This is a genomic window from Tardiphaga sp. 813_E8_N1_3 (genome assembly GCF_051811025.1).
Lineage (GTDB): Bacteria > Pseudomonadota > Alphaproteobacteria > Rhizobiales > Xanthobacteraceae > Tardiphaga.
In genome coordinates, this window is record NZ_JBPWQE010000001.1 from 3,973,906 (window position 1) to 4,089,008 (window position 115,103).

A 115,103-nucleotide genomic window follows, 5' to 3' on the forward strand; every position below is an offset into this window, starting at 1 on the left:
AGAAGCTGCTGATGCCGTTTCTAGTCACGACATTGCTCTCGACAATCGCATTGGGTGCAGCGACCGGATTGGCGTTCTATCTCGTCTTGCCGTGCTTGAAGCAACCAGCCATCGGAAACTTCTTGTCGGCCTTCTGGCTTATCATGGCGGGAATGGCAGTGCGCAACGTGGCAGATTTTGGAGCTATGGCGTTGTTTACGGCTCGCCGAGATGGCGTTATGACGCTCACCAATCTCGCATCGGTTACTGGGCTGATTGTCGTCCAGTCACTCTGTCTTCCGCTCATAGGGCTTTATGGCGCGGGGACCGCTATGATCATCACGTTTGGGGCGATCACAATCTGGCGCGGCGCGTTGCTGTATGAACCCACGCCGGGCAAGTCGCCAGCGCTGGGATAGCTGCAGGTTACCCGGGATCAACGACAGCAACCTCTATGCCGGAAATCTCATACGTGATCGGCCGCCATTCATACCCATCCCTTCGATCATGAAACGAGTGCTGGAAGCGCGGCTAGTAGTACGTTCTTTCGGTCCAACAATCTTTGCGGCCATGAACGCCGCCTCGGTTCTATTGCGAGCGCCAAGCGCCCGAAGAAGTGCAGCTGTATGAATTTTGCTCGTGCCCTCGGCGATGCTCAGCTCACGTGCAATCTCTTTGTTCGACATTCCCTGCGCCAGCAACGGCAGCACGTCGTGCTGGCGACGCGTCAAACGAAGTTTGTCAACATCGACCGTCATCGTACGCTGACTGCCAACGCTGCCATGATCGCCATCTGCGAGCCATCGTGGAACATAGATGCGTCCAGTGAGCAGGTCGCTGATAGCCGTCAGCAACTCTTCGTCGGATTGTAGCTTGTAAACAAATCCGTGAAACCCAGCCGAGAGGCAACCAAATACGTCAGCGCGGGTATTTGACGTCGACATGATTGCAACGCGCGTTGCTGGTCTTCGCTCGTAAACCTGCGCGAGCACCTCAAGCGAAAGGTCGTTGAGGCTTGCTCGGTCCATCAGGATCAAGTCGAAACAATCATCCGCTTCGAAAACCTCGAGGCGAGACACCTCGATTACTCTGGAGTGTGGCAGTCTTGCCTCAACAACGTCCTTGAGGCCGGCTCGATAGACGCTGTGCTGGTCGACCACTAAGATTACTGACACGACACCAACCCCTGGTATGCGTAATCCAATGTGTTTATGCGGTGATAATTCTGCTTCGGGCGCCCTCTACCGCCGCTCAATTTAATATTCCGCAATGCAACAAGAATACCTACGAACGCCCCCTTGTCAACTCATTGAATCAAATGGAACTTTTCGACGACCCGTATGAATCTAGGTACGCACGCGTAAATTATGCACTCGCGATATCGACAATCGCGCACTCGGCTGGATTGTAGTACCTTTATTCTACTCGGCACGAGGGTGCACACATGCAGACTGCGCGGAAACGTCGCGGTTAGTTGGCAGTCATTCCGCCGCGACTGCAGGGAACATGTCCTTCATTGGCGTCCAACGAAGCCGCGGATCCAATTGTTCTGTATCCCGCAGATGCCGGAGTTCAGCCAATCGCGTAAAGGGCGCCGCATTGAAAACTTTCTCGTCAAGCTGAATGCGCTCAAAGACGCTTTTTAGCTGCAGTGCTCCCAATCGCGCATCCCATTTGCAGCAAAAGCTTGGCAGATGCTGTTTTATCTTTGCGAACGAAACGCGGTAACTACGATCGTCTGCGCCAGCAGGCCCAAAGGTCAATATGGAGCCGGCGAATATCTCGTTGACGATATTCGCAATATCGCGGACCGCATAGTTCTGCGTTTCGTCGCCGACATTGAAGGCCTCGCCCCACACCGCTTCGCGGGGTGCTTCCAATGCGCATACAATCGCTTGGCAAATATCATCGATATGCACCAACGGTCGTAAAGGCGACCCATCACTCATGACACGCACTGTTCCAGAGGTGTATGCGAAGCCGGACAAGTTGTTCAAGACCAGATCAAAACGTTGCCGTGGCGAAGCGCCGAATGCCGTGGCGTTGCGAAGAAACACTGGCGTGAAGCGCGAATCGGCCATTGCCCTTACGTCGCGCTCAACTAGAACTTTGCATTTGGCATAAGCAGTGCGCGGATCGACCGATGACGTCTCGGTCTTCATCTCATCGCCGGACGCGCCATAGATGCTACATGATGACGCGTAGACAAATCGTTGAACGCCGGCATCCTTACATTTCCTTGCGAAGGCGACCGAGCCTTCGTGATTGATCTCCATGGTCATGCCAGGGTCATTCTCGCCGAGAGGATCGTTCGAAAGCTCGGCAAGATGCACAACTGCGTCAATTCCAGTAAGATCAGTCGTCGTTAGTTGACGAGTGTCCTTCGAAATGACCATTGGCCGTGTGCAACCATCATCAAACAACCAGCCCCGGCGATAAAGGCCTGTGTCGATGCCAACTGCATCATGACCGCTGCTGAGAATCTTTGGCCCAAGTACCGCGCCAATATAGCCATCAGCTCCTGTATATAACACACGCATAATTTCGCCCTCACTTAACAGTCTGACCGGAAAATGCCGGATCAGACATACGCGAAATATTGGACCTCGGACCCGTGGATATCTGATCCCAGACACACCACGGAGGGTTTCCTGTATCCCACAACTCCTGCAGAACGGCCTTGTCGCGCAGAGTGTCCATATTTTGCCAGTAGCCGTGATGTCGATAGACCGCGAGCTGATCTCGATCGATGAGCTGAGCCAACGGTTCGTTCTCCCAGCTCGTGCTGTCACCATCAATCACGTCAAGCGCCTCGGGCTCGACGACAAAAAAGCCTCCATTGATCACCTGTCCGTCTCGCGCATCTTTTTCGCGGAAGTGGGCCGCGCGTGGACGCTCCGACGACAAATTAATCGCACCGAAGCGGCCGGGCTGCTGAACGGCTGTTACCGTCGCGAGCGCTCCTTGCTCGTGGTGGAACTTGACGAGCTCCTGCACATTCACGTCGCTCACGCCATCGCCGTAGGTGAGACAGAACGTCGAGTTTCCGATATAGTCCTTCACGCGCTTCAATCGCCCGCCTGTCATGGTCTTCTCGCCGGTATCGACGAGCGTGACCTTCCACGGCTCGCTTGTGTTGCGATGAATTTCGATATCATTGCGTTGCAGGTCGACGGTGAGATCACCCTGGTGCGGCAGATAGTTCAGAAAGTAATCCTTGATCACCGAGCCCTTGTAGCCGCAGCAGATCACAAATTCGTTCAGACCATGATGCGAGTAGAGCTTCATGATGTGCCAGAGTATTGGACGTCCGCCGATTTCGACCAAAGGCTTGGGAACGACCGACGTATGCTCGCTGAGGCGCGTGCCATAGCCGCCTGCAAGGATCACCACCTTCATTATTCTCTCCTGTCCTTTGGTCGCCATCGTCTGATTTCACACACCGGATACCGTCCGGCGTGCAGATGACCTTATTGGCAGGATAGGCAGCATCACCCGGTGCGAGTTGACAGCCGTCAAATCTGAGTTTTCATTGAGCAATGACTTTTGCGCCAACGTTCTACTTATAAAGTACCTGCGCGATTTTGATTGAGGGCCACCGATATGGTCGCCCATGCGCGACCATTGCGATTACGTTGAGATCTCTGCGAGAGTCGATTGGCCAACTACGCGCTGATGAGTCAGAAACGAGATGAATCCGGAGCTTCTGCTTCTTCTCATGGCTTTTACCGCACTGTGTCTGACGTTGCTGACTGCCTATTCCAGTCGCGAAGACGTATTATCTGGCCGCTTCACTTCACCTCCACCCGAGGGCGAGCTCAACCGTCGAGACGATTCATCGCTCACTTGATGTGACACCAGACCCACCAGATTGCCTCGGTCGCGCGGCCTTGAACCTAGCGTCAGGATTGGAACGTTGAGAAGCTCCCACAGAGCTGTTTAAAGATATTAGTCCTTCGAACATCTACTCTAGATTAGGCACATCCTCGTCTGCCACAACTAGCCCTAGAGCGCGCGGATTGTCGATCAACTCCATTGCCGCCGACGTAGCGACGTAATTGCCCCATCAGATCCAGCATCTCCTTGTCGACCGCGCTTGGCTGCGTCGCCTGCTCAGCTTTACGACGGCGCCGTTGCTCCATGGACCACTTCGATATCATGAGGCCCCTATCGTTCTGCCGAGCGCCACAAATGCGTGTGCACCCACCTACCCTTGAATGCATTACGCAGCGCTTCTGCATCTCGATGATGGGTGAAGCAGAAAACAGCCCATCTCCTACGTTCATGCATCACGCTGACGCCAAGCATACGCAGCGACAATTTCTCCCGTGAACAGAAACTTGTCGCGCCGATGCAAGTCTCGTCATCGTCAGGAATAGCGATTTGAAACGGCCAATTGCCGTAGGTCTCGGCCATGGCGCGCAAGACAAGGCCGCGATCGAGGACCGCCGCCGGCTCTAAAAGCTAGGGTTTTAACCGATGCCGCTTGACGGAAAGCTTTTCTAATCTGACGTTATAGCCGATGGCCTACACTCAGGAGGTATGGATGACTGAAATCCCTCACCGCCGGTCATTCCTTCGTTTAGCGGGCAACGTGATAGCGCTCGCCGCGGTCGGTGCCGCAAGCGTTCGCTTCGTTGATACTACAGAGGCGATGCCTGTCGCACCCGTCATGGGAGCCACTGAAAAACGGGCTGGTCTCATCACGCCGGTGCAATGGGGACCGCCGCACGGACCCGGCTGGCGAAGACGTTCCCGGCGCGGGCGCCGCTGGGTGTGTTGGTGGCACCGCGGGCGTCGTCGTTGCGGATGGCGATGGTAGCTTTCATTCGCCCGTATTTTCGATTGGGCTCCAAGAAAACATGAGAGGTTTAGAATGAACAGATTAGCTGCATTCGCTCTCTGCGGCTCGGTGCTGATGGGCACCTTCACCATGGCGCGAGCTGACCAGCCTAGGCCAGACTGGATGCCAATGGAGCAAGTGATCGCAAAGGTCCTGCAGTCTGGCTACTCGTTGGTTTCCAAGCTCGAGGCCGACGATGGCCGATGGGAGGGTGAAGGCATCAAGAACGGTAAAAAAATGGACTTTCACGCCGATCCCAAGACTGGCGTGATCATCTTTGAGAAACTTGATGACTAGCTTGTGCGGCCGGGGTTAAGGCGAAGCTACTTCTTCGCTTTCGCCTTCTTCCTTGCAGCTTTCAGCGCACTGCTTTGCGCGCGGAATGCTTCAGCCAAATTGTGCATCTGCTCAGCATGCTCGGTGTCTTCCGAGCGGTGCGCTACAGCCTCGGCTTTCTCAGCTTGCTTCTTCAACGACTTCGTGGGCTTCATGCCGATTTTATACCGCATGGCGCGAGATTGTTCTACTCCGCCGAGGTGAGGCCCTCCCCATAGGCTGAGATGATCACGACCTTCAGGGCGGCGTGCAGTTGCTTCGAGGCATTCCGGCACCCATTGCGTATTACCGGCTCTGTGGCACGATGAAACAAATTTCCGCAGTCGGTTTGTGTGCAAATGATCTTTGAACCAATTCGATTGATGCCTGAGGCGCCCGGGCAAACCCCGGCGAAGAACCGCACGATCTTTTCTCTCCTGGCGGCGATCAGATGGGTCCAGCGTTACGTAGACAGCGAAGCCAAGACAACGCCGCGGTGGGCGAAGCTGATCGCCGTTCTGAATGACGCGACTGTCGGGAAAATTGAACCGCCCGAAGTTCGAAACGCGCTTCACTTCGCTTTGATGGCTGAGGGGTGGGCGATGCCAGACGAGCTTGAGGAACCAGATATATTCACATCTGGCCGAGCAGATACCCCGTAGCACGAGCCGGATCGCAGATCGACCAGTGGCGGTGCCACCTTCAAGTGGACGCCTACATCTGTCATAGTGCAGGCTTCACTGCTCGGAGAACGCTCATGTTGTTCCCTGTAGGTAGTCGACGGCTCGCAGCAATTCTCACGCTGACATTTTGCACCGGCGCGAGCGCCGGCGATGTGCTCTTCGAAAATGTTCGAATCTTCGACGGAAAGAACGCCACTCTCTCCGCTCCGTCACATGTGCTCGTCAAGGGCAACGTCATCGAGCGTATTTCTACAGCACCGATAGCAGCCGCAGACGCTCAGCGTGTTGCAGGAAACGGGCTTACGCTGATGCCCGGCCTGATCGACAATCATTGGCACGCGATGTTGATACGGGTGACGCCGGCACAGGCTTTCGGTGACGTCGGCTACAACAATCTGCTGGCCGGCAACGAAGCGACTGACACTCTGATGCGCGGCTTCACCACGGTTCGCGATGTTGGCGGGCCGGTGTTCGGCCTCAAGCGTGCCATCGACGAGGGCATCGTCAAGGGCCCGCGCATCTATCCGTCCGGCGCCATGATCACTGTCACGAGCGGGCATGGGGATTTCCGTCAGCTAACCGATCTACCACGCACAATTGGCGGCATGCTCACCCGCATGGAGCAGGTCGGTGGTGCCATCGTCGCGGATAGCCCTGACGAGGTGCGTGTGCGCTCGCGCGAACAGCTGATGCAGGGCGCCTCCCAGATCAAGTTGACGGCAGGCGGCGGCGTGTCGTCACCCTTCAGTCCGGTCGACGTAACCACTTTCACCGAGCCCGAGCTACGCGCTGCCGTTGAAGCGGCCGAGAATTGGGGCACATATGTCGCCGCGCACGCCTTTACTCCGGCGGCGATCCAGAGAGCCGTTGCCGCTGGCGTGAAGTGCATCGAACACGGCATGCTGATGGATGAGGCGACCGCCAGGCTGCTTGCCGAGAAGGACATCTGGTTGAGCTTGCAGCCCCTCCCCGAGGACCTAAGGCTTGGCTTTCCGGTGGGTTCAGTCCAGAGAGCCAAGGCGGATGAGGTCTGGCCCGGCATAGCCAGGTCCTACGAGTTTGCCAGGAAGTACAAGATCAAGACGGCGTGGGGCACCGACGTACTGTTCTCTCGCGCGCTGGCGCAGCAACAGGGCGCAATTCTGGCCTCTCTCACGCGGTGGTACACCCCCGCCGAAGCCCTGGTCATGGCGACATCGACAAACGCCGAACTGCTGGCACTGTCCGGCAAGCGCAATCCCTATCCCGGCAAGCTCGGCGTCGTGGAACAGGGCGCGCTCGCGGATTTACTGCTGGTCGACGGCAATCCGCTGGACAACATCAACCTGATTGCCGATCCCGCGAGCAATTTCAAAATCATCATGAAGGACGGCGTCATCTACAAGAACACTTTGAGCAAGTGAGCCTATGCGCAGCCTCCTCTTTTTGATCGCTACAATGATCGGCCTCGCGTCGCCTGTCCGTGCTACGGACGATGTCGCGGCGGCACAGAAGATCATCAGCTCCCAAGCCGATGCGCTGGCGCGCGACGACGCTGTGACTGCCTATGGGTTCGCGGCCCCCGGCATCCAGAGCATTTTCACCGATCCCGACAGCTTCATGGACATGGTGCGCAACGCCTATGCGCCCATCTATCGTCATCGTAGCTTCGAATTCACCGAGAGTAATACGTCCGATGGCACCATCGAGCAGAAAGTCCATATCGTCGATACCGATGGCGTGCCATGGGATGCGCTCTATACGCTGGAACCGCAACCAGACGGCAGCCTGAAGATCAGCGGCTGCATGCTGCTGAAAGTCGGCGAGGCTGTGTGACACTTCACAGCGGCATTCACATTCGCACCGCTCGTCATCTATAGTATGTCCTGCACTTCTCTCGTCCTGCGGTTACTTCCCGGGTGAATTTGTTGCGATACCTGTCCCTCAGAACACTGCCTGCTGTTGTCCTGAGCAGCCTGCTGGCATACGGGGTGTCGACAGTCGCGATGGCCGACGCACGTCGTCTGTCCCTGATGCCCGATCCGCGCGGCGAGTTCATTCGGCTCTGCGCGCCCTTCATGGTATCGCGCTATGCGCATCCCGAAGCGATCTGCGACTGCGTCCGCACCGCGCTGATCAGCGAGATCGGCGATCGCGATATTCTCGACGCCATTCTGTACGGGGTCACTGAGCGTGGCGTGCCGATGCTGAACCAGAACTGGCTGCCGCCGGAAAAACGTCCCCTGATCGGACACACCATGACGGCGATTGCCGAGCCAACGCTGGATTGCATGTTCGGCAACGGCCCGGCGAAGCGTTCGCTGGAAGCCGTGCCGATCGATGGACTTCCGGCGATGCCGCCAGTGCAGGATCTGACGCCTTAAGCGACCGATGCGCCCGGCGCGAAAGCCGTGCGGCGCCGCGCGCGCAACATCAGCGCGGTGATGATGGTGACGTTGAGCGCATTCCAGGCGAGGCCATTCATGAACGCTGCCGCGTAGGAGCCCGTGGCATCGAAGATGACGCCGGACATCCAGCCGCCAAGTGACATGCCACCCACCGTGCCCAGGATAACGATACCGACACGCGTCGCGGCCTGCGAGGCCGGCATCACCTCGCGGATGATAATGGCATAGGCCGGCACCAGACCGCCCTGGAACAGGCCGAACATCGCCGAGATGATGTAGAGCGAGGCCAGGCTGTCGAAGAACAGATAGAACAGCAGCGCAAACCCCTGCAGCAACGAGCCAATCAACAGTGTGCGAATGCCGCCGATACGATCGGCCAGAAAACCTGAGCCGACACGGCTGACAATGCCGCATGCCAGCATCAGCGACAGCATCTCGGCACCGCGCGTCACGCCGTAGCCGAGATCCCCGCAATAGGCGACGATGTGGACCTGCGGCATCGCCATGGCGACACAGCAGCCAATGCCGGCCACGAAGAGAAGCGTCGTCAGCGTGTTGTTGCTGAGATGGAGATCGACCTTGGGCGGCGGCGCATTGACGTGACTACGTCGTGTGACCGTGCCCATCTGCGCACGCAGAACCGCGAGCATCAGCAGCATCAGGACGGTTGTAACGACCCCGACACTGATATGCGTCGACCGCCAGCCAAAAGTCAGAATGCCCCAGCTGACAATCGGCGGCCAGAGCGTGCCGCCGATATAGCTGCCGGTGGCGGCGACGGTCACAGCGATACCACGCCGGCGCTCGAACCAGTGCGACGCCTCCGCCATCAGCGGCCCGAAGGTCGCCGACGAGCCTGCCCCGATCACCACATGCAGAAGATTGAATTGCCAGAGCGCCGTAGACTGCGACGCAATGAGATAGCCGATGCCCATCAGAACGGCGGCAAGCGCAATCGTGGCCACGATGCCAAACCGGTCCGTGAGCTTGCCGGCGACCACGCCGCCGACACCGAAGCCGACCATGGTCAGGGTAAAGGCCAGCGACGCCGCGCCGCGGCTGGCCGCGAAATCAGCCTGCACGGCCGGGAGCGCCACCACCACCGACCACATACCGACTGACCCGAGCGAGCCGATGATCAAGGCAAGCGACAGCCTGATCCAGGCCTGACGGGAGTCAGGCAGGAACGGCATCGAATCTGAAGTGGGGGCCGCGATGGTCACGGCGGCAACATCCTCGGCGTGTGCCCACGGGTCAAGCGATATGCCGAAGGATTAGGCATGCAGAAACAGGGCAACAGACCGTTTTGGCCAAAACTGGCTCCGGGCTTGTGGCAAAGCCGCGCAGTAACGGCTCGTTAACCCTTTGCTAACCATACACACGGCAAAAATTGCCGAGTGGAGTCGCGTCTCGTCAGCTGACCGGGGGAATGCCCGTGGATGCCAGTGCGGTGCCTCACTTGCGGATCGGCGGCCCTTCGGCCGCTGCGCAGACGTTCGGCAGTCGCGAGCGACATTCGCGCGGGGAAGCGGCATCGATGACGGATTTGATCGCGGGTCAGGGTCTGGGCGCACCCAAGAGCGGCGGTTTCGACTTCGCCAGCATCAAGACGAACGTCTTGCGCGGCGATATTGGCCTGGCATTTGGCGTTCTGATCATCCTTGTCGTCCTGATCATGCCGCTGCCAGCGATCGTGATGGATCTGTTCCTCGCGATCTCGATCACCATGTCGGTGCTGATCCTGATGACGGCACTGTTCACCCAGACGCCGCTGGAATTCTCGTCGTTCCCGACCGTGCTGCTGATCTCGACCATGTTGCGGCTGTCGCTGAACCTCGCATCGACCCGCCTGATCCTGTCGCATGGTCACGAAGGCACCGCCGCCGCCGGCCACGTCATTGAGGCGTTCGGCAACTTCGTGATGGGTGGCAACTTCGTCATCGGCATCGTCGTGTTCGCGATCCTGGTGATCGTGAACTTCATCGTCATCACCAAGGGTTCGGGCCGTATCGCCGAAGTCGCAGCGCGCTTCCAGCTGGACTCGATGCCCGGCAAGCAGATGGCGATCGACGCCGATCTCTCCGCCGGCCTGATCGACGAGGCCACCGCCAAGGCGCGCCGCAAGGACCTTGAAGACGAAAGTGGCTTCTTCGGCGCCATGGACGGTGCTTCCAAGTTCGTCCGCGGCGATGCCATTGCCGGTTTGCTCATCACTGCCATCAACGTCATCGGCGGGATCATCATCGGCGTCGCGCAGCAGGGCCTGTCGTTCTCGGAAGCCGGCCGCACCTATACGCTGCTGACCGTCGGCGACGGCCTGGTCACCCAGGTTCCGGCGCTGATCGTCTCGACCGCCGCGGGCCTGCTCGTTTCGAAGGCGGGCATCACCGGCGCCGCCGACAAGACGCTGATCAAGCAATTCTCCGGCTATCCGCAGGCGCTGGGCATGTCGGCCGGCGTCATGCTGACGCTGGCACTGCTGCCGGGCATTCCGATGCTGCCGTTCCTCGCACTCGGCGGCGGCGCAGCCTACCTCGCGGTCACCGCCAACAAGCGCAACAAGGTCGCCCGCGCCGAAGTCGCGCATCAGGCTGCAGCGCCAGCTGCCGCCGCAGCAGCACAAGCCGCCGCCGCGGACGAGCCGATCTCCGCGTCGCTGAAGATCGACGATCTCAAGATCGAACTCGGCTACGCGCTGCTGCCGCTGGTCAATGGACCGGACGGCACCGATCGCCTCACCGAGCAGATCAAGGCACTGCGCAAGTCGCTTGCCGTCGAGATGGGTTTCGTGATGCCGTCGGTCCGAATTCTGGACAACGTGCAGCTCGAGGCCAACACCTACATCATCAAGATCAAGGAAGTGGATGCCGGTACCGGCCGCATCTGGCCAAACCAGTTCATGGTCATGGATCCCGGTGGCAATCAGGTCAACGTCCCGGGCATTCACACCACCGAGCCGACCTTCGGCCTGCCCGCGACCTGGGTCGATGCCGGCCTGAAGGAAGAAGCCTCGCTGAAGGGCTACACCGTGGTCGATGCCGCCACGGTCTTGTCGACGCATCTGACAGAGCTGCTGAAGGGCAATATGTCGGATCTCCTGTCCTATGGCGAAGTGCAGAAGCTGCTAAAGGACCTGCCAAAGGAACAGGGCGAACTGGTCAAGGATATCGTCCCGTCGCTCATCACCGTATCGGGCATCCAGCGCGTGCTGCAATTGCTGCTCACCGAACGTATTTCGGTGCGCGATCTCTCGACCATCCTCGAAGGCATTGCCGACGCCCTCGCCTTCTCGCGCAACCCGTCGACCATCGTCGAGCATGTACGTGCGCGCCTCGCGCGACAGATCTGCGCGCAGAACACTTCCTACAACGGCTACCTGCCGTTGATCGCACTGTCGGCGCAGTGGGAGCAGGCCTTCGCGGAATCGATCATCGGCACCGGCGAAGAACGGAGTCTCGCGATGCAGCCGTCGAAGCTGTCGGAGTTCATGACCACTGTGCGCGATCGTTTCGAACAGGCCGCGCGTGAAGGCGAAGCGCCGGTGCTGGTCACCTCGGCCTCGATCCGGCCGTTCGTGCGCTCGCTGGTGGAACGGTTCCGCTCGCAAACAACGGTGCTGTCCCAGGCGGAAATCCACCCCCGCGCCCGCCTAAAGACCGTCGGAAGCGTCTGATTCGGCGGCAAGAGGCTAGCAACCCTGCCCGAAACCGATGTAAATTCGTCACAGACAAGAGATTTGCCAGAATGTCGCATCCCAGAGCCATTTCGGAGCGACGACGCGAATCACACATAACACTCTGATAATAAATAATAACTCGTGAATTTCAGGGCCAAGCCGGGTGCTTCAATCGCGCCGGATCACGTCTTATCACTGCCTTGTGATCGACTATTTGGAACGGAACGGCCCGACACCACGTTTCCTATGCGTGATCAGTTGAACCTGCCGACGCGGACACGACACAAACGGTCGTAGGCAGAGTAAGACGGCAGGGAGCGTTTCCAATGAACCACTCGATTTACAGCGCGGATCGCATGACCCACCTCAAGGTGGTGATCGTTGCACTGGTCGCCGGTATCTTCGTGGCAGGCTTCGGAATCTCGGCCCGCATGAATGCTGACGAAGGCTACAGCCAGACCGCCAGCGCTCGTGTGATCAAAGCAGGCCAGCCGGTTGCTGTAACCACTTCGAATGCCAGCATGGTCCGCTAAGGAATTCAAGAATTCGCGTGGCGATGTCCCCCAAGGTCGTCAGGTGAATACATAGAAGCTCCACTTCCCCCCGAGTGGACTTCTGAATGGAAAACGCCCGCTCCCCACGGGCGTTTTTCTTTTGTGGGGTAGCTAGGCGCCGGTGCTCGAAAGTAGCCCGAAGCTCGTTTGGCGCAGTCGCACGTGATGCGGGCCGACACAGGGCGCACGATCAACCTTTCTGTTTCGGAATTTCAAACAGCCACGCTCTCGCAGTCTCGCGGCGCTTGCGCGTCCGAGGTGTGAGCAGTCCCCCTCGAAACATGAGGGGTGGCAACGCGCCGTGAGGCGCAAAGGGTGGTTTCTGTCGCGATCCGCTCCACCGGAACGCCGGCAAGCTGCAACCGCGCAACGCCTCACGGCGCGCCACCGCGGCGATTTCTGTCCCTGGGGCCGTGCTTCCTGGGACGTGGCCTCTGCAGGTTTCCCCGCTTTGGCCTGTCCCAGTCCAGCCGTTTCCGGCAGAGCCCCGTAATGGGCCCGGACGGCTACCCAGGGCCTCCCGAGTGCGCGAGGGAACGTCTCCCTCATGCCCGCAGGCGCCGCAATCCCAACTCCACCTCGAGACGCCTCTAGAAGCGCCCCTCGCGAACCGGATGAGGGGAGGATAATCCTTATAGGTATCTTGTCAAGAAAAGATAGGAAAAAATGTTTGAGCTCTACCCTCTCAATTGTCATTCCGGGGCGCGCTCTTGCGCGAACCCGGAATCCATAACCACGATCGCGCGTATGGATTCCGGGCCTGCCCCAGCCGGCTACGCCGGCCGGGCGCGTCCCGGAATGACAATTGAGAGGTTCGCATTACAGCGATTGCGCCGCTTTCATGCGCCCTCAGGCAAACCAATTGGTTTGCCGGGGAATGACCAACATTGGGACCAATGCCGGATGACGGAGAGCTAAACAATCATCGCGCCGGTGGCACCGTCTCGATCAGCTTGCCGGTGAAGACGATCGGGCCCGTGGCGAGCCCGGTCGGCGAACCGCCTTCCGGCTCGACGGTCACAGCATAGGTGGCCTGATTGACGACGTCGGGATCATAGGCAGCGAGTGCAGCACGCGATGTGAATTCGTTGCTGCCGATCACGCCGAGCGAACGCGGGCGCTGCAGCTTGTCGGACACAATCCAGAGCTCGTAGCTTTTGCCGGCCTGCGGTTCGGCGCCAACCTTGCGCACTGTAAAGTTTTTGGTCGCCGCATCGACAGTGAGGATGAATGCGGGTGACGCAGCGTCGGTCTGCAGCAAGGCGACGTATTGCGACTGAGCTACAGCGGGCGGCGCGACCGGCGCTGGCGCCTGCACCACCTGCTGCGCTGCCTTCGGGCGTAAACCTGCCGGCAGCAATTCGGGGCGATAGGCCTGCACTGCAATCAGCGCAACAAGCATGGCGGCAATCGCGGTCATGCCGGTGGCAACACCGCGCCAGCGTTTTGCCTGGACCGAGAAATCAATCACGTTCGAACGATCGGGCGTCGAAGGATCGATCGCAGGCTGCTCCGCAACGGCCGCCGCTGCAGCGACAGGCTGCGGCGCTTCCGGATGCACGATCGCTTCTTGCGTACCGACCAGACCGATCGCAACGCGGATTTTCTCCCAGACTTCAGGACGCGGCTCGACAAGGCCGACCATCTGATTCAAAACGCCGAGCTTGCGCTCCCACGCCTCGACCACAGCGGCAAAATCCTTGTCGACGGACATCATGGTCTCGACCTGCACGCGCTCTTCGGCACTGAGCGTGCCAAGCGCATATTCCGCGGCAAGCGCGATATGGTCTTCGCTATAGGCCATCATGTCAGTCCCAGACACTCCCGGATGTCCATCATACTGCGGCGCAGCCACGTCTTCACTGTATTGACCGGCGCTTCGAACTTCGTCGCGAGTTGTTCGCGGCTCCAACCATTGTAGTAAGCAAGCAGCACCAGTTTCTGGCGGTCCGGCTCAAGCCGGCCCACGCACTCCAACAAGCGCTTCAATTCTTCGGTCATTTCCTGACGCGCGAGCGGGTCAGGTGTATCGGCTGCCACTTCCATTGCAGCCGGCTCTTCCTCGATAGACGTTTCGCTTCTCTTGCGAACTACATCGATGGCCCGATTACGAGCGATCGACGCCATCCACGTGATCGGCGAGGCAACACCGGGATTGAATTGCCCGGCGCTGTTCCAGATCTTGACATAGGTCTCCTGGATGACTTCCTCGGCGAGATCCTGTCTGCGCAAGATACGGAGCACGACACCAAAGAGTTTCGCGCGCGTTGCTGCATAGAGTCGCTCGAAGGCGACTTCATCCCCTTTGGCAACTGCGGCAAGAAGCCAGACCAGTTCAGCCGGCGTCAGCATTACGTCTCCCCAACCTCAATATACCTTTCGCCTTACGGAGGTGCCGCCCGGCGGTATTCCCTGTCGTAACATAGATTATAGCAAGCGGGCCATGTCGCTGTTTATGCTGTGGATAGACTACAAACAGCAAACCCGGACCTCGCGGCCCGGGCTTGATGACTTCAATCTTGGAGGCTCGTTGGCTCGCCGCTTCTGCGGATCAGGCCACTGCGCCGATGCGGGCACGCATCAGGCCAATGCTGTCGAGGTCGGCCTGTTCGCGTGCGTTCTCTTCGTCGCGTGCACGGGCCTGGTCGCGCTCGTCGAGCAGTTCGACCTTCTTGAGTTCTTCGAAAGCTTCACTCAGCAATGCCTTCGCGTCCTCGAGCTGCACGCGCAGCTCATCGGCTGAGCGCGTCAGATTCTCGCGACGCTGGATCGCGGCCTTGGCGTAGGTCGGATAGGCAAAGTGAGTAGGATCTTGAATACCGGCGCGATCCTGCTCGGTCTGGATCTCGCGCTCGAGATCGACCGACATGCGCTGGAAATCCGCGATCATGCCTTCGATCTGATTGACCCGTCGGCGCTTCTCATCGACCTGGAACTTTTTCAGGCGGATCAGGGTGTCACGTGACTTCATCGACTCATACTCCCCAGAAGTCCCAGTCTCAACGCGGGACACAACCGGCCGACCGCAAGGGGCAGGCCGGCCGAAACTCGTCTCTGAGGGTCATGATGGCCTGACAAAGTTAGCGTTCCGTTTCCAAACTACCAACGATCTGTTGCAGTTGCTGATAACCCTGAGCCAGCCCGCAGACTTCGTCCTTCCGTTGCCGCAAGAATGCCTCAAGCGGCTCATGCAGCCGGATCGCCTCGTCCACTTCCGGGCTGGAACCGGCGCGATAGGCACCGAGCCGGATCAGCTCTTCCATATCCGAATAGGTGGCCATGATCTGCCGAGCCCGCGTGATCGTCGGCAAATAGGCTGGATCGCAGGACCGCGGCATGGTTCGCGACACCGACTTCAGGATATTGATAGCAGGATAGCGGCCGCGCTCGGCGATACCGCGTTGCATCACGATATGGCCATCGAGAATGCCGCGCACCGCGTCAGCAACGGGTTCGTTGTGATCGTCGCCGTCTACCAGCACCGTGAAGATACCGGTGATCGAGCCTTCGTCCGTGCCCGGCCCTGCCCGCTCCAGCAGCTTCGGCAGTTCGGTGAACACCGTCGGCGTATAGCCTTTAGCGGTCGGCGGCTCACCGACGGACAGACCGATCTCGCGCTGCGCCATGGCGAAACGCGTGACCGAGTCCATCATGCACATGACGTCCTTGCCCTCGTCGCGGAAAAACTCCGAGATCGACAGCGTCAGATAGGCCGCCTGCCGCCGCATCAGCGCCGGCTCGTCCGAGGTCGCCACGACTACGACGGCGCGTGCGAGACCTTCTTCGCCCAAGTCCTCCTGCAAGAACTCCTGCACTTCACGACCACGTTCGCCGATCAGACCGATGACCGAGACGTCGGCATCGACATTGCGCGCCAGCATGGACAGCAGCACCGACTTGCCGACGCCGGAGCCCGCAAAGATGCCCATGCGCTGGCCGCGGCAGCAGGTAAGGAAAGTGTTAAGCGAGCGCACGCCTAGATCGAGCGGCGCGCCGACGCGGTTGCGGGAATGGGCGGGCGGCGGGGACGCGCGATACGGCATCGGTGCCGGGCCCTGTTGCAACGGACCCTTGCCGTCGATCGGCTCACCCATGGCATTCACGACGCGGCCGAGCCAGGCGATCGAGGGCCGCACCTGGCTGGCAGCATTGGCGATCACCGCGCGGCAGCCGCGACGTACGCCTTCCAGTCCGGCGAAGGGCATCACCACGGCGTTGTCGCCACTGAAACCGATCACCTCGGCGGGGATGGAACGGCTTGTGCCGGTCTCGATGGTAATCCGGGCACCGACCGACATCGCGTGGATCGGCCCGGCCACCTCAACCATTAACCCGCGAACACCGACCACCCGGCCGTAAATATTGACGCCATCGAGGTCAGTAATCTGTTCCGCAAGGGCTTTCATTGCAAAACCCTTAAGTTTCGCTTCATTGCCGGCTCGGCCTTAACCCCGTGTTTACCCGCATCGTTAATCATTACGTCACTGTCTTGGATGACTGAGAGCATTCGCGCCATCAGAATGAAGGGGCGAGTCGATGGAGTCGATTAAGTCCGGCTCTTAATGTGGAGCTTGAACGGGTACGGGTACAAAAAGAGTCTTTGCTGCAATATCTTATGGCGATTCGACAAAAATTGCACGATTAGAGCTTGCGCTGAAGAATCAGGTTTTGTTAACCATATCCAGTCAGGATCCGAATCAGTTGTTCGTAGGCGTTTTTTGGTGCCGCAAGTATGGCGGCCGACCTGACGCCCGGAGCGGCGACTAAAGGGGACTGGCATGCGCGTTTTGCTAATTGAAGATGATAGCGCCGTTGCGCAGTCGATTGAGCTGATGCTCAAATCCGAGAGCTTCAACGTCTATACGACGGACCTCGGAGAAGAGGGCGTCGATCTCGGCAAGCTCTACGACTACGATATTATCCTGCTCGATCTCAATCTGCCGGACATGTCCGGTTACGATGTGCTCAAGCAGCTGCGGGTGTCCAAGATCAAGACCCCGATCCTCATTCTCTCGGGCCTCGCCGGCATCGAAGACAAGGTCAAGGGTCTCGGCGTCGGTGCCGACGACTACATGACCAAGCCGTTCCACAAGGACGAGCTGGTTGCCCGCATTCATGCGATCGTGCGCCGCTCCAAGGGCCATGCCCAGTCGGTCATCCAGACCGGCGACCTGGTGGTCAATCTCGATACCAAGACGGTGGAAGTCGGCGGTCAGCGCGTCCATCTGACGGGCAAGGAATACCAGATGCTGGAGCTGCTTTCGCTCCGCAAGGGTACGACCCTCACCAAGGAAATGTTCCTCAACCACCTCTATGGTGGCATGGACGAGCCCGAACTGAAGATCATCGACGTCTTCATCTGCAAGCTGCGCAAGAAGCTGGCGAATGCTTCCGAAGGCCGCAACTTCATCGAAACCGTCTGGGGCCGTGGCTATGTGCTCCGCGAGCCGCACGAAGAAGAGATCCGCATCCCGGCTTGAGTTTCAAGCCGGCTTAAGCGTCACTCCCCGAAAGTTCTCACGAAACCCCGCCCTCACCGGCGGGGTTTTTGTTTGCGTGGATGAACTCTCCCATTGCTCGCCGAGACGAATACAATGAGCGGTATCGAGCGATGTCGCTTGAAGCGCATTCGGGGGCGGAATGGTTCTGCAATCTCTGGTCGGGCTGCCGGCCTTCCTGGTCTATTTCTGCACCGGCATCGTCGCCGTGATGCTGTATCTCTTCGTCTATCTGCGCGTCACCGCACATGACGAGTTCGCGCTGATCCGCAAGGACTGCGCGCCGGCCTCGATCGCGCTCGGGCTGAGCCTGCTCGGCTTTGTGTTGCCGGTGGCCAGCGCCATCGTCCACTCCGCCAATGTGATCGATTGTCTGATCTGGGCGATCATCGCGCTGATCGTGCAGATCGCCGTCTATTTCATTCTCCGCATTCCGGTGCCGCAATTGTCAGATCGCATAGCCAATAGCGAGATGGCGCCAGCCCTCTGGCTCGGCCTCGCCTCCCTTGCCGCCGGCGTGCTCAACGCTGCCTCCATGGTGTATTCGCCATGACAAGCGAGCCCGCGAACAACTTCGGCAAGCGCCAATCCGTGCAGCCGATGCATGAGGAAGCCCCATCGCGCAAACGCTCCAACCACGTGGCGCTCTTGCTCATGGGGACAATGGCCCTGGGCGGCGGCGCCTATGCGCTGATGCCAAGCGAACATTGCGACCCAAACCGCGCTGCCATCGCGGGGCAACAGCAAGAGTGTCAGCAGCGCAGTTCGTCGTCATCCTCAGGCGGCCATGGCTATTCAGGGGGCAGCAACAGTTCCTCTGGACGCAGCAACTTCGCCAGCACTGGATCGTCCTCCAGCAGCGGATATGACAGCTCGTCATCCAGCAGCAGCCACGTAACGCACGGTGGCTTCGGCTCGTTCGCCTCGCATTTCTCCGGCGGCGGCTAGTTTCCCATGCAACGCATCGCATGTTCCGAGCGTGACGATTGGCGGGCCACCGCAGCCGCGACGGGCTTCGTGTTTCATACCGAGGCCGGCGACCGCTATTGGGACGAACGCGCCTACTACGCTTTCACGCTGGATGAGATCGAACGTCAGATCGAAGCCCCGACCGCCGAACTCAACGCGATGTGCCGCGAGCTGGTGAGCCGCGCGGTCAAGGATGAGCGCTATCTGCGGCTGCTGAAGATTCCGCAGGCCTACTGGACCTTCATCGCCGCAAGCTGGCAACGGAGCGATCCCAGTCTCTACGGCCGTTTCGATTTCCAGTTCGACGGCAAAGGCCCGGCAAAGCTGCTCGAATACAATGCGGACACGCCAACCTCACTGTTCGAGGCCGCGGTGTTTCAGTGGACCTGGCTCGAACAGGCGGTCGAGCGCCAGATTATTCCGAAGCGCGCCGATCAATACAACTCGCTGCATGAGCGGCTCATCGAGGCCTGGCGCAAGATCGGTGCCGACAAAGCAATTCATCTCGCAGCCGCCATGGACAATGCCGAGGACCGCGGCACCGTGCAGTATCTCGCCGATGTCGCGCAGCAAGGCGGGCTCACACCGGCGCTGATCGACATCAAGGACATCGGTTATGCCGACAGCGGGCACTTCGTCGATCTCGAGGACCAGCCGATCGACCTGATGTTCAAGCTTTATCCGTGGGAGTGGATGTTCCGCGAGGCATTCGGCGGCCGTCTAAAAGGTGCATCGACGCGCTGGATCGAGCCACCGTGGAAAGCCATTCTGTCCAACAAGGGCATCCTGCCGCTGCTATGGGCGATGTTTCCGAACCACCCGAACCTGCTGCCGGCGTATTTCGACGATGATGCGGCAGCCGCTGAGCTCGGCACATCCTATGTGCGCAAGCCGCTCTATTCGCGCGAAGGCGCCAATGTCACGCTGGTGAGCGGCGGCAGCGCCATCGATGCGCAGCCCGGTCCCTATGGCGAAGAAGGTTTCATCCGGCAGACGCTAATGCCGCTGCCGAACTTTGCGGATCAGTATCCGGTGCTGGGCAGCTGGCTGGTCGAAGACGTGCCATGCGGGCTCTCGATCCGCGAGGATGAGAATCCGATCACCGGCAACATGTCACGCTTCATTCCGCACGCGATCCTGTGACGGAGCTCAGCGCGCCGGCGCAGCAGCAGCCTTCAGACCCACAGGCGTCATGCTCGGCACGATCGACGGTGCGGCACGGACGACGTTCGGACGGTACAGGCCACGCTTGTCGGCATGCGGCTTGAACGCGTCGGTCAGACCGACAACGGTCTCTGCGGCGCCCAGCGCCAGGAAGCCATCGGGCTCCGTGCACTTGGCCAGACGACCAAAGATCTGCGTCTTCATCTCCTGATCGAAATAGATCAGCACGTTGCGGCAGAAGATGATGTCGAACTTGCCCATGCTGGAGAAGTCCTGCAGCAGATTGAGCGGCTTGTACTGGATCATCGACCGGATCTCCGGATTGATCTGCCACATTTCGCCGGTCTGCTTGAAGTATTTCACCAGCAGCTGGATCGGCAATCCGCGCTGGACTTCGAACTGGGTGTAGATGCCCGACTTCGACTTCTCGAGCACCTGCTGCGAGATGTCGGTACCGATAATCTCGATCCGCCATCCGGCGAGCTGGGCGCTCATTTCCTTGATGGTCATCGCAATCGAATACGGCTCCTGACCGGTCGACGCCGCCGCACACCAGATCCGCAGGCTCTTGCGGGCCGCGCGGGCCTGGATCATCTCCGGCAGCACGACATCGCGCAGATGGTCGAACGGGACCTTATCGCGGAAGAAGAAGGTTTCGTTGGTGGTCATCGCTTCGACCACGTCGGACGCGAGCGTGGCTGCGCCGTTCTTGATCTTCTGCACCAGCTCTTCAAGACCCGACAGGTTGGCCTTGCGTGCGAGCGGCATCAACCGGCTTTCGACCAGATACTGCTTGTCAGCAGACAGATCGAGACCCGAACGCTCCTTCAGAAACTTGCGCAGGAAATCATAGTCTGCCGGTGTCATGACCGATCTCCCGAGAAAAGACGAACCACTTTCGAACCGATCTGATTGAGCGGCAGGATAGCCGAGCAGATGCCCGCATTGGCGGCAGCGCCGGGCATACCCCACACCACGCTCGATGCTTCGTCCTGCGCGATGACGTTGCCGCCGGCCGCAACGATATCCTTGCCGCCGCGCATGCCGTCCGAACCCATGCCTGTCAACACAACGGCGAGAATGGCGCCGTGCCAGACGTCGATGGCAGACGTGAACAGCGGATCGACAGCAGGCTTGCAGAAGTTCACCGGCGGACCGTCATCGAGCGCGATGGCGATGTTGGCGCCCTGCTTGACGGCGCGCATATGCTTGCCGCCCGGCGCGAGATAGATCTGACCGGCCTTGACGAGTTCACCATCGACACCTTCGCGAGCCGGACGCTTGCTGGCCCGGGCGAGATGTTCGGCGAGAATGGTCGTGAAGGTCGGCGGCATGTGCTGCGTGATCAGAACAGGCACCTTGTCGATCACGGCGCCGATTTCGGCAACCAGCGTCATCAGGGCCTGCGGACCACCCGTGGACGAACCGATCAGCAGCGCGCGTGGCATCGTGGCGCTGAAGGGACGCTTCACGAGCTGCGCCTGCGCGGCGACGGATGACACGGACTTGAAAGACGGCGCAGCGTCGCGCGCCGCGGGAGCCGGCACGATCGACGGCGTCGTCGCCGACTTCAGGCGGCGGACCTTCGCGCCAAGATGACGGATCTTCTGCAGCAGGTCATGCTTGAAGACGTCGGCAGCGGAAATCTCCCGGGTGCTCTCCGGTTTCGGAATGTAATCGGCGGCGCCGAGCGACATCGCCTTGAAGCTGATCTCCGCGTTGCGGCGGGTCAGCGTCGACGCCATGATGATGATGAGGTTGCGCTTTTTCGCCAGCAGCTGCGGCAACGCCGAAATGCCATCGAGCTCCGGCATTTCGATATCGAGAATGGCAACGTCGGGATTGATGCGTTCGATCTGGTTGACAGCATCGAGACCGGTGCGAAGTGAGGCCGCGACCGACATATCCGGCTCGGCTTCGATCCAGCGCGAAATCAGGCCGCGAATGACGACAGAGTCGTCCACCACCATGACTCGCAGTGGTTCATACCGCGAATCGACGACAGGAGGACTTATCACATCAACACTCATGAACTCACCGGACGCAACACAACGCGACAAATGCACTGACAAAACAAATGCACAAACAAAAAGGCAGGCGCCGGAAGTGGAATACGCAATTCCGGCGTGAAAGTTAGATCAGGCCGACTTCCTGAAACTTCGCCGACACGATTTCCTTGTCGAACGGTTTCATGATGTATTCGTTCGCGCCGGCATGCAGAGCGCGCGCGATATGGGCCACGTCGTTCTCGGTCGTGCAGAACACGACCTTCGGAACGTCGCCGCCAGGCATGCGGCGCAGGTTACGCAGGAATTCGTAACCATCCATCACCGGCATGTTCCAATCAAGCAGAACAGCGTCCGGCAAGTTCTGCTTGCAGATTTCGAGCGCTTTCTCGCCGTCTTCAGCTTCGGTGATCTCGAAATCGAGACCTTCGAGAATCCGACGGGCGACCTTACGGATGACACTGGAGTCATCGACAACCAGACATGTCTTCATGTGAGCCTCATTTCCACCGCGGACAAAATTGTCCAAGTGCTGGTCTTAGGCGGCCAGCTTGTCGGGCGAGATTTCAAGAATACGATCGACATCGAGCACAACCATCAACTGGCCATCGAGACGATGGACACCATCGGCCATCTTGGCCATCCGGGGATCCAGATTGACCGGATTTACTTCACGGCTCTCATCGGCGAGCTTCAGGACTTCGCCGATCGAGTCGATCAGCAAGCCGTAAGATTCACCGCGGAGATCAACGCCCACCGCCATCGGCGGCTTGCCGTCTTCGTTCTTCGGCAGGCCGAGACGCGAGCGCATGTCGATCGCGGTCACAATTCGACCGCGCAGATTGAGCACACCGGCGACATCGCTGGAGGACAGCGGCACGCGGGTCAGGCGCTCCGGCATGAACACGTCCTGGACGCGCGAGATCGGCATGCCGAACAGCTGTCCACCGATCATGGTGGTCACGTATTCGGTGATTGCACCGTCGGCGATCGGAGCCTTGGTCGTCGTGGTGGCAGTAGTGGTGGTGGTCATTGCGATTTCCCTCACGCAGCCTGACGAACTTCAGTGGTCTGTTCTTTGAGCGCCGCGATCAGGCCGGGGCGATCGAACTTGGCGACGTAGTCATGGAAGCCTGCGAGGCGACCGCGCTCGATGGCAGCCGGAGAGATCATCGCCGAGAGAGCGATGATCGGTGTGTGGCTGAGTTTCTGATCGGCACGGATGGTCTCGGCGAATTCGAAGCCGTTCATGTCCGGCATTTCGATGTCGGTAAGGATCACGTCGACCTCCTGCCCCGAGCGCAGGAATGACAAGCCTTCCTGGGCGTTGGTGGCGACGCGTACCTTGTAGCCGGCAGCCTTGAGCACGGGCGAAAGCATGTTGCGGAAGAACGCGGAGTCGTCGACCAGCAGCACCGATTGGGCGGTTGCCGAGACGCGCATTTCCTTGCGGCTGAACCAATCGGCGAAAGCCATCGGCAGGAAGTGACCGACGTCGATCACTTCGGTCGCGAGACCCTTGATGACAGCGGAGCCGAGGATACCTTCGCGACCGCTGGCCACTTCGATATGCAGGCGCTCTTCGACGATATCGACGATTTCGTCGACGACGAGACCCATCGAGCGACCGTCGTCCGCGAAAACGAGGATCGGCTGGGTGCCCGACGTACGGACGGTCACGCCTTCCATCTGCACCAGCGGCATCAGCTGATCGCGGTACTGGACCATGTAGCGGCCGTTCGACAATTCGACCTTGTCGACGCCGACTTCTTCAAGACGCGTGACGAGACCGAGCGGCACCGCCTTGGGCTGTGCGGAGCCGGCGCGGAACACCAGCAGCGACGTCAGCTGTTCGGCATTCATCGCGCGCATTGCGGCGTTCTCGTCGGCGATCTCGTGAGCGTTGGATGCCAGAGCACCAAGCTCCTGCGCGATGCCGTTCGGATCGACGATCATGATCACCGCACCATCGCCCAGGATGGTGTTGCCGGAGAACATCCCGATGTGACGGAGCTTGGTGGACATCGGCTTGACGACGATTTCTTCGGTGTGGAAGACGCCATCGACGACGATGCCGAAGGTCTGGTTGCCCACCTGGGTCACGACGATGAAGCCATTCTCCGGATCGGCCGACGAGCCATCATCGATCTGCAGCAGTTTCTTCAGATGCATCAGCGGCAGCAGCTTGTTACGCAGGCGGAGCACCGGGGTGTCCTTGATGCGCTCGATGCGATGTTCGGAGTTGGCGCGCGCACGCACCAGTTCGACGACCGCGAGCTGCGGGATCGCGAAGCGATCACCACCGGCTTCGACAATCAGCGCCGACACGATGGCCAGCGTGAGCGGGATCTTGATGGTGACACTGGAGCCCTCACCGGCCACCGACTTGATGTCGATGGTGCCGCCGATCTGATCGATGTTGGTGCGCACCACGTCCATGCCGACGCCGCGGCCGGAGACGCTGGTAACGGCGGCCGCAGTCGAGAAGCCCGGTGCGAAGATGAACTTGTGGATCTGCGCTTCCGACATCTTCTCGATATCGGCTTCGGTGGCGAGACCGTTCGAGATCGCCTTGGCCTTGATGCGCTCGGTGTTGAGACCGCGGCCGTTGTCGGCGATACAGATCAGAATGTGGCCGCCTTCGTGATAGGCGGACAGACGGATGGTGCCCTGCTCCGGCTTGCCTTCCTGAGCGCGCTCAGCCGGCGTTTCAAGGCCGTGATCCGCCGAGTTGCGCACCATGTGGGTGAGCGGATCCTTGATGAGGTCCAGCACCTGGCGGTCGAGTTCGGTATCGGCGCCGTGCATCTCGAGTTCGATCTGCTTGCCGAGTTCGCCGGCCAGATCGCGCACGATACGCGGCAGCTTCTGCCAGGCATTGCCGATCGGCTGCATGCGGGTCTTCATGACGCCGTCCTGCAGTTCGGCCGTCACCGTGGACAGGCGCTGCAGCGGCACCTTGAATTCGGTGTCTTCATGACGACGGCTGATTTCCAGCAGCTGGTTGCGGGTCAGCACCAGCTCGGAGACCATGGTCATCAGATGTTCGAGCGTGTCGACGTTCACTCGGATCGACTGGTTAGCGACCTTGTCGGCTTCCGGCTGGTCGACTTCGACAGCGGTCTTTTTGGCAGCGGGCTTCGGCGCCGCGGCCTTGGGAGCAGCAGGCTTCTCGGCAACCGGAGCCGGCGGGGCAACGGGCGCTGCTGGCGCAGGCGCGGCAACCGCGGGCGGCGCAACTTCGATGGCGGTTTCCTGGAAGGCGCGCTCTAGCTCTTCGAGCGAGACTTCGCCGGGACGCAATTCGCGCTCGAGGGTCGGAACGACCAGCGGGGCCGGCTCCGCAGCGACAGGCGCTTCCGGCGCGATCGGGGGAGCAGATTCCGTCATCGATTCCATGCCTTTTTCGACCATGTGGTGCAATTCACCGATCAGATCTTCGTCGACGCCTTCCGGCTCCACTTCCGTGGCTTCGAGCTGACTGAGAATTTCCTTGATGCGATCGATCGTGGTCAGGATCAGCGTAACCGCTTCCCCGGTGACCGGCATTCCGTCGCGGAATTTGCCCATGAGTGTCTCGGCGGCGTGGGCCAGGGCTTCGAGACGGGGCAGTCCGAGAAATCCGCACGTGCCCTTGATGGTGTGAACCAGGCGAAAAATATTATCGAGAATTTTCGCGTTATTCGGATCCTGCTCGAAGCGGACCAGCTGATTGTCAACCGTATCCAGGCTCTCGTTGGTTTCCGTCAAAAACTCGCGGAGAAGATCATCCATGAAAATAGGCCTTCACACTCCAGGCTCGCGACTTTCGCTACGCCTTTCGAAGTCTGGCTACTTTCCCCGCAAAGCGTTTAATATTAGTTGAGCATTCCCAAAAACAATGAATGCGACATTTAGCTATATGCTCGCACGCGTACGAGCCCGCCAAACGGCGGACTCGTAAAGAGTTCATTAAGAGTTGAATGAGTTTGCGATCAGATCGCGGTGACGACGATGGCGTCGCCTTCGGGCACCAAGGTCACCTTGAGGCCGCAAGCCTGCGCCAGGAGCCGCGTGTAGTAAGGCTGCACGGCATGGGCATCGATGCTGCCAACTTGTTCCGAGGCCAGCATATCGACGATGGCCTGCGGCAGGCGCGCGTTGAGGCCTGCAGCGGTGATCTTGAAACCCTGCGGCTCACCTTCGCCGATGCCATCGATCTTGAGCACGCCGCCGCGCGGAATCGTCTGCTGTGCGATTACCAGCATGTTGAGCAACAGCTTGACCTTGTTCTTCGGCAGGAGAAGCCGCGGCAGATTCCATTCGATCTTGGTCTTGGCGTCTTCCAGATGACCGCGCGACATGGTCTGCGCATCGCCGAGATCGATCTGCGCGCCAGCGGAACCGGCGGCGCCGAAGGCGAGCCGGCAGAACTGCAGGCGGGCCGATGCGGTCTTGGCGCTCTTCCGGATCAGATCGAGCGCGAATTCCCTGTCGTCCGGCTTGGGATTGTCGTCGAGCACTTCGAGCCCGTTGACGATGGCGCCCACGGGGCTGATCAGGTCGTGGCAGACCCGCGAACAGAGCAATGCTGCGAGTTCGAGGGCATCGGGAGCTGGACCGGGAGTGGGAGTGTCAGACATGAAATGCGCTCCTGGGGCCACACAGAATGAACGGCGAATCAAGCATTTGCTTTACGGTTAGATACACCGCAGATGGTGGCGCGACCACAACAAGGCTGGCACAGTCCACCGGTGCAACGCCTTGCTGCTGAACTGGCGTAGAAATGAACGGGGATGACATGCAGAGGATGAAGGCCCGTCGATGACCAATGATTCGCGACCAGTCATGGACGTTGCGCGCGCCGCCACCTTGATGGAGCCGCTGACCGAACTGGCTGCCCAGGCTGGCGCTGCCATCCTCAAGGTGAACCGCAACGTCATGGCGGTCGACGGCAAGGCCGACGGTTCGCCCGTGACCGAAGCTGATCTTGCGGCCGACCATGTGATCGGCGAAGGACTGGCGCGGCTGTTTCCGGGCATCCCTTCGCTGTCCGAAGAGCGCCTCCATCTCGCCACGCCCCCCTATGCCGGCACCCTGTTCCTGATCGACCCGCTCGACGGCACCAAGGAATTCGTCGCCGGCCGTCAGGAATTCACCGTCAATATCGCCCTGATCGTCGATGGCGCACCATTGCTCGGCATCGTCGGCGCCCCCGCCCTCGGGCTGATCTGGCGCGGGCTGGTCGGCCGCGGCGCCGAACGTGTCGAACTCGCGACAGACCTGTCCATCCGCAAGGTGACACCGATCCGGACCCGCGCTGCGCCTGCTCCGGGCGCGGTATGGACCGCTGCAGTCAGCCGTTCCCATGGCGACCAGCGAACCGAGGCTTTCATCGCCAGCCGCCCCGGGGCTGTCAGACAGGAGTTCGGCTCGGCGCTGAAATTCTGCCGCGTGGCGGAGGGCCAGGCCGACATCTATCCACGGCTGGCGCCGACCTGTGAGTGGGATGTGGCCGCTGGCCATGCCGTGGTAGTCGCTGCAGGCGGCAAGGTGACGGACACCTTTGGCAAGGCGGTTCGCTTCGGCGGCGACCGGGAAGACTTCATCGTGCCGGAATTCATCGCCTGGGGTGACCCCACCGCGAGCACGCGCGGCTGAACCCGCATTATTTCGCCAGGATATCCTGCACGCCCGGCCAGCGCTTGCGCGCGCCGGGCAGATATTTGGCTGGTGCCGCACCAAAGGCGTCGCGGGTTTCCTCCCGGCCAAACAGATAGAGGCGTTCGCCCGTAATGAGCCACAAACGCGGATTGCCGGCGAAGGCGACCCCGCGGGCGACATCGACAGGATCATAGCCACCGAATTGCGGACCGTAGATGTCCGGATGCGCGGCGAAAGAGGCGCGGTTGCCCTCATTGCGGAAGCGCCAGACGGTCCCCTCTTCCGACATTTCGAAGTCCGGCTGGCCCAGCGTCGGGCGCCCTTCGGTGAAATAGGCCACCGGATCGAAACCGCTGATTGCGAGGCCCGTATATCGGTCAGTGACCACGCGTTCACTGGTCGCAGCCTGCGCGCCCGCCGGGACCAGAGCGGCCGCCAGCAGCAGAATCAAGGCAATTCCACGGCTCCAGCCTGACAATTCCCGCCGTTGTGCCGTCATAGTTGATACCGATAGTATAGGGAGTCGGGGACAATGACTGCAGAGTTAAACCGTGCTTCTCAGCATCCGGTTAAAGCCGCGGTCGCAAATTTGAAATACCAGGGGTTCTTTTCATGACCTTCGCATCACGCCTGGCAGCGGTCGCGCTAGCCACGTTCACGCTCGCCTTCTCGCCGGCCTCTGCGCAGCAACCATCGCGCGGCCAGGCCGCACCGGACACCTACCGGTCCGAAGAACTCATGACCGCCGGCCATCGCTTCTTCGGCAATGTCTCGCGCGGCCTCGCCTCGGTGATCGAGAAGGCCGTCAGCCAGTGGGGCCTGCCGAACGGCTATATTCTGGGCGAAGAAGGCAGCGGCGCAATCGTGGCAGGCCTGCGTTACGGCGAAGGCACGCTCTATACGAAGAATGCCGGCGATCTGCGCGTCTACTGGCAGGGCCCTTCGGTCGGCTTCGACTGGGGCGGCGACGGCGCCCGCACCATGACGCTGGTCTATAACCTGCCCGCCACCCAGGCGATCTATCAGCGCTTCGCCGGTATCGACGGCTCCGCCTACATCATCGGCGGCTTCGGCATGACGGCACTGACTGCCAACAACGTCGTGCTGGTGCCGATCCGTTCGGGTCTCGGCCTGCGGCTCGGCGCCAATATCGGCTATCTCAAATATACCCCCAGCGCGACCTGGAACCCATTCTAAGCCCTCGATCGCGCAGTCCTGCGATCAAGCGCTTCTGAACGGCTGAATAAAGGTTAACGAGGCGTTACGCTGTCTTTGCCGGCGGTGCCATGGCATGGTAACCGCTGCATTTTGAGAGCGTGGGAGCATTCGTCATGGTTGAACCGATCATGTATCTGGCGATCGGTTTTCTGATCTCGATGCTCTGCGGCCTGATGATCATGCCGCTGGTGCATAACCGCGCCGTCCGCCTCACCACCCGCCGGCTCGAAGCCGCGACACCGCTGTCGATGGCGGAAATCCAGGCCGACAAGGACCAGCTGCGCGCGGAATTCGCGATGGCGGCACGCCGGCTGGAAATGAGCGTCGACCAGCTCAAGAACAAGACCACCAGCCAGCTCGCCGAACTCGGCAAGAAGTCCGACGCCATCAACCGCATGAAGCTTGAGCTCGGCGAGAAGAACGCCACGATCTTCGCGCTGGAAGCCCGTGAAGCCGCCGTGAAGGAAAAACTCGGCCTCACCGAGGCCGACTTCACCAGCAAGACGGAAGCGTTGCGCGCCGCCGAAAAGGCCCTGAGCGACAAGCAGAGCGAACTCGCCAAGCTGAACCACGACCTCTCGGATCGCTCCATGGTGGCCGACACCCGCCAGGTCGAGCTCATCGCCGTGCGCGCGCAGGTCGAGGAATTGAAGGGCCGCGTCGGCGATGCTGAAAAGGAATTCGCCAATACGCAGCACCGGCTGGAACTACAGCGCGGCGAGTCCGACACCGCAACGCGCGAACTGACCGAGGCGCGCGCCCGCGTCGAGAATCTCAGCCAGCGCGTGACGGATCTCGATCAGCAACTGACCATCCAGGTCCGCGAAGCCGAACAGCTCGGCGCCCGCGTCACCGGCCTCGAGAGCCAGCTCTCGACCCAGAGCAAGATCCTGGCCGAGCGTGATTTCGAGAACAGCCAGTTGCGCCAGGCCAATGAAGCCGCCGAACAAATCGCGCGCGACCTGCGCGTCGAACTCGCCGCCATGAACGGTGCCAAGGGATCGCCCGTCATCGAGAAGCTGCGTGCCGAGAAAGCCGCGGTGGAAGCCGAACTCACCGCCTCCCGCGAGGAGCGCGCCAAGCTGCAGCGCGACCTCAATGGCGTCCATCAGCAGGCCGAGAGCGCATGGGCCACTGAGCGCATGGAAAACGCCCTGCTGCGCGAGCGCATCAACGACATCGCCGCCGAAGTGGCCAAGATGGCCATGACGCTGGAAGGGCCGAATTCGCCCATCGAGGCAATTTTGGCCGCCGAACCGACGCCTTCCGCCCAGCCACGCGCGGCCAATGACGCCGGTTTCGCGCCCAACAGCACGCTCGCCGACCGGATTCGGGCGCTGCAGTCCCATGCCTCCCGCGCCCCGCACCCGGGCTAAATCGCGGGCCAGGAACCCGGATCGGCCGCCCGGCCGGATGCGGAGACTTATTGTGACGACTTGCGGCAGGGTTCGCTTGACACCCCCGCCCCCTATTCCCTAAATCGCGCCACTGACGTCAGTCTCCGCCGGGCCATTACCGCCCGGCCTTTTGGTCTGTACGGCATCCCGGGCGCATAGCTCAGCGGGAGAGCGTTCCCTTCACACGGGAGAGGTCCAAGGTTCGATCCCTTGTGCGCCCACCATTTTACAAGGCTTTCGAGCCTTTTTCCCACACAAGCGCCTCACACAGCGGGCGCCTCCCGATCAGCCCTGCCAGCCTTCACTTTCTTACGAGAATCCCCTGCGAATGTGCGTAGCGACCGCAAGTAGCGCAGTGCCAGAGGTGCATGGCCGCCATTGCCGTGCGCGTCGCGTTGCAGCTTCATGCTAAAAATATCGCCGTGGATTCGCGATGCAGCCTTTCACCCTGCCCCCTATGACCGCTTAAGCAGACCAGCTCATGGACCCGCTCGACAGCCCCAATTCCAAGTCAGCGCGTCTGGCAGCGCAGTCATCACCGCAAGGAATTGCGGCTGATCTTGTTGCAGTGCTGGTAGCCGTGACCTCGGGTGAGCCTCGTGTTCTAACGATCCAGGATCAGCGCGCCCTGCCCTCCGGGCCTTTCGAACTCGCCCATCGTTCGCTGCAATCGGGGCTACGTGCCTGGGTCGAACGACAGACACGGTTGCCGCTCGGTTATGTCGAACAGCTCTACACCTTTGCCGATCGCGATCGCGCTGGCACCACTGCGCAGCATGTCATCTCGATCAGCTATCTCGGCCTGACACGAGAACAACCGGCATTCGGCGAACACGAGGCCAGATGGCGCGGCTGGTATGATTATTTCCCCTGGGAGGATCATCGTGACGGCCCACCGCCGCTGATGGAGAAAGCTCTGCAGCCAGGGCTCAAGGCCTGGGCTTCGGCAGCATCCGACCGGGCGGCGCAGCGCGCTCGTCGGCAGCGCGCCGCAATGCTCTTCGGTTTCGAGGAGCATAGCTGGAATGAAGAGCTGGTTCTGCAGCGGTACGAACTATTATATGAGGCGAGATTGATCCCCGAGGCGACACGCGGAAATTCCTCAGCATCCACGTCTACCGATGCGGCTTTATCGAACACGCCGGGTCACCCCATGATCCTGGATCATCGCCGGATTCTGGCCACCGGAATTGCAAGACTCAGGGCCAAGATCAAATACCATCCTGTCGTATTTGAATTGATGCCGGACACATTCACGTTGCTGCAATTGCAACGCTGTGTTGAGGCGCTGGCCGGACGGCAAGTGCACAAGCCGAATTTCCGCCGCCTGATCGAACAGCAGGAACTCGTTGAGGAAACTGGCGAAACGAGCCAGGACACCGGCGGACGTCCTGCAAAGCTCTTCCGCTTTCGGCGTGCCGTCCTTGCGGAACGGGCCATCGCCGGAACCAAACTTCCCGTCTCAGGGGCTTGACAATACTTATACTCGATTACAGTATAATATATGCTCAACGAGAGTATATATCATGCTGTCGATACCCGAACTGCGTCCTTCGGAACATCTCTATGCGAAAGTGCGCCACGCAATCCCCGCGATCGAATGGTCGATGCTGTCAGAAGATATCGACGCGATCATCGCGTTGAAGAAAAGCCGCAACGCGGTCATCCTTGCTCACAATTATCAGACACCGGACATCTTCCACTGCGTTGCTGACATTGTCGGCGACAGTCTCGCACTGGCTCGTGAAGCAATGCACGTGGAAGCAGACGTCATCGTTCTCGCCGGCGTTCACTTCATGGCCGAGACGGCCAAATTACTCAATCCGTCGAAGACCGTGCTGATTCCCGATCGCGGCGCCGGCTGCTCGCTCGCCGACTCCATCACGCCCGAGGACGTGAGGCTGCTGCGGCAAACTTATCCCGGCGTCCCGATCGTGACTTATGTGAACACCTCGGCAGCGGTGAAGGCAGAGTCGGACATCTGCTGCACCTCGGGCAATGCCAAGGCGGTGATCGAGTCGCTTGGCGTTGAACGCGTGATCATGCTGCCGGACGAATATCTGGCCAGGAACATCGCTGTCGAGACCAAGGTTAAGGTGATTACCTGGACCGGTCATTGCGAGGTGCACGAGCGCTTCAGCGCCGAAGAGGTGCGGCAATTGCGCGAGAACCACCCTGGTGTCGTCGTACTGGCGCACCCGGAATGCCCGCCGGACGTCCTGGCGGAGGCTGATTTCGCCGGCTCGACAGCCGCCATGTCGTCCTACGTCGCAAGCAAACGACCACCGCGCGTCGTGCTTCTGACCGAATGCTCGATGAGCGACAATGTCGCCATCCAGTACCCGGACCTCGAATTCATTCGTCCGTGCAATCTTTGTCCACACATGAAGACGATCACGCTCGGCAACATCCGTCACGCGTTGGAGACGATGCAGCACAAGGTCACGATCGACGACGGTGTCGCAGCGCGCGCACGCCTCGCGGTCGAACGAATGCTGGCCGTCACATGACAGCATTACACGATACGGACGGCGCTCCCGTCATCATCGGCGGCGGCATCGCCGGCCTCATGATAGCCTTGGCGCTCGCGCCGCGACCAGTATTGCTCCTGACCGGCGCGCCGCTCGGCTCGGAATCGTCGAGCGCACTCGCGCAAGGCGGTATCGCTGCCAGTATCGGGGCGGATGATAGTGCTTCGCTGCATCTGGCAGACACACTCGCCGCCGGTGACGGCTTGTGCGATGAAACCATCGCGGCCTCAATCCTCGCCGCAGCGCCCGCCGCAATCGAACAGTTGGCGCGGCTCGGCGTCATTTTCGATCGGGATGCCAGCGGCAAGATCGTCCTCGGCCTCGAGGCCGCGCATTCGAGCCGCCGGATCATCCATGCCGGGGGTGATGCAACAGGCCGGGACGTCATTCGAGCCCTGGTCCGCAAGGTCCGCGAGACGCCTTCGATCACGGTGATCGAGGGAGCCACGGCACAGCGCCTGGTCGTCGAAGACAATGCAGTGGTGGGTCTTCTTGGCCACACCGGTCGAGGACCCGTGCTCTTTGCCACCGATCGTGTCGTCATCGCGACCGGCGGCATCGGAGGTCTGTTTCTGCATGGGACCAATCCGGCGGGATCCTTTGGCCGGGGCCTCGCGCTCGCAGCACGCGCCGGCGCCGTCATGGCCGATCTCGAATTCATCCAATTCCACCCGACCGCGCTCGACAGCAAGTCCTCTCCACTGAAGCTCATCAGTGAGGCCGTACGCGGAGAAGGCGCGATCCTGGTCGATGGGAATGGCGATCGCTTCATGGCCGGTGCCCCCGGCGCCGAGCTGGCGTCCCGCGATATCGTTGCACGTGCCGTCTGGCGGCACATCGCGGCGGGGCATCGGGTTTTTCTCGACGCAAGGGGCGTGAACGGACTCGACTTTGCGCGGCGTTTCCCGGCCATCACGGCACTCTGTCGCGACGTAGGAATCGATCCGGTTACGCAGCCGATCCCCGTCCGTCCCGCTGCGCACTACCACATGGGCGGCATACTGGTTGACCGGACCGGGCGGAGCTCCGTCGACGGTCTGTGGGCCTGCGGCGAAGCTGCCTGCACTGGCCTGCATGGCGCAAACCGGCTCGCCAGTAATTCACTCCTCGAGGCGGCCGTGTGTGGCGGCTGGGTTGCCCAGAATATTGCCGCAACGACCTCCACCCGGCGGCGTCAGCCACTGTTGCCCGGTGGAGTAACAGACAGCGACCCAAGTTTGGTGCGCCCTATTCTGTCGCATGCCGCAGGCGTGTTGCGCGATGGCGAAGGCCTGCGTGCCGCCGCTCGCGCGCTCTATCCGCTCGCGATCTCGCAGCAACCTGCAAGCGACCCCGCAATTGTCGGCCTGATGATCGTGATCGCTGCCTTACGCTGCCAGGAAAGCCGTGGCGCGCATGCACGCACGGACTTCCCGAAGCACACGAGTCTGGCACAGCGTTCGACGCTGCGCCTTGATGAGGCGCTTCAAACCGCGCGAGACGACATCACGGAACTCGTCGCCTAACCCAAAGGATCGCCATGACGCCCTCGCCGCTCCCCCATGTCATGATCGAGCCATTGGTTCGCATGGCGTTGCTTGAAGATCTCGGACGAGCCGGCGATCTCACGACCGATGCGATCGTGCCAGCCGGCCGACGCGCCACGACACTTCTTGTTGCGCGCCAGCCCGGCGTGGTGGCCGGGCTCGACCTCGCTCGACTCGCCTTTCAACTGATCGATCCGGCGATCGAGATGCATATCGCGCGCAACGACGGCGCAGTCCTGACGCCCGGCGACGTGATCGCCACGATCACCGGCCCCGCGCGAGGTATTTTGACCGCTGAACGGGTTGCTTTGAATTTCCTGTGTCGCCTGAGCGGAATTGCGACGGCAACGGCGTCAGTGGTTGCAGCGGTCCGAGACTACCAGACGAAAATTGTCTGCACGCGCAAGACAACGCCAGGGCTGCGCGCCATCGAAAAATATGCGATCCGCGTTGGCGGTGGCAGCAATCACCGGTTCGGCCTCGACGATGCCGTGCTCATCAAGGACAATCACGTCGCCATCGCCGGCAGCGTAACCGAGGCGTTGAAGCGGGCGAAAACCGGTGTCGGCCACCTGGTCAAGATCGAACTCGAAGTCGATACGCTCAATCAGCTGCGCGAGGCGCTCGATCACGGTGTAGACGCCGTGCTTCTCGACAATATGAATCCAGCGACGCTCACGGAAGCAGTCGCGATGGTCGCAGGTCGGGCGGTAACCGAAGCCTCCGGCCGCATCACACCCGCTACAGCGCCACACATCGCTGCGACCGGCGTAGATCTGATCTCAATCGGATGGCTCACCCATAGCGTCAGCGTTCTCGACATCGGGCTCGATTTCAAACGGGACGATTTGAAGATGTGAGTCAGGTTATTGATGTTGTTGCGGTCGAACTCAATATCAACAAAAAGCCTCAGCAACTATCCCGATTGCAACTTCGTACCAGTAGCTTCGTCGATCCCGCGCCGCGCGGCCTTCGTCCTCTAGCCCGCTTCTCTCGGGAGACCAAAAGCATCATATCTTTTCACTGCTCCGCGACAAAATGCACGTCCGATCGGTAAAGGCATCGTCACTGTTTAACTTCGCGTGGCGATGCTTCTCAGCGCCTGAGCATTGAGAAGGACAAGTGTACGATTCTTGACCAGAACCCAGCCGCGCTCGGCCCAAGCGGATATGATTTTATTTGCGCGCTCCCGCGAAATGCCCACCATCTCGCTGACGCTCTGTTGCGTCATATTCACCACAAGAGATCCATCCATTTGCACGTTCGGCTCCGCAAATTTTATGACGATATGGGCTAGGCGAGCCTCGAGACCGTGAAGGATTACCTCTTCCAGATGCTCGCTCGTCCATCTCAGGCGGGCGCATAACAAATCAATGAACTTGGCAGCCAAAGCCGGCTCGGTTCTAACCAGGGGGATCAGATCGCGCCGCGCAATTCCCCAGATTTCACAATCGCTGTTTGCGATTGCATCGGTTGTTCGGTCGAGGCCATCCAAAACAGCAATCTCGCCAAATGTCTGACCGGCACCGATCAGATTTAACACCGCGCTCTTTCCGTCAGGTGAGGATGCACACATCCGCACCGAGCCCACCACAACTCCGAACAGGTATGTACCGGGGTCTCCGCGTCGAAAAATGTAATCTCCCCGCTCGAAGGTCTGAAAAGACACGCGATGAGACAGCTGGGCAACCGTCTCTGGCGCGAGGTCGCTGAAGATCGCATTCATGCGCATTACTGCCTGACGGCTCGCTGAGCTCGCTGCCTTCGCTTTCGACACCGCGATGTTCCCTGTGCTCCGCACCGGTCCAAAATCAAGGTCTGTTGGGACGTCCGCACCGATCCAACCGGCCAGCCCCGATCCGCACAGCCAATGGTGAGCCGGGACCTGGCGCCTTTGTGTCTCCTGTTTTCGCGATGCGCTGTACGTCCAGACGATCGCAAGCAAGCTGCGAGATCATCAATTCCGAGATCAATCGTGTCACCTGCGGAGCCGCGACACTTGTCCCATTCATCGTTACAACGGACCCGCTGCGCGTACCCGCAGCAAGCAAATTCCTGTGTACTGGCGACTCGTCTCCAACTGCTGACACATCGGGGCTTCGAACGGGGGATGTGCCATCTGCTGTTTCACGCCCCCCCGCCCCCGAATACTCACTGACAGCCTTGTCGCTGCGAAGATAAGCACCCACGACGATTGCGTGCGTCCCTGTTGCCAATGCGTTGATCGTACTTTCCCTCCGGACCGGGCTGGAGCCCCTGTCATCTTGCTCCGGTCGCCCGGCAAGATCGAAGCGCACGTAATTCTCGTCTTCAAGCCGAGATTGCCGCCCTGACAACGGATAGCCAAATGGCGTGTCACCGCGCTGAACCCAGACATCGACTGTCGTGGCTGCCCCTTTGTTTTTGAGTTCGATCAGCCACGTCCCGGACGGCGCAGTCAACGAGGGCATTCCGAGATCAGCCGTGGGTGCCATGGCAAGGAATATCTGCGATCGCTCCCCGACTGCAGTATAGTACTTCGCGAAAAACCGGAGCTGGCCTGATATGCGCCACTGCCAGTTCTGGTTAGCCCCAATCCAAGGACTGCGCTGGTTCGTCGGAGTGGTAATCCTTATGGCGATTTCGGGCTGGGACTTCTCTGTTGTCTGTTTGGGCAGCCACAGCTCCATAAAGCTGTTGGCCTTATTGTCGGGCTGCACGCGCCACCGCAAGCGTTTGGGCGACTGGCCAGGGACTGATGCCTGAGGCAGCTCGACCAAGGCATGACATCGCGCCAGATAGTGATTTCCGGCTGGCAGAACGACCCTGAGCGGTGCAGTGCGTGACGCTATCAACTGATCGATCGCAGCTTCCAGCTGTGACGTGCCATCGTGCGGGCCGGCAATGGTCCCATAACTCAAATTGATGACCACAGGGATCGGTCCCGTTCCTTCGGCGGCCGAAATCTGATCCGCACGACCGAGTACATAGGAGATGGCGGCGTAGACATTCGGAGTCAGGAATGCGCCTGACGTCTCCTCTGTCACCCACTTCGGCAATTGAACGCCGATGATATAGGGAAGGTTGGTATCTGCGGGAACCGCATGTTTCGGGTCGAGCCCGCAAGCGATATCCATGACGTGCGTACCGTGCTTGGCGCGGCGAGCAGCCAGATTCTGGCCGGCCAACCGATAGAACTCATCCTCATCCAGCAATCCAGTATGCGTGCAGGACGCCAGAAGCTGATTGATCTCGTTCTCCTGCAACTCGCGCCCCCAGCCGAATCCGGCCGGCCGGCCTGTATTTGTGTGATCGTCCTGGTTCCAGAAATACTTCACCCGCGATCGGCCATCCTGAAAGCGGAATCTCTCATGGGCGAACGCCAATCCGTCATCGATGATCGCGACAATTGCCCGCCGCGACGGACTCGTGGCAAGCAACGGCGGCTCGATCGGTTCAGTCTTCTCGAACAGATTCGTCGTCGGCGTTCCAAGCTCGATTCGATTGATCGAGGACAGCAGGGGCGCAAACTGTTTGGCGTCACCGCGCGATGCCTTGCCGGAAACAAATGCGGAAAGAGCCTCACGTCTCGCAATCGCCATACAGCATGTTAGATCGGCACCTCTCAGCGAGGGTGGCGCCTCCTGATAGACCGCGGGAATTCGAATGAACTGATCTAGCCCCGAGCCCACGACGGAACGGGCAAGGGCTTCTGCTGGTCCATCAAGCTCCAGCAAGACCCAGAACCACTCACCCGGGAGATAAGCGAACTCGGTCAGCACTGCCCATTCGAGATAAGGTGAAACCCGCTTCCGTCCTTCTGCCATAACGCACACCTCGCGAATGCGATTTTTCTACCGTCATGCCTCAGCGGCTAGCTCACCTCTGCAAACGCTGCGTCCCACAGCCACTTTAAAATCGGTGATACAGCCGGTGGCGTTGAGGGGAGCAGATCGACATAGGGTGGATCGATCAAGGGACTTAGCCTTTCCTGCCCGGTTGCAGGATCGTAGAAATCATGAAAATCGAAGTCCTGAGTAGTACCGTATCGCTCGCCGTCGAAACGCCATGCGTCGAAGCTCGGCCCGCCTGTCGTCGCCCGCAGAATGAAATAGCGGGCTAATGACAGTCCGAGCACCTGCCCGGCCGCAGTATCGACCGGGAAATGGACACCTGCCACCGTGCGGTTCACCGCGATCCGCGCCGCCTGCCGCATCAACTGCTCACCAAGTTTAGGCTCGCGCCCGTACAGCTCCCACAGGATGCGCGCAATCATGTGATTTTCGGTGGAATGACCGCTCGGAAATGTCCCGTGGCCCGGGGTCAGAATGATCGGTTGAACCTGAGACGACAGTTCATATGGTCGCCAGCACGCCAGAGCATGCTTGATGCGCATTTCCACCGCGGTTGCAAATCGAAGAGCAGCATCGAGCAGCTCGATCGTCTTCTTGGTACGATCCGGATGCAGGTTCACGACCGAACTCCAGAACGCATATTGAGGGCCGAGCTGGGTCACGATTTCCGAAACACGATCCTCGCGAAGATCGGAGTATTGATCCAGAAAATCCAGCTGGCCTTTGAAAGTCTCGACCGGCGGCCGGATCAAGGTCGCAATCCGGCTCGACTTCGCTTTGGGAGAGGGATCGGCCGCCGTGGTTTGAACGTGGAATTGCCAGACCGTGACCGAGTTTTCGCTCGGTGTCCGGGAGACGTTCTTGCCCTGATCCTTGTAGCTGAATGTCTCTGAGTGACTTGTAAAATGGAGGTGCGACAGCAGTTCGAAGTCTATGACCGCTGCCCGCACCCATGGCTCCCAAAGCGCGAGGTTCTTCTTGTCGTCCAGCGCACGTGGCGACCGGTTGACGGTCTGACCGAGCCAGCTTCCGACGATACCGTCGCGGTGCTTGACGAGTGCATCGGCAACCAGCGGCGACCCATAACTGCCGTAGGGGCCAGCTCCAGCACCGCCCGCGCCGCCTGCGCCTCCGGCACCGCCCGCTCCCCCGGCACCACCGGCGCCGCCTGCGCCCCCCGCACCTCCTGCGCCGCCTTCAGGACCCATCGTGCACATGTTTTTGCTCCCGTTCTGCTAATTCGGTACACCAGCTCCCTGCAATGCGCTCGACCAGATTCGGCCGGTTTCATATCCCCCACTGGGGTGGCGCTCGCGATATTTCGCGACCGTCAAGCCCGGCTCGAGTTTCATCAGTTCGGTCACCGTCTTGCGCGCCTCTTGATGAAGGCCGAGCTGCCATTGCGCGATCGCAAGCGCGCGAAACGTGGATGTATGCGTGCGATTTGCGCGCAACGAACGGTTGGCAAGATCGATGGCGCGCTTGTATTGCCCGGCAGAGAGAGCAGCCGTTGCGGCCAGGGAATCGTAGAAGTATCTGTGGGGGTCCAGCGGCGACAGTTTCAGCGCGTGCTCGGTGTGTTCGACTGCCGACTTTCCTGCGTCCTTGAAGGCGAGAAGCGTTCCCTTTAGCAGCCACGCCATCGCATCATTGGGATTGACGCGCAGCGCGAGGTCATACTGCTCCTGAGCGACGTCAAATTGTTTCAGTAGATTGGTATGAGCAAAGCCCATAACCACCAGCGCGAGGGAACAGCGCGGATCGGCACTCAGCGCTCGTCGCCCGCAATCGAGCGCCAGTTGCGTATCCGCACTCCAGTCATCGGTCCATCCCTGCTGGACCCGCAATATGTGCCACTTGGCCATCCATGCCCACGGTACGGCCTGCCGAGGCATACGCTCGGTCAAGACCTGGAGCATCTGGCGTGATCTGTCAAAATCTTGCACCGAAAGGCGATGCATGAGCGCGATCGCGCCCATCAACAACGTGTAGCTCTCGACGGTCGGGAGTGATTGCGACTGCGCGCGTTCAAGCTCGCGCGCCATGATCGCCAGGCTGACTGCCGTCACAATACCCGCGACGACCCCATCCCTTCCGCTGATCAAGGCTGTCGCACTACAAACGAACGAGTCAGACCAAACAATCGTCAGATTCGACGACGATGCCAGTTCGAGGTTCATCCGCAGCTTGCTTCCGGCCTTGCGGTAAGAACCCGACAAAACGTAGTTCGCCATCAAGTAGCTGCTGATCTCCTCGACCGAACTATCCCGCCCGCGAAAGACAGACGTCGACAGGCGCGAGATGACGTTCAGCTCCGATGAGCGCGAAAGCGCGGATATGACTTCGTCGGCGAGCACTTCGCCAATGACCCGATGTTCCGAACTATCATCGAGCCCGGTAAAAGGCACGACCGCGACGGTGGGGCGCAACTGCGGCATGGATACAGCACCTGGCTCGATCACGGGTCGCGGCCCCGGTGGGCCGACACGATAGGCTCGAACGGGTTCATGCACATGTTTAAGGTAACAAGCTCCCAAATCCTCGACGTCGGCGTCCAATACAGGCACGAGTTGGTCGCGAACATCGGCCGATACAACAATTTCTCCCGGCCCCGCTAGACTTGTGAGTCGGGCTGCAAGGTTAACGTCAGCCCCGTAAACATCGTGCTCGTCAGCAAGAAGATGACCGACGTGAGCTCCTTCACGGACGAGGATATACTGATCTTGCGGAACGCCTTTATTAATAACTGCACACGCATTCTGGACTGCAAAGGCAGCTTTCACCGCGAGGGGAGATTGAGGGAATTCGATCAGGAGCCCGTCCCCAAGGCTCTTTACCAGCCGCCCCTCGAACCGCGGCAGGATATCTTCATCTACCGTTTTAACGAGTTGACGCCATCGCTGTACGGTGCCGGCCTCGTTCTCTTCCATCAATCGCACGGACTCGACCACGTCCACGAAGAGCAGTGTGCGCACCACCCATTCCGGATTCTCGAACGCGAGTGAAGCGCTTGATCTAGCCATCAGCCACGCTGGTCAATGTTCTGATCCGCACTCTTGTGCACTAATGCGCACAAAATCAGTATCACGGGCGGATCGCACTCAATTTTGATCGCCAAGAACTTGTTAGCTAGACTTGAACAACGGCGATTTCAGGACGTCGCTCCTGACGACTAGATTGCAACCAGGTCGCCACGTGACTCGACTTTGATACGCCAGCCGTTGTCTTCAATACCTGCCGCTTGACCGAATGGTGCTATCCCGATCATAGACCAGGAGTTCTTCAGCCGGCAACTGCGACCTGCGCGTAGCGATGGCGCCTCCGCCCCGGGCGACGGATGCATATCGTTAAAGCCTGAAACGATTTGCTTCACGATGGCAGGGACGGCGGCGGTCTTCCCAACCACGATCGCACACATGAGGACGGCGCAAATCACTCCGGCCCCGATCATCAAGCGATGGTATAATCGACGATAGGATTGCTCCAGTTTATCTCCCGATGCACTCATGATTACCTCCAGATAAGGCACATAGCCTTACTGCGTCCCGCTGGAGGTGGATGTGACGAGCGTCACATCCCGGGATTATTTTGTCTAATTGCCGATGCTCTTTGTCCCGGCCTCGCCGCCCCTTGAACCAAAAGATGGCGTATCAGGCTACGCGTGGCTTCGAGGAAGCGCAGCGTACTCCTGATCGTAGCTGGCGTAGGATTCCTTGAGCGTCGCCAGATTGAGCAGCATCGTCGCGGCCAGCGCGTTCGAGCTGTCGAAGACTTCGGTGCGCACCCACAGGCTCTCGGTTCGCTTGCTGCCGGACATCGCGACGACCTCGCGGTCTAAGCGGTAATCTTCTCCAACGAACAGCGGCCCTCGCAGCAACCGGATTTCCTGATCGGCGAACAGGCCGACTGCCGGCCCCTTGACCGGCAGACGATCCTTCTTGCTGCCGTGCTGAAACAACACGCTGAGCATTTCCACCGGAATGATCGCGCGTCCCCATGGCGAGTTGCCTGCGCTCTCGGGCGAGTAATATGGCGACGGCTCGGTGATGACCTTGAGCTTTTGTTCAAGCGAGAATGGATAGAGCTCGCCCATGTTCTGATCGAAATCCATCCGAACCGTCTGCGATGCGGTGGTCATGCCGAGCTTGATGTCGCGCAGGATTACGGCATCACTCAGCGGCTTCAGCTCAGTGAGTCGGATATCCAGGGCGGAGGCCGGCGCGTCACTGCCGATCGATGCACTACCGCGCAACACTTCGGTGCCATCACGCTTCACCATCCTGATCGTGCAATAATGCCCGCCATCGATCGGCTTTTCGACAATGGCCTGTACCTCCTCGCCCTCAAAGGCGGCAGCACGGTAATGCGCCGAGATACAGCCCGCCTCGAACCAGTCCTTGCCCCACAGTCGTTCGCAGAGCGGTGCAAACTGGCTGAAATGGGTCGGCCCCTCGATGGTCCCGCCCTTGAAGCCGAGCTTCTGCGCGGTGGCATCGTCATGGATGGATGCGTGAGAGTCGTAAGTCTGCGCATGGAGCATCTGTCGAGGCTGTCGCCACGGCCCGACCAGTGCATTTCCGGTGTCCTCAATCACGGTATCGAATGCCTTTGATATCATTGGAAAGCCCTCCGGGAATGTGAGCCGTCGGCCGTTGTAACTACCATGTGTCAACACAGGGACGCTTGCGACCCTCGCGTTGCGGCGGCTTCGGCACCGAACGCAGACCGGCCATCACCCAGCGCCGCGTCTCGGCGGGGTCGATGACATTGTCGATCTCGAACACCGAGGCGATCGAGGTCGCCTTGCCGTTGGCATAGAGCTCGGCGACCTTGTTCTTGTAATAGGTCTCGCGCTCGACGGGATCGGCGATCGCCTCCATTTCCTTGCGGAAGCCGAGCCGGACGTAGCCTTCCAGCCCCATGCCGCCAAATTCGCCGGTCGGCCAAGCCGCGGTAAAGAACGAGGCGTGAAAGCCGCCACCGATCATCGACTGCGCACCGAGACCATAGCCCTTGCGCAGCACGATGCCGAACAACGGCACCGTGATGCTCGCGCCGGTGACAAACATACGCGCGACATGGCGCACGATCGCAGTCTTCTCCGCTTCCGGCCCGACCATGAAGCCCGGCGTATCGCAGAGCGACACGATCGGAATGTCGAAGGCATCGCAGAGCTGCAAGAAGCGCGCGGCCTTGTCGCCGGCTGCAGCATCGATGGCGCCGCCGAGATGTTTGGGATTGTTGGCGATCAGGCCGAATGGCTTGCCCTCGATGCGAATGAACGCCGTGATCATGCCGACACCGAAATCGCGCCGGATTTCGAGCACGGAATCTTCATCAGCGATCAGATCGATTACCACGCGGATGTCATAGACCCGCAACCGGTTCTCCGGAATCGCACGGCGGAGTAGCCGCTGATCGGGCGCACGCCATTCCGTCACAGCGCCCTGGAAGTAAGACAGATATTTCTGCGCGGCCCGTGTCGCTTCCTCCTCGTCCTCGACGAGAATATCGACGACGCCGTTCGGCGACTGGAACGACACCGGCCCGACTTCGGCGGGATGATAAACGCCAAGGCCCCCGCCTTCGATCATCGCAGGACCGCCCATGCCGATCGAGGCGTTCTTCGTGGCGATGATAACATGACAACAACCGAGCATCGCGGCATTGCCCGCAAAGCAATAGCCAGACACCACGCCTATCACCGGGACGAGACCCGACAGCTTGGCAAACTGCACGAAGGACGGGCCATCGAGGCCGGTGAGACCGAGCCGATCGGTATCGCCGGGACGACCGCCGCCGCCTTCGGCGTAGAACACCAGCGGCATCCGCCATTGCTCGACCAACGACAGCATGCGGTCGATCTTCTTGTGGTTCATATGGCCCTGGGTGCCCGCCAGCACGGTGTAATCATAGGAAATCACCATGCAGCGCGCTTCGTGCTCGCCGAATTTGGCGGCATTGACCGTGGCCGTACCGGCGACCAGACCATCGGCCGGCGTGTTCTTGATGAGATCGTCCAGCGCGCGACGGCGACGCTGGCCGGCAATGGCGAGGCTGCCATATTCCATAAACGAGCCGTCATCGACCAGTTGCGCGATGTTCTCACGCGCGGTGCGCTGATTGGTCTTGCGGCGCCGGTCCACCGATGATGGCCGGTTTTCGTCCAGGGTGTTGCCCTGGCGAGCGATCAGTTCAGCGAGGTCAGGCCGGATGTGGTCGAGATCGATATCCGCTTCTTCGGTGGCGAGGTCGCCGGCCACATCCTGAGGTTCGATGTAAAGTATGGGCTCGCCCTGCATCAGCGTGACACCATCGGATGCCGCGATCCGGGTGACGCGACCGCCCTGCTCCGCAGTCACCAGATGCTCCATCTTCATGGATTCGATGATGGCGAGTTGCTGGCCGGGCCTGACAACATCGCCTTCGGCTACCGGAATGGACACGACCGTTCCCTGCAGCGGCGCCGCGACCGGGACCGATCCTTCCGGCGCGGGCTGCACGACGCCGGTGGACGTCCGCGCATCAGCGGTTGATCCGCTGACGACGAATAGCGGCTTGCTCGCTGTCAGTGTGGCAGCGACCAGATCGGCGACGTTGCGATCGATAAAGCTGGTGCTGATCCGATTGGCCTGGAAGTCGGTATTAGCCAGGATCGCCTGCATCAGCGGAATATTGGTGGCAACGCCCTCGATGCGAAATTCGCGCAGTGCGCGCGTGCCCTTGGTGACCACATCCATCCACTTCAACGGCGAATGGACGATCACCTTGGCAAGCAGCGAGTCGAATGCCGCACTGGTCTTGTAACCGGCATAACCGAACGTATCGACACGCACGCCCGGGCCTGACGGCGGCTCGAAAATCGCGAGCGTACCGCCGGTCGGCTTGGTGGCGCCGGTGGCATCCATGGTCTCCATATTGATGCGGAGCTGCATGGCAAAACCGCGCGGGCTCGGCACCGACGCCTGATCGAGGCCGAGCGACGCCAGCGTGGCGCCACCGGCAACGGCGAGCTGCGACCGCACCAGATCGACCGACAGCACTTCCTCGGTCACGGTATGCTCGACCTGCAGCCGCGGATTGGCCTCGATGAAGGCGAAGGCGCCGTCGCCCTCGCCGGCTTCGCCATCGACCAGAAATTCGAAGGTGCCGAGGCTGTCATATTTGGCTTCGGCGGCAAGCTGTTTGGCTGCCTCGACGATCCGGCTGCGCAGCTTGTCGGACAGCGACGGGCTCGGCGCGACCTCCACCAGCTTCTGATTGCGGCGCTGGATCGTGCATTCACGCTCCCAGAGCTGGCTGATATCGCCATGGCGGTCGCCGATGATCTGCACTTCGATATGACGGGCATCGCGGATCAGGCGCTCGACATAAACGCCATCGCTGCCAAATGCCGCCTTGGCTTCAGACTGACAGCGCGCATAGGCGTCGTCGAGATCTGCGGCGCGTTCGACCACGCGCATGCCGCGCCCGCCGCCGCCGGCCATCGCCTTGATCATCACGGCGGCATTGCTGCCGAGCGACGCGAAGAACGCCTTGACCTCGTCGAGCGTCGACGGGCCTCTGGTGCCCGCGATGATCGGCACACCACAGCGCTTGGCGAGTTGCTTGGCTGCGACCTTGTCGCCGAACAGCTGCAATGCCGCGGGGGACGGGCCGACAAAGGTAATGCCCTCTTCGGCGCAGCGGCGGGCCAGATCGGCGTTCTCGCTGAGAAAACCGTAGCCTGGGTGCAGCGCATCACAGCCGGTGGCTTTCGCGGCACCAATCACGCCTTCGATGTCGAGATAAGCACGGGCGCCGCGGCCGGGGATTTCCCGGGACTCATCGGCGATCCGCACATGCAGCGACAGCGCGTCATCGGCTGAATACATGGCAACGGTAGCAAGGCCGGCGTCCGCCGCGGCACGCGCGATGCGAATGGCGATCTCGCCGCGATTGGCAATCAGCAACTTGCGAAAGGGCATCAAAACTCTCCGTGAACAACAGGCTCGATCCGGGGCGGCATCATCCACACCCGAGGTCATGTAACGTTTGGATTACTGCGGCGCGTTGGCGTCGAGTTCCTGCTTCTTCACCTTGCCGGTGGCGGTCATCGGCAGCGCGTCGATGATGCGAATCTCAGGCACCTTGTAGACGGCCATCCGTTCGGCACACCACGCCTGCAGTTCCGCTGGCGTGACGGTGCCCTTCTCTTCCGGCTTGAGCTGGATGAAGGCGACCGGCACTTGCCCCTTGCTAGCATCTTCGCGACCGACCACGCCCGATCCGAGAACCTTCGGATGCTGACCGAGCAGTGCCTCGATCTCCGGCGGAAACACGCTCATGCCCTTGACCTTCAGCATCTCTTTGCGACGACCGAGGAAATGCAGGAAGCCGTCGATATCGATGGTGCCGATATCACCCGTCCGCAGCCAGCCATCGATCAACGACTCCGCTGTTGCTTCCGGCTTATTCCAGTAACTCTTCAGCAGCGATGGTGTCCGCACGCGGATCTCGCCCTCGCCGCCGAGCGGGACGAGTTCACCTGTCTCGAAATCGGTGATCTTGAACTCGGCGCCGGGCACCGGGAGCCCAACGAAAATCGGCTGCGACAGAAGATCGAAATCATCATCCTGGAAACCAGCTGTGAGGGTGTTGGATGTATGCGTCTCCGTCATCCCCCACGAAGCCTCCGTAAGGATCGTTCCAGTGAGATCCTTCCAGCGTTTGCGATAGGTTGGATTGAGCTTCTTCACGAACGAGACGACACGCACCTGATTAAGCGACGACAGGTCGAATTCCCCAAAGCGCGGATGATCCATCAGCTCGACGGCGCCATCGACCGGCATCGCAGTGACATTGACCTTGTAGCGATCGATTGCCGACAGCGCCCCGATCGCGTCCCAGCGGGCCAGCAGGACAAGCGTTGCGCCCGTAAACATCGGGAAGATCAGGCCGAAATTCTCACCGGCAATCCAGAACTCAGGGAAAAACGACAGGAAGACACTGTCCTCGTTGGCGACCACCGAGATGCCATGATTGGCCGCCGCCGTGTAGACCATATCGCGCTGGGTGTGCACGCACCCCTTCGGCATGCCGGTGGTGCCACCGGTGTAATTCAGCGCGGCGATATCATCGAGCCCGGCCGGCGGCAGCGGCTTTAGCGCGGGCAGCGCAGCCAGCGCCGGCAACAGATCGGTCGCACCGGAGATGGCAATGCGCGGCGCATTGATCGAGTCTGGAACGGGAATGGTCGGCTTGGCCGGGATGACATCGGCGAAACTGGTGACGATCACCTCACGCAGTTTGCTCTCACCGCGCACCTGATCAACCACCGGCACCAGCTGATCCAGCGCCACGATGACTTCGGCATCGGTGTCGTTGAGCTCATAGGAAAGTTCGAATGCGCGCGACAACGGGCTCACCGGCACATGAATGGCGCCGAGCTTGAGAATGCCAAAGAACACGATATGGAATTGTGGGCAGTTCGGCAGGAACACCGCGACCCGGTCACCCTTGCGGACCCCCTTCTCCATCAGCAATGCGGCAAAGCGATCGCTCTGCGTGTCGAGTTCGGCATAGGTGGTAACGTGGCCGTAGAAGATCACTGCCGGGTGTTCGGGCTGGCGCTTCGCCCAGGCGCGTAAATATTCGGTCAGCGCGATTTCGCCATGCGGATATTGCGGCTTGTTGGGCGTGCCCTTGGGCCAGGCCTTGGCCCACAGCTCGTGCAGCTTGGCGAGATACTCTGCTTCGGATCCAGTTTCCCTGGCGCTTGGGGTCATCACCGTCTTCCTTGTTTTTGATCTTGTGTCAGTTGCGTTTCATTGTCGGATCGAGCGCGACGCGCAGCGATTCACCCAGTGTGTTGAAGGCCAGTGCGGTGAACAGGATCGCCAGGCCGGGCGGATACATCTGCTCCGGGGCGATCTCCATGTTCTGATAAGCGCGCGCCAGCATCCCGCCCCAACTCGGATCCGGCGGCTGAATGCCAAGACCGAGAAAGCTGAGACTGGCTTCAGCAAGCAATGCCGCTGCGAGCAGCAGCGTAACCTGAACGATCACGGGCTGGATGGCATTCGGCAGCACGTGGCGCCACAGGATGCGCGGCGTTGATCCGCCGAAGCAACGTGCGGCATCGACATAAAGCTCATTGCGCACCACCAACGTGCGCGCCCGGACCAGTCGCGCCAGTTGCGGCGAAAACACGATGCCAACCGAGATCATGCCGTTCGTGAGGCCGATGCCGAGCGCTCCTGTCACGGCGATTGCCAGCACGATTGCCGGAAACGACAGGAAGCTGTCGATGACACGGCTGATCACCGTGTCGACCCATCCACCGAGATAGCCAGCGATAATGCCGACCGGCACGCCGATCAGAACGGCGATCGTAACCGCAAGGAAACTCGCATAGAGCGACGCCATACCTCCATAGATCAGGCGGCTGAGCGTATCGCGCCCGAGATCGTCGGCGCCGAGCCAGTGTTGAGTCGACACGGTCGCCAGTGCCGCGTCGAGATCCTGTGCGGCCGGCGCGTATGGCGAGATCCACGGGCCGAGGACCGAGATCATGAATAGCGCGACGAGGAAAGTCAGGCTGAAAGCACCGCGTAGATCGCTGACGAACCAGCGTACAAACCCCGAGAGACGTGCCGGCCGACGCTCGGGCGCCATCACAGCATCCGTCATGACGAAATCCTCGGATCGAGGACACTGTAGAGAATGTCCGTGAGCAGATTGAGCGTGACGACGATCAGCACCATGGTGAACACCACGCCCTGCACCACCGGGAAATCGCGGTTCATCGCGCCGTTGACGATCAATCCGCCCATCCCGGGAATCGCGAACACCGCCTCGACCACGACAGTCGCCGCGAGCAGGCGGTTCGCGAGCAGGCTAACGACAGTAAGCAGGTTGACGCTGACATTCTTCAAGCCGTGACGCCACAGGATCGACGATGGCGGCAAACCCTTGGCGTGCAGCGTGCGAACCTGTTGCGACGACAGTATCTCGACGAGTGACGACCGCAGTTGCCGCGCCACCTCGGCAATGCCACCGGACGCAAGCGCCACCGCCGGCAAGATGGCGTGACTGAACGACGCCCACGGATCTTTCATGAGCGATACTGCACCCGTGGCCGGCAGCCAATTGAGCTGCAGCGAGAAGAACGCCACCAGCAGCATGCCGAGCCAAAAATTCGGCACGGCGACACCGAGCGAGGCGATCGCCATGACGAAGCCGTCGATCCACGAGCCCGGCTTGGTCGCCGCGGCAATGCCGAGGGGAATGCCGACCAGCATCGCCGTGAACAGCGCGAGCGCAACGATCAGCAGCGTATGTGGCAAGCAGCGCTGGATCGAGGTCAGCACCGCTTCGTTGGAGATCAGCGAGCTGGAGAGATCGCCATGCGCCGCCTTCCAGAGCCATGAGCCATATTGCAGCAGGAACGGCTGGTTCAGGCCATAGAGCTCGCGGATTTCGTCGATCCGCTGCTCCGACGCATTGTCGCCAGCAAGCGTCACCGCAACATCGCCCGGCACCAGCTTGAGCAGGCCGAACACGATGAAGGTCGACAGCACGACCACCGGGATCGACTGCAGCAGCCGACGACCGATGATGCGGAGACGCGAGGAATTCAACATGCACCATTCCAACCGGAGTAAGGGCGCCGCGACGGTCGCGGCGCCGATGGCCAAGCCGCGACGTCAGCCGAGCGAGATGTTTTCGAATTTCGGCTTGCCGAGCAGATTGGGCTTGAAGCCCTTCACCTTGGCGGACAGCGCATCGAGTTCGAACTGGAATGCGAGCGGGGCGGACAATGCGTTCTCCACCGTGAACTTCTGGATCTTCGCGAACACTTCGGCGCGCTTGGCGAGATCCTCGCTGACACGGCTTTCTTGGATCAGCTTGGACAGTTCAGGGTCGGCAGCGCGCCCGGCATTGTAATAGGCGCCTTTGTCGAAGCCGAGCGCATAGGTCATGCTCGGATCGGGGCGACCGGTCCAGGCCGATACCAGGAGATCGAACTTCTTTTCCGTAGCGAAGAACTGCGCGCTGATTTCTGCGATGGTGCCGCGGGTGAATTTAAGACGGATCCCAGCCTTTCCGAGCTGATCCTGGATCACCTCGCCGCGCCGCACGGAATCCTGATCCGTATAGCCGCCGATGGTCAGTTCGAGGCCATCTTTGTAACCGGCTTCGGCGAGCAACTGCTTCGCCTTCTCCGTGTTGTACGGATACAGGCCGGCGACGTCCTTGTTGAACGCCCAGTGCGAACTCGGCAACGTCATGCGTGCCGCCTCGCCCAGACCGTTCAGCGCCGCCTTGACGAAGGCATCGCGGTCGAGCGCAAAATTGATCGCCTGACGAACCTTGAGATTGTCCAGCGGTGAACGCGCATAGTTCAGATAGAGCTGAATGCAATACAGCGTCGGTGAACTCACCGTCTCCAGATTCTTGGCACGCTCGATCACCGGCTTCAGGCGCGCCGGGAGCTGGAATGCCATGTCGTTCTGGCCGGCGACAACCGAACGCAAGGCTGTGGCGTTTTCCGGAATGATGTTGAACTCAATGCCGTCGAGATAAGGCCGGCCCTGGCGCCAGTACTGATCATGGCGCGTGACAACGATGATCTCGTTGTCGTTCCAGCGCACGAATTTCCACGGACCCGCGCCGACCGGCTTCCGGTCGGTTTCGTTGCCAAGCGCCTTGATATTGGTCGGCGACACCATCATGCCGGCCCGATCCGACAGGATGGCTGGCAGCGCCGTATCCGGGTTCTTCAGTTTCAGCGTGACCTGCAGCGGGCCGGTGACCTCGACCGCGTCTACGCTGGAGAGATCGGGCTTGATGTTGGAGCGCTGGTCGGAGCGGTTGCGTTCGAGATTGAATTTCACGGCTTCCGCATCCATTGCCGTACCGTCGTGGAATTTGATGCCGGTGGTGATGTCGAGCACCATGGTCTTCGGATCGGGGAACGACCACTTCGCCATGCCGGGCTTCGGCTTCAGCGTCTCGTAGTCCCACTCCACCAGCGTGTCATACATGGTCCACAGAATGCTGTGATCCGAGCCGGCGCCACCTGTGGCGGGATCCAGCGACGACGGATTGGCCGGTGCAGCGACTTTCAGCACGCCACCTTTCTTGGCCTCCTGCGCCCAGGCTGGCAGGCCAAGCGCGCCAGTGGCCGCGGCGCCCCCCATCAGCGCGAGAATGTCACGACGGCGCAGCGTCCGCTTGCCCAGATCGATGGTGGTCATTCGAAAATCCTCCCGGTGATTATGATGCGCGTTGCGCTTTTTGATTGTCGGCTGGTGGTCCGTCGGCGGTGGCGAAATGACAGGCGACCCGATGGCCTGGCTTGACGTCGCGCCAGGCCGGGACTTCTTTCGCGCAACGCGGTTGCACCGACGGGCAGCGCGTGCGGAAGCGGCAACCCGACGGCGGCGCCACGGGGCTCGGAATTTCGCCTTCGAGAATGATGCGGCGATCGACGCGCAGATGGGACGGCAAGGGGACGGGCTCAGCCGAGAGCAGTGCTCGCGTATAAGGATGCAGCGGATGTTCGACGACGTCCTCGGCCGGGCCGAGCTCCATCAACTTGCCGAGATAGGTAACGGCAATGCGATCCGAAATATGCGAGACCACCGAGATATCGTGGGTGATGAACACATAGGTCAGGCCGAATTCGCGCTGCAGGTCGGCAAACAGGTTGAGCACGTCGCCGCGAATGGAGACGTCGAGCGCTGCGACCACTTCGTCACAGACGATGACCTTCGGTCGCAGCGTCAGCACGCGCGCGATGTTGACGCGCTGTTTCTGGCCCCCGGACAGCTGGTGCGGATAACGATCGGCCGCCTCGGCTGCGAGGCCGACACGCTCCAGTACCTCGATGCCGCGGTGGCGGCGCGAGGCGTGATCGCCCTCACCCATGATTTCCAGCGGCTCGACCACGCTATCGATGATGGTCATGCGCGGGTTCAGCGCGGCATTCGGATCCTGGAAGATGATCTGGTAATCGCGGCGATGCTTGCGAAACGCGCTTGTTCCGAGGGCAGCCGGATCGGTCCCATCATGCAGGATCTGGCCATGACTCGGCGGCAGCAGCGACACCAGCGCACGGCCAAGCGTGGTCTTGCCCGAGCCAGACTCTCCGATGATGCCGAAGGTCTCGCCAGCGCGGACCTCGAAATCCATGCCGTCGATCGCCTTGACGGTGTCGCGGCCATCGCGGGTCGGAAACAGGATCCGTAAGTCACGCACCGCGAGAATGCCGCTGTCCCGATTGTGGTTCCGCATACCTGACATCAATTCACCGCCCCCGGCAGCACGAGTTCGGGAGCACGCCAGCAGCGCGCGGCACGGCCATTCCCGATCTCGACCATCGGCTGGTTCTGTGCGCAGCCCGCAACGGCGTGGCTGCAGCGCGCGCGGAAGCGGCAGCCAGCGGGCATCGCGCTCGGCGATGGAACACGGCCGGGGATCGAGGCCAACACGCCGCGGCGCTTGCTCAGGCCAGGCAGCGAGCGCAGCAGTCCTGACGTATAGGGATGACGCGGCCGCGTCAGCACGTCGTCCACCGGCGCGTCCTCGACGACCTCGCCCGCATACATGGTGATCATGCGGGTGCAGGTTTCGGCGACGACGCCAAGATCATGGGTAATGAAGATCAATGCCGTGCCGGTACGCTCGCTCAACGAACGCAAGAGATCGGTGATCTGCGCCTGCACGGTCACATCGAGCGCCGTGGTGGGCTCGTCGGCCACAAGCAGCTTCGGCTTGCAGATCAATGCCATCGCGATCATCACGCGCTGACGCATGCCGCCCGAGAGTTGATGCGGATATTCGTCGCAGCGCCGCTCCGGCGCGGGAATGCCGACTTCACGCAGCGCCACAATCGCTCGTTCGCGCCCCTCCGCGCGACTGACTGGAAAATGGACGCGATAGGCTTCGCTGATCTGGTCGCCGACCGTAAAGACAGGATCGAGCGCGCTCATAGGCTCCTGGAAAATCATCGCGATCTCACGACCGCGCACGGCGCGCATGCGTCGCGGCGACAGCGTGGCCAGGTTGGTTCCGTTGAACAGGATATCGCCCTGGATTCGCGCCGATTGCGGCGAAAGCAGCCGCAACAATGAGAGCCCCGTGACCGTCTTGCCGCAGCCGCTTTCACCGACCAGACCGACGCGCTCGCCCGGCGCGATGGTGAAGTTCACATTGCGGGTGATCGGCAGAGCGCCTTTCGCAGTCACGAAAGACAGCGATAGATCGCGTACTTCCAGCAGCGGCTGCGGCGAAACGCCCGCGTCGGGCACTCCGGCAACGCGTGCTGCCGTAGGAGCGGAGATGTCGATCGCGCCTGTCATCGCGCTTCGCCAGCCGGAGCACGACCCATGACGCCGCGCGTCATCCACTGCTGCAGGGTTTGCCGGTGCCGCGCTTGCACATACGGATGAAAGCCGCAGACGCGTGTCTGTTGGGGTGTTGTCAGTCGGACATGCGCCGACGCGAACAGAGCCGCCATGTTCACCTCCCTTGCCATCCCTGTTCTGCAGATCCTGCACCGGGACGTTCCATCGCGATCCGGCTTGAGCCGGTATGTATTGAAGCGACAGTAACCCAATGAAGGGGCATCGACTGTCAATTGTCAACAATTGACTTCTACGGTAGACAGGACCGTATGACGCGGCAAGCGCGCATCGACAGGAGGCGGCCATGGCAGCGACACTTCGCAGGCCATTCAATGATAACCAGCACGACGTCGAACGGAGATTTGCGCCGCGCACGATCCCCGACCAGGTTGCGGAGGAACTCGGTGCCGAGATCGTCTCCGGTCGCCGCAAAGCGGGCGAGCGCCTTGTCGAACTCGACCTGGCGCGCGATTTCGGCGTCAGCCGTGGCCCAATCCGTGAAGCGATCCGCATTCTCGAGCGCCGGCGCCTGGTCGACATCTTTCCGCGGCGCGGCGCCTATATCAGGCCGCTGTCACTCAAATCGGTGGCTGACCTGTTTAATGTCCGCACCGCACTGTCGATGCTGGCAGTGCGCACCATGGCGACCACGCCGGTCGAAAGCTTCATCGACACATTGGCGCGCCGCTGCGACGAGTTGAGAGTCGCAGTCGAGATCGATGATCCAATGGCTTTCGCACACACCACGACGCGCGCGGTAAAGACCATTGCGCGCGGCTCGGGCAACGAACTGCTCGTCGAACTGCTCACCGACCTTGCCAATCAAACCGTATGGGAAACCATATGGAAGACGCCGCTGGACTATCAGACCCGCGACATCCGCCGACTCAGCGCCGACCTGATGGCGTCGACATTGAAGGCGATCCGGCAGCGCAAGCCGAATGCCGCTGTCACACATCTCGGTCAGCTTCTGGAAAGTGATCGCGACCGCGCCTTGTCCACCCTATCGCGCATTCGCGGAGAGACATTCGACCTGAGTGCGCTAACACATAGCGATGGGCACGATATTATGCCGGCGGACATTGCGCCCGCTCCGCGCGGGTGAAATTCGAAGGGACGGCGGGCTCAGACGGTAGCGACTCGCAGTTCATCAAGCCAAAAAGGTAAGACGCACACAGAGCGTGTCGCACCAGCCTCAACTCGATAGAGATGTACGGGGATTGAGATGGCGCAAAAGGCTGGCCTTTTCAGATATACACTCGCGGAAAATTTTGTCCGTCGGCTTCAACAGGAGCCCGGCATGGAGACTGTTTCCGAGATTAGTATTTCCGCAGAAGCATCGAAGAGCTGGTGAATGGTTGGCGGGCTGGCTCTCGTTTTCATCGTCGCGATCACATTCCTTCTCATTCGCTGCCACGCTCGCTTTGGCGAGAAACTTGCTCAGTGGTGAGCAATGTCATCCCTCCGCATTGATGCCCCCATCAATCCGCGCAAGGTTTTCGTGACTGTTCATTACCCATAACGCGGCACCCTTCTCTCAGCATCAACCTGAGCGAATCGGCGGCGACATCATGGACCGGCATGAAGGACGCGAGCTGTTGCTCGCAGATACGATAGCATTCCTGCAGCAGGCGATCGGAGAAGGACTGGTGCTCGCCGTCAAGCTGAAGGCGCCGGTTTCGCTGGAGATCGTCGCCGCGGCCAGGTATTTGCGGGGATATCACGAGGGACCGAGGCCGAAGCAGATCGAAGAGCTGCGCAAGGAGCTCCGTACTGTCGTCGAGGTGTTCGGCAAGATGCAGTCCGCCCTACGTCGCAGGCAACTGAGTGACGATCAGATTGCTACCGACTGCACAACTGGCAACGACCAGCCGACAATGATGAAGGCCGCCTGACGGCCCAATTCGCTGCTCTTGCTGGTCCGCTGAACCCGAACCGCGCTATCTGCGACTAATCGGCATGCCATATGCCCTGACACGCGCCTGGACGAGATTGATGGACTGGATCGAGAATGCCGTCCATTTCGTGGACTGGCTGACAGACGACCCATCCCCGACCAACAAGTTTCTGGACGAGCCTGGTATCAACGCACGGCCCGGGGCCGACAAACGCCCGCCTCACTAACGCCGACGTCGTGCGGGCTTCAGTTGGCCGAGACCGATCGTCGGCCACGAGGGCCGCGCCAGCTCGCAGGCGCATAGGGAAGCGCCGTGTATGACGATGAGCGCCTCACCGCTGCGGCGCTACGCGACACGCGGTTCTTCGGCGCAAACATCCATCCGATCAGGCCAAGCGTCGTTTTGCACGTCGCCGCGGGCGTCGACGCTGCCATCGATGTCGCCTTCAGTCCAAATTGTCTGGGCATTCAAACCTCCATCCCGGGATTCCGATTACGCCAAAAGGGCGTCCCGAATCCCAGCCGAGTTTGAATTTATACACGGCGAATCTTGTGGCGCACTTGCGCTGCATCAAGTCACCAATCAGTGCAGAACAGCGTGCACCATCTGCTCATCAAACGGCCGCGCGGCCATCTGCGCACGCAGCTCGGCCAGTTCGGTCTCGAGTTGCTGATTGACGAGAATGAGTGCCGCCACGGTACCGCGTGTGTCACCGTGACAGGCGGCGATGAGATCGTCGACTTCCGCGTCTAGCTTGGTCATTGAAAAAATCTCCTGCCACGCTTTCGGTTGCCTTCAATAATCGGCTAAGCGTTGCATCAATATTAAACGATACCGGAGTCCTCGGCGTCATCGCCACCGTGCATGAATACCGGTTAAGGGCGCCTTTCCGGGCTCAAAGAATCCACAGGCGACTTTCTGCGATCGGTTTCAGCGATCCGCTTCAATCACCGCGCTGCAACCGCGCGTTGATCGCAAAATCACCTGTTTCTGATTAGTCATAGTCCGTCAAAGCGGCTACCGCCGTCAGGCCGATCACGATGCAAATTCAAGGACATGCCAATGATGAACGATGGTCGCCCATTCGGGCTTTATATCGATGGCCGGTTTCAACCAGCCTCGACCGGCCGCACCATCAGGATCGAGAACCCGAAGGACCGCAGCCATCTGGCGGATGTCGCCGAAGGTGACGAGAAGGATGTCGATCTGGCCATCGACGCCGCCGAACACGCTGGCAAGCGCTGGGCGGCGACACCGGGCGCGGTGCGCGGCGACATCATGCATCGGGCCGGCGAATTGCTGGCCAAGAAACTCCCCGAACTGGTGACCATCGAGATCGATCAGATCGGCCGCGCCCGCCGCGAGATGAGCGCGCAACTTGGCCGGCTGCCGGAATGGTTTCGCTATTTCGGCGCGCTGGCGCGCACCCATGAGGACACCGTCCCGCCCTTCGGCGGCAACTTCCTGAACTATACCCGCCGTGTCCCGCTGGGCGTCGTCGGCCATGTGACGCCATGGAATCATCCGCTCCTGATCCTCACCAAGAAGATCGCGCCGTCGATGGCAGCCGGCAATACGATGGTGGTGAAGCCGAGCGAACTGGCACCGATCACGCCTCTGCTGCTGGGCGACATCTTCAAGGAAGCCGGCGTGCCCGACGGCGTCTATAATGTCGTGCCCGGCTATGGCGCCACCGCCGGCAAGGCGCTGACCACCAGCAAACGCATCAAGAAGATCGACCTCACGGGCGGCACCGAGACCGGCAAGATGGTGGCATCGCTGGCCGGCGCCAACCTCACCAAGGTGGCGGCCGAGCTCGGCGGCAAAGCCGCGGTCATCCTGTTCGACGATACGCCCATCGAGCGCGGCGTCGCGGCTGCCCTGTTCGCGTCCTTCATCGCAACCGGTCAGACCTGCGTGCAGGGTGCTCGGCTACTGGTGCAACGCTCCGTGCATGACGCCGTCGTCGCCGAACTGGTGAAGCGCACCAATGCGATCCGGATCGGCGATCCGCAAGACATGGCGACGCAGATGGGCCCCCTCGTCTCGGCCAAACAGCGCGAACTCACCGAGCGCTACGTCAAAATCGGTCTGGAAGAAGGCGCGACGCTTGCCGCCGGTGGCAAGCGCCCGGATGGCAAGCTGTTCGAGAACGGCTACTATCACCAGCCGACCATTTTCACGAATGTGACCAGCAATATGCGGATCGCACAGGAAGAGATCTTCGGGCCGGTGGTCGTCGTGATCCCGTTCGACACCGAAGAGGAAGCGATCGCGCTGTCCAACGGCACCGAATTCGGTTTGGCCACCTCGATCTGGACCCGCGACGTCACCCGCGCCCACCGTGTGGCGCATCAGCTCGAAAGCGGCATCGTCTGGATCAACGACCACCACCGCATCGATCCCTGCTCGCCATGGGGCGGCTTCAAGATGAGCGGCATCGGCCGCGAGAACGGCATCGTCGCCTATGAGGAATACACCCAGATACAGAACGTGATCGTCAATCTGTCGGATGATCCGTTCGACTGGTATGCCGATGACGGTCAGGAGAAGCGGTATAGCTGACGCAGCCGGCACGAAGCGGCTGACCTTCTTTTGAGTTCAAGCACCCGGCAGTGAGCTCCCTCTCCCCGGCGGTGAGGGATGCCACACTCCAGCAGAGTGCCCCCTCACCCGGCGCTACGCGCCGACCTCTCCCCGGTGGGGAGAGGTGACCGAGCACGTCATTGGCTTCCGCTTTTTTATCAACGCCTAACCAAATCCCGCCACCGCATGCGGCACATACGGCGCTTCAAGGGCAGAAATCTCCTCACTCGTCAGCTTCAACGACAGCGCCGCCACCGCATCGGTCAGATGCGCCGGCTTCGACGCGCCGATGATCGGCGACGTGATCCCCTTCTTCTGCAACAGCCAGGCCATCGCGACCTGCGCCTGCGGTACTCCGCGCGCCTTGGCGACCGCGGCCACCTGCTCGACGATCTTGCGATCGGAAGCCTCGGACTGCACATAGAGCGTCTTGCCGAATTCATCACTCTGCTGGCGCTCGCTCACCTCATCCCACGCGCGCGTCAGGCGTCCGCGCGCCAGCGGGCTCCACGGCATCACGGCGATCTTCTGATCGGCGCAGAGCGGCAGCATCTCGCGCTCTTCCTCGCGGTTCAGCAGATTGACGTGGTTCTGCATGCTGACGAACTCGGTCCAGCCGTTTAGGCGCGACGTATAGAGCGCCTTGGAGAATTGCCACGCATACATGCTGGACGCACCGATATAGCGGACCTTGCCGGCTTTCACGACGTCGTGCAGCGCCTCCAACGTCTCCTCGATGGGCGTGTTCTTGTCGAGGCGATGGATCTGGTAGAGATCAATATAATCGGTGCCGAGCCGGCGCAGGCTATGATCGATCTCGGTCATGATCGCCTTGCGCGACAGGCCCATGCCATTCGGCCCCGGCCGCATGCGATTGAACACTTTGGTCGCCAGCACCACGTCATCGCGTCGTGTGAAATCCTTCAGCGCGCGGCCGACGATTTCCTCCGACGTGCCATCCGAATAGACATTCGCCGTGTCGAAAAAATTGATGCCGAGCTCGATGGCCTGCTTGATCAGCGGCCGGCTCTTTTCCTCGTCGAGCGTCCAGGCATGCGCGCCGCGATCGGAGATGCCATAGGTCATGCACCCCAGACACAGACGCGAGACATCCAGGCCGGTGTTTCCAAATTTGACATAGTCCACGGCGTTTCTCCCTTGTGGTTCTATTTTCTTTTCACGAAGTCTGCGAAGGCATCGGCGTAATCGGATGCCAGCGCGACAATGCCGGACGGTTCTCGACCACATCGCCGATTGCCCACAACATGCGGCGCTCGTCCAGCGCGCACGGTACGTCGTTGTCCGGGCAGAGGATGTAGAAGTCGCCGGCGTCGAGCCGTTGCATCATGAAGTCCACGGTCTGTTCGGCTGTCCACGCTGCATCCGGCTTCTCGCTACGACCGCCAGCCGCGAGCGGCGTGAAGACAAAGCCGGGGATCAGCAGATGCGCGGAGACCTGACATCCCTCGGTGTTGCGCAGCTCGTGCGCCAGCGCTTCGGTATAGGCCTTTACACCCGCCTTGGAGACATTGTAGGCGGGATTGCCGGGCGGCGTTGTGATGCCCTGCTTCGAGCCGGTGTTGATGATCAGGCCCAGCCGCTTGCGCGCGATCATACCCGCTCCAAAGGCCTGGCAGCCATTGACGATGCCCCACAGATTGACGCCGATAAGCCGCTCCCAATTGTCGCGCGGGCCGAGCGCCGAGGTCGGCACCTGGATGCCGGCATTGTTCATCAACACGTCGCAGCCACCAAAGCGGGCCTGCACATCTACGGCAAGCCGGGTCATCGCGCTGATGTCGCTGACATCGGCGGCGGCCGTCATCACATTGTCGCCCCTACCTTTCGCAGCACCAGCGATCTGGGCGGCAGCCTTGGCGAGACGATCCTCGCCGAGATCGACGATACAGATGCGCATGCCCAGCCGCGCGTAACTCATCGCCGCGGCGAGACCAATGCCCGAGGCGCCTCCCGTGATGACGGCAACAGAACCGGCGGACAGAGCGGCGTGGGACATGGTGCACTCCAGCAATTCGGAATTTTAGAAGGCGTCCAACGGATCGGACATGATCCGGACAAATGAACATGGCGCTCTCAATATCACGCACGACACTAATCCGCATTCACGACACCGCGAACAAATTCACGATCATGAATTGGTCGCGAAGATCACCCATGCAGAAGGCCGCGGGTTCCCTGCCTTTACCCGCTTCGTGAAAACGATATATTTCGCGCGCTACAACGACACTTCAATCAAACGTCCGGGAGGATCACAATGGGCTTGATGCAGCCAATCTCCGCCACCGCGCACCCCTACGCGAACGGCTCCTACAAGCAGATGCTGATCGACGGAAAATGGGTCGATGCGAAGTCGGGCAAGAAGTTCGAGACGCATAACCCCGCTACCGGTGAGCTGCTGGCCACCGTTGCCGAAGGCGACGCCGGGGATATCGATCTCGCCGTTGCTGCTGCGCGCCGCGCCTTCGAAGGCCCGTGGAGCAAGGCCAAACCCTATGAGCGTCAGGCGCTGCTGCTGAAATTCGCCGATCTCGTCGAGAAGCATTTCGATGAACTCGCTTTGCTCGATACGCTCGATATGGGCGCGCCTGTGATGCGCACCTTCGCGGGCAAACAGCGCATCCTCGGCATGCTGCGCTTCTATGCCGGCCAGGCCACACTGATCTATGGCGAGACCATCGAGAACTCACTGCCCGGCGAGATCTTCTCCTATACGCTGAAGGAGCCGGTCGGCGTCGTCGGCGCGATCATTCCGTGGAACTCGCCGCTGTCAGCCAGCGTGTGGAAGATTGGCCCTGCGATCGCCACCGGCTGCACCATCGTGCTGAAGCCGGCGGAAGAAGCGCCGCTGACCTCGCTGCGTCTTGGTGAACTTGCACTGGAGGCCGGCTTCCCCGCTGGCGTCATCAATGTGGTGCCCGGCTATGGTGAAACCGCCGGCGCAGCCCTCGCCTCACATCAGGATGTCAACAAGGTCGCCTTTACCGGCTCGCACTTCACCGGCCAGTCAATCATCCGCGCCTCGGCGGGTAATCTCAAGCGCGTCTCGCTGGAGCTCGGCGGCAAGTCGCCGAACATCGTGTTCGCCGATGCCGATCTTGATGCGGCCGTGCCGGGTGCTGCGATGGCGGTGTTCGCGAATTCCGGCCAGATCTGCAGCGCAGGCACCCGTCTGTTCGTCGAAAAGAAGATCTATGACGAATTCGTCGGCAAGGTCGCCGAATTCGCCAAGAAGCTGAAGGTCGGCAACGGCGTCGATCCGAGCATCCAGCTCGGACCGCTGGTCTCCAAGGAACAGCTCGACCGCGTCACCGGCTATCTGACGACCGGTGCCGGCGAAGGCGCCAAGGCACTGTCGGGTGGCGGCCGCTTGACCGACGGCGACCTCGCCAAGGGTTTCTTCGTGCAGCCCACCGTGTTCGCCAACGTCCAGGACAACATGAAGATCGCGCAGGAAGAGATCTTCGGACCGGTCATCTCTGCAATCTCGTTCACCGACATGGACGAATTGGTGCAGCGTGCCAACAATACGACCTTCGGTCTCGGCAGCGGCGTCTGGACCAAGGATGTCAGCAAGGCGCATCGCCTCGCCAAGTCCCTGCAGGCCGGCTCTGTCTGGATCAATTGCTATCAGGCGATGGACCCCGCCGTTCCGTTCGGCGGTTACAAGATGAGTGGCTATGGCCGCGAGTCCGGCGTCCACCACATCGACGAATATCTCAACATCAAGGCAGTCTGGATCAATACATGATCCTTGGGATCAACACCTGATCCACGCGACCTGAAACACGAAAGGCGCGAGGCAATCAGCCCCGCGCCTTTTTATTTGGTCCGATCAGTCGAGCCGCTCAGGCCAGCTCGGCTGCTGCCCTCTGCATGTTCACCGACATATCGGCGGTCACCGTGCTCTGCTCTTCGACCGCTGCTGCGGTCGAGTTGACGAACTCGTTCACCTCTTCGATGGCGCTCTTGATCGCACCAAGCGCGCTGACCACGTCGCCGCTGACGCCGTTGAGTCCATCGATCTCGGAAGTGATCTTGTCGGTCGCCTGCTTCGCCTGATTGGCAAGGTTTTTCACTTCCGATGCCACGACAGCAAAGCCGCGGCCGGCTTCGCCGGCGCGGGCGGATTCGATTGTCGCGTTGAGCGCGAGCAGATTGATCTGGCTGGTGATGTTACCGATCAGCTCAACAATACCACCCATGGCCTGCGCGGCGTCATTCAGCCGCTGCGCCTGCGCATCAGCCGCCTGAACGCGTTCGGCAGCACCGGTCGCCGTCAGGCGTGACTTGACCATGGTCTCCGAAATCTCCCGGATCGACGCGCTCATCTCCTCGCTGCCCGAGGCTACGGAATCGATAAGCGCACGGGCTCGCGCCGCCTTCATGCGACCCATCGCGAGCGCCGTGGTATCGGTCGCATATTTCACCACCTTGAACGGCTTGCCGTTGAGATCGAGAATCGGATTGTACGAGGCCTGAATCCAGATCTCGCGACCGCCCTTGCCGATCCGCCTGTATTCGGCAGCCTGATACTGGCCCTGGTTAAGCTTCGCCCAGAAGTCCGCATAGGCGGCACTGCTTCGCTCCGCAGGGTCAACGAACATGCTGTGATGCCGACCCGCGATCTCATTCAGCGCATAGCCAACGGCATCGAGGAAATTCTGATTGGCCTTGACGATGGTGCCGTCCATGCGGAATTCGATCACCGCCTGCGACTTTTCGATCGCCTCGATTTGCCCGTCGCTATCAGAGGACTTCAATTTCTGCTTGGTGACGTCGGTCGCGAATTTTACGATCTTGAAAGGCTTGCCGCGTTCATCGAGGATCGGGTTGTAAGTAGCCAGGATCCAGACCTCCTTGCCCCCCTTCCCGATACGCTTATAAGCCGCCGCCTGATAGTCACCGCGATTGAGGCTGTCCCAGAACGCGCGGTAGGCGGCCCCGTCACGCTCGGCGGCCTCGACGAACATGCTGTGATGCTTGCCCTGAATTTCGGGAAGCGCGTAGCCGACCACACTGAGAAAATTGTCGTTCGCCGTGATAATCGTGCCGTCCATGTTGAACTCGATCACCGCCTGCGCGCGATCGATCGCAGCGATCTTGCCATCCGCCTCCATACTGCGGATTTTCTCGGCGGTAATGTCGGTTGCAAACTTGATGACGCCGGTGGGTTTACCGCTTTTATCCAGCACCGGATTGTAGGACGCCTGGATCCAGATCTCCCTGCCGCCTTTGCCGATACGTCGATACTGAGCCGCCTGAAATTCACCTTTGCCGAGCCTCGCCCAGAATTCGCGGTAGGCGGCACTGTCACGCACCGCGGGTTCCACGAACATGCTGTGATGCTTGCCACAAATTTCGCCGAGCGAGTAATCCAGCGTGGTCAGAAAGTTCTCGTTGGCCGTAACGATCGTGCCATCGAGCTTGAATTCGATTACCGCCTGCGAGCGGCTGATGGCATCAGCCTGCGCCTGGGCAGATTGATGTGACTTACGTTCAAGGAAATGAAGCAATATGGCCCCCCGGCCCGTGGTCAACCAATGCGTCGCCGCGAAACCCGCCGCGACGCAACCGTTGGTATATTGCTACGTCACCGTTACCAATTGGTGAGCCGGTATGCTTTCGTTTCTGATCGGTCCATCCATTTTGCTGATGTACCCTTAGGCCACCGTCGACGATCCATACTGATCCCGCAGCTTGCGCTTGAAGATCTTGCCGGTCGATTCACGCGGCAGCGCATCATGGAAGTGGATTTCCTTTGGCACTTTGAAGTTGGCGAGCTTCTGCTTAAGCCAGGCTTGGATCTCTGGCACCGCGAGCGTCACGCCGCTTTCGAGTTCCACGCAGCCAACCAGCCGCTCGCCGAACTCGTCGTCGGGCACGCCGAACACCGCGCAATCACGCACGCCGTCCATACCGATTAGCGCATTCTCGATCTCGGCAGGATAAATATTCACACCGCCAGAGATGACCATGTCGCGTTTGCGATCGCACATGAAGAGATAGCCATCCTCGTCAAGATAGCCGACGTCGCCCACGCTAATCAGGCCCTCACGACCGGCTTCCGCCCGTGCGTCGGGGCGGCCCTGATAGTTGAAATCCGGTACCGAGGTCTGCCGCATGAAGATTTCACCGGGCACATTGACCGGACATTCCTTGCCATCGGCGTCGAAGATCTTGACCACACCGCCCTCGATGGTGCGGCCGACCGTGCCCGGCTTCCTCAGAGCTTCCTCCGACGAATGCCAGATCGGCACGCCGGTCTCGGTGGAACCGAGATATTCGTTGATGACCGGTCCCCACCACTTGATCATCGCCTGCTTCACATGGATCGGGCATGGTGCCGCGCCATGGATGATGAAACGCAACGATGACAGATCGTAGCGCGACTTCACTTCGTCCGGCAGCCGCAGCAGCCGCACGAACATGGTCGGCACCATATGCATGTTGGTGATGCGGTGTTTCTCGGTCAGTTGCAGCAGATCTTCGGGATCGAAGCGCGGTTCGAGAACGATCGTGCTGCCATGGCGGAATGCCATCAGCCCGTAGGAACTCGGCGCCGAGTGATACATTGGCCCGTTCATCAGGATGATCTGATTCTCGTTCGGCTTCAGTCCATAGGCGATGCCGCCGACGCGCTCGGATGCCGCGGCCTGTTCGGGCGTCATCGGCGCGCGCGTGACGCCCTTCGGACGACCGGTCGTGCCCGACGTATAGAACATGGTCAGCGCGCGCTTCGGCACATTGTCCATCGGCGCGTATTGGTCGCGCCACGCATCGAAGTCGGTATGACCGGCGGGCACCTGCGTGGCGGCTTCGCTAACGTCATAAGCCGTTGCGATTTCCGGCGGTGTGCGGACGACCAGAATCGGCAATCCCTTCGGCAGGCTTTCCGCGATCTGCGGCAGCAGGTCAGCGTGGCAGACCAGCAGCTTCGCGCCGCTGTCAGCAAGAATATAGCTGACCTCCTCACCTTTGAGGTGCCAGTTGATCGGCACCACGCGCGCCCCCAACGCACCCGCGCCGAACGCCGTTTCGAACAGGGCGAAATCATTACGGAGCATCATGCCGACGGGTGCATCGGGCCCTGCCCCGAGGCTCTTGAAGCCGGTCGCCACCTTGGCGATGCGCTCCATGATGTCCGGATAGCTGATCGCACGATCACCGCTGATAATCATAGTCCGCCCTTGCTCTGTTCTTGAATCGATCGAAGCCGTTGCCGGCCTCGATCTCTTTTCTGTCGATGTGATGGCACAAGCGCTCACTGGTCGTCGAGCAATTCGCCAAAGCCTTCCCAGTTCTTGCCGTTAAAACGGCGCAGCCGCAGCTGCTGGAACGAGAGATAATCGTCCTTGCTGGTACTCACCGTGACACCCGACAGCAGCAACGGCAGTTTGACGTTCTTCATCGACGTTGCCTGACGCAGAATATTCTCCCGGCTGACATCGTCGCCGCACGCCTTGAGGATATGCGTGATGAGATGAGCATTCACGAACCCCGTCGCATAGTTGGTGTTGCGCGGATCAGCCGACGGCAGGCTCTCCTTCATGAAGGCAAAATAGGCTTTCACGTCCTCGTCGTTCGCCCATTGCTCGTCATTGATGTCCTTCTGATAGCTCGACGTGATCAGGCCGGTGGCATTGTCGAGGCCGGCAGGCTCCAGAAACGTGACCGACGAGGCCGAGGTCGGGACAAACATCAGGTCCGGCTTCCAGCCGATTTCGGCAACGCCCTTGATCATTTGCGACGAGAACTTGCCGACCACCGCACCAAACAGGACATTCGCGCCTGACGACTTGAGCGCTGCGAGCTGTGACGAGATCGTCGGAGCGCTGGTCTCATAGGTCGCCTCGGACACGATCATCTTCGCTGCCTTGTCGCCCAGGGCGCGCTTGAAGCCGGCCACATAGTCTTTTCCGAGATCGTCGTTCTGCGCCAGGATGGCGATCTTCGCATCCGGCTTGGTCTTCAAAACATGCTTGGCATAGACGACGCCTTCCGATTCATAGGCAGCCATTCCCGGCATGGTCCACGGAAACGCCTTCGGGTCGGCCCATTTGGTCGCGCCTGACAGCACGAACAGTTGCGGGATCTTCTTGCTGTTCAGATAGCGATGCACCGCATTGTTGGTCGCGGTGCCGAGTGTCCCGAACATCATCAGGACCTCGTCCTGCTCGACCAGCTTGCGGGTCTGCTCCACGGTCTTCGGCGGCGAATAGGCGTCATCGAGGCTGATGAACTTGATCTTGCGCCCGTTGATGCCCCCGTCGGCGTTGAGTTTGGCGAAATAGGCCTCCTGCGCACGGCCGATCACGCCGAAGCCCGAGAGCGGACCGCTATAGGGAAGCGTCTGCCCGATTTTTATTTCTTCCTTGGTGTTGGCCATCGCCTGCGTCGTTGCATGCACGCTTATCGCAAGGGCCAAAAGCCCAAACGTCCTCAGCATCGCTGATGCCATGATTGTCCACTCCCCGTTTTGTTTTTATCGGGCCGCGCTTATGCGCGTGCCCGTCTCGCAAAGTCCGAGGTCGCCTCTGCGTATTCGCGCTTGAGACGATCGACGAGTTCAGCGACCGGCGGCGCATCGACGATTTGTCCGATGCCCTGGCCGCAACCCCAGATGTCCTTCCAGGCCTTGACCTTCATGTTACCGCCGGAACCGAAGTTCATCTTGGTCTTGTCAGCCACCGGGAGATTGTCGGGATCGAGGCCGGCGGCTGCGATGGACGGGCCGAGATAGTTGCCGTGAATGCCGGTGAACAGGTTGGTGTAGACTGTGTCATGCGCGGCGAATTCGGTCAGCGCCTTCTTGTAGGCCGGGTCGGCATTGGCTTCTTCGGTCGCAATGAAGCGCGTGCCCATATAGGCGAGGTCCGCGCCGAGCGCGATCGCCGACGCAATCCCGTAACCGTCTGAGATCGCACCGGATACCAGCACAGTCCCCTTGAACCACTGCTTCACCTCACGTACTAGGGCGAAGGGTGACAACGTACCGGCATGACCACCGGCACCGGCGCAGACCAGGATCAGTCCATCAACGCCCTGCTCGGCCGCCTTGCGCGCGTGCTTGACGTTGATAACGTCATGAAACACGACGCCGCCATAGGAATGCGCGGCCTCGACGATTTCCGACGGCGGGCGCAATGACGTGATGATGATCGGAACCTTGTGCTTCACACAGGTTTCCATGTCCTTCATCAACCGGTCGTTGGACGCGTGGCAGATCTGGTTCACCGCATAGGGCGCGACCTTCTTGCCGGGATTCTTCGCCTTGTAATCCGCGAGCTCGTCCTCGATGCGCGTCAGCCATTGATCGAGCACTTCCACCGGCCGCGCATTCAGCGCTGGGAACGAACCGACGATACCGGCCTTGCATTGCGCAATGACGAGTTCAGGACCGGAGACGATGAACAGCGGGGAACCGAGCACAGGCAGCTCGAGGGTGCCGTCGAGAGCTTTGGGGAGCGACATAAGCGTTTCCTTATATTTTTGTAATCGAACTATAGGGGTTGACCACCCGCGCGTGTTGTTCGAATTTGAACAATAAGCCTTCCGGATTTGATCACATGGACTGGGATCTCTGTCGCACCTTCAATGCCGTGGTCGATGCCGGAAGCTATCTCGGCGCGTCCAGGCAATTGCGCACCAGCCACCCGACCGTCAGCCGTGAGGTCGCGGCGCTGGAGAAGCAACTTGGCACCAAGCTGTTCGTGCGCTCCGACGAAGGGCTGGTGTTAACTGCCCGCGGGCGGCGGTTTCACGAGAACACCAGGGCAATGGCCGAGGCCGCGCTGAAGGCGGAAGCCGTGGCCGGCGCGTCTGGCCAGAGCGCAAGGGGCGTGGTCAAAGTATCTATCGGGCCGACGCTGGCGAATTTCTGGCTGATGCCGCATATCGGCGCCTTCATCCGCGAGCACCCTCACGTCGAGATTCAGCTGGTGACGCACCCGTTCCCGGTCAGCGTGCGTAAGCGGGAAGCCGATATCGTGCTGCGCCTCTATCAGACTGGCGAAGAAAATCTCACCGGACGGAAAATCGCCAAGCTCGGCGTCGGCTTCTATGCCTCACGCGACTATGCGGCGCGATGCCCGCTGCCGGAGCAACGTGGTGCATGGAGAGATCACACGGTGATCGGCTTTGCCGACAAGTCGTCGAATTCCGAACTCGGGCGCTGGAGCGATCACGTCACCAAGGATGCGACTGTCGCCATCCGCTGCTCGTCGCAGGCCGACATGCTGGCAGCCGTAAGTGCCGGCATCGGCATCTGCGTGCTGTCTTGCATCGTCGGCGACGCGCATCCGGATCTGGTGCGCGTGGCGCCGCAGAAACTTACCAGCCTGTCGGACATCTGGCTGCTGGCGCATCCCGACCTCACCGATCAGCCGTCCGTGCGCGCGGTGCTGGAATTCATCACCGCCTGCGCGCGTGACGACCGCGCCCTACTACGCGGCCGTTGATGCACTGCACTTGCCCGGCCCTTCGCCTGCAGGCAATACGTATCGACAATCTCGCTCACGGTGACGATCCCGCCATGGCGGATGATGGAGCCGAAGGCGGCCATCGCCGAAAATTCTCCAGCGAGTGACATCCGCCGGAAGATGCGACAAGCTCCGGCTGCGGCAAATTGTTGCGTGTGCCGGAATGCCACTCAAGTGTGCGCTGCGCGCCTGCAAAACGTGCTTGGGACATGAGACGCGATGGTCCAAAGAGGGGCAAAGGACCGCCCCGCGGTTCATAGGCTGATCGATGAAGATTCTCGTTTTTGGCGGCACCGGCTTTGTCGGATTGAATATCGCGGAAGCCCTTTTGAAGCGCGGCCATGTGGTGACCCTGTTCGACCGTTCGGGCCTGCCACCAGCGGCGCAGCCTGCCTTCGCTGACTATGGCGACAGGCTTTCGGTGATCGTCGGCGATGTGCTTGACCGAACACTGATCGACAGCGTCATCGCAACCGGCTTCGATGCGATTGTTCTCGGCGCTGCGATCACCGCGGGTACGGAGCGCGATGCCGCCGATCCCGAAAGCATCCTGCAGGTCAATCTGATGGCGCAGACGCCGATCCTGATCACCGCGCGCCGCCATGGCGTCAAGCGCGTGATCAATCTGTCGTCCGCTGGAGCATACGGCACCTCCGCGTTCAAATATCCTGTTCTTGACGAGGAACTGCCCTGCGATCCCGTCTCGCTCTACGCCATCACCAAATTCGCATCCGAGAAGGTCGCGGCCCGCCTCGCCGCGCTCTGGCAAACCGATTTCATCAGCGTGCGGCTCAGCGCCGTGTTCGGACCCTGGGAGCGCGCAACGGGCGTGCGCGATACGCTCAGCCCGCTAATGCAGATTTTCACAGCGCAGGCGAAGCAGAGCGCCGCCATTCTGGTCCGTTCCGGCGTGCGGGACTGGATCTATGCGCCCGATGTCGCCGATGCCATGACGTTGCTGATCGAGGCACCGAAAACGCAGCATCGCCTCTACAACATCTCAAGCAGCACGCCGTGGTCAGCGCTGGAATGGGGCCAACAATTGGCGGAGTCCAATCCGGGCTTTGTTTGCCGCCTGGCGAGCACCGGCGAAACTCCAACCATCGATCTGCACAGCGACAGCGACAGGGCACCACTATCGGTCGTGCGATTGGAGCAGGAGTTCGGATGGCGCGCCAAATTCGGCTGCGCCGACTCAGCCGCGGATCTGATCGACTGGTCTGCACGGCATAGCGAAGGACGATGAGATGAGACTTCAGGGACGTACCGCAATCATCACCGGCGGAGGCTCCGGCATCGGCCAAGCCAGCGCTATGCTGTTTGCGCAAGAAGGCGCGTTTGTCGAACTGGTTGATCGCGACGAGGCGGCATTGAAAGAAACACTGGCGATGCTGCCTAGTGCAAACGAGGCGTCGATGCATCTCGGCGATGTCGGCGACGGCGATTTTGCGCAGACAGTCACCAGCGAGATCATTGCGCGGCGCGGTCAGCTCGACGTGTTGATGACCTCAGCCGGCTTTTCCTGCGGCGGCACCGTGGTGACCACAGCGCCAGAAGATTGGGACGCCGTGTTTCGCACCAATGTCGGCGGCACCTGGCTGTGGGCGCGTGCGGCTGTCCCGCAAATGCAGAAGCAAGGCAAGGGCTCGATCATCACGCTGGCTTCGCAGCTTGCGATCGCCGGCGGCAAGGGCAACAGCGCCTATATCGCTGCCAAGGGCGCAATCATCAGCCTGACACGCACGATGGCCGTGGATTTCGCCACCGACGGCATTCGCGTCAACGCGATCGCGCCGGGCGCCATCGACACGCCCCTGCTGCGCCGCAGCTTCGCGCGCCATGCAGACCCCGAACCCGTACGTGAAGCCTCGCGCAACCGTCACGCCATGAAGCGTTTCGGTCTGGCCGAGGAAGTCGCGCAGACCGCACTGCATCTGGCGAGCGATGCATCCTCCTTCACGACCGGCACCGTCTTGCCGGTCGACGGCGGGTGGCTCGCCGCATGAATGACGCGCTCAAGGCGCTGGAAGCGCAGGTCCGCGACGATCTCCACAAGATCGCCCATCCGAATATGCCGTGGCTCACGCCGAAATCCGCGCCTGATGGCACCCCCGCGCTGGACGTCCTCATCGTCGGCGCTGGTCAGGGCGGCGTCACGGCGGCCTTCGGCCTGTTGCGGTCTCAGGTCACCAACATACTCGTTGTCGACAAAAGCGCCGAAGGCCGCGAAGGCCCCTGGCTCACCTACGCCCGCATGCCGACGCTACGCAGCCCGAAGCATTTCACCGGGCCTGATCTGGATATTCCGTCCCTCACCTATCAGTCATGGCATGAAGCCATGTTCGGCAAGGAGCACTGGCAGGCGCTCGATCGCATCCCGCGTGGACACTGGGCGGACTATCTGCTGTGGTTCAGGCGCACCACCAGCGTGCCTGTGCGCAATGGCTGCGAAGTCCTGGATATCGCGCCGGCTGCCAACGGATTGCTTGCAGCCACCGTGCAGAGCGCCAGCGGTATTGAAGTCATTCACGCGCGCAAGATCGTTCTGGCCACTGGCCAGGAAGGCATGGGCGACTGGATGATTCCGGAGCAGCTCCAGCACCTGCCACCGTCACTCTGCGTCAACGCATCCGCGGATATCGATTTCGAAGCCCTGCGCGGCAAGACCGTCGCCGTGATCGGCGCCGGTGCATCCGCCTTCGACAATGCGGCGACCGCGCTCGAAGCCGGCGCTGAGGTGCACCTGTTGTGCCGCCGCGCGGAAATCCAGATCGTGCAGCCCTACCACTGGCTAACCTTCCGCGGCCTGCTGCGTCACTTCAGCGAACTCGACGATGCCTGGCGCTGGCGCTTCATGCACCGGCTCATGGATTTGCGCGAAGGCTTCCCGCAGCCGACCTGGGATCGCTGCGCGCGGCATGCCGGCTTCCATCTCCACGAAAACGCGCCCGTTCAGTTAGCACAAAAAATGGGCAACCAAGTTACGTTGCAGACACCACAGGGCACCTTCACGGCGGACTTTGTGATCTGCGGCACCGGAATCGACTTGGATTTTGCGAGTCGTCGCGAGCTACAGAGCTGCGCCAGCAATATCGCGATCTGGTCTGATCGCTACCAGCCACCGGATACCGAACTCAGCCCACGCCTCGGCTGCTTCCCCTACCTTGGCGATGATTACGCACTGATGGAACGCGTTCCCAACACCACGCCGTGGGTCACCGACATCCACCTTTTCGCAATTGCGTCCACCATGAGCTTCGGCCCGTCGGGGTCATCGATCAATGCGATGACAACTGCGATTCCGAAACTGGTGCATGGTCTGACGCGCGGCTTGTTCCGCGCGGATATCGAGCGATACTGGACCGCGTTCGAGGCCTACGACGTTCCACAAGTCACTATCACGCGGCAGCCGGAAGCTGCGCCGAAAAGCTAACGAACCAAACCATCCCGAGCGGGAAAACTCCTCCTGCCCGGCACCTATCGACCGTCGTTTGGCGCGTTCCTTGCTTCAATGGACGGGTCGCTCGACAGGTCAGGCACTGACGAGTCCGTTCAGAGTTTCCGTCGAATTCAGAGGATAGGGTTTATGGGACTGATCTATTCCAAGCAGATGCTCGGCGCCGCCGCAGCGCTGGCATTTTTCACCGCTGCCGTTCCTGCCATGGCGCAAACGCGCGCAGAGACGCTGCGCTATGTGACCGGCGCGGCTGTCAACACGCTCGATCCCAACATTCCCGGCTCGACCCGCGAGGCCTTTGCCGTCAGCCTCTCGACCTATGACCGCCTCGTCTCGTTCGGCCGCAAGCAGCTGAATGGCAAATGGGTGTTCGATCTCGACACCATTCGCGGCGAACTCGCGGAGTCCTACACGGTCAGCCCGGATGGCCTGAAGATCACCTTCAAGCTGCGCAGCGATGCGAAATTCCAGGACGGCTCGCCGGTGACTGCCGAGGATGTAAAGTGGTCGCTCGATCGTGCCGTCACCGCCAAGATCCTTGGCAAGGCGCAGCTGCTGACCGGTTCGCTCACCGATGCCAGCCAGTTCAAGGTAATCGATGCTTCGACCTTCGAAGTGACGCTGCCGCAGCCGGACAAACTGGCGCTGCCGAACCTTGCCACGGTCTATCCGATCATCATCAATTCGAAACTCGCCAAGGCCCACGCCACCGAGGAAGATCCGTGGGCGCAGGCCTGGCTCAAGGAAAACACCGCCGGATCGGGCGCCTATATCGTCGAGACCTTCAAACCCGGCGAGCAGGTCATCCTCAAGCGCAACGACGCCTGGAATCGTGCCGCCGGCGACAAGCAGGCCTTTTTCAAGCGCCTGATCATCCAGTCGGTGCCGGAGCCGGCAACGCGCGCCAACCTGGTCGAGAAGGGCGATGCCGACATCGTCATCGACCTGCAGGCCAGCGACGCACAGGCGCTTGAGGCCAAGGGCAAGCTGCAGGTGATTTCGACGCCGCAGTATAACGCCATCACCTTCATCTCGATGAACAACCAGATGGCTCCCTTCGACAAGCCGGACGTGCGTCGCGCCGTGGCCTATGCGCTACCTTATGACGACATGTTCAAGGCGGCACTCTTCAGCCGCGGTGATTTGCTGGCCGGCGCGACCTGGGCCGATGGCAAGCCACCGAGCGGTGCATTTCCGATCAAGCAGCCGATCAAACTCGACCTCGAAAAGGCCAAGGCCTATCTGAAGGCCGCAGGCTACCCGGACGGTTTCTCGACCACGTTCAGCTTCAATGTGGGTCAGTCCGCCACGGCCGAACCAATGGCTGCGCTGCTGAAGGAATCGCTCGCCAAAATCGGCATCAAGGTGGATATCCAGAAATTGCCAGATGCCCAGATGTCGACGCAGATCACCGAGAAGAAGCTGCCCTTCTTCACCGAAGGCATCGTCGCCTGGCTGCCGTCGACCGACTACTTCTACCGCAACTTCTACACCGGCAATCAGCGCTGGAACTACAGCTCTATCGACAATGCCGAGCTGACCGCAGTCGCGCAGAAGGCCCGTTTCGAGGCTGACAAGGCCAAGTACGAAGCCGACGGCAAGGTGCTGAACGCGATGAACTTCGACCTGATGCCGCAGATTCCGCTGTGGCAGCCGAGCCAGGATGCGGTGATGGCATCGAACCTGACGGGCTACACCTATCAGTTCCATCGCCAGGTCGATTACCGCGACCTCAGCCGGAAGTGATTGTCCGAGCACCAAGCGAGCAAATCCCGGAGCGCCATTCTGCGGCGCTTCGGATCTACGCAGCTTGCGAACTTAGCCGTAGCGAGCTGCCCATGACTACGAGTAACCGATCATGACGACTCTGGGCGCAACGGCCATCCGTGCAGCGCGACGCTTCGCATCCTCTTTGCCTGCGTTGTTTGGTGTGCTGATCTTCACCTTCCTGCTGATGCGCGTCTTGCCGGGCGATCCCGCCGTGTTCTTCGCCTCCGGGCCCAATTCAGGCAAGGAAGAGATCGAGACCATCCGCAAACAGATGGGTCTCGACAAGCCCGTGCCACAGCAACTGTTCCTGTATCTCTACGACGTCGGCCGCGGCAATCTTGGCCGTTCGCTGATGACGGGCCAGAACGTCACCAAGGACTTGCGTGAGCGCCTGCCCGCCTCCCTCGAACTGACTTTCTCGGCACTTCTGATCGCACTTGTTCTCGCAATCCCGCTGGGTGTCCTTGCGGCGCTGAAACCAGGATCGCTGATCGATCACAGCGTACGATTGTTCTGCGCGCTCGGGGTCTGTGTCCCAACTTTCGTCTCAGGGCTGCTGCTGATCTATATCTTCTACTATCTGTTCGGCGTGTCGCCCGATCCGACCGGGCGTGTCGATATCTTCACCACGCTGCCGCCATCGCGCACGGGCTTCCTTCTGATCGACTTTGCGCTCGCCGGCGACTTCGATGGCTGGTGGGCCGCATTCAAGCAATTGATCCTGCCGGCCTGCACCATGGCGCTGTTCGTGATCGCGCCGTTGGCGCGAATCACCCGCGCTTCGATGCTGGCGTCACTCGGCAGCGACTTCGTCCGCACCGCCCGTTCCGTCGGCCTGTCATGGTGGAGCATCATTGTCACCTATGCGCTGCGCAACGCCATCCTGCCCGTCATTACGATTGCCGGCATCGTGTTCTCGACCATGCTCGGCGCCAATGTGCTGGTCGAGAAGGTATTCTCCTGGCCCGGCGTCGCCTCCTACGCGCTCGACGCGCTGCTGTCGTCGGACTATGCCCCGGTACAAGGCTTCGTCCTGCTGATGGCTTCGGTCTTCGTTATCGTCAATCTTGTCGTCGATGTGCTCTATGGCATCGCCGATCCCAGGATTTCCATCGGATGAGCAGCGCAACACTTCAACACGCCGCCTTCATCCTGCGCGGCAACCCCATCACCGGCATCGCCGCCGTCGGCGCGTCCTTGCTGATCTTTGTTGGTATCTTCGGTCCGTGGATCGTGCCCTATGATCCCATCGCATCGAATGTTCAGAATGCACTGATGCCGCCAAGCGCTGCGCATTGGGCCGGCACGGACCAGCTTGGGCGCGATGTGTTCAGCCGCATCATCGTCGCCGCGCAGCTCGATCTAGCGATTGCAGTCTCCGCCGTTGGCATCTCCTTCGCGCTAGGCGCCGTCATCGGCGCTCTCTGCGGCTATTCGGGCGGCAAGCTCGATCGCGCTGTTGGCCGCTTCGTCGACGTGCTGATGGCGTTCCCGCTGTTCGTACTGGCCATGGCCATGGTCGCCGCACTCGGCAACCGCGTGGAGAACATTGTCATCGCCACCGCCATCATCAACCTGCCGTTCTACATCCGCTTTGCACGCGCCGAAGTGAACGTCCGCCGCAACCTCGGCTGGGTCGAGGCCGCGCGCGCCTGCGGCGACAGCCATGTCTCCGTGGTGCTGCGCTTTCTGCTGCCTAACGTGCTGCCAGCCATGGTGGTGCAGATGTCGCTCAATCTCGGCTGGGCCATCATCAATGCTGCGGGTCTCTCCTTCATCGGCCTCGGCGTAAAACCGCCAACGCCGGAATGGGGCATCATGGTTGCCGAAGGCGCGCGCTTCATCTCCACCGGCAAATGGTGGCTGGTGGCTTTTCCCGGCCTCGCTTTGATGCTGGCCGTGCTGTGCTTCAACCTGCTCGGCGACGGGCTGCGTGATATTCTCGATCCAAGACAGCGGACATGAGTCAGCGAACGTGATGACGACACCCAAACCGCTGCTCGATATCGAGAATCTTCAGGTCACTTTTTCAACACGCCGCGGCCCGGTCGAGGCCGTGCGCGGAATCTCGCTGTCACTTGCCGAGGGCGAAACGCTGGGCATCGTCGGCGAGAGCGGCTCCGGCAAATCGGTGACCGGTTTTGCGATGACGCGCCTGCTGGATGCGTCGGGTAAAATCTCCGGTGGTCGTATCTCGTTCCGCGATCGCGACATCACCAAGATGACCAGTTCCAGCCTGCGTGAGATGCACGGCTCGGCGATGGCCATGATCTTCCAGAATCCGCGCGGCGCGCTCAACCCGATCCGCGCTATCGGCCAGCAGATCGCCGACGCCATCCTGGCGCATCGCAAGATTTCTGCATCGGAAGCCCGCGCCGAGTCGCTCGAACTGCTGCGCGCCGTGAAGATCCGCGATCCCGAGAAGCGCATGAACGCCTACCCTCACGAATTGTCGGGCGGCATGTGCCAGCGTGTGATGATCGCCATGGCGATCTCCAGCAATCCCGCATTACTGATTGCCGACGAGCCGACCACCGGCCTCGATGTCACGACGCAGAAAGTGGTGATGGATCTCCTCGCCAGCATCGCCGCCGAAAGGGGCATGGCGACGATCCTCATCACCCACGATCTCGGCCTCGCCGCCCGCTATTGCCGCCGCGTCGTGGTGATGGAACAGGGCAAGCTGGTCGAGGAAGCCGACGCCTTGACGCTATTCCGGTCGCCGCAACACCCCTACACCAAGCGCCTCGTCGCAGCGTCTCCAACCGCGACCTCGCGCGTCGAGGATCTCGTGACCGATGACGAAAAGCTGCTGGTACCGGCGGTGCCCGTCCCACTGCCGCCGAAGCCGGTGCATGGCACGCCGCCGCTGCTGGAAGTTCTCGACCTCGTCAAGCGTTTCGACGACGGCACTGTCGGCGTCGCGAATTTCTCGATGGCCATCGCGCCCGGCGAAAGCGTCGGCCTGGTCGGTGAGTCCGGCTCCGGCAAGAGCACGACCTCGCGCATGATCTGTCGCCTGCTCGATCAGAGCGAAGGCATCATCAATTTCAACGGTCAGTCGATCAGCCATATCCCGGCACGTGACTTTCATCGTGCGCCACAACGGCGCGAAATCCAGATCGTGTTCCAGGACCCGAACGACAGTCTCAATCCGCGCTTCAACGCCTTCGACTGTATCGCTCATCCCCTGATCCGCCTGCTCGGCATGAGCAACGGCGCAGCGCTCAAGCAGCGTGTCGCCGAATGTGCCCATCGCGTCGGGCTTCCTGCGGACCTGCTGGAGCGCTTTCCGCACCAACTGTCAGGTGGTCAGAAAGCCCGCATCGGCATCGCCCGTGCAATCGCCTGCCGGCCGAAGCTTCTTGTGCTGGATGAGCCAACCGCCGCCCTCGATGTCTCGGTTCAGGCTGTGGTTCTGCAACTGCTTGAGCGACTGCGTCGCGAAGACAATCTCGCTTTCCTGTTCGTCAGCCACGATCTCAACGTCGTACGCATGATGTGTCAACGGACCATCGTGCTGCGCAACGGCGCTATCGTCGAAGAAGGCGAGAGCCATCAGTTGTTCGACAATCCGCAGACTGATTACACCCGCGAACTCGTCGACGCGGTTCCACATATCGAGATGATCGCCGCGGAAAAAATGGCCGCCGGCGCCTAGCTGCGGGTGGCCAGCGGCGAAACGCCTCAACTGCCGGCCTTGTCCGGTTCCATTGGCGTAACCATACCGACTATAGTGTGAATTGTACCGGCGCGGGATACCTTGCATCCACAGCGCATCTCGCCGAACATAAGACCAAGCGTCGCTCAATGACGCATCAAGATCGGGAGGATTACCGTGCGGATCAAAGCCGTTCACGTCGCCTTACTCGCCGTTATGGCGAGCTGTTCGGCCATGACGTCAGGCGCTCACGCCCAGGCATGGCCTCAGAAACAGGTCACCTTCATCGTGCCCTTCGCCGCCGGCGGCGGCACCGACGCCTTCGCGCGGCCACTGGCCGCGCAGCTCGACACCCAACTCGGCAAGCGCGTCATCATCGAGAACCGCGCCGGCGCAGGTGGCACGGTCGGCGCCTCGGCAGCGGCCAAGGCGGCGCCCGATGGCTACACCTTCTTCATGGGCGCCGCGCATCACGCGATCGCGCCGTCGCTCTATCCCAATCTCGATTACGACATCGAGAAAGACTTTATCCCGGTTGCGCTGATCGCGCGGCCGCCGCAGGTCATCGTGGTCAATCCCGACAAGGTCTCGGCCAAGACGCTCGGTGAATTCATCGCCTATGCGAAGGCCAATCCGGACAAGCTCTCTTATGGTTCGGCCGGTGCCGGCACGACGCATCATCTTGCCGGCGAGCTGTTCAAGATCCTGACCCAGACCAAGATCCAACACGTTCCCTATCGCGGGGCTGGTCCGGCCATGCAGGACCTCATCGCGGGTCACGTGCCGGTGGTGTTCGATGGTCTTGGCTCATCGGCCGCGCCAATCCGCGCCGGACAACTGCGCGCGCTGGCGATCGCCGCGCCGAAGCGCGTGGCCGCATTTCCTGATCTGCCGACAGCAGCTGAAGCCGGTTTGCCGAATTATGAAGTCGCCACCTGGTATGGGCTGTTCGCGCCCAAGGGCACGCCGCCCGACGTCGTCGAGCGCATGGCGAAGGAGCTGAAGGCTGCATTGCAGGTGCCAGCGATCAAGGAGGCGTGGGAACGCAACGGCTCCGACGTGCCTGATGTGGCCGGTGCCGACTTCGGCAAGATGGTGTCTGGCGAAGTGGCGCGTTGGCGCAAGGTCGTGACCGAAGCCAATGTGAAGCTGGACTGAACCGGCAGAATGACGAAGGCCGCCAGACGTAACGTCTGGCGGCCTTTTTTATGCAGAAGCGACTTCCGCCTGCCTGGCACCTGGACCAGCAAACATCGCACGGCCGGGAATCGCATCCAGCAACGCGCGCGTATAGGCGTCGGTGGGATTCTGGAAGATCTTCTGCGTCTCGCCCTGCTCGACGATCTCGCCGCGCCGCATCACCACGATGCGGTCGGCGATTTCGGCGGCGACGCGCAAGTCATGAGTGATGAAGATCATCGCCAGGTTCATCTCCTCGCGCAGGTCGGCAAGCAGCTGCAGCACCTGCGCCTGCACGGAGACGTCGAGCGCCGAAACCGCTTCGTCAGCGACCAGCACCGAAGGCTTCAGGGCCAGCGCACGGGCGATACAGATGCGCTGGCGCTGACCGCCGGAGAATTCATGCGGATAGCGATTGGCCGCGCTCTCCTGCAGGCCGACGCGGGCCAGCAGACGCTTGGCGTCGGCCATCGCTTCCTTGGCAGGCGTGCCATAGGCAATCGGGCCGCCGGCGATGGCGTCGCCGACCTTCTGGCGCGGATCGAGCGCCGCGAAGGGATCCTGAAACACGATCTGAATCTTGCGGCGCATCTGACGCAGCCGCTCACCACGCTGTGACAGCAGATCTTTGCCGTCGAAATGCACCGAGCCGGTATCAGGCTCGATCAGCCGCATGATCAGCCGCCCCAGCGTCGACTTGCCCGACCCGGACTCGCCGACGATCGCCACCGTCTCGCGCGCCTTCAGACCGAGCGAGATGTTTTGTACCGCATCGGTCCGGCGCGGCGGCAGGAACATGCCCTGCTTGGTGATGAAGGTCTTGTTCAGACCGACGGCATCGAGCAGCGGCTCGCCCGTGATCTTGCGATCCGTCCTCGTCAGCGAGCGAGCGCCCGGAACGGCGGCGATCAGGCTCTTGGTGTAATCATCCTTCGGATTGCGCAGCACCTCATCGACAGTACCCTGCTCGACGACGCGGCCATTGCGCATCACAACGACACGATCAGCGACGTCAGCAACGACGCCAAAATCGTGGGTGATCAGAAGCACGCCCATACCGCGCTCCGACTGGAGCTTCTTCACCAGCGCGAGAATCTGCTTCTGCGTGGTGACGTCGAGCGCCGTGGTCGGCTCGTCGGCCAGCAGCAACGCCGGATTGTTGGCCATCGCCATGGCGATCATGATCCGCTGGCGCTGGCCACCCGAGAGTTGAAACGGGAAGCTGCGGGCGAGCGCTACAGGATCCGGCAAACCGACGTCCCGGATCAGCTCCTGCACGCGCGCATCGACCGCCTCTTTGGACGGCGTCGGCTTGGTGTGCGTGATGATCGATTCCGCGATTTGCTGACCGACACGGGCCAGCGGATTAAGCGCGCTGAGCGGCTCCTGGAAAATCATCGAGATGGCGCCGCCGCGCAACTTGCGCATCGTGGGCTCATCCGCCTTGGCGATGTCACTGCCCTTGAAGCTGATGCTGCCCTGCGCGACACCCGTACGGTCGGGCAGCAGTCGCAGGATCGCATGCGCGGTCATCGACTTGCCGGAGCCGGACTCACCGACGAGACAGACGATCTCGTTGCGGTTGACGGTGAGCGACACGTCTTCGATGGCGAAAGGACGATCGGCGCCCGGCGGCAGGCTGATGGAGACGTTCTCAATGGCAAGCAGTGTTTTGTCGGTCATGAATACTATCGCTTGCGTGAGATACGGGGGTTCAGCGTGTCATTGAGACCTTCACCCACGAGATTGATGGCCAGCACGGTGAGCAGGATGGCGAGACCGGGAAACACGCTCATCCACCATGCCTGACGGATCACGGTGCGTGCCGCACCGATCATGAATCCCCAGGACATCAGGTTGGGGTCGCCAAGACCCATGAAGCTCAACGCACTCTCGATCAGGATGGCGCTGGCGACGGCGAGCGATCCGGTGACGATGATCGGAGAGATCGCATTGGGCAGGATACGGCGCAGCACCACGGTCAGCGGACGCTGGCCCTGGCAGACCGCAGCCTGGACGAACTCACGCCCGCGCAGCCGCATGAATTCCGCGCGCGTCAAGCGCGCCAGCGGCGGCCAGCTGACAATGCCGATGGCGAAGATGATGTTGGAGATCTTCGGCCCGATGGTCGCGACCAGCAAGATGGCGAGGATGAAGCCCGGAATAGTCTGGAACAATTCGGTGATGCGCATCATCACCTCATCGACCTTGCCGCCGAAATAGCCGGCGGTTGCGCCGATTGTGACACCGATGACCAGCGAGGTCAGCGTCGAGATGACGCCGATGATCAGCGAAATCCGCGCACCATGCGCGATGCCGGCCGCCACGTCGCGACCGAGCATGTCGGAGCCGAGCCAGAGCCCTTCGCTGAACGGCGGCTGGAACGGCGCGCCGACCATGTCCCAGGGGTCGTCAGGAAACAGCCACGGGGCCGTCACCGCGAGGAGGACCACCGCGAGGAGGACGATCAGACCAATCATCCCGGTGGGATGGCGGAGAAACGATTTGAGCGTAGACATCATATAATCCCGTTCACGATGCCGCACGCACGGAGACGCGCGGATCGATCACCCGGTAGATCGTATCGGTGAGAAGGTTGAGCGCGATCACGATCACCGACATCACCAGGAACACCCCGAGCAACACCGGATAGTCGCGCTGCAACAACGCGTCATAGATGAGACGGCCGAGGCCCGGCCAGGCGAAAACGGTTTCGATCACCACAGCGCCGCCAACTAGCGCACCGGCCTGCATGCCGGCCACGGTGACAATCGGCAGCATCGCGTTGCGCAGGATATGGCGCATGATGATGCGCCCCTGCTTCAGACCCTTGGCCTTCGCGGTCTTGATGAAGTCCTGATGGGTGACGTCGAGTACCGAGGAGCGCATGAGGCGGGTATAGATCGCGAGGTAGACAGCTGCGAGCGACACCGCTGGCAGAATCAAATGCATGCCGATATCGCCCATGCGCTGCAGTGTGGTCATCGGCACACCGATTGTGACGTAGCCGAAGGCCGGCAACCAGTCGAGCTGTACAGAGAACAGCAGGACCAGCATTAGGCCGAGCCAGAACACAGGCGTCGCATAGAGCAGCAGCGACACAATCGTCAGCAGCGTATCCGACCACTTGCCGGCGCGCACGCCCGCGAGCGTGCCGAGAATGATGCCTGACAGAAGCGCGAGAGTGAACGCCGTCGCCGTCAGCAACAGCGTCGCTGGCAGACGTTCCAGAATGAGCGATGCCACGGTCCGCTGCTGCCGATAGGAATAACCGAGATCGAGCGTCACGACGCGCTTCAGATAGTTGGCGAGCTGAATTGGATAAGGTTTGTCGAGCCCGTATTCAGCGCGCAGCTGCGCCAGAAGCTTTTCATCCGATGCGCCGCTCTGGCCGGCGATCACCTGCGCGGGATCGCCGGGTGCGGCATGCACCAGAATGAAGTTGAAGGTCGCAATGACCAGAACGACCGCGACGAATTTGACAAACCATCCCGCGATAGCGAGGGCGACCGCGAAAACACGACCGCCGCTATTGATCGAAGTCGAGGTCATCCGAAGCTCACGGAACTGAAGGACTCGTGCACGCCGACGCCGGTTGAGGTGACGTTCTTCAGGCGCTTGTCAATGAAGGTCGGATAAGCAGCTTCGAACATCCAGACCACCGGCACATCCTCGACCAGGATCTTCTGCACCTTGCTGTAGAGTTCCTGACGCTTGGCATCGTTAGTTGCGGATGCTGCTTCGTCGAACAACCGGTCGACCTCCGGATTGGAATAGCCGGCGGTGTTCGAGAACAGGATGCCCTTCTTGATATTGGACGAGATATAGGTGCGCGACACGCCGAGGGCGGGATCGCCGTACTGATAGACCAGGTTGCCGGTCATCTCGTAATCCCAGTTGCTGAACTTCTCGGCCCAGCCGCCGACATCCGTGTTCTCGAGCTGGATGTCGATACCCACACGGCCGAGCGTCTGGCGAATGAATTCGCCGGCACGCTGATAGACCTCCCCATAGGGCGGGATCAGATATTTGAGCGTGACGCGCTTGCCGTCCGGCCCAGGCTTCAGGCCCATCTCGTCGAGCAGCGCCTTGGCCTTCTCGATCGAGTAGTCGTAACGCTTGACGTCCTTTTCATAAAAACGCGTCTTCGACGACACCGGGCCAGTCGCGATCTTGGGCATGCCGAAATAGACGCGCTGCGCCATCGACTTCAGATCGAGCGCATGCGCAATCGCCTGACGGAAGCGCTTGTCGTCCATTGGCTTGACGCGATTGTTGAGCTCGAGCCACTGATGTGGGGCGAAATATTCGTAACCCTTTGTGGTCATCTCGTAGTTCGGCAGCTTCGACAGGCGAGCGACATCATAAAACTCGATGTCGTTCCATTGCGTGAGCTGGATCTTGCCCTGCTCCAGCGCCAACGAGCGCGACGCGGCGTCCGGAATAATGCGATAGATGACCTCGTCGAGATACGGCTCATCCTTGCGGTAGTAGCCTTCGTGTCGAACGAGATGGACGTGGGACCCTTTGACCCACTCCTTCAACTTGAACGGACCCGAGCCGATCGCCTGCGCATTCGCCGGGTTCTTGCGATAGTCCGAATCGTCATAGATGTGCTTCGGCACGATCGGGCCGGTGGTGCAATCGAGCGCGGTGAGGAACGGCGCGAACGGCGCCTTCATCTTGAAGATGACCGTGAGCGGATCGGGCGTCTCGGCCTTGTCGATGCGCGAATAGATTGCACGCGCACGCGCATGCGTCTCCGGCAGCATCTTGGTCATCGAGAACGCGACGTCCTCTGAAGTCAGCGGCTTGCCGTCGTGGAAGGTGATGCCCGGGAACAGCTTGAACGTATAGGTGAGGCCATCGGGCGAAACCTCCCAGGACTGCGCGATGCCGGGCATCGGCTTGAGGTCGGTGCTGTAGCGCAGCAGGCTCTCATAGATCTTGCCGCCCAGGGTCAGCGTCGGCTGCTGCTGGTTCAGTGCGGTGACGAGAATCGGAGGCTCAGGCTGAATGATCGTGTTCAGCGTGCCGCCTTTGGTCTGGCCAGCGGCACGGGTGATGCCGAGGGGGATACCCGAGAGAGCAACCGCGCTCACGCCCATCAGCTTCGCGAATTTACGTCTATTCATAGCCTCTATCCTTTAAACATAGACGCCTGACAGTGGCTGTAGCCGGACGCTTGCACGTCCGGCTACAGCCAAGCCATCAAGTGACTTTCAGTAACTTCGGCTTCAACCGAGCGTCACGGCTCCAAAAGTCTCGTGCACACCGATGCCGGTGGTGATGACATTCTTCAACCGCTTGTCGATGAAGTTGGGGAAGTCTTGCTCGACCATCCATGCGATCGGGACTTCTTCTACGACGATTTTCTGCACGGCCGTGTAGAGCTCCTGACGTTTTGCGTCAGATGTCGCCACGGCGGCTTCTTCGAATAGCCGGTCTACTTCCGTATTGGAATAGCCCGCGATATTTGAGAACAGAATACCCTTGCGGATATTCGCTGTGATGTAACTGCGCGACACGCCCAGCGCCGGATCGCCGAACTGGTACAGCAGATTACAGGTCATCTCGTAATTCCAGTTGCTGGTGCGTTCGGCCCAGCCGGCAAGATCGAGATTTTCCAGCTGCAGATCGATGCCGACACGACCGAGCGATTGCTTGAAGAATTCGGCCGAGCGCTGCCAGATTTCGCCGTAAGGCGGAACCAGGAATTTGATACTGACACGCTTGCCGTCAGCACCGGGCTTCAGGCCCATCTCGTCGAGCAGGGCCTTCGCCTTGTCCAGCGAGTAGTCGTACTGCTTGACATCTTTTTCGTAGAACCGCGTCTTCGACGAAACGGGGCCGGTCGCCACCTTGCCGAGATTGAAGAACACGCGCTGCAGCAGCGCCTTGCGATCGACCGCGAACATGACCGCCTGACGGAAGCGCTTGTCGTCCATCGGCTTGACGCGAAGATTGAACTCCAGCCAGAAATGCGGCGCGAAGAACTCGTAGCCCTTGGTGGTCATTTCAACATTGGGCAGCTTTGAGAGACGTGCGACATCGAACAATTCGACGTCCGTCCACTGCGTCAATTGGACCTTACCCTGCTCGAGCGCGACTGCGCGCGACGCACCATCCGGAATCACGCGATAGATGATCTCATCGAGATGCGGCTCGCCCTTGCGGTAATAGCCCTCGTGTTTGACGAGATGAACGTGCGAGCCCTTGACCCATTCCTTGAGCTTGAACGGGCCTGAGCCGATCGCCTGCGCATTGGCAGGGTTCTTGCGAAAATCGGTGCCGTCATAGATGTGCTTCGGCACGATCGGCGCTGTCGTGCAATCGAACGAATTGAGGAACGGCGCGAACGGCGCTTTGAGCGTGAACACCACCGTGAGTGGATCAGGCGCTTCAGCCTTGTCGATGCGCAGGAAGGTGCCGCGCGCACGCGCATGAGTTTCAACGAGAACCTTGGTGACCGAGAACACCACGTCTTCCGACGTCAACGGCTTGCCGTCATGGAAGGTGATGCCCGGAAACAGCTTGAACGTATAGACGAGGCCATCAGGTGAAACAGTCCAGGACTCAGCGAGACCGGGCAGCGGCTTGAGATCGGAGCCATAGCGGAGCAGGCTCTCATAGATCTTGCCGCCAAGCGTCAACGTCGGCTGCTGCTGGTTGAGCGCCGTCACCAGGATCGGCGGCTCGGGCTGGATGATCGTGTTGAGAGTACCGCCCTTGGTCTGACCGATGGCGCGCGCGACGCCGAGGGGAATCCCCGAAAGCGCCGTCGCACTCAAACCCAATAGCTTCGCGAATTCACGTCTATTCATCTTAATTCCTTTGTAGCAAAGATATTTGAAACGTTCAACGTTATCCGAAGCTCACCGCCCCGAACGTCTCGTGCACCCCGATCGCCGTCGACAACACGTTCTTCAGCCGCTTGTCGATGAAGTTCGGATAGTCCTGCTCGAACGTCCAGACCACTGGAACGTCCTCAACGAGAATTCTCTGGACCTGACTATAAAGCTCCTGCCGCTTGTCATCGGACGTCGCCACAGCTGCTTCTTCGAACAGGCGATCAACCTCCGGATTAGAATAGCCGGCGGTGTTCGAGAATAGGATGCCCTTCTTGATATTCGACGAGATGTAGGTGCGCGCCACACCGAGCGCGGGATCGCCGAACTGATAGACTAGGTTGCCGGTCATATCGTAATCCCAATCGGCGAACTTTTGCGCCCAGCCGGCGATATCGGTGGTCTGCAGTTGCAGATCGATGCCGACGCGCCCGAGCGACTGGCGCAGGAATTCGGCGGCCCGCGTATTGGCCTCGCTGACCGGCGAGATCAGATAGCGCAGCGTGACGCGCTTGCCATCCGGACCGGGCTTCAGCCCCATCTCATCGAGCAGCGCCTTCGCCTTGTCGAGGGAGTAGTCATAGATCTTGACGTTCTTGTCGTAGAACCGCGTCTTCGACGAGATCGGGCCGGTCGCCAGCTTGCCGAGCCCGAAATAGATTCGCTGCAGCATCGTCTTGCGGTCGATCGCATGCATCACGGCCTGACGAAAACGCTTGTCGTCCATCGGCTTGATGCGATTATTGAGTTCGATCCATTGATGCGGCGCAAAGAACTCGTAGCCCTTGGTGGACACCTCGTAATTCGGCAGTTTCGACAGCCGCGGCACCTCGAAGAATTCGATATCGCCCCACTGCGTTAGCTGCACCCTGCCCTGCTCGACCGCCACGGTACGCGACGCACCATCGGGGATCGCGCGGTAGATGATTTCATCGAGATAGGGCTCGCCGGGCCGATGGTAACCTTCGTGCCGGACAAAATGGATGTGCGATCCCTTGACCCACTCCTTGAGCTTGAACGGACCGCAGCCGATTGCCTGCGCATTGGCGGGATTCTTGCGATAGTCGGTCCCCTCATAGATGTGCTTCGGCAGGATCGGCGCCGTGGTGCAATCCAGCGACGTCAGGAACGGCGCGAAGGGCGACTTCAGCGTGAAGATCACTGTCAGTGGATTGGGCGCTTCCGCCTTCGCGATACGCGCAAATGTCACGCGACCGCGCGCATGGGTTTCCATCAGCACCTTGGTCATGGTGAAAATCACGTCTTCCGACGTCAGCGGCTTGCCGTCGTGAAACGTGATGTTCGGGAACAGCTTGAACGTGTAGGTCAGCCCGTCCGGCGAAACCTCCCAGGATTTGGCGAGTCCGGGAATCGGCTTGAGATCGAAATCGTAGCGCAGCAGGCTCTCATAGAGTTTGCCGCCAACGGTGAGGGTCGGCTGTTGCTGATTGATTGCCGTGACCAGGATCGGCGGTTCGGGCTGAATGATCGTATTGAGGGTACCGCCTCTGGTCTGCCCCGTGGCGCGGGTGATGCCGAGCGGGATGCCCGACAGCGCCGTAGCGCTCACACCCAGCAATTTCGCAAACTCACGTCGATTCATTCAGCTCTCCCGATGGACACAGAGGGTTGAACGTCAGGGTTGCACTGACGCGCAAGGATGAGCTTGCAATATTCAAGCCGCCGCCGCCGCCGGGCCGATCATCATCGCGATCGGGCCCGCATTGTCTGAGAACCGAGCATGTTCCGTGAGTGAGCAGGCATTCAGTATCCCAGTGCCGGATCGACGCGGTTGAGTAGAATCTCTCCAACCTCGAGACGACGGATATTCTCGGCGATCTGGTCGGCAATGACGCGCGGCTTGGCCAATCCGGCCATATGCGGCGTCACCAGAATGCCCGGCTCCGTCCACAGCGGATTGTCCGGCTGCAGCGGCTCCTTGTCGAACACATCAAGAATTGCGCCGCGCAGATGGCCCGAACGCAATGAGGCAACGAGGTCTGGAACGTTCAGATGCTCGCCGCGGCTGCAGAGAATAAGTGCCGCCCCTTTCGGCAGGCGTGCGAAGCGGTCAGCATTCAAGATTCCCACCGTGCTTGGCGTCAGCGGCAGCAGGCAGACCAGAATGTCGGTCTGCGCCAGAAAATCGTCGAGCGCGGCGTCGCTGGCGAAGACCTCCACGCCCTGGACCTGTTTTGCGGAGCGCGACCAGCCGGAGACCTTGTAGCCAACCGATTTCAGAAGCGTGGCAGCCTGGATTCCGAGGGTGCCGAGACCAAGGATACCGACGCGCTTGTCGGCGGCAGCGACCTGATCGTAGCGATGCCAGTGTCCATTGCGGGCATTGGTGGAGACGCGATCAAATTCGCGATGAAAATACAGCGTGCCCCACAGCACATATTCGGCCATCGCCTTGCCCAGCAGCGGATCGACGATCCGGCAGAGCGGCAGGTTGGGCAGCGCCGTGTCGGACAACACATTGTCCACGCCTGCGGCGATGGAGTGGATCAGCCGCAGGTTCGGCATGGTCGCCATCACGCCCGCGGGTGGCTTCCAGCAGACCACAACCTCCCCGTCCAGCGCACCCTGCTCGGGCCAAGTGGTCACGACTGCGCCCGGAACCGACCGTTTCAAGTGGTCTTCGAGAAAGCCCATCGTATTGGACAGGGTTGTCATGAGAGTAATGCGGGTCATCGAATTCCTGCGTTTGTTTCGGCCATTGGCATGAAGCCTGCTTTGAGAATGGCAACGTTGGGAACGATGCGCTCAAAACCTCTATCCTAGGGTACGATGTCAGCGCATCATCTCCGTCTTCACAGGGTCAGGATTTGTCGCGTATGGGCCATATCTCTTCAATTTCATGCGCCACGCCGCGCCAGCGTGTCGCGCCGCCGGCTATGGTGAGTTTTTCCGGCTTCGAGGCCAGCGGCCGCCGCGCCGATGCACTCCAGGCCGCGCAACGCCCGGTCGTTGCGATGGCCGCCGAATTCTCCTCGGGCGGCGTCGGCGTCCGGCACAGCCACCGCCGCGCGCAGTTCCTGCACGGCCTGACCGGGGTCATGACCGTGATCACCGAGAGCGGCAGCTGGACCGTATCGCCGCAGCATGCGCTGTGGATCCCGCCCGGCGTCGTCCATCAAAGCCGCTGCTGGGGCACCGTGCAGCTGCGTACGCTTTACGTCGAACCCGACGCGACGGTCGGCCTGCCGACCTCGTGCCAGCTGATGGAAGTGTCGTCGTTGGTACGCGCGCTGCTCAACGAGGCCGTCACCTTCCCGACCGAATACGACATGGATGGCCGCGAAGGGCAGATCATGAACTTGATGCTCGCGGAAATCGGCCGCATGCCCGCGGTGCCATTGCGTGCGCCGATGCCGCAAGACCGCCGCCTCGCGCGGATCTGTGAAGCGATCCTGCGCGAGCCCGGCAACAATCAGGATCTGGAATCCTGGTCGCAGATCGGTGGCCTCGGCCGACGGACGCTGACACGGCTGTTTCGCCGCGAGACCGGCATGAGCTTCGCCGAGTGGCGCCAGCAGGTACGATTGATGGAAGCGCTGTCGCGCCTGACCATGCGCGAGCCGGTGACCAATGTGGCGCTCGATCTCGGCTATGATAGTCCGAGTGCATTCAGCGCCATGTTCCGTCGCTCGATGGGGATTTCACCACGCGACTATCTACGCTGGAGTGAACAGACGGCGGACTTGGCACCATAACCGACGCGCACCACCTCAGGACTCGACTGCTGGCCGCACTTCCATCGTAGCGCGCAATCGCCGAATGCCAGCTTCGATCTCGCGGATGTCGTCGTCGAGCTGCCCGAGCAGCACGCCGAAATTGAAGTCCATTCTGTTGCGGACAGATGCCGCCAGCGTTTCGCGATGCGCCTTGAGATCCTGCAACGCACTTAGCTGGTTTGTGTCGACATAGGCGGCAACCACAAGCTCAATCGCGCTTTTCACCGCAACGCTTTCTTCTCGGCTTCATCGATTTGCGCCTTCAACCGCGCCTTGGTCGCTCGAACACCGGGGAACGGTGCTCCAAGCCGGCGCGCCTGGATCTGTACGGAACTCTGCGGTCGTTTCATGATCACCGCCGCCCTGGCCAGCGATACTTTACGCGCGATAAGCCCTTTCAAAATTTCAATCTGTTCGTCGTCCCAACGATTTTTTGCCATCTGATCTTATGAGTGCGCTGAAATAACTTGTCTGCACGGTAGCTGCCCCTTTGCAACGCGATGTTCACAACTATTGTTCCCGATGCGTGCAGGTTGCAGAGCACAATCCCTGCCGGAGAAAGCGCTGCGTGGAGTTGCGATGATATCGTTTCGCAGCGGGGAAACAGTACTGAAAAGGCCCCGGAGTGATCCGGAGCCTTTCTCTATTTGGCAGTCACCCACCTGGTAGCAGGGTATTTGTCAGCTACGGTTCAGCCGCAGCTCACATCACCACTTCGATCAGCTTCGGGCCCTTCGCGGCGAGCGCGTTGGCGAGCGCCTTGTTGAAGTCGTCGACGTTGGACACCGAGACGCCGGGGACGCCCATGCCCTTGGCGAGCGACACCCAGTCGAGTGCCGGGCGGTCGAGATTGAGCATGTCCAGCGCGCGCTGGCCGGGCTCGCCGGCATCGACGCCGGTGAATTCGCCGAGCAGGATTTGATACTTGCGGTTGGCGAACACGATGGTGGTGATGTCGAGCTCTTCGCGGGCCTGAGTCCACAGCGACTGCAGGGTGTACATGGCGCTGCCGTCACCGACCATGCAGATCACCTTGCGGTCCGGACAGGCAATGGCGGCGCCGGTGGCGACCGGGGTCGAGAAGCCGATCGAGCCGCCCATGTTCTGCAGCCAGTCATGCGGCGCAGCCGCTGCGGTCGGCGGGAAGAAGCCGCGACCGGTAGTCAGCGACTCGTCAACCATGATGGCGTTTTCCGGGATCGCATAGGCAATCGCCTGCGCAATCGTTGTGTGGTTTAGCGCACCGGTCGGCTTCACCAGTTCGGCGAGCTTCTGCGGCTTCACATCCGATGGCTTGGCACCGAGTGCGCCGGCCAGTGCTTCGAGCGCAGCGATCGAGTTCTCGCCGCCTGCGGTGATGCGATGCACTTCGCAGCCTTCCGGCTTCAGCATGCTCGGCTTGTTCGGATAGGCGAAGAAGGCGACGGGATCGTTGGCTTCCACCAGCACGATGTTCTTGAAGTCCTTCAGAAGTGGAAGCGCGGCTTCGATCACATAAGGAATGCGATCGATGGAGAAGCGGCCACGGCCGCGCGCCATGCGCGGATTGTAGGTCTGGCCCATTACCTTGCAGCCGGTCTTGCCGGCGATCTGCTCGGCCAGCGCCAGGCCCTTCTCGGTCAACCCCTGGCCGGTCATCAGCAGCAGCGTCGAGGCGCCGCCGTCCTTCATGATCCTGGCAGCGGTCTCGACGGCCTGTGCCGAATAGCCGGCGCTCTGCTTTTCGGCCGGCACCGGGGCCACGCCATCGGCCGCGCCCCATGCGGTGTCAGCGGGCAGGATCAGCGTGGCAATCTGGCGATCCTTGGCGGCGGCAATTGCTGCGGCGCCGTCTTTGGCCACCGACTTGGAATCCGGCGAGGTGTGCACCCACTGCGACATCGGACGGGCGAGGCCCTCGATGTCCGAGGTCAGCGGCGCGTTATATTCGATGTGATAGACGGCGTGCTGGCCGACGATGTTGACGATGCCCGAATTGGCCTTCTTGGCGTTGTGCAGGTTGGCAAGGCCGTTGGCGAGGCCGGGGCCGAGATGCAGCAGTGTCGAGGCCGGAGTGCCCTTCATGCGGAAATAGCCGTCGGCGGCGCCGGTCACGATGCCTTCGAACAGGCCGAGCACGCAGCGCATGCCTTCCACGCGGTCGAGCGCCGCAACGAAATGCATTTCCGACGTTCCCGGATTGGCAAAGCAGACATCCACATTGCCCGCGACCAATGTCCGCACCAGGCTTTCCGCACCGTTCATCGTCTCACTCCGTTTGATTTGGTTCGCAATTTCGGTTTCTCGATCTCGGGGCTGATGAACCATTGTTCGGGGGGCTCGTCAAAGGGTCGGAACGCAAGGCTTCGTTGTGAGCCCCGCGGGGCCGGCTGAAACGCCGGTTATTATCGCTCCATCCGGCCTTTCGCTCACACGGCCGTGGCTTGCGGATCGTGGCGATTTATGGCCTGTCTTGGGCCTCAATTTTTTCTGGCGAGGACCATGATGAAGCGCCTTTTTGCTCTCTTTTTTGCCGCAGCCGCGTTCACCACGATTGCCATGCCTGCCGATGCACGCGTCCGCAACCAGCCGCGGGCACAGGACTTCGAGGTCGACGACGGCCCGTCGCTCTCCAACTTCTTCTCCAATTTCGGCAATGGCGGCGGCAACAGCTCCGGCCCGATCCAGCGCCAGACCGTCGGCTTCCAGAGCAATTACGCCCCGGGGACCATCGTCGTGAACACCGCCGAGCGCCGGCTCTATCTGGTGCAGCCGGGTGGCCAGGCGCTGCGCTACGGCATTGGCGTCGGCCGCGACGGCTTCCGCTGGGGCGGCGTCCACCGCGTCACCGCCAAGAAGGAATGGCCGAGCTGGACCCCGCCGGCCCAGATGCTCGCCCGCCGACCCGACCTGCCCCGCCACATGCCCGGCGGCATCGACAACCCGCTCGGCGCCCGCGCCATGTATCTCGGTTCGACGCTGTACCGCATCCACGGCTCCAACGAGCCGGAGACCATCGGCCAGGCCGTGTCCTCGGGCTGCTTCCGCATGACCAATGACGATGTCACCGATCTCTATAACCGCGTCTCGGTCGGCGCGACGGTCATCGTAAAGAACTGAGCTTGACCTGAAAACGAAGGCTTCCTGCGGGGAGCCTTCGAATTGTCCGCGGGGGCGGCACTGAACGCTTGCGCAAATACGCGCATTGCGAGAACTTGAGTAATAATGCCCGCCCCGACACCAGATCGATTCATCGTCCGGACGATTGCCGCGCTGCTGGCGCTAGCGTCTTTGACTGCCTTCGCGCCGCAGCCGTCTTATGCCGGCGCGAGCGAACCGCCCGCCGTTACCGCACGCCAGCGCACCGAGAAGAAGACCTTTACCGACAGCGAGATCATCGACGGTTTTTTCAAGACCGCCTTTGGCGCCGAATATCACCTTGCCGGCCGCGTCGATCGCATCCGCAAATATGAGCTTCCGGTGCGGGTGTTCGCCGAGGGTCGTGCCGACCGCAAGGCGCAAATCGCCAAGGTTGTGACCGATATCGCGCGCCGGGTGCAGCATCTCAACATCGCCATGGCGGACAACCGCGACGACGCCAATGTGCTGGTGAAGCTGGTGCGCGACCGCGATCTCTATCGCACCATCTCGACTTTCTACGGTACCGACCGCGCCAACGAGATCCGAGACTCGCTGGACCCGCAATGCCTGTCCGGCTTCCGCAAGAACGACGCCTTCGAGATCGAACGCTCCGACGTGATCATCACTGTCGACAATGGCGACTTCGTCTTTCTCGATTGCGCCTATGAGGAATTGCTGCAGTCGCTGGGCCCAATCAACGACACCAGTACGGTGCCGTGGACGATGTTCAACGACAACGTCCAGATGGGCTTTTTCGACGTCTACGACCAGTACATCCTCAATATCCTCTACGACCCCCGCATCAAGGCCGGCATGACCGTGCAGGAGGTCAAGGACGTGTTGCCGCAGGTGCTCACCGATGTACGTATCTGGGTGAGTAAGGTGAACGACCTGCAGGATTAACGGCGCTTATCCCTATGAACGCCTGCGCGTCGTTACTGATGTGAATGTCAAACAGCCACTGCTCTTCGGACATGCGTCATCGCCCCCATTGTTTGCGGCGCGGGGGCGCCGTCGTCTGTTGCATTCCCTGCCCCCTGTGTGAGAGGGCGTGCGGAACGCTGGGTGCCCGATGCACCCTTGGGCCTGATGCGAATGCGGTCTTCCGCAATTGTGAGTGCATCAGGACTTTCGGAAGCGTCAGGCAAGTGCCCAGCGTTCCGCCTGCGGTGTTTTTTCGACTTGCTTGCACTTTGCCTCAGCGAACGATCCGATCACCGAATTAAAGTCCCAAGGCGATGGGAAGGGAGCCTCAAGCGAATAGGCCGAACGCGTTTTGACTTTGGTCGTCCGTCACACTGTCCAGGGGTCTTTCCATCCCAAGGCTAGCCGTCTCCTTGCCAGTGGCAGTGCTGGCGCAGATCCGTCCTGACCGAAGACAGACGTCACCCGTGAACCGCGTAACGCCGCATCTCCGGCGTCCACCGCATCCCACCCCGCGAACGTGACGATCGCGATCGCCCCTCTCGGTGGGGCAGGACGGAGGGGAATATAATCAAGATGAGGATACTATCAACGGGGATAGGAAAAAATGTTTGGCACGTTGTACCCGCCCCACGCTGTCATTCCGGGGCGGGATCGGCGCCGCAGGCGACGGGACCGAGCCCGGAATCCCGACATGTTCAGCGCAAAACACTCCGGGATTCCGGGTTCGCACTGCAGCGGCTTCGCCGCCTTCGTGCGCCCCGGAATGACGAGAGAGATCCGCCCCTCACCCCCGCGGCTTCGGCGTGAACGGTCCCTTCGGCGCGTTGCCTATCAGGGACACTATGATCAGCGCGACAATCGCGAACCAGAAGGTGAGCCAGAAGCCGTCGATATAGGACAGCGTATTGGCCTCGCGCTGCACGAGACTTGCGAGCGTGCCGATGCCGCGCGCCTGGGCGAGACCCTCACCATGACTGGCGAAACGCCCGGTGAGTTTGGCAAGAATGCCGACGACATCGGCATCGCCGCTGGCGACATGCTGGCCGAGCAGATTCGAATGGATCTGTTCGCGCACGCGCAGCCAAGTCCCCATCAGCGCGATGCCGATCTCGGCGCCGCCGAGCCGGAAGACCTGGATATAGGCCGCAAAGGCGGTGGCGCGCGACGGGTCGGAATTCGACAGCGCGATGATCACGATCGGCAGTAACGTGAAGCTTTGCCCGAGCGAATGCAGCAACACCATCGGGATGAAATCGCCGAGCGCCCATTCATGGGTAAGCTGCGTGCCGAGCAAGCCCGCGGCAGCGAAGGCGGCAAGGCCGATGATCAGCGTCAGCTTCACGTCGTAGTAGCGAATGAGCCAGATCGACAGCGGCACCAGCGCAATCATCGGCACGACGGCATAGAGCAAAAACAGCATGCCGGACTGTTCAGGCCGGAGTTGCGCGATGTTGGTCAGGAAATTCGGCGCCAGCGACGAATTCGACAGGCTGGTCATGGTGTAGAGAATGATCGTCAGCAGCGCGAGGCCAATATTGCGCGACAGCAGCACTTCGGCATGGGCCCATGGCCGCTTGACCAGCGACTCATTGATAAAGAAGCCGACGGTCAGGACCGTACCGCCTGACAGCAGCGCCACCACCGTGCCCGAACCCAGCCAGTCCAGCCGGTTGCCCTGATCGAGCCCGGCATAGATCATCGCCATGCCGGCGCCAAGCAGCAACATGCCGCCCCAGTCGGCCTCGCACAGCAGGAGCCGGTTGATCGGCTCGCGCGGTGTGCCGAGCCAGACGAACAGCGCGAGCAGCGGCGCGATGATGACGTCCTGCCAGAACATCCATTGCCAGCCGACATGGCTGACATAGAAGCCGACCAGCGCGGTGCCGGAATTGAGCGCGAAGCCGACGCGAATAGAATAGATCGCAATGGCCGGTAGCCACCACTTCATCGGCAGATTGCGAAAGATAATCAGCAGCGTTGCCGGCACGAAGGTACCGAGCAGCATGCCGTGCACGATGTTCAGCACCAGCAGCAGATTGTAGTCGCGCACCAGCGGGATCACCAGCGAGATCGCCGCATAGACCAGAGCGGGAATGCCAAGCACGCGGCGCAGCCCGAATACGGTGGCCATCCATGCCACTGCCGGCGCGATGAAGATCTGTGACGCGGTGCCGGCGGTGGAGAGCCACGCGCCCTCATCGAAACTCAGCCCCAGCGCCCCGCGCAGATCGGCGAGACCGATGGAGAAGATACGCGTATCGAAATTGGCGAGGAACGCGCCGAGCAGCACAGCGCCGACCGCAAAGATCGGATGGTGCGAAACGCCCCCGGTCGATACCGGGCCGCTTTCGATGACCTTACTTTCCGCCATTGCCGGCCGCCGGCGCGTCGGTGTTGATGCTGGCGGTCACCGACATGCCCGGCAGCAACCGATCAAGCAGCGGCTGCCCCTTGTCGAGCGTGATGCGGACCGGCACGCGCTGCACGACTTTGGTGAAATTGCCGGTGGCGTTATCCGGCGGCAGCAAAGCGAATTGCGATCCTGACGCCGGCGAGATCCGCTCGACGCGGCCGCGCAAGGTCTCCGCCGAGAATGTATCGACCACGATATCGACAGGCTGGCCGGGCTTCACGCGCGTGAGCTGCGTTTCCTTGAAATTGGCGATCACATAGACATCGGGCAGCGGCACGATGCTGATCAGGCTCGAGCCGATATTGACGTAATCGCCCGGCTGCACCTGGCGCTCGCTGACCACGCCATCGAAGGGCGCCACGATCTTCGTATAACCGAGGCGCAGCTTCGCGGCGTCCAGCGTCGCTTTGGCGCCGAGCAGATCGGCCGCGCGCTGCTTGCGCGTGCCGGCGAGGACTTCGAGTTGATGCTTCTGGGCAGCAATGACCGCGCCGCTCGCCTTCACGTCGGCCTGCGCCTTGGCATAGGCGGCGGTGGCCTGTTCGAAGCGCTGCCGCGTACCGGCTTCGGTCTGCGTCAGCGAGGCCTGGCGTTCCTTCTCCTGCTGCGCCTGCACTTCGAGCGCTTGCGCAGACACGCGCTGCGCCTCGGCCTGCGCGATGGTGGCGTATTGCAGCTCGACCTGGTTGGCGAGATTGTCCAGCGCCGCCTGCGCACCGGCGACGCCCGCCTCGGCCTGTGCCACCTGCGCCTCGTAATCCGCGGGATCGATCTGGATCAGCAGATCGCCGGCTTTGACGTGCTGGAAGTCGTTCACCGGCACGGCTTTCACGGCGCCGGCCACGCGGCTCGACAGCCGCGTCGTCTGCGCGCGGATATAGGCGTCGTTGGTGGTTTGCACCGCGCGGTTGCCCATCCAGATGTCCCAGCGTGTGGTGGCCAGAACGATGAAGACGAGCGCTGCAGCAACGGCCAGCAGCGGAATCGCAAGACGACGCCACGCTAGCTGTGCGGGTGTCAGCGCCGCGGGCTGTGCGGGCGGTTGCGCAGCCGGTTGCACTGGTGGCGGCGCAACAGGTTGTGGCGGCGCCGGTTGCGGCGTTGGGGATGCATCAAGCTGGGACATGTCTTCCTCGCAGCGACCTGAGTGACATTATGTCTCATGTCGTCGCACCCGATTCAATCGCCCGATATCGGCAATCCATACCGGTGCCGCAGCATTCGGGTTCGATTCGTACCAAAGACCGCAGATTTATATCTTTTTGCGGCGTGCGGGCCTGTCGTCGCCACGAGATGGTGCCGGAGTATCCGGACCACGCGGCTGCAGATAGCGTTGCAGAGCAATGGCGCGCTCGCTGGATTCGACGAGCCGCTCGACGCTCCCCAGCAATTGATGAAATTCGTCCGCGTTGAGACAATCGAACTGCACGTCGTTGACCTGACGCTGCGTGGGATTGAGGCTCGTGAGCAGCGCGTCACCGGCCTGCGTCACCATGAGACGCAGGCGCCTGCGATCGGCGGGATCCACGAGCTTGTCGAGCAATCCCATCTGCTGCAGCTTGTTGGACACCGTGGTGACGAAAGCGCCGCTGAGATGCAGATGCGCTGCGAGCTCGCGCACGCTGACATCGCCTTCAGCGGCCAGATATTTGACCGAGATCAGCACGGTGTATTCGATCCCGGCCAGGCCGATCGCGGCGGCATGCCCCTCACGCACGGTCTCGTGTCGCGCGAGGAACGCCAGCAATGTGTGCACGAGTTGCCGGAATGCATGATCGGAGCCATCGACCAGCAGCGCCTTGCGCGACGTGGTCAGCGCCGGTGCCGGAAGCTTCGCCTTGAGCGCGGTTTTGGCTGCCGTCTTCAACGCCGCCTTTTCGGATTTACGCAGAGCCGGCGTCTTGGAGAGCGGCGCAACCTTGGAACGAGACATACCGCTTTCCAGTGAACGATCCGCTACAGGATTGGCTGGCGCCCCCTGCTTCGTCAAGCGATTCTGCATACCTTCTGAACGAAGCTATTGATCAAATGCATTTACTGCGTCAGGATCGCTGCCAAATCTGACGGGAGAACATCATGAAACTCGATATCAGGCGCCTGCTCTGCTTCACCGACCACAAGGAGGTCGAGGCCGGCCACCGGCACGAGCAGCCGCTACGCCGCGTCGCCGCCGTGGCCATCGTCGCCAATCCCTATGCCGGGCGCTATGTCGAGGACCTCTCCGAAGCGATTGCCGCCAGTGTCGATGTCGGCGCCGTGCTGGCGAAGCTCGCGGTCGAGGCGATGGGGTCATATAAGGTGGAAAGCTACGGCAAGGGCGGCGTCGCTGGCCTCGGCGGCGAACTCGAACACGCCAATGCGATGCTGACCACGACCTTCGCGACGCCGCTGCGTGAGGCCGTGGGCGGCGCCGAAGCCTGGATCCCCTCCTTCACCAAGCTCGCCGCCCCCGGCTGCCTGATCGATGTTCCCCTGGCGCACAAGGACGCGCTCTATGTGCGCTCGCATTACGACGGCGTCTCGGTGACACTGCCACCCGATGCGCCGGCGGCCGATGAAATTGCGCTGATCGTCTGTCTCGCCAATCGCGGGCGGCTCAATGCGCGGGTCGGTGGGTTGAATGCGAGGGATATCGGCGGCAAGGACGGCTTGCGCTAGGCTGCGACTTTGTGCGGCCTTGGACGGCCTTGAGATTGCGGAGACGATTATGAAAACGGCCATCGTCAATATCGGCACCATCGTCACCGGTGATCTCAAGGCGCCGTTCGCCGACGGCGACGGCATCCTGATGCAGGATGGCCGCATCAGCGCGATCGGCACGCTGTCATCGGACCAGGTGTCATCGGCCGATGTGGTGATCGACGCCGCCGGCACCACGGCGATTCCCGGGCTGATCGACAGCCATGTGCACATCACCTTCGGTGATTACACGCCAAGGCAGCGCGTGGTCGGCTATCTCGAAAGCTACGTGCATGGCGGCACGACGACGTCGATCACGGCGTCCGAAGTGCACGTCCCCGGACGTCCCAAGGATCCGGCCGGCGTCAAAGCACTGGCGCTGGCCGCGCGCGCCTGTTTCCTCGACTATCGCCCCGGCGGCATGCGCGTGCATGCCGGCTCGATCATTCTGGAGCCCGGCCTGACCGAAGCCGATCTGGAAGAACTGGTCAAAGCGGGCCTGTGGCTCGCCAAGGCCGGCTTCGGCGCATTCGAGACACCGTTCGATTATGCGCCCTTGATGCTCGCCGCACGCAAGCTCGGTATGGTCACCACCATGCATACCGGCGGCTCATCGATCCCCGGCTCATCGGGAATCTGGGCCGAACACGTGCTGAAATCGAATCCGAGCGTGTCGTTTCACGTCAACGGCGGCCCGGTGGCGATGCCGGAAGCCGGCTTTGCACGGCTCGCGAACGAGAGCGATATCGCGCTGCAGCTCTGCACCGCCGGCAATCTGCGCACCGCGCTGCTGACGGCGAAGCTGCTTGACGAAGCCAAACAACCGGAGCGCCTACTGATCGCGACTGACACCCCGACCGGCAGCGGGATCATGCCGCTCGGCATGTTCTACACCATCAGCCATCTCGCGAGCCTGGGCGGCATGCCGCCCGAACAGGCAATCGCGGCGGCGACGGGAAACAATGCAACGGTCTATCGGCTCAACAGCGGCTTTCTGAAGACCGGCAGGGACGCCGACGTGGTGCTGATCGACGCCTGCGCCGGCGGCTCGCAGGACGATGCGCTGTCGGGCCTGCGCAATGGCGACGTGCCGGCCGTCAGCGCTGTGATCACCGACGGCGTGCCGCGCTTCGTCGGCCGCAGCCGCAATACGCCGGCGGGGATGCGGAATGTGCGGGTAGCGGAGACGAAGCTGCCGCGGGATTTCTCGGGCGCTGCGGCGCATTAGCCGAACCACTGACTCAGGTGTCATCCCCGCCTAGCGCGCCGACTAATTGCTGCTCTTGAACTCCGGCAGATCATATTTCGCCGTCATCTTCTCGGCCATACCGCCCGCCCGCTCCCAGTCATAGGTACGATAGCTGTGACCACGCGTCACGAACTGGGCGCCGGCATAGAACATCTCATATTGCAGATGGCGCGAGGCGAATTCGGAGCCGACGGCGTCCCAGGTCAGCTTCAACAGCTTGACGCGGTCCTGGCCCGACATCGCCGGCGAGATCTGGGTCAGTCCGATAATGTCCGCGATTTCCGGATTGCTGAAATCATCCACTGAGGACGGCAGCATCAGCAGTGCGCCGCCGGCGAGTTCGCGGATGGTCGAGATGATCTGCGGATACATCTCCTGCGACTGCACTTGCGCCGCATAGAGCAGATGCTTGTTCGGCAGGAAGTAGTCGCCGCGCATCGCGCCGCCGGCTTCCATGCCGAGCACCATGCCCTCGATCAACGCCGCCTGCGAGGCGAGCTTGCCGAGCGTATCGACCACGGGCGGAAAATTGATGGTGCCGATGGTCTTGGCGATGCCGCGCGCAAGGCCGACCAGGAAGCGGAGCTTCACCGACAAGCGGATCTGCGCCTGATAGTTCTGATAGACATGGGCCGGCGTATCATGGAGCTGGGCGCGGCACATGTCGGTGTTGCGCAGCAGGAACACGCGCTCCCACGGCACCTTCACGTCGTCGAAGAACACCAGTGCGTCGTTCTCGTCATAGCGATAGGCCAGCGGATTGTCGTATTCGTTTGGCGCATGCGCCTCGAAGCTCTTGCGCGACAGCATCTTGAGGCCCTTGGTCCCCATCGGCAGCGCGCAGGAGAACGCCAAGTGTTCCTCACCAGGCCGCAGCGGCTGGCCGGAACCAACGAAGATCTCGTTGGCCATGATGGCTGACGTGGCGAACAGTTTGGCGCCGCGGATGGTGATGCCCGACGCATCCTCGTCGACGATGCGCGCCACCATGTCCTGGGCATTCTTGCCCTGATCGCCGAACGCCTTGGAGCGATCGCCCTGCACGTTGTTGATCACATAGGTCAGAAACAGGTCGCTCTTGCGGGCGTAGTCGTACCAGTCGCGGAACGCCTGCGCGCGTTTCGGATCGTAATTGTCGAACACCTCGATGCCCATCATCATGCCGGACATGGATGACGCCACGTGATCGGGCGAGCGGCCGAGGAAGCCGCCGGACAGTTCGGCCCATTCCACCAGCGCCTTGCGACGCTCGACCAGTTCCGCGTAGCTCGTCGGCAATTGCCAGGCGCGATTGACGCGGCGGCCGCCGCCGATATCGAAGGTCATGCGTTCGATATTGGCGGGGTCGGCCTGATAGTCATACAGCGCGCCGGCCGAGGCGACCGCATGGCGATAGGCGGGATGGGTCGAGACGTCGTCGACCTTCTTGCCGTCGAGATAGACCGCACGACCGTCGCGCACAGCGGCGACATGCTGGGCGCCGTTCTTGACGCCGGCAACTGCCGTCCCGGATCCAAATGCCTTGTTCATCACTCTTCTCCGTCACTTGCTGCCGGCCGCGCGCCGGTCATCACTATTAATAGCTATCATCCGAAGCTATTTTGAATCTGTTGTCAAGCGGGCCTGTGGCGTTCGCACCTTGCATCGTTCGTCGTGATTGCAATTACCGCACGAAGCCGCCAAGCTCAGGCAAGTTTTGATACATAGGATCATCACGTGGCCAAATCCGCAGCGCGCTCCACTTCGATCGGCAAATCAGTGATCGGCAAATCAGTTGGCAAGGAGATCAGCAAGAAGCCTGCCACAGGCCGGCCGGCGTCCCGCGCTGCATTGACGGTCTCCCGGCCGGAGCTGCTGGTGGACGGTTCGGACGCCCAGTTCCGCCGCCTCGTCCACAGCCTGTTCGGCTTTCTGGTCCGCCATCAAACCTTGCGTGAAGGTCACGCCGCCGTCATCGGCCTCGCCGGCATCGAATACACGACCTTGATCTCGATCCGGCATCTGTCGGCGCAAGGCGACGTCCATGTGCGCGCTGTCGCCGATCACCTGCATCTGAGCGGCGCCTTCGTCACCACCGTGACCAACAAGCTCGAAACCAAAGGGCTGATCACCAAGACCTCGCACACCGGCGACCGCCGCCGCATCAGCCTCGTGGTGACGCCGCATGGCGCCGAGCTGCTCGAACGCCTCGCCCCCACCCAGGCCCAGGTGAACGACGTCCAGTTCGGTTGCCTCGGCACCCGGGAATTCCACCAGTTGCTGGACATGGTGCAGCGGCTGGTCGATTCCAGCGACCGCGCCATTGCGTTGCAACGTTATCTGGCCGACACCAATGTGAAGCAGCTCTCGCCCGAGGCGCAATCGATTGCCGTCGCCAAGCGCGGCAAGCCGCGCAAGGGCTGAATCCGGCCTTGTAATCTGGCACGCGTCAGGACCAGCGGTTGCGCCCGGCCCAGGCCCTGGGGATAGCCACAGCCCGCGTCGCCATTGCTGCGACAAAACGGCGCCCGTGCGCGCAGCCCTTACCCGCCCAACGGCGACACGGGAATCAGCCTCGACACGCCCGCAACATTCAAACACCCGTGAAACAGGCACTTGCGCGCATTCCCGCCAGCCACAGATTGCTGCATTTCCGGGCTGCAGTGCCGCATAAAATAGCTTCTTAAGAGAACTATTTTATAAAGATACTCAGAATGACGATTGTCAAAGCCTGAAATTTATTGGACGATCCGACCAACGCTGTCATTCCGCTGTCACAGCTGGCGATGGCACATGGCGTGCATAGAAATCTTTATCTGGATTATGCTGCGGATCACTGCAGCAAAAGCATCAGCAGAAGAGGACGATCGTCGATGTCACGGATCAAATCGAATTTGCCGCGCGTATTGGGCACTGTTGCCGCGGTCACGCTTTCCGCCATGGTTGGCGGTCAGGCATGGGCGCAGGAGATCGCCATCGGCGCGGTGGTGCCGAGCTCGGGTCCGTTCGCCGAGTGGGGCCGCAGCAACACCGTCACCCTGAAGATGCTGGAACAGCAGACCAACGATGCCGGTGGCGTCAATGGCGCGAAGCTGAAGATCACCATTCTCGACGACGCCGCCAAGCCGGCGCAGGCCGCAAGCTCGCTGCGCAAGCTGGCTGGCGACGAAAAGGTTCTCGCCGTGGCCGGTCCGCTGACCTCGAGCGCCGCCGAAGTGACCTTCCCGGTCGCCAATGAAATGAAGGTGGTCTCCACCTCGCAGGCCTCCTCGAAGCCGGGCGTGGCGAAGCTCAACCGTCCGTGGGCGTTCCGTAACACCATCGACGAAGGCGTGCTCGCCAAGACCACCGTGCCTTTCTACAAGAAGGCCTTCAACATCAAGACCGTCGCCGTGATCTTCGACGCCAAGGACGCCACGGCATCCACCGTCGGCAAGGTGATCATGCCGGCTGTGCTGAAGGCCAATGACATCATCGTTGCCAACGAGAACGATCTGCTGTCGTTCAACACCGGCGACCTCGACGTGTCCGCACAGGTCACCAAGCTGAAGGCCCTGAATCCCGACGGCGTCGTTGTCAGCGCCGATTACAGCCAGGCCATCACCGTGCTGCGCGAAATGAAGCGCCAGGGTCTGATCAAGCCGGTCGTCGGCGCCACCCAGTTGATCTCTTCGGCTATTCTCAAGGCTGCGCCGGAAATCCCGGTGATCGCGCCGGCAACCTTCTACGCCACCATGACAGGCCCGGCACCGGAGAAGTTCACGGCAACCCTGACGCCGCTGCTGCGCAAGGAATCCGGCCTGCCGAAGGACATCGAGCCCTCGATGTATGACGCCAACATCTACGAGATCGTCTCGATGTATATCGACGCGATCAAGAAGACTGGCGTCACCGGCAAACCGGCCGATCTCGAAGCCGACCGCACCAAGATCCGCGATCACCTTGCCAAGCTCGAAGGCTTTGCCGGTCTCGGCGGCCCGATCGGCTTCAATGACGACGGCGACGCGATCAAGGCCTTCTACGTGCTGCAAGGCCAGAACGGCGCCTGGGACACCAAGGTCAAGGGCTGCAGCTCGGCGCCCGGCCACCCGGCCTGCTGATCTCTCACACCATCCACGCCGCTGCGGCCGGGAAGTCCTCCCGGCCGCAGTCATGATGACGACGACCTGATTTAACGATTGCAATCCCCATGCTGATACAGCAACTCGTCAACGGACTGACGCTCGGAGCGGTCTACACGCTTCTCGCGCTGTCGTTCTCGCTCGTGATGGGCATTCTCGGCATTCTCAATCTCGCGATTGCCGAACTCTTCATGATCGGCGGCTATCTCGGCTTCACGCTGATTACCGCAGGCTTCCCACTTCCGGTCGCCGTGCTCGGCGGCATGCTCGGCTCAGCCGTGATCGCCATCGCCATCGAGAAGATCGGCTACCAGCCACTGCGCGACGCGCCGCTGGTGACACCGATGCTGTCGACGCTGGGTTTCTCGATCATCCTGCAGAACGTCGCCACCAACATCTGGGGCTCGGATCCTGCCCAGCTCCCCGACGAATATTTCGGCAAGCAATACGCGCTCGGCCCGGTCAATATCGGCGAGATGCAGCTGATCGTGCTCGTCGCCACCGTCGTGCTGGTCGCGCTGGTTGCCTATATCGTGCAGAAGACCCCGATGGGCCGCGCGTTGCGCGCCGTGGCCGAGAATCGCGAAGTCGCGCGCATTCTGGGCGTCTCCGCGGACCGCCTGACCATGCTGGCCTTCATCCTGTCGGGCTCGCTCGCCGGCGTCGCCGGCGTGTTGATCGCGCTGCATTACGGCACCATCACGCCCTATCTCGGCGTCGAGATCGGCCTCAAGGCCATCGCCGTGATGGTGATCGGCGGCACGCGCCAGATCTGGGGCGCACTGGTCGCGGGTCCCTTGATCGGCATCGCCGAAGTGCTGACTGTCGCTTATGGCGGCTCTCAGGTCCGCGACTTCGTCGTCTACGGCTTCATGATTTTGATTTTGTTGCTGCGTCCGCAGGGCCTGCTTGGCGGCGCGCGATCCGATCAGGGGCAGCGCGTCTGATGTCGACCTATTACGCAAGCCTGCTCGCCGAGTCCGGCATCCTCCTGCTCGGCGCACTCAGCGTCTATATCATCCTCGCCACCGGCCAGCTCTCACTCGGCAATGGCGCCTTCATGGGAATCGGCGCGTATCTGTCGTCGTATCTCACCGTCGCGCTGAACGTGCCGCTGACGCTGGCCCTGGTGATCTCGGCGATCGCGGCCGGCATCATCGGCGCGATCGTTGCCTTCCCCGCGCTGCGGCTGAAGGGCATCTATCTCGCCATGGCCACCGTCGGCTTCGGCGAAATGGTGCGCAGCTTCTTCCTCAATTTCGACGCGATGGGTGGCTCCGGCGGCTATCGCGGCATGCAGCACATCTCGGTCGGCTATGTCTGGCTGTGGGCCGGCGGCATCCTGATCGCGGTGATGCTGCTGGAGCGCTCGCGCGTCTGGCTGGAAATGCAGGCGGTCCATGACGACGAGACGGCCGCGGGCCTGATCGGCCTCAACACCACGGTGACGAAGATCGGCGCCTTCGGTGTCGGCGCCGCCGTGGCCGCGATCTCCGGCGGATTGTTCGCGCATCACAACGTCTATATCGAGCCGGCGAATTTCGGCTTCGATCGCTCGATCGAATTCGTGCTGGCTGTGATCCTCGGCGGCTCCACCGTCGGACCGGGATCGCTGGTCGGCTCTCTCCTTCTGGTGTTCCTGCCTGAATTCCTGCGCCCGATCGCCGACTGGCGCCTCGCCGCGTTCGGCACGCTGCTGATCGTCGTGCTGCTGGTACGGCGGCAGGGCATCCTCGATCGTTCGCTGATCCGAACGCTCACCTTTCGGAGGGCTGCGGCATGAGCAACGCGCTGCTTCAACTCACCGGCGTCACCAAGACGTTCGGCGGCATCCACGCGCTGTCCGGCATGGTCTGCGAAGTGCCGGAAGGCAAGATCGTCGGCGTGATCGGCCCGAACGGCGCCGGCAAGACGACTTTGTTCAACACCATCACCGGCGCCTATCGCGCCGATGCCGGCGAAGTGAAACTCAAAGGCGTCGACGTCACGCAGTGGCCGTCCTATCGCATCGTGCGCGAGGGCATCGCCCGCACCTTCCAGAACATCCGGCTGTTCGGCAGCATGACAGTGTGGGAACATCTGCTGGTGGCGCAGCCGCATAGCGAAAGCGCGTGGCGGCGTCTGCTGCCGATCTCCTGGGCCAATCCGGCCGCGCAGGAACGCGCCGAGGAAGTGATGGCGTTCTTCGGTCTCACCGAACTGCGCGATCGCCCGGCGAAATCGCTGCCCTACGGCATCCAGCGCAAGGTGGAGATGGCGCGCGCCGTCACCGCCAAACCGAAGCTGCTGCTGCTGGATGAACCCGTCGCCGGCATGAACCATGACGAGGCCGAGGAGATTCGCGCGCTGATGATCCGGCTGCGCGACACCGGCCTCACCATTCTCCTGATCGAACACGACATGAATTTCGTGATGCGTCTCTGCGACTATCTCTATGTCCTCGATTTCGGCGTGCTGATCGCCGAAGGCAAACCCGAGGAAGTACGCGCCAACCCTGTCGTCCTCGACGCCTATCTCGGAAAGGACGACTGATGCTCACGATCAAGGGCCTGGAAGTCCGCTACGGCGCCATCACCGCAGTGCGCGGCGTCGATCTGGAGATCAAGAAAGGCGAGATCGTCGCGCTGCTCGGCGCCAATGGCGCCGGCAAGAGCACGATTGCACGGTCCATTGCGGGATTGCTGCCGTTCCAGGGCGAGATCACCTATCAGGGTGAGAAGCTCGTGCCGAATGCGGCCGAAAAGAATCTCCGCCGCGGCATCGCGCTGGTGCCGGAAGGCCGCGGCATTCTCGCGCGCATGACGGTGCATGAGAATCTGCTGATGGGCATCTACACGCGCCGCGACAAGTCTGCGGCGATGGCCGATGTCGGTAAGATGCTGGAACGCTTCCCGATCCTCGGCAAGCGCCGCGACGGTCTCGCCAGTCTTCTCTCCGGCGGCGAACAGCAGATGCTGGCCATCGGCCGTGCGCTGCTATCGAAGCCAAAGCTGCTGCTGCTCGACGAGCCCTCGCTCGGCCTGGCCCCGCTGATGACGGCGAGCCTGTTCAGCATGATCGCGCAGTTCCGCGACGAAGGGCTGACGGTGCTGCTGGTGGAGCAGAAAGCGCGGCAGACGCTGAAGATCGTCGACCGGGCCTATCTGCTGGAGACGGGCCGCGTGGTGACCTCAGGTTCGGCGGAAGCGCTGATCAACGATCCGACATTGTCGGAGGCGTTTCTGGGTGGGGCGCATTAAGGCACTTGGGCCACACGCTCGTCATTCCGGGGCGCGGGCGGCGCTAGCCGAACGCGAACCCGGAATCCCGAAATAGTTCAAACTCCGTAGAGCCAAACACTCCGGGATTCCGGGTTCGCGAACTACGTTCGCGCCCCGGAATGACGAGCGTATGGCTACGCTCCATACCTTGCCAGCACCGGCCAGGTTTCGACGCCGTTATTGTGCCCGACCACCTGATAGTCCGCGTGCAAATTCACCGTGGGATCGCAATGCGTCGTCAGCAGCAACACACGACTGCCGAGTTTCGGCGCTTCCGCACCTGATGGCATCGTGATCATACCGTGCTCGTCGCCGCCGAAACGATAGGTCGAACCTTCCGGCACACCTAACATCAGCGACGGCACCGGGCCGTTGAAGGCCATCGCCTTCACGCCGGCATCGACGGTGAATTCGCCGGCACGATTCACCGACGTGACCGTCGCGAGAATGAACAGACTTGGATCGTAAGGCAGCGCACCACCCTCGTGCTCCAACTTGCCGTAATCGGAATCCATGAAGACATAGGAGCCGACCTGCAACTCGGTGAAAGTGCCCGTTGCATCATAGGCGCAGGCACCCGTGCCGCTGCCAGTGACGATCTCCGCCTTGATGCCGGCTTCCGCCAGCACGTGCAGATGCTCATCGAGCATGGCGCGCACGCGCGCAGCACCTGCCCTGCGCTCCTGCGAGTCGATCATGTGCTGCACATGACCCGCAAAGCCCTGGATGCCGCCGAATGCCATGCCCGGCGTGGCTTCGATCAGTTGCGCGAGCGCGAGTGTCGATGCCGTATCGACCACGCCGGTGCGGCGCTGGCCGACATCGACATCGATCAGCACCTGTAGCGGACGGCTGCCGGCATCGAGCAATTCGTGTAGCACGTGAATCTGGTCGGCGTGATCGACGACGATGCTGATGTCGGATTGGTCAGCGACAGCGGCCAGACGCGCGAGCTTCGGCCGGTCGGCGACCGGCGTGGTCAGCAACAGCCCGGTGATACCAGCCTGCGCAAAGGCCTCGATCTCGGCCACCGTCGCGCAGGAAATACCCACAGCGCCGGCCTCGATCTGCAATTGCGCGATGCGCGTCGATTTGTGGGTCTTGGCATGCGGGCGCAAGGCGATGCCGTTTGCCCTAGCGAACTCTGCCATTGCGGTGATGTTGCGCTGAAGGGCCGAGGCGTCCAGCACCAGAGCAGGCGTCTGGATATCTGCGAAACCCGGCAGATTGGGATCAAGCGTGTTTGGCATCACAGCAGCTTCGCGCCGAAGTTCTTTGCCGGGTCCATCTCGGCAGCGAGCCTGCCGGATGGCGTGGCGGCCTTGCCGCCCTCGCGCAGCATCAGACGGCCCTCGCCCGGCTTGTTGGTGAACGTATCGCCATCGACGAGGACACGGCCGCGCAACAGCACCTTCTCGGGCCAGCCGGTGACGGTACGCCCGGAGAACGGCGAGAAGCCGGTGAGGTCGTGCATCATCTCATCCGAGAGCGTGACCTTGCGCGCGGGGTCCCAGATCGCGATGTCGGCATCATTGCCGATGGCGATCGATCCCTTCTTCGGCAGATTGTAGATCTGCGCCGGCGCGGTCGAGGTGAGCTCGACGAATTTCGACAGGCCGAGGCGCCCCTTCGACACCATCGCGTCGAACAGCAGCGGCAGGCGCACTTCGAGGCCCGGCAGACCGTTGGCGATCTGCTTGAATGTCGGGTTCGGCCCGGCGCGCAGCTTGCCGGTCTCGTCATAGCGATAGGGCGCGTGGTCCGACGAGATCAGTTGCAGATCGCCGAGGGCCAGCGCCTGCCACAGCGCTTCCTGATCGTCCGTGGTGCGCGCCGGCGGGCTGCACATCCACTTCGCGCCCTCGGCGCCCGGCTTGTCCAGATCCTCGGCGGTGAGGAACAGATATTGCGGACAGGTCTCGGCGAAAATCTTGACGCCGCGGCCGCGCGCTTCACGGATCACGGCGGCGCCTTCGCGTGTCGAGACGTGGAAGATCATCACCGGCTGATCAAGCAATTCGCTGAAGGCGATCAGCCGCGTGAAGGCTTCGGACTCCGAGACACGCGCATGGCTGATCGCGTGGTATTTCGGCGCGGTGTAGCCCCTGTCGATCAGCCGCTTCACCATCCAGGCGATGACGCCGTGGTTCTCTGCGTGAACGCAGACCAGCGCCTTCGCCTCGCGCGCAGCGGCGAGAATATCCAGCAACTTCTCGTCATCGACCTTGAGCCGGTCATAGGTCATGAAAATCTTGATCGATGAATGCCCCTGCTTCACCAGCGCGGGAATATCCTCGGCAATGACCTTGTCGGTGACATCCGAGACGATGATGTGGAAGGCGTAGTCGATCATCGCGCCCTTCTTGGCGAGCGCCGTGTAGTCGCTGACGACCTCCTGCACATCCATGCCCACATGCTGGGCCGCAAAAGAGATCACGCTGGTGGTGCCACCGAAGGCCGCGGAGCGCGTCGCGCTCTCGAAAGTGTCGGCATTCATGATGCCGGCGGCGGAGAGCTGTTCGATATGGGCGTGAGCATCGACGCCGCCCGGCAGAACCAGCTTGCCTGTCGCATCGATCTCCGTCTTGCCGGCGGCCAATCCGCTGCCCAGCGCCACAATGGTCTCACCGGCAATACCGACATCGGCGGCAAACACATCGCTCGATGTGGCGACGGTGCCACCGCGGATCACGAGATCGTAGACGGGATCGGACAAGGGCAGAACTCCAGATATTCGAACATTTTACAGGCTTTGACGGTCAGCACTTTCCGGTAATACTGCTGTCCTGACAAGGAGCCGAATATGCAGCGCCGCAAGAAGATTCTGGTGGTCAATCCGAACAGCAATCCGCAGGTGACGCGCAACCTCGCGGAGGCGTTGCAACCGGTGATGTTCGACGCCGGGCCCGAGATTGAATGCGTCACGCTGGCGGAAGGACCATTGGGCGTGCAGACGCAGGCCGATCTCGAAAGCGTCACGATACCGCTGAGCCGGCTGGTGGCCGCGGACAATTCCGCCGATGCCTTCGTCATCGCCTGCTATTCCGATCCCGGCCTGCATGTTTGCCGCGAGGCGACGCAGCGTCCGGTATTCGGCATCGCCGAATCCGGCGTACTGACGGCGCTGTCACGCGGCGACCGCTTCGGCGTCATCGCGGTGGCGCAGGGCTCGATCGGCCGGCATATGCGTTATCTCCGTCAGATGTGCCTGATGGATCGGTTCGCTGGCGAACGTCCGCTCAACATGACTGTGGCGGAAGCAGCCTCCGGCGACGACACGCTGGCGCGCATGATCAAGGTCGGCCGCCAGTTGAAGGACGAAGACGGCGCCAATGCCGTGGTGATGGGCTGCGCCGGCATGTCGCGTCATCGCAGCGCGCTCGAGGATGCGCTCGGCATTCCGGTGATCGATCCGACGCAGGCCGCCGTGAGCATGGCGATCGGCACGGTGATGTTTCAGTAGGATTCGAGTGGAAACGGGCACATCCTATCAGCTGTCATCCCCGCGAAGGCGGGGATCCATAACCTCCAACGTTCTAATTGAAGCGTGATCTCAACCACAGGACTTCAACCGCAAATTCGGTGTCTATGGGTCCCCGCCCCGCGCACGCCTTCGGCGTGCTAGGCGGGGACGACAATCGAGTTTGATGCTACTCTGGCGGCAACACCACACCGGTCTGGCTGGTGATCCGCCCATAGTGCTCGATGCGCCGGTGGCGCTTGAAGTCGAAGATGGTGTCCTTGCCGAACTTCGTGTCATCGAGATCGACAGTGCACACCAGCAGCTCATCGCCTTCGGTCTTGGCTTCGGCGAGAATGACGCCATTGGGATCCACGATCAGCGAACCGCCGATCAGGGGATGACCGTCTTCATCGCCAGCCTTGGCGACGGCGACGACGAAGGTCGAGTTCTGATAGGCGCCGGCCTGCACCGACAGGCGGTTGTGGAACAGGCGCTGCTCCGGACCCTCGACCGACTTCTGCGAATTCACCGACGGCGTGTTGTAGCCGAGCACGATCATCTCGACGCCCTGCAGGCCCATCACGCGATAGGATTCCGGCCAGCGACGATCATTGCAGACCATCATGCCGAAGATGCCACCGAGTCCGCGGAACACCGGAAAGCCGAGATCGCCGGGTTCGAAATAACGCTTCTCGAGATGCTGGAACGCGCGCTCGGTGTCGAATTCGACATGGCCGGGCAGATGCACCTTGCGATATTTGCCGATGATCTTGCCGGTCTTGTCGGTGAGGATCTGGGTGTTGAAGTGATGACCGTCCGGCGTCAGTTCGGCGTATCCGATCGACAGCGCGATGCCGGCGTTGGCGGCGGCATCGAATAGCGGCTGCGTCGCAGCATTCGGCATTTCGGACTCGAACCAGGTGTCGACCTCGGTCTGGTCGGTCATGTACCAGCGCGGGAAAAACGTGGTCAGCGCAAGCTCGGGATAGACGACGAGATCGGCGCCCTTTCCCTTGGCCTCATCCAGCAGCGCCAGCATGCGCTTGACCACCGCCTCGCGGCTTTCGGCTTTCTGGATCGGGCCCAATTGGGCGGCGGCAACGGTCAGCTTGCGCATGGGATCATCCGGATTGGAGTGGTCAAGACATCGATCAGGGCTTGTATCAGGTCCCGGCCCTGGCTTCGAGCCGAATGGGAGGGCGATCAACCCCGTGGAAAAACCCGGAATTGCTTAGTCCGAAAGCTTGCCTGCCTAACAATCGGGCGCAGCATTCATGCCAGGGAACACCTTGGTTCTGCAAGAATTCTCCCTCCCTCGCCGGATTAGAGAATGACTCCCTCCGGCCTTGTGCCGTAGGTTGCGCGGGCTATGCGCTGGTTCCATCTGCGCAGGCCCGACGCAGGAGACTTCGACACCATGACCCGCCTGGAAATGACGCGCCGCACGGCACTGCTGACCTCCGCCGCCATTGCCGCCAATGTCGCGAACCCGCTGCGCGCCTTCGCGCAGGAAACGCCCCGCAAGGGCGGCGTGTTCAATGTCCATTACGGTGCAGAACAGCGTCAGCTCAACCCCAGCATTCAGGCCTCCACCGGCGTCTACATTATCGGCGGCAAGATCCAGGAAGCGTTGGTCGATCTCGACGCCAATGGTCAGCCGGTCGGCGTGCTCGCGGAGAGCTGGGAATCCACACCAGACGGCAAGACCATCACCTTCAAGTTGCGCAAGGGCGTGACCTGGCATGACGGCAAGCCATTCACCTCGGCCGACGTCCAATTCACTGCCATGAACATGTGGAAGAAGATCCTCAATTACGGATCGACCCTGCAGCTCTTCCTCACGGCCGTCGACACGCCCGACGCGCAGACCGCGATCTTCAAATATGAGCGCCCGATGCCGCTCGGCCTGCTGCTGCGCGCGCTGCCGGACCTCGGCTATATCTCCGCCAAGCACCTCTATGAGGGCAGCAGCGACATCCGCCAGAACCCCACCAACCTCGCGCCCGTCGGCACCGGCCCGTTCAAGTTCGTCAAATACGAGCGCGGCCAATACATCATCGCCGAGCGCAACGAGAACTACTGGCGTCCGAATGCGCCCTATCTCGATCGCATCGTCTGGAAAGTCGTCACCGACCGCGCAGCCGCGGCGGCGCAGATGGAAGCCGGCGACATCCAGTACAGCCCGTTCACGGGTCTCACGATTTCCGACACGGCACGGCTCAGCAAGGACAAGCGCTTCATCGTCTCCACCAAGGGCAATGAAGGCAACGCGCGCACCAACACCATCGAGTTCAACTTCCGCCGCAAGGAGCTGGCGGATATCCGCGTGCGCCGCGCCATCGCGCATGCGATCAATGTGCCGTTCTTCATCGAGAACTTCCTCGGCGACTTCGCCAAGCTCGGCACCGGCCCGATCCCCTCGGTCTCCACCGACTTCTATCCGGGTCCGGATACGCCGCAATATCCCTACGACAAGAAGAAGGCGATCGCGCTGCTCGACGAGGCCGGCTTCAAACCGGGTGCCGGAGGCACCCGGTTCTCGCTGCGTCTCCTGCCCGCTCCCTGGGGCGAGGACATCTCGCTGTGGGCGACCTTCATCCAGCAGTCGCTGGGCGAAGTCGGCATTCCCGTCGAGATCGTCCGCAACGATGGCGGTGGCTTCCTGAAGCAGGTCTATGACGACCACGCCTTCGACCTCTCAACCGGCTGGCACCAGTATCGCAACGATCCCGCCGTCTCGACCACGGTCTGGTATCGCTCGGGCCAGCCGAAGGGCGCGCCCTGGACCAATCAGTGGGACTGGAAGAACGAGGCCATCGACAAGGTGATCGACGACGCGGCCACCGAGATCGATCCGGTCAAGCGCAAGGCGCTCTATGCGACCTTCGTCAAGGAAGCCAACACCGAACTGCCGGTGTGGATGCCGATCGAGCAGATCTTCGTCACGGTGATCACAGCCAAGGCGCGTAACCATTCCAACACGCCGCGCTGGGGATCGTCGAGCTGGCACGATCTTTGGCTTTCCGCCTGAGCCAAACTTCGCCACAATAGCCAGATGCGCATCCTGAGCCTTGCGGGGCGGCGGCTCGCCGCCTCGATCCCGACCCTGTTTCTGATTCTTATTGGCGTGTTCCTGCTGCTGCAATTCGCACCGGGAGACACCGTCGATGCCATGATGGCGCAGATGGGCGGCGGCGATGCCGCAACGGCCCACGAGCTGCGCAAATTCTACGGCCTCGACCTCTCGATTCCGATGCAGCTCGGCAACTATCTGTGGCGGCTGATCCGGCTCGATCTAGGCTTCTCCTCGATCTACGGCAAGCCGGTTTCCACCGTCATTCTCGAGCGGCTGCCGCCGACGATCCTCTTGATGACCGCATCGCTGTCCTTCGCTTTTTTCTTCGGCCTGCTGCTCGGCGTCGTCGCCGCGCGCGGCGTCAATCGCTGGCCGGACACGCTGATCTCCACACTCGGCCTCGTCTTCTATGCGACGCCGTCCTTCTGGTTCGGCCTGATGGCCATCGTGGTGTTTTCGATCTATCTGCAGTGGTTGCCGGCTGGCGGCTTCGAGGACATCGGTGCCGTACAGGCCGGATTTGGTCGTACCATCGACATCGCGCTGCATCTGATCCTGCCGACACTCACGCTGGGCCTGATCTTCCTCGCCATCTATTTGCGCATCATGCGCGCCTCGATGCTGGAAGTGCTCAATCTCGATTTCGTACGCACCGCGCGCGCCAAAGGCCTCGACGAGACCCGCGTGGTGGTGAAACACGTGCTACGCAACGCCCTGCTGCCGATGGTGACACTGATCGGCCTGCAGGCCGGCACCATGCTCGGCGGCTCGGTCGTGGTGGAGAGTGTGTTCTCCCTCCCGGGCCTCGGACGTCTCGCCTACGAGTCCGTCGTGCAGCGCGATCTGAACACGCTGCTCGGCATCGTCTTCGTCTCGGCGCTGCTGGTGATCCTCGTCAACTTCCTCGTCGACCTTCTCTATGCCCGGCTCGACCCGCGCATCCAAGCGGAGGGCTGACGATGGATGCCGTAAAACGCTATTTCCGCAGCCCGGCCGCCGTCGTCGGCCTCCTGCTGTTGCTGGTGGTCATCGTCATGGCCATCACCGCGAGCTGGATCTATCCGCGCGATCCGCTGGCGCTGGCCGGGCGGCCGCTGATCTGGCCGTTCTCCAATCCGCGCTTTCTGCTCGGCACCGATAATTCCGGCCGCGATATCGCCGCGCAGATTTTCTACGGCGCGCGCATCTCGCTGTTGATCGGCGGCGTGGCGACGCTGATCGCCGTCGTTATCGGTGTGCTGATCGGCGCCTTTGCCGGCTATTATGGCGGTTGGGTCGATACGGTGCTGATGCGCATCACCGAAGCCTTCCAGACGCTGCCGAATTTCGTGCTGTTGCTGGTGCTCGTCGCCGTGTTCGGCTCCACCATCACCACCGTGACCATCGCGGTCGGCATTGTGTCATGGCCGGCGCCGGCACGGCTGACACGCGCAGAATTCCTGTCGCTACGCAGCCGCGAATTCGTGCAGGCCGGACGCACACTGGGGATGAAAGACATTCAATTGATCCTTGGTGAGATCCTGCCCAATGCGCTGCCGCCGGTGATCGTCTATGCCAGCGTGGTGAT

General features: G+C 61.2%; 101 protein-coding genes, 1 tRNA gene and 1 pseudogene (2 of these 103 only partly in view). 48 read left to right on the plus strand and 55 right to left on the minus strand.

Features of this window, described 5'->3' with window-relative positions:
• A protein-coding gene (locus AB8A33_RS18780; protein WP_439094112.1) for a lipopolysaccharide biosynthesis protein crosses the window boundary here: on the plus strand, window positions 1–398 show its 3' end. The gene continues 868 nt to the left of window position 1, outside the view; the window shows 398 of its 1,266 coding nt (coding positions 869–1,266); its start codon lies beyond the left edge, outside the window; its stop codon occupies window positions 396–398.
• 33 nt (window positions 399–431) lie between these two features.
• Here the strand turns inward: AB8A33_RS18780 and AB8A33_RS18785 are convergent, their stop codons facing one another.
• The 4 genes from AB8A33_RS18785 to AB8A33_RS18800 form a co-directional block, all read right to left on the minus strand.
• Window positions 432–1,154: a LuxR C-terminal-related transcriptional regulator gene (locus AB8A33_RS18785; RefSeq protein WP_439094113.1), complete on the minus strand. Its 723-nt coding sequence runs from the start codon at window positions 1,152–1,154 to the stop codon at window positions 432–434.
• Between the two features lie 306 nt (window positions 1,155–1,460).
• Window positions 1,461–2,519 carry an SDR family oxidoreductase gene (locus tag AB8A33_RS18790; protein WP_439094114.1) on the minus strand — a complete coding sequence of 353 codons (1,059 nt, stop codon included), beginning with the start codon at window positions 2,517–2,519 and terminating at the stop codon, window positions 1,461–1,463.
• Window positions 2,520–2,529: 10 nt separating this feature from the next.
• Entirely contained in the window at window positions 2,530–3,378 is an 849-nt protein-coding gene (rfbF, locus tag AB8A33_RS18795) for a glucose-1-phosphate cytidylyltransferase (protein WP_439094115.1), read from the minus strand.
• A 1,304-nt stretch (window positions 3,379–4,682) separates the two neighbouring features.
• Entirely contained in the window at window positions 4,683–4,808 is a 126-nt protein-coding gene (locus AB8A33_RS18800; protein WP_439094116.1) for a hypothetical protein, read from the minus strand.
• Between the two features lie 47 nt (window positions 4,809–4,855).
• Here AB8A33_RS18800 and AB8A33_RS18805 point away from each other — a divergent pair, with 47 nt between their 5' ends.
• Entirely contained in the window at window positions 4,856–5,119 is a 264-nt protein-coding gene (locus AB8A33_RS18805) for a PepSY domain-containing protein (RefSeq protein WP_439094117.1), read from the plus strand.
• Window positions 5,120–5,145: 26 nt separating this feature from the next.
• Here the strand turns inward: AB8A33_RS18805 and AB8A33_RS18810 are convergent, their stop codons facing one another.
• Window positions 5,146–5,802 (minus strand): hypothetical protein, encoded by a 657-nt coding sequence (locus AB8A33_RS18810; RefSeq protein WP_439094118.1) that lies wholly within the window; start codon window positions 5,800–5,802, stop codon window positions 5,146–5,148.
• 92 nt (window positions 5,803–5,894) lie between these two features.
• Between AB8A33_RS18810 and AB8A33_RS18815 the strand changes: the two genes are divergently transcribed.
• The 3 genes from AB8A33_RS18815 (at window position 5,895) to AB8A33_RS18825 (ending at window position 8,183) form a co-directional block, all read left to right on the plus strand.
• Window positions 5,895–7,223 carry an amidohydrolase family protein gene (locus AB8A33_RS18815; protein ID WP_439095975.1) on the plus strand — a complete coding sequence of 443 codons (1,329 nt, stop codon included), beginning with the start codon at window positions 5,895–5,897 and terminating at the stop codon, window positions 7,221–7,223.
• A 4-nt stretch (window positions 7,224–7,227) separates the two neighbouring features.
• On the plus strand, window positions 7,228–7,635 hold the full coding sequence (locus tag AB8A33_RS18820) for a DUF4864 domain-containing protein (protein ID WP_439094119.1): 408 nt from the start codon (window positions 7,228–7,230) through the stop codon (window positions 7,633–7,635).
• A gap of 170 nt (window positions 7,636–7,805) precedes the next feature.
• Window positions 7,806–8,183 carry a hypothetical protein gene (locus AB8A33_RS18825; RefSeq protein ID WP_439094120.1) on the plus strand — a complete coding sequence of 126 codons (378 nt, stop codon included), beginning with the start codon at window positions 7,806–7,808 and terminating at the stop codon, window positions 8,181–8,183.
• Here AB8A33_RS18825 and AB8A33_RS18830 read toward each other — a convergent pair.
• Window positions 8,180–9,400, minus strand: a complete 1,221-nt coding sequence (locus AB8A33_RS18830; protein WP_439095976.1) for an MFS transporter — start codon at window positions 9,398–9,400, stop codon at window positions 8,180–8,182. The two genes, AB8A33_RS18825 and AB8A33_RS18830, sit on opposite strands and share 4 nt — an antisense overlap.
• Before the next feature lie 242 nt (window positions 9,401–9,642).
• Here AB8A33_RS18830 and flhA point away from each other — a divergent pair, with 242 nt between their 5' ends.
• Both flhA and AB8A33_RS18840 read left to right on the plus strand, forming a co-directional pair.
• Window positions 9,643–11,880, plus strand: coding sequence for a flagellar biosynthesis protein FlhA (gene flhA, locus AB8A33_RS18835; protein WP_439094121.1), 2,238 nt, complete (start codon window positions 9,643–9,645; stop codon window positions 11,878–11,880).
• 329 nt (window positions 11,881–12,209) lie between these two features.
• Window positions 12,210–12,416, plus strand: coding sequence for a hypothetical protein (locus tag AB8A33_RS18840; RefSeq protein ID WP_068737106.1), 207 nt, complete (start codon window positions 12,210–12,212; stop codon window positions 12,414–12,416).
• Between the two features lie 943 nt (window positions 12,417–13,359).
• Here AB8A33_RS18840 and AB8A33_RS18845 read toward each other — a convergent pair.
• The 4 genes from AB8A33_RS18845 to fliI all read right to left on the minus strand — a co-directional run bounded on the left by AB8A33_RS18845 (window position 13,360) and on the right by fliI (window position 16,843).
• On the minus strand, window positions 13,360–14,241 hold the full coding sequence (locus AB8A33_RS18845; protein WP_439095977.1) for an anti-sigma factor: 882 nt from the start codon (window positions 14,239–14,241) through the stop codon (window positions 13,360–13,362).
• On the minus strand, window positions 14,241–14,789 hold the full coding sequence (locus tag AB8A33_RS18850) for a sigma-70 family RNA polymerase sigma factor (RefSeq protein WP_068737110.1): 549 nt from the start codon (window positions 14,787–14,789) through the stop codon (window positions 14,241–14,243). The genes AB8A33_RS18845 and AB8A33_RS18850 overlap by 1 nt, the downstream gene beginning before the upstream one ends.
• Before the next feature lie 199 nt (window positions 14,790–14,988).
• Complete coding sequence (gene fliJ / locus AB8A33_RS18855) at window positions 14,989–15,408, minus strand: flagellar export protein FliJ (RefSeq protein ID WP_068737112.1); 420 nt, start codon at window positions 15,406–15,408, stop codon at window positions 14,989–14,991.
• A gap of 109 nt (window positions 15,409–15,517) precedes the next feature.
• Window positions 15,518–16,843 carry a flagellar protein export ATPase FliI gene (gene fliI / locus AB8A33_RS18860; protein WP_439094122.1) on the minus strand — a complete coding sequence of 442 codons (1,326 nt, stop codon included), beginning with the start codon at window positions 16,841–16,843 and terminating at the stop codon, window positions 15,518–15,520.
• Window positions 16,844–17,215: 372 nt separating this feature from the next.
• On the opposite strand from fliI, the gene ctrA reads away from it, so the two are divergent.
• The 4 genes from ctrA (at window position 17,216) to AB8A33_RS18880 (ending at window position 20,047) form a co-directional block, all read left to right on the plus strand.
• Entirely contained in the window at window positions 17,216–17,917 is a 702-nt protein-coding gene (ctrA, locus tag AB8A33_RS18865; protein WP_068737116.1) for a response regulator transcription factor CtrA, read from the plus strand.
• Window positions 17,918–18,077: 160 nt separating this feature from the next.
• Entirely contained in the window at window positions 18,078–18,488 is a 411-nt protein-coding gene (locus AB8A33_RS18870) for a DUF350 domain-containing protein (protein WP_439094123.1), read from the plus strand.
• Window positions 18,485–18,883, plus strand: a complete 399-nt coding sequence (locus tag AB8A33_RS18875) for a hypothetical protein (protein WP_439094124.1) — start codon at window positions 18,485–18,487, stop codon at window positions 18,881–18,883. The genes AB8A33_RS18870 and AB8A33_RS18875 overlap by 4 nt, the downstream gene beginning before the upstream one ends.
• A 6-nt stretch (window positions 18,884–18,889) precedes the next feature.
• Window positions 18,890–20,047, plus strand: coding sequence for a glutathionylspermidine synthase family protein (locus tag AB8A33_RS18880; protein WP_439094125.1), 1,158 nt, complete (start codon window positions 18,890–18,892; stop codon window positions 20,045–20,047).
• A 6-nt stretch (window positions 20,048–20,053) separates the two neighbouring features.
• Here AB8A33_RS18880 and AB8A33_RS18885 read toward each other — a convergent pair whose 3' ends face one another.
• The 6 genes from AB8A33_RS18885 to chpT form a co-directional block, all read right to left on the minus strand.
• On the minus strand, window positions 20,054–20,935 hold the full coding sequence (locus tag AB8A33_RS18885; RefSeq protein ID WP_315841177.1) for a CheR family methyltransferase: 882 nt from the start codon (window positions 20,933–20,935) through the stop codon (window positions 20,054–20,056).
• Window positions 20,932–22,098, minus strand: a complete 1,167-nt coding sequence (locus AB8A33_RS18890; protein WP_315841176.1) for a protein-glutamate methylesterase/protein-glutamine glutaminase — start codon at window positions 22,096–22,098, stop codon at window positions 20,932–20,934. Before AB8A33_RS18890 ends, AB8A33_RS18885 begins: the two co-directional genes overlap by 4 nt.
• A 103-nt stretch (window positions 22,099–22,201) precedes the next feature.
• Window positions 22,202–22,567: a response regulator gene (locus AB8A33_RS18895; RefSeq protein WP_068737128.1), complete on the minus strand. Its 366-nt coding sequence runs from the start codon at window positions 22,565–22,567 to the stop codon at window positions 22,202–22,204.
• Between the two features lie 45 nt (window positions 22,568–22,612).
• Window positions 22,613–23,107: a chemotaxis protein CheW gene (locus AB8A33_RS18900; RefSeq protein ID WP_315841175.1), complete on the minus strand. Its 495-nt coding sequence runs from the start codon at window positions 23,105–23,107 to the stop codon at window positions 22,613–22,615.
• 11 nt (window positions 23,108–23,118) lie between these two features.
• Entirely contained in the window at window positions 23,119–25,848 is a 2,730-nt protein-coding gene (locus AB8A33_RS18905) for a hybrid sensor histidine kinase/response regulator (protein ID WP_439094126.1), read from the minus strand.
• 200 nt (window positions 25,849–26,048) lie between these two features.
• Window positions 26,049–26,696, minus strand: coding sequence for a histidine phosphotransferase ChpT (gene chpT, locus AB8A33_RS18910; RefSeq protein WP_439094127.1), 648 nt, complete (start codon window positions 26,694–26,696; stop codon window positions 26,049–26,051).
• A 181-nt stretch (window positions 26,697–26,877) separates the two neighbouring features.
• Here chpT and cysQ point away from each other — a divergent pair, with 181 nt between their 5' ends.
• Window positions 26,878–27,714, plus strand: a complete 837-nt coding sequence (gene cysQ / locus AB8A33_RS18915; protein ID WP_439094128.1) for a 3'(2'),5'-bisphosphate nucleotidase CysQ — start codon at window positions 26,878–26,880, stop codon at window positions 27,712–27,714.
• A gap of 7 nt (window positions 27,715–27,721) precedes the next feature.
• On the opposite strand, the gene AB8A33_RS18920 is transcribed toward cysQ, so the two are convergent.
• The gene (locus AB8A33_RS18920; protein ID WP_439094129.1) at window positions 27,722–28,216 is read right to left on the minus strand and encodes a YHS domain-containing (seleno)protein; all 495 of its coding nucleotides are present in this window, start codon (window positions 28,214–28,216) and stop codon (window positions 27,722–27,724) included.
• 113 nt (window positions 28,217–28,329) lie between these two features.
• Between AB8A33_RS18920 and AB8A33_RS18925 the strand changes: the two genes are divergently transcribed.
• The 7 genes from AB8A33_RS18925 (at window position 28,330) to nadC (ending at window position 35,249) form a co-directional block, all read left to right on the plus strand.
• Window positions 28,330–28,914, plus strand: a complete 585-nt coding sequence (locus AB8A33_RS18925) for a DUF1134 domain-containing protein (RefSeq protein WP_439094130.1) — start codon at window positions 28,330–28,332, stop codon at window positions 28,912–28,914.
• A gap of 134 nt (window positions 28,915–29,048) precedes the next feature.
• Window positions 29,049–30,311, plus strand: coding sequence for a hypothetical protein (locus AB8A33_RS18930; protein ID WP_439094131.1), 1,263 nt, complete (start codon window positions 29,049–29,051; stop codon window positions 30,309–30,311).
• A 170-nt stretch (window positions 30,312–30,481) separates the two neighbouring features.
• A tRNA-Val gene (locus tag AB8A33_RS18935) sits at window positions 30,482–30,556 on the plus strand.
• Between the two features lie 257 nt (window positions 30,557–30,813).
• A complete protein-coding gene (locus AB8A33_RS18940) occupies window positions 30,814–31,806 on the plus strand; it encodes an NUDIX hydrolase (RefSeq protein WP_439094132.1) in 993 nt (330 codons plus the stop codon).
• A gap of 52 nt (window positions 31,807–31,858) precedes the next feature.
• On the plus strand, window positions 31,859–32,842 hold the full coding sequence (nadA, locus tag AB8A33_RS18945; protein ID WP_439094133.1) for a quinolinate synthase NadA: 984 nt from the start codon (window positions 31,859–31,861) through the stop codon (window positions 32,840–32,842).
• Window positions 32,839–34,368: an L-aspartate oxidase gene (locus AB8A33_RS18950; protein ID WP_439094134.1), complete on the plus strand. Its 1,530-nt coding sequence runs from the start codon at window positions 32,839–32,841 to the stop codon at window positions 34,366–34,368. Before nadA ends, AB8A33_RS18950 begins: the two co-directional genes overlap by 4 nt.
• A gap of 14 nt (window positions 34,369–34,382) precedes the next feature.
• A complete protein-coding gene (nadC, locus tag AB8A33_RS18955; RefSeq protein ID WP_439094135.1) occupies window positions 34,383–35,249 on the plus strand; it encodes a carboxylating nicotinate-nucleotide diphosphorylase in 867 nt (288 codons plus the stop codon).
• A gap of 212 nt (window positions 35,250–35,461) precedes the next feature.
• On the opposite strand, the gene AB8A33_RS18960 is transcribed toward nadC, so the two are convergent.
• From AB8A33_RS18960 to AB8A33_RS19020, 13 genes are all read right to left on the minus strand, one after another.
• The gene (locus tag AB8A33_RS18960) at window positions 35,462–36,115 is read right to left on the minus strand and encodes a Crp/Fnr family transcriptional regulator (protein ID WP_439094136.1); all 654 of its coding nucleotides are present in this window, start codon (window positions 36,113–36,115) and stop codon (window positions 35,462–35,464) included.
• Between the two features lie 85 nt (window positions 36,116–36,200).
• Window positions 36,201–38,195 (minus strand): S8 family serine peptidase, encoded by a 1,995-nt coding sequence (locus AB8A33_RS18965; RefSeq protein ID WP_439094137.1) that lies wholly within the window; start codon window positions 38,193–38,195, stop codon window positions 36,201–36,203.
• Between the two features lie 47 nt (window positions 38,196–38,242).
• Window positions 38,243–39,439, minus strand: a complete 1,197-nt coding sequence (locus tag AB8A33_RS18970) for a phosphatase PAP2 family protein (protein WP_439094138.1) — start codon at window positions 39,437–39,439, stop codon at window positions 38,243–38,245.
• 18 nt (window positions 39,440–39,457) lie between these two features.
• Window positions 39,458–41,197 carry an adenylate/guanylate cyclase domain-containing protein gene (locus tag AB8A33_RS18975; RefSeq protein WP_439094139.1) on the minus strand — a complete coding sequence of 580 codons (1,740 nt, stop codon included), beginning with the start codon at window positions 41,195–41,197 and terminating at the stop codon, window positions 39,458–39,460.
• A 197-nt stretch (window positions 41,198–41,394) separates the two neighbouring features.
• Window positions 41,395–41,730, minus strand: coding sequence for a hypothetical protein (locus AB8A33_RS18980; RefSeq protein ID WP_439094140.1), 336 nt, complete (start codon window positions 41,728–41,730; stop codon window positions 41,395–41,397).
• Window positions 41,731–41,877: 147 nt separating this feature from the next.
• Entirely contained in the window at window positions 41,878–42,840 is a 963-nt protein-coding gene (locus tag AB8A33_RS18985; protein WP_439094141.1) for a hypothetical protein, read from the minus strand.
• A 40-nt stretch (window positions 42,841–42,880) separates the two neighbouring features.
• Window positions 42,881–46,189, minus strand: coding sequence for a carboxyl transferase domain-containing protein (locus AB8A33_RS18990; RefSeq protein WP_439094142.1), 3,309 nt, complete (start codon window positions 46,187–46,189; stop codon window positions 42,881–42,883).
• 72 nt (window positions 46,190–46,261) lie between these two features.
• On the minus strand, window positions 46,262–47,989 hold the full coding sequence (locus tag AB8A33_RS18995; RefSeq protein WP_439094143.1) for an AMP-binding protein: 1,728 nt from the start codon (window positions 47,987–47,989) through the stop codon (window positions 46,262–46,264).
• Between the two features lie 28 nt (window positions 47,990–48,017).
• Window positions 48,018–48,893: an ABC transporter permease gene (locus tag AB8A33_RS19000; RefSeq protein WP_439094144.1), complete on the minus strand. Its 876-nt coding sequence runs from the start codon at window positions 48,891–48,893 to the stop codon at window positions 48,018–48,020.
• Window positions 48,890–49,846 carry an ABC transporter permease gene (locus AB8A33_RS19005; RefSeq protein ID WP_439094145.1) on the minus strand — a complete coding sequence of 319 codons (957 nt, stop codon included), beginning with the start codon at window positions 49,844–49,846 and terminating at the stop codon, window positions 48,890–48,892. The genes AB8A33_RS19000 and AB8A33_RS19005 overlap by 4 nt, the downstream gene beginning before the upstream one ends.
• A 63-nt stretch (window positions 49,847–49,909) precedes the next feature.
• On the minus strand, window positions 49,910–51,463 hold the full coding sequence (locus AB8A33_RS19010) for an ABC transporter substrate-binding protein (RefSeq protein WP_439094146.1): 1,554 nt from the start codon (window positions 51,461–51,463) through the stop codon (window positions 49,910–49,912).
• Window positions 51,464–51,482: 19 nt separating this feature from the next.
• On the minus strand, window positions 51,483–52,502 hold the full coding sequence (locus AB8A33_RS19015; RefSeq protein WP_439094147.1) for an ABC transporter ATP-binding protein: 1,020 nt from the start codon (window positions 52,500–52,502) through the stop codon (window positions 51,483–51,485).
• A gap of 8 nt (window positions 52,503–52,510) precedes the next feature.
• On the minus strand, window positions 52,511–53,569 hold the full coding sequence (locus AB8A33_RS19020; protein WP_439094148.1) for an ABC transporter ATP-binding protein: 1,059 nt from the start codon (window positions 53,567–53,569) through the stop codon (window positions 52,511–52,513).
• A gap of 349 nt (window positions 53,570–53,918) precedes the next feature.
• Between AB8A33_RS19020 and AB8A33_RS19025 the strand changes: the two genes are divergently transcribed.
• Together AB8A33_RS19025 and AB8A33_RS19030 are read left to right on the plus strand one after the other, a co-directional pair.
• Complete coding sequence (locus tag AB8A33_RS19025; RefSeq protein ID WP_439094149.1) at window positions 53,919–54,719, plus strand: GntR family transcriptional regulator; 801 nt, start codon at window positions 53,919–53,921, stop codon at window positions 54,717–54,719.
• A 466-nt stretch (window positions 54,720–55,185) separates the two neighbouring features.
• Window positions 55,186–55,509 carry a hypothetical protein gene (locus AB8A33_RS19030; protein ID WP_439094150.1) on the plus strand — a complete coding sequence of 108 codons (324 nt, stop codon included), beginning with the start codon at window positions 55,186–55,188 and terminating at the stop codon, window positions 55,507–55,509.
• Window positions 55,510–55,757: 248 nt separating this feature from the next.
• On the opposite strand, the gene AB8A33_RS19035 is transcribed toward AB8A33_RS19030, so the two are convergent.
• On the minus strand, window positions 55,758–55,979 hold the full coding sequence (locus AB8A33_RS19035; RefSeq protein WP_439094151.1) for a hypothetical protein: 222 nt from the start codon (window positions 55,977–55,979) through the stop codon (window positions 55,758–55,760).
• A 115-nt stretch (window positions 55,980–56,094) separates the two neighbouring features.
• Window positions 56,095–56,274 carry a hypothetical protein gene (locus tag AB8A33_RS19040; RefSeq protein WP_093761044.1) on the minus strand — a complete coding sequence of 60 codons (180 nt, stop codon included), beginning with the start codon at window positions 56,272–56,274 and terminating at the stop codon, window positions 56,095–56,097.
• 303 nt (window positions 56,275–56,577) lie between these two features.
• On the opposite strand from AB8A33_RS19040, the gene AB8A33_RS19045 reads away from it, so the two are divergent.
• A complete protein-coding gene (locus AB8A33_RS19045; protein WP_439094152.1) occupies window positions 56,578–58,077 on the plus strand; it encodes an aldehyde dehydrogenase in 1,500 nt (499 codons plus the stop codon).
• Between the two features lie 186 nt (window positions 58,078–58,263).
• Here the strand turns inward: AB8A33_RS19045 and AB8A33_RS19050 are convergent, their stop codons facing one another.
• Window positions 58,264–59,244, minus strand: coding sequence for an aldo/keto reductase (locus AB8A33_RS19050; protein WP_439094153.1), 981 nt, complete (start codon window positions 59,242–59,244; stop codon window positions 58,264–58,266).
• Window positions 59,245–59,264: 20 nt separating this feature from the next.
• A pseudogene (locus tag AB8A33_RS19055) lies at window positions 59,265–60,115 on the minus strand (SDR family NAD(P)-dependent oxidoreductase).
• 49 nt (window positions 60,116–60,164) lie between these two features.
• Between AB8A33_RS19055 and AB8A33_RS19060 the strand changes: the two are divergent.
• Both AB8A33_RS19060 and AB8A33_RS19065 read left to right on the plus strand, forming a co-directional pair.
• Entirely contained in the window at window positions 60,165–60,383 is a 219-nt protein-coding gene (locus tag AB8A33_RS19060; RefSeq protein ID WP_439094154.1) for a hypothetical protein, read from the plus strand.
• Entirely contained in the window at window positions 60,383–61,867 is a 1,485-nt protein-coding gene (locus AB8A33_RS19065) for an aldehyde dehydrogenase family protein (protein WP_439095978.1), read from the plus strand. Before AB8A33_RS19060 ends, AB8A33_RS19065 begins: the two co-directional genes overlap by 1 nt.
• A gap of 97 nt (window positions 61,868–61,964) precedes the next feature.
• Here the strand turns inward: AB8A33_RS19065 and AB8A33_RS19070 are convergent, their stop codons facing one another.
• The 4 genes from AB8A33_RS19070 to AB8A33_RS19085 all read right to left on the minus strand — a co-directional run bounded on the left by AB8A33_RS19070 (window position 61,965) and on the right by AB8A33_RS19085 (window position 67,590).
• A complete protein-coding gene (locus AB8A33_RS19070; RefSeq protein WP_439094155.1) occupies window positions 61,965–63,632 on the minus strand; it encodes a methyl-accepting chemotaxis protein in 1,668 nt (555 codons plus the stop codon).
• Window positions 63,633–63,779: 147 nt separating this feature from the next.
• Entirely contained in the window at window positions 63,780–65,327 is a 1,548-nt protein-coding gene (locus tag AB8A33_RS19075; protein ID WP_439095979.1) for an acyl-CoA synthetase, read from the minus strand.
• Window positions 65,328–65,380: 53 nt separating this feature from the next.
• The gene (locus AB8A33_RS19080; RefSeq protein ID WP_439095980.1) at window positions 65,381–66,505 is read right to left on the minus strand and encodes an ABC transporter substrate-binding protein; all 1,125 of its coding nucleotides are present in this window, start codon (window positions 66,503–66,505) and stop codon (window positions 65,381–65,383) included.
• Between the two features lie 110 nt (window positions 66,506–66,615).
• A complete protein-coding gene (locus AB8A33_RS19085) occupies window positions 66,616–67,590 on the minus strand; it encodes an NAD(P)H-dependent flavin oxidoreductase (protein WP_439094156.1) in 975 nt (324 codons plus the stop codon).
• Between the two features lie 95 nt (window positions 67,591–67,685).
• Here AB8A33_RS19085 and AB8A33_RS19090 point away from each other — a divergent pair, with 95 nt between their 5' ends.
• The 9 genes from AB8A33_RS19090 (at window position 67,686) to AB8A33_RS19130 (ending at window position 78,643) form a co-directional block, all read left to right on the plus strand.
• Window positions 67,686–68,576, plus strand: coding sequence for a LysR family transcriptional regulator (locus AB8A33_RS19090; protein ID WP_439094157.1), 891 nt, complete (start codon window positions 67,686–67,688; stop codon window positions 68,574–68,576).
• A 289-nt stretch (window positions 68,577–68,865) separates the two neighbouring features.
• Entirely contained in the window at window positions 68,866–69,843 is a 978-nt protein-coding gene (locus tag AB8A33_RS19095; RefSeq protein WP_439094158.1) for an NAD-dependent epimerase/dehydratase family protein, read from the plus strand.
• A 1-nt stretch (window position 69,844) separates the two neighbouring features.
• On the plus strand, window positions 69,845–70,603 hold the full coding sequence (locus tag AB8A33_RS19100; RefSeq protein ID WP_439094159.1) for an SDR family oxidoreductase: 759 nt from the start codon (window positions 69,845–69,847) through the stop codon (window positions 70,601–70,603).
• Window positions 70,600–72,030 carry an NAD(P)-binding domain-containing protein gene (locus AB8A33_RS19105; RefSeq protein WP_439094160.1) on the plus strand — a complete coding sequence of 477 codons (1,431 nt, stop codon included), beginning with the start codon at window positions 70,600–70,602 and terminating at the stop codon, window positions 72,028–72,030. Before AB8A33_RS19100 ends, AB8A33_RS19105 begins: the two co-directional genes overlap by 4 nt.
• A gap of 153 nt (window positions 72,031–72,183) precedes the next feature.
• Window positions 72,184–73,800, plus strand: coding sequence for an ABC transporter substrate-binding protein (locus AB8A33_RS19110; RefSeq protein ID WP_439094161.1), 1,617 nt, complete (start codon window positions 72,184–72,186; stop codon window positions 73,798–73,800).
• A gap of 112 nt (window positions 73,801–73,912) precedes the next feature.
• Window positions 73,913–74,944, plus strand: coding sequence for an ABC transporter permease (locus tag AB8A33_RS19115; protein WP_439094162.1), 1,032 nt, complete (start codon window positions 73,913–73,915; stop codon window positions 74,942–74,944).
• Complete coding sequence (locus tag AB8A33_RS19120) at window positions 74,941–75,789, plus strand: ABC transporter permease (RefSeq protein ID WP_315841066.1); 849 nt, start codon at window positions 74,941–74,943, stop codon at window positions 75,787–75,789. The genes AB8A33_RS19115 and AB8A33_RS19120 overlap by 4 nt, the downstream gene beginning before the upstream one ends.
• Before the next feature lie 13 nt (window positions 75,790–75,802).
• Window positions 75,803–77,485, plus strand: a complete 1,683-nt coding sequence (gene nikE, locus AB8A33_RS19125; RefSeq protein ID WP_439094163.1) for a nickel ABC transporter ATP-binding protein NikE — start codon at window positions 75,803–75,805, stop codon at window positions 77,483–77,485.
• A 177-nt stretch (window positions 77,486–77,662) separates the two neighbouring features.
• Entirely contained in the window at window positions 77,663–78,643 is a 981-nt protein-coding gene (locus AB8A33_RS19130) for a Bug family tripartite tricarboxylate transporter substrate binding protein (RefSeq protein WP_439094164.1), read from the plus strand.
• 48 nt (window positions 78,644–78,691) lie between these two features.
• On the opposite strand, the gene AB8A33_RS19135 is transcribed toward AB8A33_RS19130, so the two are convergent.
• The 7 genes from AB8A33_RS19135 to AB8A33_RS19165 all read right to left on the minus strand — a co-directional run bounded on the left by AB8A33_RS19135 (window position 78,692) and on the right by AB8A33_RS19165 (window position 88,206).
• Complete coding sequence (locus AB8A33_RS19135; RefSeq protein WP_439094165.1) at window positions 78,692–80,347, minus strand: dipeptide ABC transporter ATP-binding protein; 1,656 nt, start codon at window positions 80,345–80,347, stop codon at window positions 78,692–78,694.
• 5 nt (window positions 80,348–80,352) lie between these two features.
• Window positions 80,353–81,183: an ABC transporter permease gene (locus AB8A33_RS19140; RefSeq protein WP_120289223.1), complete on the minus strand. Its 831-nt coding sequence runs from the start codon at window positions 81,181–81,183 to the stop codon at window positions 80,353–80,355.
• Window positions 81,184–81,196: 13 nt separating this feature from the next.
• A complete protein-coding gene (locus AB8A33_RS19145; RefSeq protein ID WP_439094166.1) occupies window positions 81,197–82,216 on the minus strand; it encodes an ABC transporter permease in 1,020 nt (339 codons plus the stop codon).
• Window positions 82,213–83,799, minus strand: a complete 1,587-nt coding sequence (locus AB8A33_RS19150; RefSeq protein WP_439094167.1) for an ABC transporter substrate-binding protein — start codon at window positions 83,797–83,799, stop codon at window positions 82,213–82,215. The genes AB8A33_RS19145 and AB8A33_RS19150 overlap by 4 nt, the downstream gene beginning before the upstream one ends.
• A gap of 102 nt (window positions 83,800–83,901) precedes the next feature.
• The gene (locus AB8A33_RS19155) at window positions 83,902–85,488 is read right to left on the minus strand and encodes an ABC transporter substrate-binding protein (RefSeq protein WP_439094168.1); all 1,587 of its coding nucleotides are present in this window, start codon (window positions 85,486–85,488) and stop codon (window positions 83,902–83,904) included.
• Window positions 85,489–85,528: 40 nt separating this feature from the next.
• Window positions 85,529–87,115, minus strand: coding sequence for an ABC transporter substrate-binding protein (locus AB8A33_RS19160; protein WP_439094169.1), 1,587 nt, complete (start codon window positions 87,113–87,115; stop codon window positions 85,529–85,531).
• 161 nt (window positions 87,116–87,276) lie between these two features.
• The gene (locus AB8A33_RS19165) at window positions 87,277–88,206 is read right to left on the minus strand and encodes a 2-hydroxyacid dehydrogenase (protein WP_439094170.1); all 930 of its coding nucleotides are present in this window, start codon (window positions 88,204–88,206) and stop codon (window positions 87,277–87,279) included.
• A gap of 143 nt (window positions 88,207–88,349) precedes the next feature.
• Between AB8A33_RS19165 and AB8A33_RS19170 the strand changes: the two genes are divergently transcribed.
• Entirely contained in the window at window positions 88,350–89,228 is an 879-nt protein-coding gene (locus AB8A33_RS19170) for an AraC family transcriptional regulator (protein ID WP_439094171.1), read from the plus strand.
• 15 nt (window positions 89,229–89,243) lie between these two features.
• Here AB8A33_RS19170 and AB8A33_RS19175 read toward each other — a convergent pair whose 3' ends face one another.
• From AB8A33_RS19175 to AB8A33_RS19185, 3 genes are all read right to left on the minus strand, one after another.
• Complete coding sequence (locus AB8A33_RS19175) at window positions 89,244–89,474, minus strand: hypothetical protein (protein ID WP_439094172.1); 231 nt, start codon at window positions 89,472–89,474, stop codon at window positions 89,244–89,246.
• Window positions 89,471–89,689 (minus strand): hypothetical protein, encoded by a 219-nt coding sequence (locus AB8A33_RS19180; RefSeq protein ID WP_068737424.1) that lies wholly within the window; start codon window positions 89,687–89,689, stop codon window positions 89,471–89,473. Before AB8A33_RS19180 ends, AB8A33_RS19175 begins: the two co-directional genes overlap by 4 nt.
• Window positions 89,690–89,951: 262 nt before the next feature.
• Window positions 89,952–91,493 carry an acetolactate synthase large subunit gene (locus AB8A33_RS19185; RefSeq protein WP_439094173.1) on the minus strand — a complete coding sequence of 514 codons (1,542 nt, stop codon included), beginning with the start codon at window positions 91,491–91,493 and terminating at the stop codon, window positions 89,952–89,954.
• Window positions 91,494–91,733: 240 nt separating this feature from the next.
• Here AB8A33_RS19185 and AB8A33_RS19190 point away from each other — a divergent pair, with 240 nt between their 5' ends.
• Both AB8A33_RS19190 and AB8A33_RS19195 read left to right on the plus strand, forming a co-directional pair.
• Window positions 91,734–92,348: a L,D-transpeptidase gene (locus tag AB8A33_RS19190; RefSeq protein ID WP_439094174.1), complete on the plus strand. Its 615-nt coding sequence runs from the start codon at window positions 91,734–91,736 to the stop codon at window positions 92,346–92,348.
• 105 nt (window positions 92,349–92,453) lie between these two features.
• The gene (locus AB8A33_RS19195; RefSeq protein WP_439094175.1) at window positions 92,454–93,272 is read left to right on the plus strand and encodes a DUF2927 domain-containing protein; all 819 of its coding nucleotides are present in this window, start codon (window positions 92,454–92,456) and stop codon (window positions 93,270–93,272) included.
• 808 nt (window positions 93,273–94,080) lie between these two features.
• Here the strand turns inward: AB8A33_RS19195 and AB8A33_RS19200 are convergent.
• From AB8A33_RS19200 to AB8A33_RS19210, 3 genes are all read right to left on the minus strand, one after another.
• Complete coding sequence (locus AB8A33_RS19200) at window positions 94,081–95,667, minus strand: MFS transporter (RefSeq protein WP_439094176.1); 1,587 nt, start codon at window positions 95,665–95,667, stop codon at window positions 94,081–94,083.
• Window positions 95,654–96,835, minus strand: coding sequence for an HlyD family secretion protein (locus AB8A33_RS19205; RefSeq protein ID WP_439094177.1), 1,182 nt, complete (start codon window positions 96,833–96,835; stop codon window positions 95,654–95,656). The genes AB8A33_RS19200 and AB8A33_RS19205 overlap by 14 nt, the downstream gene beginning before the upstream one ends.
• Before the next feature lie 126 nt (window positions 96,836–96,961).
• A complete protein-coding gene (locus AB8A33_RS19210) occupies window positions 96,962–97,642 on the minus strand; it encodes a MarR family winged helix-turn-helix transcriptional regulator (protein ID WP_439094178.1) in 681 nt (226 codons plus the stop codon).
• 143 nt (window positions 97,643–97,785) lie between these two features.
• Between AB8A33_RS19210 and AB8A33_RS19215 the strand changes: the two genes are divergently transcribed.
• Both AB8A33_RS19215 and AB8A33_RS19220 read left to right on the plus strand, forming a co-directional pair.
• The gene (locus tag AB8A33_RS19215) at window positions 97,786–98,367 is read left to right on the plus strand and encodes an amino acid synthesis family protein (RefSeq protein ID WP_439094179.1); all 582 of its coding nucleotides are present in this window, start codon (window positions 97,786–97,788) and stop codon (window positions 98,365–98,367) included.
• A gap of 49 nt (window positions 98,368–98,416) precedes the next feature.
• Window positions 98,417–99,616, plus strand: a complete 1,200-nt coding sequence (locus AB8A33_RS19220; RefSeq protein ID WP_439094180.1) for an amidohydrolase family protein — start codon at window positions 98,417–98,419, stop codon at window positions 99,614–99,616.
• Between the two features lie 42 nt (window positions 99,617–99,658).
• On the opposite strand, the gene AB8A33_RS19225 is transcribed toward AB8A33_RS19220, so the two are convergent.
• On the minus strand, window positions 99,659–101,167 hold the full coding sequence (locus tag AB8A33_RS19225; RefSeq protein ID WP_439094181.1) for a 4-hydroxyphenylacetate 3-hydroxylase family protein: 1,509 nt from the start codon (window positions 101,165–101,167) through the stop codon (window positions 99,659–99,661).
• 186 nt (window positions 101,168–101,353) lie between these two features.
• On the opposite strand from AB8A33_RS19225, the gene AB8A33_RS19230 reads away from it, so the two are divergent.
• The 6 genes from AB8A33_RS19230 (at window position 101,354) to AB8A33_RS19255 (ending at window position 106,976) form a co-directional block, all read left to right on the plus strand.
• Complete coding sequence (locus AB8A33_RS19230) at window positions 101,354–102,040, plus strand: MarR family winged helix-turn-helix transcriptional regulator (protein WP_184514321.1); 687 nt, start codon at window positions 101,354–101,356, stop codon at window positions 102,038–102,040.
• A 449-nt stretch (window positions 102,041–102,489) separates the two neighbouring features.
• Window positions 102,490–103,716, plus strand: a complete 1,227-nt coding sequence (locus tag AB8A33_RS19235) for an ABC transporter substrate-binding protein (RefSeq protein WP_439094182.1) — start codon at window positions 102,490–102,492, stop codon at window positions 103,714–103,716.
• 89 nt (window positions 103,717–103,805) lie between these two features.
• Window positions 103,806–104,684 carry a branched-chain amino acid ABC transporter permease gene (locus tag AB8A33_RS19240; RefSeq protein WP_439094183.1) on the plus strand — a complete coding sequence of 293 codons (879 nt, stop codon included), beginning with the start codon at window positions 103,806–103,808 and terminating at the stop codon, window positions 104,682–104,684.
• Window positions 104,684–105,520, plus strand: coding sequence for a branched-chain amino acid ABC transporter permease (locus AB8A33_RS19245; protein WP_175366874.1), 837 nt, complete (start codon window positions 104,684–104,686; stop codon window positions 105,518–105,520). Before AB8A33_RS19240 ends, AB8A33_RS19245 begins: the two co-directional genes overlap by 1 nt.
• Complete coding sequence (locus tag AB8A33_RS19250; protein WP_439094184.1) at window positions 105,517–106,269, plus strand: ABC transporter ATP-binding protein; 753 nt, start codon at window positions 105,517–105,519, stop codon at window positions 106,267–106,269. Before AB8A33_RS19245 ends, AB8A33_RS19250 begins: the two co-directional genes overlap by 4 nt.
• On the plus strand, window positions 106,269–106,976 hold the full coding sequence (locus AB8A33_RS19255; RefSeq protein ID WP_439094185.1) for an ABC transporter ATP-binding protein: 708 nt from the start codon (window positions 106,269–106,271) through the stop codon (window positions 106,974–106,976). Before AB8A33_RS19250 ends, AB8A33_RS19255 begins: the two co-directional genes overlap by 1 nt.
• A gap of 155 nt (window positions 106,977–107,131) precedes the next feature.
• Here AB8A33_RS19255 and AB8A33_RS19260 read toward each other — a convergent pair whose 3' ends face one another.
• On the minus strand, window positions 107,132–108,247 hold the full coding sequence (locus AB8A33_RS19260) for a DSD1 family PLP-dependent enzyme (RefSeq protein WP_439094186.1): 1,116 nt from the start codon (window positions 108,245–108,247) through the stop codon (window positions 107,132–107,134).
• The gene (hydA, locus tag AB8A33_RS19265; protein WP_439094187.1) at window positions 108,247–109,713 is read right to left on the minus strand and encodes a dihydropyrimidinase; all 1,467 of its coding nucleotides are present in this window, start codon (window positions 109,711–109,713) and stop codon (window positions 108,247–108,249) included. The genes AB8A33_RS19260 and hydA overlap by 1 nt, the downstream gene beginning before the upstream one ends.
• A gap of 87 nt (window positions 109,714–109,800) precedes the next feature.
• Between hydA and AB8A33_RS19270 the strand changes: the two genes are divergently transcribed.
• The gene (locus AB8A33_RS19270; protein WP_439094188.1) at window positions 109,801–110,460 is read left to right on the plus strand and encodes an aspartate/glutamate racemase family protein; all 660 of its coding nucleotides are present in this window, start codon (window positions 109,801–109,803) and stop codon (window positions 110,458–110,460) included.
• A 187-nt stretch (window positions 110,461–110,647) separates the two neighbouring features.
• On the opposite strand, the gene AB8A33_RS19275 is transcribed toward AB8A33_RS19270, so the two are convergent.
• Window positions 110,648–111,577 (minus strand): N-carbamoyl-D-amino-acid hydrolase, encoded by a 930-nt coding sequence (locus AB8A33_RS19275; RefSeq protein ID WP_439094189.1) that lies wholly within the window; start codon window positions 111,575–111,577, stop codon window positions 110,648–110,650.
• 300 nt (window positions 111,578–111,877) lie between these two features.
• Between AB8A33_RS19275 and AB8A33_RS19280 the strand changes: the two genes are divergently transcribed.
• The 3 genes in view from AB8A33_RS19280 to AB8A33_RS19290 are tightly spaced (at most 24 nt apart) and all read left to right on the plus strand, a layout consistent with a single transcriptional unit that may run on beyond the window.
• Window positions 111,878–113,491: an ABC transporter substrate-binding protein gene (locus tag AB8A33_RS19280; protein WP_439094190.1), complete on the plus strand. Its 1,614-nt coding sequence runs from the start codon at window positions 111,878–111,880 to the stop codon at window positions 113,489–113,491.
• Window positions 113,492–113,515: 24 nt separating this feature from the next.
• The gene (locus AB8A33_RS19285) at window positions 113,516–114,493 is read left to right on the plus strand and encodes an ABC transporter permease (protein ID WP_439094191.1); all 978 of its coding nucleotides are present in this window, start codon (window positions 113,516–113,518) and stop codon (window positions 114,491–114,493) included.
• Window positions 114,494–114,495: 2 nt separating this feature from the next.
• On the plus strand, window positions 114,496–115,103 hold the 5' portion of the coding sequence (locus AB8A33_RS19290) for an ABC transporter permease (protein WP_439094192.1). It continues 223 nt past the right edge of the window; the window shows 608 of its 831 coding nt (coding positions 1–608); it begins with the start codon at window positions 114,496–114,498; its stop codon lies off the right edge, out of view.

What these genes read in the sequence shown, in the direction of transcription:
- AB8A33_RS18790 (WP_439094114.1), bottom strand. Translation starts at nt 2,519, where the DNA reads ATGCGTGTGTTATATACAGGAGCTGATGGCTATATTGGCGCGGTACTT.
- rfbF (WP_439094115.1), bottom strand. Translation starts at nt 3,378, where the DNA reads ATGAAGGTGGTGATCCTTGCAGGCGGCTATGGCACGCGCCTCAGCGAG.
- AB8A33_RS18800 (WP_439094116.1), bottom strand. Translation starts at nt 4,808, where the DNA reads ATGAAAGCTACCATCGCCATCCGCAACGACGACGCCCGCGGTGCCACC.
- AB8A33_RS18805 (WP_439094117.1), top strand. Translation starts at nt 4,856, where the DNA reads ATGAACAGATTAGCTGCATTCGCTCTCTGCGGCTCGGTGCTGATGGGC.
- AB8A33_RS18815 (WP_439095975.1), top strand. Translation starts at nt 5,895, where the DNA reads ATGTTGTTCCCTGTAGGTAGTCGACGGCTCGCAGCAATTCTCACGCTG.
- AB8A33_RS18820 (WP_439094119.1), top strand. Translation starts at nt 7,228, where the DNA reads ATGCGCAGCCTCCTCTTTTTGATCGCTACAATGATCGGCCTCGCGTCG.
- AB8A33_RS18825 (WP_439094120.1), top strand. Translation starts at nt 7,806, where the DNA reads ATGGCCGACGCACGTCGTCTGTCCCTGATGCCCGATCCGCGCGGCGAG.
- AB8A33_RS18830 (WP_439095976.1), bottom strand. Translation starts at nt 9,400, where the DNA reads ATGCCGTTCCTGCCTGACTCCCGTCAGGCCTGGATCAGGCTGTCGCTT.
- AB8A33_RS18840 (WP_068737106.1), top strand. Translation starts at nt 12,210, where the DNA reads ATGAACCACTCGATTTACAGCGCGGATCGCATGACCCACCTCAAGGTG.
- AB8A33_RS18845 (WP_439095977.1), bottom strand. Translation starts at nt 14,241, where the DNA reads ATGGCCTATAGCGAAGACCATATCGCGCTTGCCGCGGAATATGCGCTT.
- AB8A33_RS18850 (WP_068737110.1), bottom strand. Translation starts at nt 14,789, where the DNA reads ATGCTGACGCCGGCTGAACTGGTCTGGCTTCTTGCCGCAGTTGCCAAA.
- fliJ (WP_068737112.1), bottom strand. Translation starts at nt 15,408, where the DNA reads ATGAAGTCACGTGACACCCTGATCCGCCTGAAAAAGTTCCAGGTCGAT.
- fliI (WP_439094122.1), bottom strand. Translation starts at nt 16,843, where the DNA reads ATGAAAGCCCTTGCGGAACAGATTACTGACCTCGATGGCGTCAATATT.
- ctrA (WP_068737116.1), top strand. Translation starts at nt 17,216, where the DNA reads ATGCGCGTTTTGCTAATTGAAGATGATAGCGCCGTTGCGCAGTCGATT.
- AB8A33_RS18870 (WP_439094123.1), top strand. Translation starts at nt 18,078, where the DNA reads ATGGTTCTGCAATCTCTGGTCGGGCTGCCGGCCTTCCTGGTCTATTTC.
- AB8A33_RS18875 (WP_439094124.1), top strand. Translation starts at nt 18,485, where the DNA reads ATGACAAGCGAGCCCGCGAACAACTTCGGCAAGCGCCAATCCGTGCAG.
- AB8A33_RS18880 (WP_439094125.1), top strand. Translation starts at nt 18,890, where the DNA reads ATGCAACGCATCGCATGTTCCGAGCGTGACGATTGGCGGGCCACCGCA.
- AB8A33_RS18885 (WP_315841177.1), bottom strand. Translation starts at nt 20,935, where the DNA reads ATGACACCGGCAGACTATGATTTCCTGCGCAAGTTTCTGAAGGAGCGT.
- AB8A33_RS18890 (WP_315841176.1), bottom strand. Translation starts at nt 22,098, where the DNA reads ATGAGTGTTGATGTGATAAGTCCTCCTGTCGTCGATTCGCGGTATGAA.
- AB8A33_RS18895 (WP_068737128.1), bottom strand. Translation starts at nt 22,567, where the DNA reads ATGAAGACATGTCTGGTTGTCGATGACTCCAGTGTCATCCGTAAGGTC.
- AB8A33_RS18900 (WP_315841175.1), bottom strand. Translation starts at nt 23,107, where the DNA reads ATGACCACCACCACTACTGCCACCACGACGACCAAGGCTCCGATCGCC.
- AB8A33_RS18905 (WP_439094126.1), bottom strand. Translation starts at nt 25,848, where the DNA reads ATGGATGATCTTCTCCGCGAGTTTTTGACGGAAACCAACGAGAGCCTG.
- chpT (WP_439094127.1), bottom strand. Translation starts at nt 26,696, where the DNA reads ATGTCTGACACTCCCACTCCCGGTCCAGCTCCCGATGCCCTCGAACTC.
- cysQ (WP_439094128.1), top strand. Translation starts at nt 26,878, where the DNA reads ATGACCAATGATTCGCGACCAGTCATGGACGTTGCGCGCGCCGCCACC.
- AB8A33_RS18920 (WP_439094129.1), bottom strand. Translation starts at nt 28,216, where the DNA reads ATGACGGCACAACGGCGGGAATTGTCAGGCTGGAGCCGTGGAATTGCC.
- AB8A33_RS18925 (WP_439094130.1), top strand. Translation starts at nt 28,330, where the DNA reads ATGACCTTCGCATCACGCCTGGCAGCGGTCGCGCTAGCCACGTTCACG.
- AB8A33_RS18930 (WP_439094131.1), top strand. Translation starts at nt 29,049, where the DNA reads ATGGTTGAACCGATCATGTATCTGGCGATCGGTTTTCTGATCTCGATG.
- AB8A33_RS18940 (WP_439094132.1), top strand. Translation starts at nt 30,814, where the DNA reads ATGGACCCGCTCGACAGCCCCAATTCCAAGTCAGCGCGTCTGGCAGCG.
- nadA (WP_439094133.1), top strand. Translation starts at nt 31,859, where the DNA reads ATGCTGTCGATACCCGAACTGCGTCCTTCGGAACATCTCTATGCGAAA.
- AB8A33_RS18950 (WP_439094134.1), top strand. Translation starts at nt 32,839, where the DNA reads ATGACAGCATTACACGATACGGACGGCGCTCCCGTCATCATCGGCGGC.
- nadC (WP_439094135.1), top strand. Translation starts at nt 34,383, where the DNA reads ATGACGCCCTCGCCGCTCCCCCATGTCATGATCGAGCCATTGGTTCGC.
- AB8A33_RS18960 (WP_439094136.1), bottom strand. Translation starts at nt 36,115, where the DNA reads ATGAATGCGATCTTCAGCGACCTCGCGCCAGAGACGGTTGCCCAGCTG.
- AB8A33_RS18965 (WP_439094137.1), bottom strand. Translation starts at nt 38,195, where the DNA reads ATGGCAGAAGGACGGAAGCGGGTTTCACCTTATCTCGAATGGGCAGTG.
- AB8A33_RS18970 (WP_439094138.1), bottom strand. Translation starts at nt 39,439, where the DNA reads ATGTGCACGATGGGTCCTGAAGGCGGCGCAGGAGGTGCGGGGGGCGCA.
- AB8A33_RS18980 (WP_439094140.1), bottom strand. Translation starts at nt 41,730, where the DNA reads ATGAGTGCATCGGGAGATAAACTGGAGCAATCCTATCGTCGATTATAC.
- AB8A33_RS18985 (WP_439094141.1), bottom strand. Translation starts at nt 42,840, where the DNA reads ATGATATCAAAGGCATTCGATACCGTGATTGAGGACACCGGAAATGCA.
- AB8A33_RS18990 (WP_439094142.1), bottom strand. Translation starts at nt 46,189, where the DNA reads ATGCCCTTTCGCAAGTTGCTGATTGCCAATCGCGGCGAGATCGCCATT.
- AB8A33_RS18995 (WP_439094143.1), bottom strand. Translation starts at nt 47,989, where the DNA reads ATGACCCCAAGCGCCAGGGAAACTGGATCCGAAGCAGAGTATCTCGCC.
- AB8A33_RS19000 (WP_439094144.1), bottom strand. Translation starts at nt 48,893, where the DNA reads ATGACGGATGCTGTGATGGCGCCCGAGCGTCGGCCGGCACGTCTCTCG.
- AB8A33_RS19005 (WP_439094145.1), bottom strand. Translation starts at nt 49,846, where the DNA reads ATGTTGAATTCCTCGCGTCTCCGCATCATCGGTCGTCGGCTGCTGCAG.
- AB8A33_RS19010 (WP_439094146.1), bottom strand. Translation starts at nt 51,463, where the DNA reads ATGACCACCATCGATCTGGGCAAGCGGACGCTGCGCCGTCGTGACATT.
- AB8A33_RS19015 (WP_439094147.1), bottom strand. Translation starts at nt 52,502, where the DNA reads ATGCGGAACCACAATCGGGACAGCGGCATTCTCGCGGTGCGTGACTTA.
- AB8A33_RS19020 (WP_439094148.1), bottom strand. Translation starts at nt 53,569, where the DNA reads ATGACAGGCGCGATCGACATCTCCGCTCCTACGGCAGCACGCGTTGCC.
- AB8A33_RS19025 (WP_439094149.1), top strand. Translation starts at nt 53,919, where the DNA reads ATGGCAGCGACACTTCGCAGGCCATTCAATGATAACCAGCACGACGTC.
- AB8A33_RS19030 (WP_439094150.1), top strand. Translation starts at nt 55,186, where the DNA reads ATGGACCGGCATGAAGGACGCGAGCTGTTGCTCGCAGATACGATAGCA.
- AB8A33_RS19035 (WP_439094151.1), bottom strand. Translation starts at nt 55,979, where the DNA reads ATGCCCAGACAATTTGGACTGAAGGCGACATCGATGGCAGCGTCGACG.
- AB8A33_RS19040 (WP_093761044.1), bottom strand. Translation starts at nt 56,274, where the DNA reads ATGACCAAGCTAGACGCGGAAGTCGACGATCTCATCGCCGCCTGTCAC.
- AB8A33_RS19045 (WP_439094152.1), top strand. Translation starts at nt 56,578, where the DNA reads ATGAACGATGGTCGCCCATTCGGGCTTTATATCGATGGCCGGTTTCAA.
- AB8A33_RS19060 (WP_439094154.1), top strand. Translation starts at nt 60,165, where the DNA reads ATGATCCGGACAAATGAACATGGCGCTCTCAATATCACGCACGACACT.
- AB8A33_RS19065 (WP_439095978.1), top strand. Translation starts at nt 60,383, where the DNA reads ATGCAGCCAATCTCCGCCACCGCGCACCCCTACGCGAACGGCTCCTAC.
- AB8A33_RS19080 (WP_439095980.1), bottom strand. Translation starts at nt 66,505, where the DNA reads ATGGCCAACACCAAGGAAGAAATAAAAATCGGGCAGACGCTTCCCTAT.
- AB8A33_RS19085 (WP_439094156.1), bottom strand. Translation starts at nt 67,590, where the DNA reads ATGTCGCTCCCCAAAGCTCTCGACGGCACCCTCGAGCTGCCTGTGCTC.
- AB8A33_RS19090 (WP_439094157.1), top strand. Translation starts at nt 67,686, where the DNA reads ATGGACTGGGATCTCTGTCGCACCTTCAATGCCGTGGTCGATGCCGGA.
- AB8A33_RS19095 (WP_439094158.1), top strand. Translation starts at nt 68,866, where the DNA reads ATGAAGATTCTCGTTTTTGGCGGCACCGGCTTTGTCGGATTGAATATC.
- AB8A33_RS19100 (WP_439094159.1), top strand. Translation starts at nt 69,845, where the DNA reads ATGAGACTTCAGGGACGTACCGCAATCATCACCGGCGGAGGCTCCGGC.
- AB8A33_RS19105 (WP_439094160.1), top strand. Translation starts at nt 70,600, where the DNA reads ATGAATGACGCGCTCAAGGCGCTGGAAGCGCAGGTCCGCGACGATCTC.
- AB8A33_RS19110 (WP_439094161.1), top strand. Translation starts at nt 72,184, where the DNA reads ATGGGACTGATCTATTCCAAGCAGATGCTCGGCGCCGCCGCAGCGCTG.
- AB8A33_RS19115 (WP_439094162.1), top strand. Translation starts at nt 73,913, where the DNA reads ATGACGACTCTGGGCGCAACGGCCATCCGTGCAGCGCGACGCTTCGCA.
- AB8A33_RS19120 (WP_315841066.1), top strand. Translation starts at nt 74,941, where the DNA reads ATGAGCAGCGCAACACTTCAACACGCCGCCTTCATCCTGCGCGGCAAC.
- nikE (WP_439094163.1), top strand. Translation starts at nt 75,803, where the DNA reads ATGACGACACCCAAACCGCTGCTCGATATCGAGAATCTTCAGGTCACT.
- AB8A33_RS19135 (WP_439094165.1), bottom strand. Translation starts at nt 80,347, where the DNA reads ATGACCGACAAAACACTGCTTGCCATTGAGAACGTCTCCATCAGCCTG.
- AB8A33_RS19140 (WP_120289223.1), bottom strand. Translation starts at nt 81,183, where the DNA reads ATGTCTACGCTCAAATCGTTTCTCCGCCATCCCACCGGGATGATTGGT.
- AB8A33_RS19145 (WP_439094166.1), bottom strand. Translation starts at nt 82,216, where the DNA reads ATGACCTCGACTTCGATCAATAGCGGCGGTCGTGTTTTCGCGGTCGCC.
- AB8A33_RS19150 (WP_439094167.1), bottom strand. Translation starts at nt 83,799, where the DNA reads ATGAATAGACGTAAATTCGCGAAGCTGATGGGCGTGAGCGCGGTTGCT.
- AB8A33_RS19155 (WP_439094168.1), bottom strand. Translation starts at nt 85,488, where the DNA reads ATGAATAGACGTGAATTCGCGAAGCTATTGGGTTTGAGTGCGACGGCG.
- AB8A33_RS19160 (WP_439094169.1), bottom strand. Translation starts at nt 87,115, where the DNA reads ATGAATCGACGTGAGTTTGCGAAATTGCTGGGTGTGAGCGCTACGGCG.
- AB8A33_RS19165 (WP_439094170.1), bottom strand. Translation starts at nt 88,206, where the DNA reads ATGACCCGCATTACTCTCATGACAACCCTGTCCAATACGATGGGCTTT.
- AB8A33_RS19170 (WP_439094171.1), top strand. Translation starts at nt 88,350, where the DNA reads ATGGGCCATATCTCTTCAATTTCATGCGCCACGCCGCGCCAGCGTGTC.
- AB8A33_RS19180 (WP_068737424.1), bottom strand. Translation starts at nt 89,689, where the DNA reads ATGGCAAAAAATCGTTGGGACGACGAACAGATTGAAATTTTGAAAGGG.
- AB8A33_RS19185 (WP_439094173.1), bottom strand. Translation starts at nt 91,493, where the DNA reads ATGAACGGTGCGGAAAGCCTGGTGCGGACATTGGTCGCGGGCAATGTG.
- AB8A33_RS19190 (WP_439094174.1), top strand. Translation starts at nt 91,734, where the DNA reads ATGAAGCGCCTTTTTGCTCTCTTTTTTGCCGCAGCCGCGTTCACCACG.
- AB8A33_RS19195 (WP_439094175.1), top strand. Translation starts at nt 92,454, where the DNA reads ATGCCCGCCCCGACACCAGATCGATTCATCGTCCGGACGATTGCCGCG.
- AB8A33_RS19200 (WP_439094176.1), bottom strand. Translation starts at nt 95,667, where the DNA reads ATGGCGGAAAGTAAGGTCATCGAAAGCGGCCCGGTATCGACCGGGGGC.
- AB8A33_RS19205 (WP_439094177.1), bottom strand. Translation starts at nt 96,835, where the DNA reads ATGTCCCAGCTTGATGCATCCCCAACGCCGCAACCGGCGCCGCCACAA.
- AB8A33_RS19210 (WP_439094178.1), bottom strand. Translation starts at nt 97,642, where the DNA reads ATGTCTCGTTCCAAGGTTGCGCCGCTCTCCAAGACGCCGGCTCTGCGT.
- AB8A33_RS19215 (WP_439094179.1), top strand. Translation starts at nt 97,786, where the DNA reads ATGAAACTCGATATCAGGCGCCTGCTCTGCTTCACCGACCACAAGGAG.
- AB8A33_RS19220 (WP_439094180.1), top strand. Translation starts at nt 98,417, where the DNA reads ATGAAAACGGCCATCGTCAATATCGGCACCATCGTCACCGGTGATCTC.
- AB8A33_RS19225 (WP_439094181.1), bottom strand. Translation starts at nt 101,167, where the DNA reads ATGAACAAGGCATTTGGATCCGGGACGGCAGTTGCCGGCGTCAAGAAC.
- AB8A33_RS19235 (WP_439094182.1), top strand. Translation starts at nt 102,490, where the DNA reads ATGTCACGGATCAAATCGAATTTGCCGCGCGTATTGGGCACTGTTGCC.
- AB8A33_RS19240 (WP_439094183.1), top strand. Translation starts at nt 103,806, where the DNA reads ATGCTGATACAGCAACTCGTCAACGGACTGACGCTCGGAGCGGTCTAC.
- AB8A33_RS19245 (WP_175366874.1), top strand. Translation starts at nt 104,684, where the DNA reads ATGTCGACCTATTACGCAAGCCTGCTCGCCGAGTCCGGCATCCTCCTG.
- AB8A33_RS19250 (WP_439094184.1), top strand. Translation starts at nt 105,517, where the DNA reads ATGAGCAACGCGCTGCTTCAACTCACCGGCGTCACCAAGACGTTCGGC.
- AB8A33_RS19255 (WP_439094185.1), top strand. Translation starts at nt 106,269, where the DNA reads ATGCTCACGATCAAGGGCCTGGAAGTCCGCTACGGCGCCATCACCGCA.
- AB8A33_RS19260 (WP_439094186.1), bottom strand. Translation starts at nt 108,247, where the DNA reads ATGCCAAACACGCTTGATCCCAATCTGCCGGGTTTCGCAGATATCCAG.
- AB8A33_RS19270 (WP_439094188.1), top strand. Translation starts at nt 109,801, where the DNA reads ATGCAGCGCCGCAAGAAGATTCTGGTGGTCAATCCGAACAGCAATCCG.
- AB8A33_RS19275 (WP_439094189.1), bottom strand. Translation starts at nt 111,577, where the DNA reads ATGCGCAAGCTGACCGTTGCCGCCGCCCAATTGGGCCCGATCCAGAAA.
- AB8A33_RS19280 (WP_439094190.1), top strand. Translation starts at nt 111,878, where the DNA reads ATGACCCGCCTGGAAATGACGCGCCGCACGGCACTGCTGACCTCCGCC.
- AB8A33_RS19285 (WP_439094191.1), top strand. Translation starts at nt 113,516, where the DNA reads ATGCGCATCCTGAGCCTTGCGGGGCGGCGGCTCGCCGCCTCGATCCCG.